Genomic DNA, 115343 nt, shown 5'->3' on the forward strand with positions numbered 1-115343 from the left:
TGAAAACAATCATTACTAATTGTTTCTTCAACATTTTAATTATATTAAGGATTGGAAATTATTCTTCTAACGAAAAGTTTATTGGGAAACCGTATTTTACAGCAACTGGTTTACCATCTTTTCTAGCAGGTTTAAATTTAGGTAATTTAGTTACTACTCTTTTAGCTTCTTCGTTTAAAATATCAGCATTTTCTGGCCCTAAGGTTTTAATGTTTTTAACCTCACCATTTTTGTCGATAATAAAACGCACCCACACTTCTCCTTCTACAGTATTTCTTACAGCTTCAGCAGGATATCTAAAGTGCTTTTGAATATGTAACATCATTTCTGTGTTAAAACAATCAATCATATCACCCTTCTTTGCTGAATCACAATCTGAAAAAGCAGGAATTTTATCAACAGTATTAAACCTGTCGGCTTTTCTTACTTCTTCTTCAGACAAACTATTCGTTAAAGCAGCAATACTATTTGATGCTGACTTCTTTTTTAGTGAAAGTTTACTTGAAATACCAGAGTTGTTTGCAATTGTAGAAATACCTGAAGAGTTTAAGCTACCAGCTCCTGAAACAGCTGTTTTCTTTCTAGACTCTCTTTTCTTTAAGAATCTTCTTTTAGAAGCAGAAACACGCACAGTGATCTGTCTATTCCTTTTGTCTTTCTTGTTCTTAGCAGGCTTGATTGAACATTTTGTAATACTATTCAAATCTTCCAATGTAGTTTCTTCAGGAGTATCACATGTGTCCTGACTAAAACTATTAAGGGATAATAATAATACTACAAGTAAATAAAATTTTCTCATACTTTTAACATTTACTAATTTACTGTAGCAGTTGTTTGGTTCTTTACAGACCGCAAAATTACTTTTTTTTTTTCAAAAAACAAAATAAAAACTCATTTACATTAACGCTAACAAAAAAAAACAGAGGTAGTTACCTCTCTTTAAATTGTTTTTTTACGCTATCTATAGCTTAATTATTAATGATCCAAGAGATATAATATTGTGACCCTATAGTACCTGCACTAGTTGCACTAATATATTCTTCACCTGTTAAATTAGTTGCTCCTACTTTAATAAAAGACTTAAGAGATGGTATTGTGTAATTTAACTGTGCATCTAAAACAAAACGACTATCTAAGACTCTATCAACAAATCTTGTTTGGTATAAAAATTCATCTTGCCATCTTACATTTGTTGAAAAACCGAAATTTTTAAACAATCTATCATTACCAAATTGAGCTTTTACGGCATGTTTTGGAGCATTGAAAAAAGGTTTAAAATCGATATCAGTTTCTTCGATAGTAAAGTCAGAAAACGCATAACTGGTTGATAAATCAAAATTACCAAAAAGTTTCGTGCTAAAACCTGCAGAAAATCCAAAAACTTGTAGTTCAGAATCTATATTAGTTGTTATAGAATATCTTTGAAAATCGTTATTTGCTATCGCCAAAGCAGCATTAGAAGTTGGATTGTTTACATCTCCGTAAAAAGGAACAACCACATCTGTAGGTGTTATAAAATCGTTGTGTAAGTTATAATAACCAACAATATCAAACTCGAATAATTTTCCAGCTACATCTAAAGCTCCTCTATACCCTAATTCAAAAGATTGTACTGTTTCCGGCTTAACTAATTCAAAATCAGAAACTTGTAAAAGTAATGAATTTACTACACCTAAATTTCCACTGACAGCATTTGATCTAAAGTCCGTTTGAAATGCATCTACAGAAGATGCTGTATATGAATTGTTAAATGCAGAAGTACCAAAAATAGTGACCGATTGAGTTGGGTCAGATATAAATTGCCTTGTTACAACTTCTCTTGTTAAGTTTTCTTCTACTGATCCTAATAACACTATGTTTCCTAGTGTTAATCCTAGGTATTGATTTTGTGATGTTGGGTTTCTAAATCCTGTTTGGAAACCAATTCTAAAGTTATGATCTCTTTTTTCTCCTGCTGCATACGAAATTGTTGCCCTTGGCGAAAAATTACCTTCAAAGTTTCTTGATTTATCAAAACGCACTGTTCCCGTTAATTTTAACCTATCATCAATAAATTTCTTTTGAACTTGAGTATATAAACCATACTGTCTATACCTTAAAACACCATCATCGTCGGTGTAAACCTGACCATTTGAATCTAATGCAAAACTTCTAAAACTACCACCAACTTGAATATCTGCGAAATCAATAAAATCAGCAAAATTATAGTTAGCATCTACATGGTAATAACCTGAGTTTTCAGATAATAAAGCTCCTCCATCTGCTAAAGTGGTTTCTTTTGCTAATTTTAACGCATTTTGATATGTTGAGGAAGTAACACTTGGGAAATCTCGATTTACAAAACCTCTTGCTGTTAAATGAGCTTGATCACTCGTCAGTCCACTTGCTAAAGAAGAAAAGTAAGCTCCCGCGTATTCTTGAAAATATACTCTATTATCTTTCCAAGCACTTCCAACAAAAACTCCTGCTAGGTTTGTGTCTATTGTTTTACCTGCGTCATTTTCGTTGTAATAACCTCTAACAAAATAGTTTTTATCTCTTACTTCAAATCTAAATTGTTGCATAGATGAATTAGATTGATCATATCTATTACTAGATTGAGTAATATTATCACCTATAGTGAATTTAGAACCAAAAATGATTTCTGCTCCTTGTTCTCCCCATGGTCTAAAGTGCAATGAACCATCAAAAAGCAAACTATTCACATCATAGTCAATCATATCTCTTTCTGCAAAACCAGTTCTACTAACCCTTTGTCTTTCAACACCGTTAATACCAGAAATTAATCCTAATGGATTTAAACCAAATAAAGGAGAAGTAGGATCTGCAGCGAAAGGTGTTGCCAACAATGCTAAATCAACTAAGTTAAGGCTAACTTCATCTCCATAAACATTAACTCCATTATAATTTGGATTATCTAAATGACTAAATCCTTGTCCATTGATATCGCTTCTATCATTAGCTACCCAATCTTCACCTTGAATATATTTTATACTAGCCTTAGCAGCAAAATGATCACTAAATTTGTAAGCCATTCTAGTACTTACATCATAATAAGCATACGCTCCTCTATCTTCTTGAGTTGTAATCCCAGACTGAAGAGCAACACTTACACCACTATCGTCAAAAGGGTTTTTACTTGTCATTAATAAGATTCCATTAAAAGCATTAGCCCCATATAATGCAGAAGCTGCTCCCGGAAGTATTTCTACGTTTTTAACATCAAGATCAACCAAACCAGATAAATTACCTAAAGCGTAATCGAATACAGGAACTGCAGTATCAACTCCATCAACTAATTGAACAAATCTGTTATTCTCAGTACTAATAAACCCTCTATTAGAACCAATTGCTTTAGTAAGTAAATTATTATCTAAAACATCAATTCCTTTTAGATTACCTAAAGACTGATAAAAATTAGGAGATGGGGTTCTTTTAATTGATTTCCCATCAATTCTTTCAATTGTCACAGGAGATTCTATAACTCGTTCTGGAGTTCTAGATGCTGAAACTACAACTTGATCTAACCCTAAAGTTTCCTTTAAAATCACATTTAAATCATCATCAGCACTAGAAACTTGAATTGTTTCTGTTTGATAACCTATTAAAGATACTGTAATTGTTACGGGGAACTTTTTTACTCTTACTACAAATTCGCCATCAAAATTTGAACTTGTTGTTTTTCCTTCACTTGTTTTTACAGTTGCTCCAGGAAAAGGTTCTAAATATTCATCGAATACTAAACCTTTAACTTCTGTTTGAGCAAACAAAAAATAACTGCCAAATATAAAAAGCAGCATGAGTAATTTTTTGACCATTGCTTATAAGTTTTGATTAATTGAATTTAACTGAGAAGTAAGTTAATAAATTATTAATTATCTTCTAAAGAAAAGTTGATAGGGAAACCATATTTTACTGATATTGATTTACCTGCTTTTGTTGCTGGTTTAAATTTAGGCAAATTAGACACTACTCTTATCGCTTCATCCTTAAGAATTTTACCTCCTTTAGGACCTAAAGCTTTTATATTTGTAACATTACCATCTTTATCTATAATAAAACGCACCCAAACTTCTCCTTGCAGTTTATCTATCATTGCTTGATTTGGATAACTAAAATGCTCTTGGATATGACTTATCATTTCATTATTAAAACAGTCTAATTGATCTCCTCCTAATTCATTAGAACAATCAGGAAATGCAGGGATATTATCAACTGTGCTAAATTTTTCTGCTTTACGAACTTCTTCCTTAGATAACGTATTAGTTAGAGCGGCTAAATTTGTTTTAAGCTTTAATGTTTTAGATATATCGGTTGAATGATTAACCGTAGAAACTCCAGAACTATTTAAATTATTTACTTCAGATGCAGCTTGTTTTTTTCTTTTTTTTAAAAACCTTCTTTTCGGAGCAGAAACTCTAACAGATATCTGTCTTGCTTTTTTATCTTTACCATTCTTTGATGGCTTTACAGTACATTTCGTTATACTGTTCAAATCCTCTATAGGACTTTCAGGTGTATCGCAAGTCTCGTTACTACTTTGACTAAAAACACTAAATGAACATGCAAAGATTGCTATATATAGAATTTTTCTCATAAGTTGGGGAATTAAAACTTTTAAACAATGTTTAATAAGTTTACTAAATTTACACTATGTTCCATTTGCAAAAGTAAAAAAAAAAACCTATCGCTATATTTAAAATTGTTTTTTTATACTTTTTTGGCCATAAATAATGTGTTTTTTGCAATTTTTCACTCATTAATTGTTTAATACAAGAAATTATTATACGGAAAAATTCTTGAGTGAATTTTCACTACTTCATCATAAACTGTTTCTTTGAAATTTTCAATATTTTCTTTTTCCGTAGCAGAAATAAAACAAGCTTTTTTCTCAAGATCATTCATCCAAGTTTTCTTCCAATCTTCTATGGTGTAATGTTCTTTACCTTTTATAGTAACTAAATCGTCTTCATCAATAGTTTCATGAGTGTAAGCATCTATTTTATTAAAAATCATAATTGTTGGCTTATTTGCACTATCAATCTCATCGAGTATTTTATTAACCGAAGCTATATGTTCTTCAAAATTAGGGTGAGAAATATCTACAACATGCACTAACAAATCAGCTTCTCTTACTTCATCTAAAGTAGATTTAAAAGATTCTACCAATTGAGTTGGTAGTTTCCTAATAAATCCAACCGTATCTGTAAGTAAAAAAGGTACATTTTTAACCACAACTTTTCTAACTGTTGTATCTAAAGTTGCAAAAAGTTTATTTTCTGCAAAAACTTCACTTTTACTAATTAAATTCATTAAAGTAGATTTTCCTACATTAGTATACCCAACTAAAGCTACGCGAACCATTTTACCTCTGTTCTTTCTTTGAACAGCCATTTGTTTGTCTATGGTTTGTAATTTTTTCTTTAGTAAAGTTATTTTATCTCGAATAATACGACGATCTGTTTCTATTTCAGTTTCTCCAGGCCCTCTCATACCAATACCTCCTTTTTGCTTATCAAGGTGAGTCCACATTCGAGTTAATCTTGGTAATAAATATTCATATTGAGCTAATTCTACTTGAGTTTTTGCAGAGCTAGTTTGTGCTCTACTCGCAAAAATATCCAAAATAAGATTTGTTCTATCTAGAATCTTACAATCTAAAATTCTTTCTATATTTCTAAGTTGAGCAGGTGATAATTCATCATCAAAAACTGCTGTTCCTACTCCATTAGCTTCAATAAACATTTTTACATCATCTAACTTACCTGTTCCAAGAAAAGTTTTTGGATTTGGTTTTTCTAACTTTTGCAAAAAACGTTTCACAGGTACTCCACCAGCAGTATGTGTTAAAAACTCTAATTCATCTAGATATTCATTCGCTTTGTTTTCATCTTGATGCTGTGTAATAACACCTATTAAAACCACCTTTTCTGATATTGCTTCTCTCGTTTCTATCATAGAAGGCAAAAATACAAAAAGTACAAGTTGTAAATTCTATTTCTTTGTGCATTTGTAAATAAATGCAGGAGGAATATTTAATGGCTCAAATTTTAAGCTTACATTTTCTTTCCCAAACAATTTTTTGAATTTTTTAAAATAATCTAAACTGTATTGAAATTGCACAAAACTTCCATTTGTATTTAATGCTTTGTATGATTCTTCTAAAATATTTTTTGAAATTGGCTTTGGTATTATGGATAACGGAAGGCTTGAAACAATACAATCTACATTTTTATAACCTTTCTTTTCAATTTCAGTAATTAAAAATTCTGCAGAAACATTTAAAATCGTTAATTGTGGGTGATCAATTTTCTGTAATTCTTGATAAAAAGTTTCATTAATTTCGAAACTGATTAAATGATTGTTGGGTTTTAATTTTTTAAGAATATGCTTTGTTATAATTCCATTTCCAGCCCCTAACTCAACTATTAAATTAGTTTGATTAAAATTCATTCCCTTAAGCATTTTTTCTGCAAGGAATCTTGAGCTAGGTGTTATAGTTCCAGATGTTTTGGCTGCTAAAACAGCTTCTTTAAAAAAATTAAGTTTCTTTCCCAAATACTATTTATTTTTTAAATTTATCGAAAAATTGCTAAGCAAATATGCGCTTTTTAAAGGATTTATTGGGTATATTTTATCCTAATTTATGTTTAAGTTGTGAAAATCTACTGTTTTCCAATGAAATAATACTATGTAGTAATTGTAAAAATGAGTTACCAATAGTTAATGAGAAAGATACTTTTATACCTGAATCTTTTTTGAACTTCGATTTAGAGAACTTTGAAGCTTTTCTATATTACAGGAAAGACAATATTACTCAAAAGCTAATTCACCAATTAAAATACAAGGAACGAGAAGATGTAGGTGTTTTTTTAGGCAAATGGTATAGTCATGAGATAAAAAAGAGAAATTTATTTTCTGAAATTGATTATGTACTTCCTGTTCCTCTCCATAAAAAAAAGTTAAAAACAAGAGGTTATAATCAAGTTGATTCTTTTGCAAAATGTATTTCAAAAGGATTAAAAACGAATTTTAGTAATAAAAATTTAGTTCGAATTTCAAACACCAAAACACAAACAAAAAAATCGAGGTTCGATCGTTATAACCAGAATTCATCTAAGTTTTCTTTAATTGACACCAACTTTTACGAAAACAAACATGTGCTACTTGTCGACGATGTAATTACCACTGGTGCAACTATTGAGTCTTGTGTTAATGCTTTATTAAAAACCAAGAACATAAAAATAAGTGTACTTACTATGGCTTACACACTAAAAGTCTAATAGTTTTTTTACTACTTTTGATTACGTTTAAAATTAGTTTTGTGAAACATTATAACCTTATATTTTTTCTTTTTAGTTTTAGTTTGATGATTAGTAGTTGTGCCAGAAAAGGAAGACCTGAAGGTGGACCTAAAGATAAAGACGCACCAATATTAATTTCCGCTGACCCTGCTTATGAAAGCTTAAACTTTAATGATAACAATATTCGCATTTATTTTGACGAGTATATTGTGCTTAAGGATTTAAATAAGCAATTAATTGTTTCACCTCCTTTTAAAACAGCTCCTTTAATTACACCACAAGGAACTCCAAGTAAATATATAAACATTAAAATTTTAGATACATTAAAAGAAAACACAACTTACACATTTAACTTTGGAAATGCTATACAAGATAATAATGAAAATAATCCTTTAGAGAATTTTAAATACATTTTTTCTACAGGGGATTTTATAGATTCATTAAGTATGAAAGGTTCCATAAAAGATATCACAATTAAAGAACCTAAAAAAAACTATAGTGTTCTCTTATATAAAATTGATTCTACCTTTAATGATTCTATTGTCTATAAAAACAAGCCAGATTATGTAACCAGAACTTACGATTCTATTAATTATAAGTTTACAAACTTAGCTGAAGGAAAGTACTTTTTAATGGCTATAGATGAATCTACTTCTGATTATAAATTTAATTCTAGAACAGATAAAATTGGGTTTTATAATGATACTATTTCTCTTCCTAAAGACAGTATAACCTCTTCTCCAATTATACTTTTTAAAGAAACTCAACCTTATATATTTAAAAAAGGAAGAGAGGTAACTAAAGGGAAAATTCAATTTGGTTTCACAGGAAAACAAAAAGGATTACAAGTAAAATTACTTTCAAAAGCACCAAATGACTTTGTTTTTAAAACAGAATTTGAAAAAGATAAAGACACTTTAAATTATTGGTACCATTCTGATAAAAAGCTAGATTCTTTAACCTTTATTGTTTCTGAAAAAACATCTATAGATACTGTAACCATTAAACTAAAAAAGAAAAAGATTGATTCACTTTCAGTAACAACGAATATTAAAAGCACTTTACATATTAAAGACACACTTACTTTAATTACAAACAACCCTATTCGTGAGTTCTATCCTGCTAAATTTTCTTTAACTAATACTAGTGATACAACTGAAGTTGCTCATACATTAGAAATTATATCTAACAATAAGTTGGGTGTCTTTTTTGAAAGAAAGACAAAAACCCCTTATAAACTAACAGCTTTACCTGAAGCTATTATGGATATTTTTAAAGTAAAATCTAAAGACACTCTTAACTATAAATTTGCAACTAAAGACATAGAAGATTATGGGAGCATTATTTTAACTGTAAACAAAGAAGTTAAACACCCGGTAATAATCGAGTTACTAAAAGGTGACAACGTATATAAAAAACAAATTTTAAAAGAATCTGGCAAAATTGAATTTAATTCATTAATTCCAGACACATATTCAATTAGAGCGATTATTGATGAAAACAGTAATGGTATTTGGGACACTGGAAATTATTTAGAAAAAAGACAGCCTGAACCTATTATGTATTATCCTGATAATTTACCAGAGTTAAGAGCAAATTGGATTTCAAATTTAAACTTTACTATAAAATAAATATGAGGTTCACTTTTGAACCCCATATTATTTTTTTTATATAACCTTATTTAAATTCTATAAAGAAAAATCTAGATATAACTCATAAGAAACTGCTACTGGCACGCCATCCTTTAAAGCTGGTTTTACTTTAGACAGCTTAGATATTAGTTTTTTACTATAACGAGTTAGTATATTTTCTTTATTATCATCATTAGTTGCTTTAATTTTTACGACTTCTCCCTCTTTATTTATCACAAAATTTATGGTCACTTTACCTACAATTTCATTATCAATCGCTTCGTCTGGGTACTCAAAATTTTCTTGAATAAAATTACCTATTGATATATTAAAACACTTAAGATTATCTGTAGAATTTTCACAATTTTCAAAAACTGGGAGATGATCTACATTCTGGAATGTAAAAATTTTACTTTCAGACTCTTTTATATCAACATCTCCTGATATTTTTATATTTTTTTTGCTGTTAGAAATTCCTACAGAAGTGATTGAGTTCACTGTTTTAGCTAATTCTTTTCTTCTTTTCCTAAAAAAACGGCTTTTGGAATTACTGAATCCTAAAATAATATGCCTAGCAGATTGGCTTTTTATTGTCTTACCTTCTACTTTGCACTTGTTAATACTATTTAGGTCTTGAATAACAACAGTTTCTTGCTTTTCGCAAGTTTTGTTTGATTGAGATGTTACTGTTTGCACATACAACAAGCATAATAGTAACCAATGTAAATTTTTCATTCTTGGGGGGATTTTACTTGGTAATAATATTGGGTATACTAATTTACATAAAATATGTTAAAACAACAAAAACTATTAAATTATTTATATTATTTAGTGAAACAAAGAGTCTTGTCTACAAAGTTTACAATAACCTAAGGTTAATAAATAAAATTATTTATTAACCTTAGCCCAAGTATCTCTTAATCCTACAGTTTTATTAAAAATCAAGTTTGTTTTTAACGAATCATCATCAACATTAAAATAACCTAAACGTTGAAATTGAAATCTTTCTCCAATTTTAGCATTTACTAAACTTGGTTCAACAAACGCATTAATAATCTTTAAAGAGTCAGGGTTTAAAAACTCCATAAAATCTTTTTCTTTATGTGCATCTGGTGCTTCATCAGAAAATAATCTATCGTAAATTCTTACTTCAGCAGAAACCGCATGCTTTTTAGACACCCAATGTAATGTCCCTTTAACTTTACGTTTACTTTCTTCTGTTCCGCTACCAGATTTACTTAAAGGGTCATAAGTACAATGAATTTCTACAATATTTCCTTCATCATCTTTAACACAACTCTCTCCTTTAATAATGTAAGCATTCTTTAAGCGTACTTCTTTACCTAAAGCTAACCTGAAATATTTTCTATTTGCTTCTTCTTTAAAATCGTCTCTTTCTATGTATAATTCACGTGAAAAAGGAACTTCTCTTGAGCCCGCATCTAATTCTGGGTTATTCTCTGCAATAAGTATTTCTTCTTGATCTTCAGGATAATTGGTTATGACTAATTTCACTGGATTAAGAACAGCCATAACTCTATTAGCATTTTTATTTAAATCTTCTCTAATTTTAAATTCTAATAATGCAACATCAATTATATTTTCTCTTTTTGAGACGCCTACTGTTTCAATAAAATTACGAATTGACGCTGGAGTATAACCTCTTCTTCGTAGACCTGATATTGTAGGCATTCTTGGATCATCCCAACCTGTAACCACTCCTTCTTCAACTAACCTAAGCAATTTACGTTTACTCATTATCGTATAACTTAAGTTTAATCTAGAAAATTCTCTTTGTTTTGGAATTAATGGAAAATCTGTTTTACTGTATTCATAAACATGATCTCTAAACCAATTATATAAATCTCGGTGAGGTTTAAATTCTAAAGAACATAAAGAGTGAGAAATTTGTTCTAAATAATCACTTTCTCCATGAGTCCAATCGTACATAGGATAAATTACCCAATCATTTCCAGTTCTATGGTGAGATTTCTTTAATATCCTATACATTAAAGGATCTCTTAACAACATATTTGGAGAAGCCATATCTATTTTTGCACGAAGTACGTGTTCTCCTTCATTGAACTCTCCATTTTTCATCTTTGTGAAAAGTTCTAAGTTCTCTTCTACAGTTCTATCTCTATACGGACTATCAACTCCAGGTTCTGTTGGAGTTCCCTTTTGTTGAGCCATTTCCTCTGAAGTTTGACTATCAACATAGGCTTTACCTTCCTTAATTAATTGTACAGCCCAATCATATAATTGTTGAAAATAATCTGAAGAATAACATTCATTTTCCCATTGATATCCTAACCAGGATACATCTTTTTTAATTGCATCTACATATTCTTGCTCCTCTTTGGCTGGATTGGTATCATCGAATCGTAAATTTACAGGAGCATTATATTTTTCTCCTAAACCAAAACTAATTCCTATAGCTTTTGTATGTCCAATGTGAAGATATCCGTTAGGTTCTGGAGGAAAACGAAAACGTAAGTTTTCTTTTTTCATTCCATTTGCTAAATCCTCCTCTATGATTTGTTCAATAAAATTTAAAGATTTCTTTTCTTCTGACATTTTATATTAAATTGGACAACAAAATTAATGAAAATAGTTGAGCCTTGTAATACAAAAAAACTCTTCTCCTAGTAAAAGGATAAGAGTTTAAAATATCTTGAAATTTCACCTTTTTTAAGGCTTTAATATCTTGTATTGTTCTATTTCTGACTCTGTCATCCAATGAATACTTGCAGCTTTAGCAGAATTTATTGTAAAATAATAAAATGCTTTAGCCTCTACATCGCTAAAACCTATAGACTTGTAATAATTTATATATGGTAAATGATTTATGTGTCCTACTGGAAAATCAGTTGCTTCATTAGTACCATTTGACCATGAATGCACACCTATTCTTGTATTATTCCCTCTTGTTCTTTTTTTACCTGCTAAAAAGAAATCTACTCCTCCTGATGCAATTATAGCATTATCTAATAAATGAATTTTTATGTTTAAATCGTGTATTTTCTTAGATAATTTTAAATTAACTTCATCATCAGATGAACCATCACAATTTTTAATATTTATTGTGGTTAGGTTAGGGTTTTTAGTTATAATTTTATTAAAACTATTTAATGAAGAGCTATTTATAACTCCATTCATTTCAATTGTTTCCCCATCTTCTAAGATCTTAAATATTCCAAAATCTGTTGTTGATTTATCGTTTATTAATTCTTCATTTTTACTACAATTAGTAGTAAATACTAAAAATACAATTAACAATACTAATCTTTTTGTCGCTTTCATATATTGTCTTTTTAATTCTCTATTCTGTAACTTTAAACAAGAAGAATTAAATTTACCCTAAGTATCAAATTTTATTTCCTTAGTATTTTATACTTATCTATTTCTTTTGTAGTCATATTGTGAATATTACTCGCAGAAGCAGCTTCAAGTGTAAACCAATAAAAATCTGTTGGAATATTCATTTCTTCATAATATTTTAAATACATAATATGTACTTCGTTATCCCTTGGGTAATCTATACCTTCTTTATCTCCATCAGCCCAAGAATGTACACCAATTTTGGCTGTAACATCTGCATTTCTTTTTTTTCCAGCTAAAAACATATCAGTTCCGCCAGATGCTACCATACCGTTTCTAGGTATATATGTATTAATATTTCTTTTTCGAATTTCTCTAGAAGCCAACAAATTAATATGATCATCTATAGACCCAGGCACTTCTTCCATAACCAATGTTTTAACTTGAGGATTACTATTAAGTACTTCTTTTAAATCTTCTAATGTATTTGAATAAATAACTCCATTCATGTACAAACTATCTTTTAATTTTGAGGTAGATTTGAAAGTAAAAGTTGCCGTTTTTTCTCCCATGACCTTCATCATTAATTTCTGACCAAAAGCAGTAGAAAAATATAATTGCGGAAACAAGAAAAAAGTGACTACCCCTAGAAGCAAAAAAATAAAAACTCCGATTATTAATTTTTTCATAATATTTAATGTTTTAAAGTTGAATAAAAAAACTCCATACACCTATCTTTTACAGATAAGGTATATGGAGTTTCCATAATAGTTAACTTATAATTCTCAATGTCTTCCTTATGTTAGAATTACAAGCTTTTTAAAATTATTATTTGTTTGACGCTACATATATAATTTTGTTACACATTTTTTAAAAACTCTTTCCATAATTTATTTTTAAACTTTATCTATTTATCTTTTGTAAGTTCCATCTGGTAAAATACTAGGAAAATTATATTGGCTATCTGTTAATAAATTATATATAGTTTCATCTGTAATCTTAACCTTCTCCTTTGTATTCAATTTCCATTCTTGCTTAATTTCATCTAATCGATTCGACTGTGCTCCTAAAATAGAACTCATTGCCCAATAAAAGTACTCCGTTGCCTGACAATCATAAGTACATGTTGTATCGTCATAAGTATACCATGCTTCAGATGGATAGTTAATTGGAATGCTAGTAAAGTTACCTCCTCTAGCTTTATCCATCGCATTGGTTAGCGATGTTCCTGCATTTTCACCAAAAACATTTGGATAAGCTTTAGAATACCCAGCATGTGTAATAATATGCCAAACTTCTTCTAATGAAGCATCAAATCGTCCAGTTTTTCCTCCCGAAACGAAACTAGGGACAGTTTCATCATTTCCTAAATCTTGGCCAAGTCTTCCTAGAGGCGGAGCGATTAAGTTTAAATCTGATTCTGATTTCCACATAAATAGAAATGCTTTATTCTCTAGCATTTTATCTAACACTAATTGATTATCAACAACTCCATCTTCATCATTATCTAAATACTGAGCCATAACATTTGCTGCATGTAATAGTTTTGTATCTTCAATACCTGAAACTCCATAAATATCGATTCCAAAGACAACTACTTTTCTATTAAAAATAGACATACCCTCGTCTGAATTTTCTATAATTTTAAAATTCGGATCATTTCCTCCATTGATTATTCCTTGTTCATTTCCATTATTACTCATATCATTATTTTTGGAACATGATACACAGCCAACAACTACAATAACAATTATTACTAATAATATCTTAGATATATTTTTCATCATATTATTTTAATTTATTACTTAATCTTTATCCCTATAGTTTTTGAATAATCAGCATTTACAGACATTGGAACTTGTTTATTTTTCATAAAAGCTAATGCTTTTTGTTGATGAGTATTAAGTTTATTTTCTTGACCAGCAAAATTGATTGCCCAAATTTGATGTATATATTCATTTACCGCTGTAATTTTATCGTAGTTGCCATTTTCTTCAGCGTTTTGCTCAGAAATATCGTATGTTCTCGCTGTAATATCATCTTCCATAAATTGACGTAGTTTTTTTCCTTGTGTAAAAGCGAATTCATTATCTGATCTACTTATTGCTTCTGTTATCGTATGGAATACCTCTTCCCATAATGCATTCATGTTTTCAGGCCTCCATGTAAAAGATGTTAGTTTATCTATAACCCAACCTTTTCCATTGTAATTTTTAACATATGGCCAGTTATCGGTTTGCATACTTAAACCATACAATCCTTGGCTATTAACCTGAGGTGATTCTGATATTTTATCTACTAAGTTTAAAGGGCCAGAAATAAACATTACCGTTTTTGCCATTTGCAGATTTAATACTTTCATATCTTCATCAACAACACCATCGTTGTTTTGATCTAAAAAACTACTAAACAAACGCACAGAATGATCAAAAACATCTTTTCCTGTTGTTCCTGCTGTAGTTTCTTCTGAAGTTGGATTTATTGCACTACCAACAATATAAAACCCATTAATTTCATGTATATAATCTGCATTAGTTTTTAAATAATTTATCAAAGAAGAATTTGAAGTATTATCTGAATTACTAACTATTTCGTTGTTTTTTGAACAAGAGACTAAACTTATAATGATTGTAATACTGCATATAATTTTAGAGTTGAACATTTTTTTTATCATAATTATTATGTTTTAAATTCGAATATTATTCTGTTTAATCAAATAACATTCAATTTGTGTTCAACCCTATAAATAAACCTTTTTAAAAAGTCCGAATAACGGTTATTCGGACTTTTTTATTTGTTTTTGATATTGTTTAGGTGTAATGCCTTCAAGTTTTTTAAACACTGCATAAAAAGTAGATTTAGATGAAAAACCTGCTTCATTTGCTAATCCTAGAAGAGAAAGTTTACTCGCTTTATTAGAAGACAAGGACTCTTTAAAAGAATTTACTCTAAATGTATTAATGAAATAATAAAAATTATTACCGGTATGAAGGTTAATAAGTTTAGAAAGCTCTTTTTCTTTAATTCTAACTTTTTGTGAAAGGATACGAAGATTTAAGTTTTGATCTGAATAAATTTTTTCATCTTGAATCTGATGAACTATTTTATTAAATAGCTCTTTAGTATCTTTTTTTACAATTTTCTTTTCTTTTTCTGATTCTTTTAGAAATAATCTTTCTTTAAAAATATCTACTTGAGAAAATCCATTATAAGCTATCCAATAAATCATAAAAAAAGTAAGAATAGTTGAAATAGCTGCAAAATAATATACAATAGACTCATTAATAACACTAATGATATCTTCAAAAATCCAAAAAGCGTGAAAAAAAAGATATATGAAAACAATTGTTCTTATCCAGGTTAACGTTTTATTTTCAATTTCAGAATAAAAATCTTTAACCCTTATCTGTACCTCTTTTATTTTTTTTAAAATTAGAATTAATATGGTTATATTAAATATATATTCTGCATACTTTATGTACTCATTTTCAGTAAAAAATATGACAGTTAAAAACCAAGGCAGAAATAAAACTAATAAATAAAAACTCTTTTGTTTATTTAAAGTCGCGTTTACATAAAAAAACAACAACGGCATTGTTAGAAAGCCTGTATTTAAAACAGTTACAGAAAACTCATCTATTGTTTCTGTTAAACTATAAAAAACTTCTAAACATAAAGACCATAAGAATAATGCTAAAAAAATATTTGCTTTTTTATTTGTTGATTTTAACGTAATGAATAAAAAACCTAACATTAATGATGTTGCTATAGATAAGATATCTATAATTAATAACAGATTAAAATTTAAGGTTATTGATTCCATTTTATACTTAGTTTACGCAAACAAGAATAAAAACAATAAAGGAAATAACATTCCTGCAACCGCTAATTTCCAACCTCTGCCTTTAAATCCTTTTTTACCCAATGGAATTAACACACCTGTTAGAGCAATTACTAACATTGCTATACCAAAAATATCAGAATACCAAATCCAAAAACTATTAGTAGATTTATGTAAATACATTGAATGCCCAATGACAGGAACTTTTCTTTTGTATTCTATAGTTCCTTTTCCTGTTTCGACATCAGCGTCTAAAATAATATTATCTTTAAAATACACTCTTATTTTCCCATTTCTTACTCTATGCCCATCATACTTTCCTATTTCTTTGGTAAGTCCAGTTATATACTCTTTTGTTAACTGTGCTTCTTCAGAAGGAATTGTTAGTTCAAACGATTTGTTTTCATATGTATAATCCATCGGATACCAATCTTGACGATGGTTTAAAATAATTCCTGAAAAAGAAAATGCGATGATTAACCCAACATAAAAATATGCTAAATCTCTATGTAAACTTCTATTAGTTATTTTCATTATTACTTTTATATATAAATTAAAAAGAAACCCAAGATATTACTTCTTGGGTTTAAATTTCTTAAAAAGATTAGATATGTTATTGTTCATTCATTTCTACGTGAACAACTATTTCTACATCGTTACCTATAGGTTTCATTCCTTTTCCAACATTAAACTCTTCTCTATTTATTACTGAAGTTAATTTTAATCCAGCTTTTTTCTTTCCTCCTCTTCCTTCGATAATTCCATTTAATTTTCCTTTAAAGATAACTTCTTTTGTAATTCCTTTAATCGTAATTTCTCCAATAGTTTGAAACTCTTTACCTTCTAACTGTTTAAAATTATTACTTTTAAAAATAATATTTGCATGATTTGCTACATCAAAAAAATCTACAGCTTTTAAATGATTATCTCTTCCAGACTGGTTTGTATTAATTGTTGACGCATCTATTGAAACATTAAATTTTGGAGCTTCAAATTTCTTATTACTTACTGCTGTAATATCAAATTTTTCAAAATTACCTGTTACTTCTGAAATCATAAAATGTGAAACAGAAAATGTAATTGAAGAATGTGCTTTATCTACCTTCCAAATTGTTTGTGCATTTATACTTATTAGAGTTACTAATGCTAATAGAGTTAAAACTATTTTTTTCATTATTTTTAAATTTTTAAAAGTTTGTAAGCAAAAGTATTTACTCTTAAAAATCAAAAAGTTATTAAAAACAGAATATAACTTATGAATTTATGCCCGTAGATGTTCCTATTCATAACTTAAACACCTCTTATAACATAAATATTGAAAAAATATCTCATGACAATAATTATGATTTTAACACAATACATAAACATAATTACTTTGAGATTTTATTTTTTGAAAAAGGAGGCGGTCATCAATTAATTGATTTTGAAAAAATTAAAATAAAAAATAATAGCTGTTATATTGTAAAACCTAAGCAAATACACTTAGTAAAAAGAAATGCAAATGCTGATGGTTTATTAATACAATTTACTCCTGAAACACTTTTTAGTGATTCCTTTTCTCTATTAAAAAGTTTTACAAAATCTGAGGTAGTTTTTGAAAAAGATATTGATTTATCTAACTATTTTATCTCTCAATTAAAAAGTATTTCTGCTATTCAAAAAAGTAAATCATACTTTTATAAAGAAAAAACAATTCATTTACTTTCTTCACTTTTGTACACACTTGAGGAACAAAGTATAAAAATGAAAAACGAAAAATTTAGTGCAATTACAGTAAATTTTATCGACTTGGTGGAAAATAACATTAACAATATATCTGTAAGCGAATATGCTAAAAGATTACATATTTCTTCTAAAAAATTAACTCAAATTATAAAAACAGAACTGAATAGTACTCCTTTAAAATATATTCATGATATATTACTTCTAAACATCAAAAGAGACCTTGCTTTCAAACAGTTAACTCATAAAGAAATTGCATATAATTACAATTTTGACAGTCCTTCTAATTTTAGTATTTTCATAAAAAAGCACACAAAACTAACCCCTACAGAACTTCAAAAACAATTAATATCTCAATAAAAAAAAGGGTTAAGAAAATTCTCAACCCTTTTTATAAATACTTTTGTTTATTACTCTATAGAAAAACTGTTATTTAATGGATTAATATCTGCCATAAATCCGTCTTTATTAATATTTACACTTTTAACAGTCTTAGAGGCCTTAAAAGTATACGTTTGATATGCCCATCCCCAATCTTTTAATAAAGTTGAAGAAGATGGTTTATTTCCTCTCATAATCTCTAGAGGAATATTAAAAGATTCTTTAGACCCGTCTATATACTCAACTTCTACATCTAAAGGCATTGGCATTGCTCCAATTCTTTCTAACGTAATTTCTTTATCGTTTACAGTTTTAATTCCATAATCAATAAAGTTAGTGGTTTGACTCCATTCGTTTAAGTACCAATCTAAATGAATTCCAGAAACTTTTTCTGCAACACGTTTAAAATCATTCGGTGTTGGATGTTTGAATGAAAATTGATTGTAATATTCTTTTAATGTTTTTGCTACATTTTCAGAACCAATAACATATTCTAATTGACTTAAGAAAATACTTCCTTTACTATAACTTCCAATACCATAAGCTCTATTTGTTTCATATCTATCTGCATGTGTAGACAATGGTTTTTCCATACCTGATTTTACTAAAAAACCATAACCTCTGTAAGAACCACTATTAGGGTTTACTGCACCTCTATCAGTAATTTCATTCATGGCTTTATTGGAAATATAAGTAGTAAAACCTTCATCCATCCATGGGTGCTTACTTTCATTTGTTGCTAATAAAAACTGAAACCAATTATGAGCTAACTCGTGAGCAGTTACACCTAACAAACTTCCCCAAGGTCTTTGTCCTGTAATTAATGTACATTGTGCATACTCCATTCCTCCATCACCTCCCTGAATTACAGAATATTGTTTGTAAGGGTATTTACCTATATGCTCGCTAAAATATTTCATTAATTCAGCAGTCTTAGGCTGTAATTTCTTCCAATTTTCAATAAACTTAGTATCTAATGTTTTCTTGTATAAGAAATGTAAATTGATACCATTATCCATTTTATAAATATCATGCTGATATTCTGGATCTGCAGCCCAAGTAAAATCATGAATATTCTTTCCTGAAAACTTCCATGTTAATTTTTTACCTTTTGGTAAACTTAAAGACTTACTCTTGTCTTCATATCCATGTCCTACTTCTTGTGGATTTAATAACTCTCCTGTTCCACCAACAACATAATTTTTATCGATATGTAAAGTAACATCGAAATTACCCCAAACTCCATGAAATTCTCTAGCAATATATGGAGGAGTATGCCAACCTTCGAAATCATATTCCGCCATTTTAGGGTACCATTGTGTCATTGATAACGCAACTCCTTCTTTACTATTTCTTCCAGATCTACGAATTTGTAAAGGAACTTGAGCATCGAACTCCATCTCGAAAGTTGCTTTTTCTCCAGATTTAATAGGAACGTTTAAAGTTACTTCTAAAATTGTTCCTACAATTTCGTACGCTACTTTTTTCCCATTTTGACGTAAAGAATTAACTTTAATAAAACCTATTTCGTTAGGCTTTAATTTTGCAATTCTACTTTCTACTTTTACATCTTCAGAAGTTCCAATTTTTTCTACCATTCTCCCATCTGGATCTTCTATGGTGTGCAAACGAGCATCCATTTGAGAATTTGGCTGAAAAGCATTGAAATACAAATGATAAAACACTTTATTTAGTTCATCTGGTGAATTATTCGTGTAAACTAGTTTTTGCTTACCTTTATATTGATATGTTTTTACATCCATATCAATATCCATAGTGTAATCTGCTTGTTGTTGCCAATAGTTACTTTTTGTACTCGAAGTATTTTGAGCATAACTTGCACAAGAAACTAAACCAGCACATAAAATAAAATGAAAAATTTTTCTCATTATATAATTTAGTTATTATTAAAAAAGAGCATTTTTTAGATGCTCTTTTTTGTTTTTATTTATTTGCTTTTACAAGTTTTTCCGCCATAATTAAAGCATTGTATGCATTAACTACTCGACCAGAAACTGATAAATCTGCGAAAGGGATTAACTGTGTTTCTGAACCATATCTACTACCTGTTCCTGGTTTATTAACTTTCATGTTAATTTTAGTTCCTGAGTTCATAATAATCCTCTTTACCTGACTAGCAGATAATTGTGGATAATATGAACGAATTAAAGCAGCAACTCCAGCAGTAGATGGTGATGCCATTGAAGTTCCACTAAAGTATTTGTATTCATTTTCAGGTGTTGTAGAATATATTTGAGCACCAGGTGCAAATATGTCTACATTCTTTTTTCCATAGTTTGAAAAAGCTGCTGGTAGTTCCTCATTATAATTTGAACTCATAGCTCCAACTGTAAGAAAATTATCTGAGATTTCATTAATTAAATCAGGTGCATCATTAGGATATGATTTTTCTACATCAATATCTTTTCCATCATTTCCTGCTGCATTAACAATTAATACATCTTTATCTGCTGCATATTTAATAGCTTCGTAAACCCAATCTTTATTTGGTGAAAAAGCCTTACCAAAACTTGTATTAATCACTTTTGCTCCGTTATCTACTGCATAACGAATACCTAAAGCAACATCTTTATCATATTCATCTCCATCAGAAACAGATCTAACAGCCATGATTTTTACGTTAGTTGCTACTCCATTCATTCCTTTTCCGTTATTTCTAGTAGCACCTACAATACCAGATACATGAGAACCGTGTGCTTCGTCTTTTTCTGAATGGCCAGTATTTCCATTTCCATAACCTGGCTTATCTTTAATATCATAAGCATTATCTCCAACTACTTTTCGATAATCTGTCTTCAAATTATCTCCATTTATAGTTTTGTTTGCTTTTTTTATTTCACTCTTAAGTTCTTTCTGAATACCTGGCATAGTCATACCATTAGCTTGAACAAAACCAATTGCAATTCCTATTGCTTGTTTTAATTCATCACTAGGGTTTTGAATTGCTTTAACTTCTTCAAAAGTATAATCATCTTTTTTAAAATGATCTTTTAAAGCTTTATCTGCAAACAATACCCCCGATAAATAATTTTGATAATTAAATTTTTTCTCTTTAGCTTCTTTTAATTTTTCTTCTTGAAATGCTTTCACAGCTTTTAATGTTTCTGGATCTGCAACAGAAGGATTCATTAAAATACGTTCATACTCTAAATGTTCTGTATAAGAATCTCCTAAAAAATTCCATCCGGTAATATCGTCTATATATCCATTATTATCATCATCTTTTCCATTTCCAGCTATTTCATTTCTGTTAGTCCAAGCTACATCTTTTAAATCTTCATGATTTAAATCTGTTCCACTATCAATAACTCCAACAATTACTTCTACACCTTTTTTTCCTTTTAAAAACTCATATGCTTTATTAACACTCATACCTGGTATAGTGTCTGTAGCTAAATCCAAATGTTGCCAATTTTGTTTTTCTGCTTCAGTTAAATCAGCTTTTTTTGCAGAAATTACAACTTCATTATTAACTCCTGTTGGGATTACTATTTTTTTTAGATTAGCTGTTGAATTACAACTTGCTAAACTAACTAAAACGATTGAAGATAAAATAGGTTTGTATACTCTCATTCTCATTTCTCTCTTAATTAAATATCTCTCTAAATTTGTAAGTTTCTTTTAATCGGACTCCTTTTTCAGTATGTTTTACAGTGATAATTTCGTTGTAAGCATCATGCTCTAAAAAAAGTAAATACTCATTATCGGCTGCTTCTGTTAAAAATGCTTCTTTTTCTTTTAGTGTAAGTAATGGTCTGGTATCATAGCCCATTACATAAGGTAGTGGTATATGACCTGCTGTAGGTAATAAATCTGCCATAAAAACAATAGTTTTATCTTTATATTGAATTTTTGGCAACATTTGTTTTTCTGTATGGCCGTCTTTGAATAATACATCAAAACCAACGTAATCTTTTGCGTTTAAATGTAAAAAGTTTAATTGACCACTTTCTTCTATTGGGAGAATATTTTCTGATAAAAACGAGGCTTTTTCCCTTGGATTAGGATTTACTGCCCAGTCCCAATGGCGACTATTACTCCAAAATTTAGCATTTTTAAACGCTGGTTCGAAACCTGTTCTGTCTTTATTCCATTGAATAGCACCTCCACAATGGTCAAAATGTAAATGTGTTAAAAATACATCTGTAATATCATCTCTATGAAAACCTAACTCCGCTAATGATTTATCTAGAGAAAAATCTCCAAATAAATAGTAATAACCATAAAATTTATCGGATTGTTTGTTTCCTATACCTGTATCAATTAGTGTAAGTCTATCACCATCTTCAATTAGAAGACACCTCATCGACATATCGATCATATTGTTTGCATCTGCAGGATTTGTTCTTTGCCATAAAGACTTGGGAACAACACCAAACATTGCTCCACCATCTAATTTAAAATTTCCGGTTTCGATTGGGTAAATACGCATAAAAACAAAGATGCGAAAAATTAATGAGTTAACTCGTTAATAATATCGTAATACTGTAATAAACCTGGCTTAACTTATTTGTAGAGTAATTTATGATTTATACGCCTTCTTTTTCTAATAAATAACCTATTGTAAAATTGGTTTCCCAATCGAATATAAAATTTTTGCACCCAGTTGCATCTACTATTGCTTTATATATTGTTAAACCAGATTCTATTTTTTTTCCTTTTTCTTGTTTTACTTTATCGAATTTCTCAACGTTAGAAGGTAGTACAGTATAACGTTCTTTATTTTTTCTAAATTCTTGTGCTAATTGAAAAGGGATTCCTCCTATTAAAAAACAAAATCTCCTATTTTCTTTAGGAATCAATGTTGCTAATTCTTTTACTTCTTTGTACACAATTTCATCTTCTGTTCCTTTCTGATGATATTTACTTCCATGTGTTTCTTTACCTATTAATTTTCCATTTTCAACAAAGGAAATTTTTGTGTTTCCAGATCCAAGATCTACAACAAATGCATTATTTTTAAAAGATTTTGGTAAAATTGCTCTTAAGCTATATATCGCTTCTTCTTTCGGAGTTATTTCTTTAATTTCATGATTTCTTTTTTTCAATTCTTTTACAATTAATGTAGTAACCTCTTCCTTTAAAGCTCCTGAACTTACAATAAAAGTTATATCTTCTTTAGCAACACCTAAATCTTCAATTTTTTTTAAAAATTTATTTAATTTATTATCTATTTCTTCTGTAGTTGTCATGGCTTCTGCTATTAAACTTTTACCATAAGCTGCTTCTTTTAATTTCCATTTTTTATTATTATCTATTTCAATAATAAAATAATTAAATCCAGAAGTTCCAAGTTCTACAACTCCTTTTAAAACTCCATTCTCAGGTAGTTCTGCGGTATATTTAAATTCTGGTTGTATTTCTTCTTGTTTTTTCTCTACATTTTTACACGAAAAAATAAAAAGTAAAAAAAAGGATATATATAGGGATTTTAATAAATTCATCTTAACAACTGGTATAATTTATTATTCCTTACAAAAATAAAAAAACATCTTATTTAAACCTTAAGATGCTCATTCTTTACTAATTTATAAAAAAACATATTTATTTATTTAATAAAACAGGTATGTTTTTTTGCGTATTATAAAGTTTAAATTCTGTAATATTTGAAGGCATATTTAAGCCGTTCTTAATTAATATGTTTTTCACATTTTTAACTACATCACTTTTAACTTCTAACGCTCCTCTTTTATACTCCATTGTTTTTGTCCAAAATAAAACTTTAAGATTAACTGTACTAATTCCAAGAGAGTCTACAGTTACAAAACATTTATGTTCTTCTGTATCAATAACTCCAGAAGTTTCTACAACTGCTTTTGTTACAACTTTCTTTGCTAAATCTATATTATCGTTATAATCGATTCCTACTGTAAAATCAGTTCGATAATATCCGTCTTCTGTGTAATTAAATACTGGTTTTTTAATTATATCACTATTCGGGATGTAAACATCTCTACCATCAAATGTTTTCAATTTTGAATGCCTGAATTCTATTGTTTTCACTTTTCCAAAAACATCCCCAATTAATACAGTATCATTAACATTAAAGGGTCTGCTAAACGATAAAATAACTCCTGAAATAAAATTTTCACCAATATCTTTAAAAGCAAAACCAATAATTACTGCAGAAGCACCAGCTGCAGTTAAAAAACCTGTAGCGATATATCCTAATCCAGCTATTTTTAAAGCAAAAATAATTACTAACAATACAAATCCGTATTTTATTGTTTTTCCTAAGAAATTAGTTATTAATGGATCTTTAGTTTGAATTGAAATGGTTTTTTTTGAAATTGAAGAAATAACATTTGACAATAAGAAACCTAATACCACTATTAAAACAGCCAAAATAATTCCTGGTATATGGTTTAAAAATTCATTCCAATAATTTATTAAGGCTAATTTTATTTTCTGTAGTGTTTCATTTAAAGTCATATGTTTTTCTTGTTTTGAAATTTAATTATAACTACAAAATTATTATGACTAAACTTTTCTCCTTAACTCATTTAAAACAAAAATTAGCTCAAAACATATAAATTGATATGAGTTAATATTAAATGGAAATGAACAAAACACCATTTTTAATTTGCCATAAATTTGTGATGTAACACAAAACTAACAGCATTATGAAACAAGGTAAAGAAGATTTTAAAATCTTTAAAAAGAATAAAAAAAACAAAAGTAAAAATTACATTTTTCAAAATAACAAAACAACTAGATCAGGCTTTTATATTTTAACAAGCTTACTTGTTATTGGTTTAACCATGGTTATTCTATCTGGAGTTATCTAAAAAAAATTGCTCTAAAAAAAGATTAACACACTGTAAATGTACGGTTTACAACACATAACACGATCAATTATATAATCAAAAAAATAAATTAATCTTTATAAAAAACATGTGTCTATAGATTTAAGAATATTAAATTAAAACATATTCACCTCTTTAAAAAATGTAAAAAAGTAAGCATTTTAAACCAAACTACTTATCACTTATAAAAACAAAAATATTATGTATAACTATACACAAGAAATAGCTAGTCAATTAAACGGATTATTGATAAAGAATTACGATGCTGAAAAAGGATATCAAACTGCAGCCGAAAATGTAGATAGTGACGTATTAACTAGTTTATTTGAAAGAAAAGCCAAGGAACGTAAAAAATTCGGAAATGAACTAAAAAAAGAAATTAGATTATTGGGTGAAAAAACTAAACAAGAAGGGAGTAAATTAGGAACTATACATAGAACTTGGATGGATACAAGAGCCTTTTTTTCTTTAGACAATGATAAATCTATTTTAGAAGAAGCTATCAGAGGAGAAAAAGCTTCTGTTAAAGAATATAATGAAGTGATAAATTCTAAAGAACATTTACCTAAAACAATTGTCAGTTTATTAAAAAATCAAAGAAATTCTATATTAAACGACACAATTCTAATAAAGAAATTAGAAGACATTAAATAATCATTTTAAACAATTTCCTTTAAATTACCTATTAATAAATTTTATTGATAGGTAGTTTTTAATCTGTTAAATCCAATAAAAAACCTATTGTAAAATTAGAATCCCAGTCAAAAATTACAGTTTCTGGATTTGTTGCATCATTAATAGCTTTAAAAATATTTACTCCACTTTTAGTTTTAGCTCCTTTCTCACTAATAACATCCTGATAAACAGAAATATCTTTATTTAACAAAGTGTATCGTTCTTTTTCTATTCTTAACTTTTTCGCCATTTGATAAGGTACCCCTCCAATAATAAAATATTGCTTTCTTTTTTGCTCTGGAACGCTGTCTGCAATAGCTTTTACATGATTATATACTTCTTGATCATTTATGTTTTTTTGAAAATATTTAGAACCATAAACCTCTTTACTAACAATTGAATTCCCATCTATATAAGATATTTTAGTATTTCCTGAACCAATATCTACAACAAATGTAGTGTCTTCAAATTGAGGTGTCATTACAGATTTTAACGCGTATTGTCCTTCCTCTTCAGCAGTAACAACATTAACTTTGTATCCAATATCATTTAATTCACTTTTTATTTTTTGAGTAATGCTTTTTTTATCGGCTCCAGAACTCACAACAAAATGAATATTTTTAGATGCTACGCCTAAATCAATAATTTTTTGGATATATAATTTTAATTTATTTCGAATTTCTTTAACTGAAGCATTACCATCTAAAATTGAGCTATTACCATACTCTTTACTTTTAATTTCCCAGTTTTTATCTTTATCAATATTAATAACAAAAGAATTAAAACCAGAAGCTCCTAACTCAACTACAGCTTTTAACTTACCATCTATTGGTTTTATAGGTTTATATGAAAATTGTTTTTCTGTTATAGAAGTTTTAGACAATTGTTCTTTTATTTTTTCTGAACTAATCTTTGTGTCTATCTTTTCTGGTTTACATGAATTGAAAAGTAATAATGTTAGAATAAAAAATAAAACTTTTTTCATTGTTAGAATCATTGGGGTATGAAGCAACAAAAATATAATTCCAATATTTGAAATAATTTCAATATTGATACAATCAAACAAAAAAACATAAAAACCTGAAAAACAACAACATAAACTTGTTTAATTAGAAAAATGTTACTTTAAAAAACTAAAAAACTCCAGTCAATCAGATTGACTGGAGAAAATAATCCCAAATTAATACATAGAATGAATTATATTATTCATTCAAAACGCATGTTTTATTATTGAGGTTGGATATTCACCTCAATTAAATTATAACCTCCTCTTGGATCACCAAACCATGTTACCCCAGGAGAACTATTAATTGCTCCTTTACCAAACTGTACATCATTTAATATAGCTACTCGTCTAATTAAATTGTCGCTATCGACTGCTCCTGTATTTGCTCCAGATTGTCTTGGTGCTTGATTCGCTCCAAATCCAACTTCTTCATCAGCTTCAGTTCCTGCATCAAAAAGATAAGTTTCATCACTTTCAGAAGTACCAGAGAAAGCTGTTCCGTTTTCGTCAAATAAAGCAACCCCATTGTTATTGTAACTAATGAACCAATCGTTAGTATCTACTAACATTGTTCCAAATCCTAATTTATAATCTAAACCTTGTGGAACTTCAATTGTGAATGTTAACGATTCACCTGGTTTTACCGGAGCAGTTTCGTTACTCTTAGCTACTGGAAGACCTAAACCTTTTAAATATTCGTAAGCAACTTGGTTATTTCCATCTTCAGCAATTTCTTCTAAACCACTAGATGCTTTTGCTTGCTCTCCTTGAACAAACCAAGGATCTTTAGTTGTACTAAATGCATATAATATTGCTGGAGAAAACACTGTATACGAAGAAGATAAACGTAATGGAGCTCCTTGAGAACCTGTTGCGTTAAACCATTGATATAATGGCATTGGATCACCTGCTTCTGCAATTTCTTTTAATCCATATCCTCTATCTGGTTGCCCTACTGTAAATAAAGGTGCGTTTTGTGCATGTAATACAGCTAAACCTGGTGTAAGTACAATTGGTGTGCTTCCTGAAGCTCCTACTAAATTTGTTAATGTTAAAGTAAAATACCTTGTTGAACTATCGTAAGCTAACTCTGTTCTTAAGTAAGGTGTCACATCATTTTTCACCACACGAACTGTGTTATCATCATCTGGACTTCCAGCTGTTCCTCCGTTAGGTTCAGTTGCTATTGTAGCTGGATCTTCTTCTTCTGTTCCTGCATCCCATAAGTAAATCTGATCACTAATATCTCCTGTCACAGCACTTCCGCTTGCATCGAAAAGATCTATTCCTGTCATTCTTGGAGCAAAAAACCAATCGTTAGTAGCAGCAGACATTGAAGCGAAACTCAATTTGGTTCCAGGTACTGCCTTAAATTTTACAGAATAACTTCCATTCACATTAGTTACTGGACCTGGATTTGTAGCTCCTGTTGGTGTATTAAAAACGTGTGTTCCTAAATAATTAATCTTATTTGTAATTGTTACAGTAAATCTTGTTTTTGTAGCTTCAGCAGCATTTCCTCTACCAAAAGTTGGATTTACAGCTTCTTTCCAATCTGAAATAGCATCTCCTTCTCCATCGTAAGCTAAACTATAACTCTCTAATCTTACCTGAGGAACAAAATCACCAGCTGTCCAAATTCCTGCAGCAACAGCTACATTTTCTCTTGCACTACCTGAAGCTCCCCACTGAACAAAATCTAAAATTGCATCTGGGTTAGTAAATGCATTTGAAGCGTAAAAACCTAAACCTGCACTTTCACTTAACTGATCCCAACTTACCACTAAAAACTCACTTGGATTTAACTGCGCAGATCCACTTATAACCGTAGCATTTTTTACTTGTAAATACTGACCTGGCCCTAAACATAACCAATAATCACTAACATCTACAGCTACATCTCCGTTATTCCATAATTCTATTAATTTATCTTTTCCGTAATTAACCTCATTAATTACAACAGAACGAACATCATCTTGTGGCGGCATAACAACATTTTGTGCTCCAAAAGTAACTTCTGTCGTTTCTGCCCAATTCATAACTCCATTACCTTCTCCATCATAAACGATACTATTGTCTTCACTTTTTACAACAGGAACAAAATCACCAGCTGTCCAAATTCCTGCAGAAGCAGCAATATTTTCTCTAGCAGAACCAGAATCACCATACTGAACAAAATCTATAATTGCGTCTGGATTTGTAAACTCATTTGTTGAATACAATCCTAATCCACCTTTATCATCTGGTAAATTGTAACTTATTACTAAATATTCACCTGCTGGTATTGTTGTATTTCCTGACTCTGGAGTTAAATCTCCTATTTTTTGATAAGCACCTGGACCTAAACAAAGCCAGTATTCACTAATATCTGCTGCTTGGGTTCCTCTATTATAAATCTCTATAAGATCTTTAGTTCCTTGATATTTAATTTCATTAAAAACTACATCTTTTTTTACAGTTGTTGGAGGATTACCATTATCAGGTTGGCTAACTTCCTCATCATCGTTACATGAAACTACTAACAAAAGCATTGTTAGTATTAAATAATTAATTGTTTTCATTTTAAATAATACTTTTCTTGGTTTACACCACAAAAGTATTTTAAGACACTACAAACAAAATCATTAAATAAACTTAGAAGGAAATAAAATGGGTTAAAAAGGAAAAAAATACTTTGAAAGAAATGCACATTATCAATAAAAGATAAAGCATTTATTTAATTTGAGCTGTTAAGTATACTATTTAAAAACAATAACACAACCTAAAAATAGGTTGTGTTATCTTAACTCTTAAATCTTGCTAGTCTTTAAATAAAAACATTTGTCCCCCAACTTAGCTTTTAATGACCACAGATTTAATATATACCAAAGATATATTAAAGTTTATTATGAAACATTCAAATATGTTACATTTATTATGAATGGGTTAAAAAACCTTATATTTTGCAATTTTTATGTTATAAAACAACAAATATGTTACATTTCAAACATAAAAAAAGTCTCAATATTAAAATATTGAGACTTTTGAGGTGTCGAGCGGATTCGAACCGCTGTAGATGGTGTTGCAGACCACTGCCTAGCCACTCGGCCACGACACCTTTAGTGAGAGTGCAAATTTAAACTTTTTCTTTTTAGTGGCAAGTATTTTTTAACTTTTACGCACTTTTGATAGTATAATTGTTACTTCTCCCACATTCCCACCTATTGGTGGATTAATTTTTGACACGCTAATTTCTGCTTCATCTACCAAAGGAATTTCATCAAAAACTCGATCTAACATCCTCTGAGCCACCTGCTCTAACAATTTAGATCGTTTATTCATTTCTTCTTTAGCTATTCTATTTAAGTGTACATAATCTATTGTATCACTTAATTCATCGGTTTTTGCAGAAAGTGTTAAATTTCCCTTAACTTTTATATCAACTCTATATTCTGACCCAATTTTTGCCTCTTCCTCTAGACATCCATGGTTTGTAAAGATCTTTATATTCGTTACTTTTATTACTCCCATTTATTTAATTTCAAATGTTTTTATTGCATTACCCATTTTCACCTTATATTTTCCTTTAGGTAAATATGTTTTTCCATTTTTCGCTGTATTCAATACAGCTTCTTTATTTACTTTTTTATAATTTTTTAATCCATTTTTACTAAAGCTTGCATCAAACTCAGCTTCATTAAACCCTTTTGAAGTTTTTACTTTAAACGAATTTACAACAACATCACCACTGAAAACTGTAAAAACTGTATCTTGGTTTGTATTTGAAAAATATGGAATCGTAATACTTGGTGTATAAGGTTGTAACCACTTACTCCAAGAACTTCCCCATCTTCCACTCTTTCTAATATTATTTATAGTAAATATTTTATCGCTTTTATCTGAAATCGCTCCAGAATACTCTTGTAACGGCTTAATATTCGCTTTATACAAACTTCTTCCGTGTGTACCTACTATTAAATGTTTTGCTTTAGGTTGAATTACCAAATCATGTACAGCAACATTAGGTAAGTTTTTGTTGAAAATTTCCCAAGATTTTCCTGAATCAAAAGAAACATATAAACCATTATCTGTTCCTATGTATAATAAATTCTCGTAATCTGGATCTTCTTTAATCACATTTACTGGTGATGTTGGGATATTATTTGCAATGTTTTTCCAAGATTTTCCATAATCATCAGAAACATAAACATAAGTTGAAAAATCATCCCAACGATATCCGTTTAATGTAACATATACTCGCTCTTTTTTATGTTTAGAAGCAATAACTCTACTTACCCATAAATCTTTAGGAAGCGTGCTTGAAATATTCTCCCAACTTCCTCCTCCATTTTTAGTAATATGTATCAATCCATCATCTGAACCTACATAAATCAATCCGAATTGAAACGGACTTTCACTAATTGTAGTTAATGTTCCGTAAGCAACATTTCCTTTTTTTCCTCCTTGAGTTAAATCTCCAGAAATTGTTTCCCAATCGTCTCCTTGATTTAAAGAGCGGTGTAATTTGTTTCCTCCTAGATATAAAATATCTTGATTATGTTTAGATAATAATATTGGTGTTTGCCAATTAAAACGATACGGATTCTCACCTAAAGTATGCTTTGGCTGAATGTACTTTTGTCCTCCATTTTCTCTGTTTAATCGGAAATAATTTCCAAATTGGAATCCTGTGTATACAATATTTGGATTTCTATCATCCACTTGAACTTGCATTCCATCTCCGCCCATAATTGATTCATATGGATTTTTTCCTGATTGATGCCAAGCCTTGTTAATTTGAGCGTTATGATTTGCTACCCAAACTCCGTTATCTTGTAATCCGCCATAAACATTATACGATTTTTGATTGTCTGCATAAATCGCATAAAACTGTCCAACTGGTGGTGTATTTAATTTTAACCAACTTTCACCATCATCATAAGAGATATTTAATCCACCGTCGTTTCCGTCAATTAAATGACCTTGAACTTTAGAATTCACCCAAAGCGCTTGATGATCGGCGTGCACATTTTCTCTACTAATTGATGTAAAGGTTTTCCCTCCATCTTTTGACTTTAAAATTGGAACACCTAAAACATAAATTCCATTTTTATCTTGCGGATCTACTCGAATTTCTCCGAAATAATATCCGTAAGAATAATAAATATCATCTAAATATCCATCGTGCGTTTTCTTCCAAGACTTCCCACCGTTTGTTGTTTTAAAAACTTCTGCTCCAACTACGGGTGTATCAAATAACAATGAATTTGCATTCTCTAAGTACTTCGCTAAATCGATCGGTTTTACAGCCCCAGATCGCACCATTTGCTTTACGTTGTCTGCTCTGTATTTTTCTTGAAAGCCATTTGTTTTTAAATAACTGTTTAGTTTTTTATCTGATAATTTTAAAAATTCTTCAGTAGACATTTTCTTAAAATCTTCTTTGGTCAATGCATTCGAATCACTTTTTTGTTTTCCATCCTTCTTTCTTCTAAATTGATTATCATGAAAAGCATATACTGTATTTTCATCATAAACCGCCAAACCTATTCTTCCTACACCATCTCCGTTTGGAAATCCATTATTTTCAGAAACCTTACGCCAAGTATTACCTCCATCAGTAGATTTATAAATTGCAGAGTTTTTGCCATCACCATCAAAATTCCAAGCTTTACGTTCTCTTTCCCAAGAAGCAGCATATAACGTGTTAAAATTATTCGGAGCTTGTTGCACATCGATAATTCCTGTGTCTTCATTCACAAATAAAGTTCTACTCCAAGTTTTTCCTCCGTCGGTAGTTTTATAAATTCCTCTTTCATTATTTGATGAATACAAATGACCTAAAACTCCAACAACCACTTCATTTGGATTATTTGGATTAATTAATATTCTACCGATATGATGTGAATCATGTAAACCTACGTTTGTCCATGTTTTACCTTTATCTGTAGATTTTAAAATTCCAATTCCAGCATAAGAAGAACGCGATGAATTATTTTCTCCTGTTCCTACCCAAATTGTTCCATTTTTCCAATCTACAGCAATATCACCAATGTTTTGAGTTGGTGCATTATCTAAAACTGGCGTAAATGTATTTCCATTGTTATTTGTATACCATAAACCTCCAGAAGCATATCCAACGTAAAACTCAACTGTATTGTTTGGATTTACAGCGATATCTACAACTCTACCACTCATTACAGTTGGACCAATATTTTCAAAAGGAATATTCTTTACTAATGAATTTTTAGCCATCGTTGCTTTCTGCTGAAGTGCATCTTGAACAATACTGGCTTTTGTCGGATTTTGTTGTGCAAAGGTTACTATTCCTACAAATAGGAATATAGATAAGATTTGTTTCATTTGGTTTTGACTTTAAAAGTAGTATCAAAAATAAAAAATACTTTCCATTTTAATTTTGATTAGATTTGTGTAAAAAGCATCTTCATGAATATTTTTATTTTATCGGTAGGTGAAAACATATATTCTACAAAAAGAATATATGACGAAGCTGTTAAACGTGGACATGATGTTAGTGTGATTAATCATAACAAATGCTCTATAAAACTTAGTGGTGGTAAAAGAGAAATTATTTATGAAGGAGAAAATATTATTGACGAACCTGATGTAATTATTCCTAGAATTGGTGCTTCGGTAACTCGACATGGAGCTGCAATTGTTAAAGAATTTGAAATGCATGGTGTATACAGTACAGCAAGATCTTTAGGTATACTCAGGGCTCAAAATAAAGTAAGAACTCTTCAAATTATGAACAGAAAAGGAATTCCAATTCCTGATACTGTTTTTTCTGTAAATCCTGAAAACATTAAAGAACAAATAGAGTTACTGGGCGGAGCACCAGTAATTATTAAAATGCAAGAAGGAACTCAAGGAATGGGTGTAATGTTGGCGGAAAGTAAAAAATCTGCAAAGTCTATTATTGATACTTTTTACAGAATGAATATGAGTATTTTACTTCAAGAATTCATTAAAGAAAGTAATAGCGAAGATATTCGTGTATTTGTAGTTGGTGACAAAATTGTTTCTTCTATGAAAAGAAAAGGTTTAGATGATGATTTTAGATCGAATATTCATAGAGGCGGAACGGCTACTAAAGCAGATTTAACAAATCAAGAACGAATTATGGCGATAAAAGCAGCTGGTTATTTAGGTTTACCTATTGCCGGCGTAGATTTAATTCGTTCGAAACGTGGACCATTATTAATTGAAGTAAATTCAACTCCCGGATTACAAGGAATTGAAGCCTACACAAAAGTTAATGTCGCTGAAGAAATTATAAAATATTTAGAGAAAAAATGTTCGACAAAGAATTCAAGAATGAGGAGATAGTTATTCGTGGAGAACGAATTTCTTTAGGAGAATCAAAACTGATAAAAATCCCTGTAGACAGATTACCTACAGGAACTTTAATAGAAATTCCGGTATATATTTTTAACGGGAAAGAACCTGGTCCGACTATTTTATTACAAGGTGGATTGCACGGTGATGAAACCAACAGTATTGAATTAGTAAGACGCATGTTAATAGATAAGTCTTATAAAATTCATAGAGGTTGTGTAATCGTTGTTCCTTTATTGAACATATTTGGATTTTTAGATTTTTCTAGAGAGTTACACGGAAAAGATGTAAACAGAAGTTTTCCAGGTTCTACAAAAGGATCTTTAGCAAGTAGATTAGCATATTATCTCATGAAAGAGATTACTAAAAATGTTGATTTTGCTATCGATTATCATACTGGCGGAGCACAACGTAGTAATTACGCTCAAATTCGATATACACCTCGAGATGAACGTGGAAAAGCTTTGGCTGATATTTTTAATGCTCCTTTTAAATTTGGCTCTAAACTTATTCCTAAATCTTTTAGAAACGAATGTTTTAAACATAACATTCCTGTTATTGTTTATGAAGGAGGTGAATCATTAAGACTAGATGAATTTGCAATTAATCAAGGTATTTACGGAACATTAAGAATTTTACGTCATTTTAATATGATTAATGATTCTATAGAAATCCCTTTACATGAAGAAGCTATAGAAATTACTAAAAAAAGCTGGTTACGCGCTCGAGCAGCTGGTATTTTTAATCCGAAAGTTAAAAATGGGGCATCCGTTAAAAAAGGAGAAATTGTTGGATTTATTATGGATACTTATGGTGAAACAAAATTCTCTGTAAAATCGCCTAAAGATGGTTATATCATAGCCAAAAATAACTTTCCTGTTGTGAATCTTGGTGATCCTTTATTTCACATAGGAAACCTGTAAAGTTTTGGTTATCAGATTATTTTTTTGTTAATTTAAAGTAATTTTAATTAATAAAAAATCAAAAAATGACTGAAATTATTATTAGCCTTTTAACAGGTGCCGTTGGCGGAAACATTGCTGGAGCCTTATTAAAAAAGTTTTCAATGGGAACATTGTGGAATTCTGTAGTTGGAATTTTAGGAGGAGGACTTGGTGCTCAAATATTAAGTACTTTAGGTTTAGATATTGGTGGTATCTTAGGCAGTATTGCTGGAGGTACAGCAGGAGGAGGTGTATTAATGGCTATTATTGGAGTTATTAAAAATGCAATTAAGAAATAACATATTGTAACTCCAACAAGTATATCAAAAAAGCATCTAAAACTAATTTAGGTGTTTTTTTCATTTACAAAATCTATAAATAGTACCTTTGCAACCGATAAAGGAATAAAACTTAATTTATTCCTATACACATATTTATGACATTTGAATCACTAGGGTTAAAGAAAGAGCTTTTAAAAGCAATTGAAGAAAAAGGATATGTAAACCCATCCCCAATACAAGAAAAAGCAATACCAGTAATTTTAAAAGGTAATGATGTATTAGCATCTGCACAAACAGGAACAGGAAAAACCGCTGGTTTTACATTACCTATATTGCAAATAATAACAGATACCAAAAATCCAAAATTTAGACCAATACGTGCGCTAATATTAACTCCTACAAGAGAATTGGCAGCTCAAATTTATGATAATGTTCGAGATTATAGTAAACATCTTAATATTAAGTCGACTGTTGTTTTTGGAGGTGTAAAACCCAAAAAACAAATTGCCGCTATAAGAAATGGGGTTGACATTTTAGTTGCTACACCAGGGAGACTTATAGATTTACATGATCAAAAAGTATTGTCTTTAAAACGAGTTGATATTCTAATTCTTGATGAAGCAGACAGAATGTTAGATATGGGATTTGTTAGAGATATTAAAAAAATAATAGCTTTACTACCGAATCAAAGACAAAATTTACTTTTCTCAGCTACTTTTTCAAAAGAAATAAAAGCCTTAGCTAAAGGAATTTTAACAGATCCTGTTCTTGTTGAAGCTGCTCCTGAGAACACAACTGCGGAAATGGTTAAGCAAAAGATATATCGTGTTCCAAAAAGTAGAAAAGCAGCAATGATTATTGAATTGATTTCAAAAGATAACTGGGATCAAGTACTAATTTTCACAAGAACTAAACATGGTGCAAATAGATTAGCAGAGAAACTACAAAAAAGAGAGATTTCTGCAGCTGCCATACACGGAAATAAAAGTCAAAGTGCCAGAACAAAAGCATTAAACGGATTTAAAGAAAATACTATTCGTGTTTTAGTTGCTACCGATATTGCTGCACGTGGATTAGATATTCCGTTATTGCCTCATGTTATTAATTATGAATTACCAAATATCCCTGAAGATTATGTACATAGAATTGGTAGAACTGGTAGAGCAGGAGCTAGTGGAGAAGCAATATCTTTAGTTGCTGATGAAGAATTCGAATATGTTAAAAACATTGAGAAATTATTAAAACAAAAACTAAAAATTGTTGAACTAGAAGGCTTTGATCTTACGCCAACTGTTCAATCTCAACAGAAAAAAACTTCAAGAGAAAACAACAATAATTCAAAACCAAGTAAAAAAAACCAAATCAAACGAAGTTTTCGATCTAAAAAGAAATCCGAAAAGGATAAGGAAAGTAACTCTAATGTTCATCAAAAAACTAGAAACAACTTTAAAAGAAAACCGAAAAACAACAACAGAAAAAAATCTTAAAAATCCTGTTTTTAAATTCACTTATTATTTATCAAGTAGTATTTTTAAACCAAAATTTTGGCTTCAGCATAATCAGAACATAGAATGAGTTTAAAAATCTATTTAAAAGAAATTATAAACGACGAATCACTTGATATTCACATCAATGAAATCGTAGATGCTTTCGAAAAAAAAACTCTTTCTAAAAACGAACTATTTGTTAAAGAAGGAGCTATTTGTGATTATTTCTGTTTTATTGAAAATGGAATACTTCAGCATTATATAACCATCGATGGTGAAGAAAAAACAACCTATTTAGCATTAAAAAACACTTGTACTTCGGCTTTAAAAAGCTTTTTACATCAAGAAGCTTCTAGAAAAAATATAAAAGCTTTAAGTGAAGTGAATTTACATGTACTTTCAATTCAAAAATTTAATACGTTATTAAAAAATAATAAAGCCTTTTTTTTATTTTATCATAAACTTATTGAAAGGCAAATATTTCTAATTGATGATTATAGAATAAACCTTCTTACACTTTCTCCTGAAGCTAGATATCAAAAACTACTAGCTAATGATCCAGAACTATTAAATAGTATTCCGTTACATTACTTGGCTTCATTTTTAGGAATTTCGAAAAGACACATGAGTAGAATTCGTAAAAAAATAAAATAAGGCCATTTGGCTTTAGTTTATCGCAATTTCTTTATTTATTTTTGGAAATATATAAATCTATAAACACTAAATCTAAATGAAATATCTTCCTATAAATAAAGATCTATTTATAAAGAATAGAAAAAACTTTATGGCTCAAATGAAGCCAAACAGTTTAGCAGTTTTTAATTCTAATGATATTTATCCTGTAAGTGCAGATTCTACTTTACCTTTTGAACAACATAGAGATATTTTCTTTTTAAGTGGTGTAGACCAAGAAGAAAGTATTCTAATTGTTTATCCAGATTGCCCTAAAGAGAGCTTACGAGAAGTTTTATTCTTAAGAGAAACAAACGAGCATATTGCTATTTGGGAAGGAGAAAAGCTTAACAAAGAAAAAGCTTTTGAAACAAGTGGAGTTAAAACTGTTTTTTGGCTTCAAGATTTAGAAAAAGTATTAGCCGAAATGATGGCTTATGCAGATACTGTTTACATTAACACCAATGAACACTATAGAGCTAAAATAGAAACTGAAACTCGTGAGGCTCGTTTTACAAAATGGTTATTAGCAAAATATCCTGCACACAGTGTTGCTAAAAGTAATCCAATTTTACAACGTTTACGTTCTGTAAAAGATCAAATTGAAATCGATTTAATTCAGAAAGCATGTAATATCACTGAAAAAGGTTTCCGTAGAATTTTAGGTTTTGTAAAACCTGGTGTTTGGGAATATGAAATTGAAGCTGAATTTGCTCACGAATTTTTAAGAAATCGTTCTAAAGGATTTGCTTACACACCAATTATTGCTAGTGGAAATAACGCAAATGTGTTACACTACATTGAGAATAACCAACAATGTAAAGATGGCGACTTAATTCTTTTTGATGTTGCTGCAGAATATGCAAATTATGCGAGTGATATGAGTAGAACAATTCCTGTTTCTGGTCGTTATACAGCTCGTCAAAAAGATGTGTATAATGCTGTAAACAGAGTTAAAAATGAAGCTACAAAAATGTTAGTTCCTGGAGCAATTTGGGCAGATTATCATGTTGAAGTTGGTAAATTAATGACTTCTGAATTATTAGGATTAGGCTTATTAGACAAAGCAGATGTTCAGAATGAAAATCCAGATTGGCCAGCTTATAAAAAATATTTTATGCACGGAACTTCTCATCATATGGGATTAGATACACATGATTACGGTTTATTACACGAACCAATCCAAGCAAACATGGTATTTACCGTTGAACCAGGAATTTATCTTCCAGATGAAGGTTTCGGAATTCGTTTAGAAGATGATGTAGTTGTTCAAGAATCAGGAGAACCTTTCAACTTAATGCAAAACATTCCTATCGAAGTTGATGAAATCGAAGATTTAATGAATCAATAAAAATAGTTGTCAAGTCGAGCGCAGTCGAGACTTTAAAAATCCACATGTTACTTTACTAAAAACGTCTCGACTGCGCTCGAAGTGACATTTTCAATTTTTTTCATAATTTTACCAAAATTGCACACTGAAAATCAAATTGCTATATATTCATGTTACAACACGTAAACCTGAAAAATATCTTGTTTTTAGATATTGAAACAGTTCCTCAATATGAACATTGGAATGATGTTCCTGAGGAAACACAAGAATTGTACGGGTTAAAAACTCGTTATCAAAGAAAAGAAGAAGTTACTGCTGAACAATTTTACCACAGAGCCGGAATTTGGGCTGAATTTGGTAGAATCATCTGTATTTCTGTTGGTTATTTTATCGAAAAGAACAAAAAACTACAGCTTCGTATTACTTCTTTTAAGAATGAAAGTGAGTATACATTACTCAAAAACTTTAAAAATCTACTTGATAATCATTTCAAACAAGAAAAACATATTCTCTGTGCGCACAACGGAAAAGAATTTGACTTTCCATACATTGCCAGAAGAATGATTATTAACAATATTAAGCTTCCAAAAAAACTAAATTTAGTTGGTAAAAAACCTTGGGAAGTTCCGCATTTAGATACTTTAGAGTTATGGAAGTTTGGCGATTATAAACACTATACATCTTTAAAACTTTTAACGCATATTCTTGGCGTTCCATCACCTAAAGAAGACATCGATGGTTCCGAAGTATATCAAGTATATTATCAAGAAAATGATTTAAATCGAATTGTTCGTTATTGTGAGAACGATACTGTCGCTGTTGCACAACTCGTGTTACGCTTTTTGAATTTACCTATTTTAGAACATCAAAATATTATTAGTGTATAAATGGAAACTAAAGAACCTATACTTTTAATTTTAGATTTAGATGAAACCTTAATTCATGCTACAGAGAAGAAATTAACGATTCCACATGATTTTAAATATGCTGATTATTTCGTGTATAAGCGTCCGTTTTTAAATGAGTTTTTAGATTTCGTAAATCAACATTTCAAACTAGCTGTTTGGTCTTCTGCAGACGATACATATGTGAATGATATTGTTGAAACTATTCGTCCAGAAAATATAAACTTCGAGTTTGTTTGGGCAAGAACTCGTTGTACAGTCCGAAGAGATTACGACTTAGATCGATATGTTTATGAAAAAAGATTAAAGAAAATTAAAAAACAAGGTTTTACTTTAGAACGCGCTTTAATTGTTGATGATTCACCCGAAAAAACCAAAGACAACTTTGGAAATGCAATTTATATTAATCCTTTTGAAGGAAATTTAGCCGATGACAATTTAAAAAAACTAACTAATTTTCTGATAAAAATAAAAGATGTAGAAAATGTAAGGACATTTGAAAAAAGAGGTTGGAACAATTAACATAAAACCAAATAAAACACTAACAAACAACAACTTAAAACAAAATGTTTTTTGTTTCTAGAACTAATTTTAGAATAGCTGAAACAATTTTTATTAAAGCGTTTTCTTAAAGAAAAAAGATAATTCATAGCATAAATTAAAAACAATAAAATTAACTTTTTATTGTTTTTCTTTTTTGTAAAGTTTTCCTTTACAAAATTGTTTATGAATCATAATACTATGAAAAATCTAGCTGTTTTACTTTTCTTTTCTATGTTCTTTTTCAGTTGTCAGAAAAAGACCTCGCCTTTTAATATTGGTGATTATGTGCAATTAAAAATTGAAAATTTTGAATATGAAGGAAAAAATCTTCAATTTGTTAGTACAACATTAGTTAAAATTGATGACAGTATTAGTGCTAAAATTAACAGAACACCTCGAAGATATGAATATTTACTAACTAACAAAATTTCAATAGATTCTATTTCAAAAATATTACCAGACAGCACAAAAGCTAAAGCAATTTTTGCAGCTCAATTAGATAATAAAAAATTCAAAAGCTATTTTTATAAAACATTCTATAACAAAAGCGAAAAGGAAACTTTCACTAAAAAAGAATTAATGAAAGTTGCTTCTAAATTCTTCTTATCTGAAAAAAAGGGAAATATTTATAGCACTAAAATTTGTGTTGGAATTAATGGTTTAAAAGAGATTGAATTACAACATAAGGATTTCACTTTATTAGAAGCTATAGTTTATGAAGCCATTTTCGAACGTTTAATGAACGAAAACATAAAAGAGACTCCTGAGTTTATGAATAGTTTAGAAAAGCATCGTGGCGATGCTATAAGATCGATAAATGCAACCACCAGAGATTCTCTACTTCATGTAAAAAACTTAGTATTTAGTGCTATGGAAAAAGACAAAGCACTAGAAGAACATCTTTTAAATTATATAGAAATAAATAAACATGATTTGGCAATAGTTATTGAATAAAGCTCATAATTCTTATTCATTTTATATAAGAAAGTAAAATCAAAAATTCCCATACTCAAATCTTAGTCGATTATAATTAAAAATCAACCCTTTATGACTTTTTAACTCAATTAAACACGTGTTTTTAAGAACTTTAAATATCATTAATAACCAAAACACGTATGGAAACTCAAACGCAAAAAACTGTAGTAGTTCCAATTGGAACACATGAACACGCCCCTGTAGTTGCTAAATTAAAGCAAATTCTTTCTGAAGATGTAAGAATGACTGCTGCTTTAGAAGCTTCTTTACTCGCTGCTTCAACTGAAGCAAAAGAAAAATTAAACTCAGATTTATATCATGCAATTGATAATGTTTTTCAAGGGAATGGATGGCCAACAACCGTTAATGCTTATTTAGACTACTTAGATTTATATGTTCGTTTAGTTCCTAATGAAAGTAATGACCCGACCTATCCGAATGCTTGGAAAAGTAACAATCAAAAAAATGGATATAATCAAAAAGTATATGATTTATTATGTCAATCTTATTGGTTAATTGATCAAAAAGTTCCTGGAACACAACTAACAATGCAAAGCTTTGAAAAATTCGCGAATTGGTTGCTAGATTTTGCACAAGCTTGGGGTAATTTCTTAGATACAGAAGCTTCTTTAACTAAAGAAAGTTTACAATCGTTTAAATACGATACAATGTATAATTTTCCTTTATACGCTAAAAATGAAAAAAACTGGAAAACATTTAATGAATTCTTTTATAGAGAGTTTAATGATGCAGATCCAGAAACAGGAATAAGTCCTTTACGTCCAATTACAGCTCCAAATGATAATACTGTGATTACATCACCTGCAGACTGTACTTACAAGCAATTTTATCCAATCGATAACAACGGAAATGTTTTAGATGAGAAAGGTGTTGAAACTAAAGTTTCTTTAAAAGGAACTCATACTATTGGAACTATTGATCAACTTTTAGAATTCAGTAAATATAGTGATGATTTTTATGGTGGAACATTTGTACATTATTTCTTAAGTCCTTTCGATTATCATCGTTTTCACACACCTGTAAGTGGAAAAATTTTAGAAATTATTCCTGTGCAAGGACAAGTATTTTTAAATGTAGAATTACAGGAAAACGGACAATGGGATGCTCCAGATGGTGCCGAAGATGGTTACGAATTTAATCAAGCCAGAGGAATAGTGATTATGGATGCTGGACCAGAAGTTGGTAAAGTAGCTATTTTACCTATTGGAATGTGTCAAGTTTCTGGTGTAGACATGTACACAAAATTGCAAGGAAAAACTGTAGTTAAAGGACAAGAATTTGGAAAATTCAGGTTTGGAGGTTCAGATATTATTATGTTATTCCAAAAACCACCATCAGAAATTTACATGTATAAAAATGACCCTGGACATAACCCAATTCATTTTCAATACGGACAAGCTTCTGTTTTATTCAACAAATAAAATAGCTCAACATAAAAACAAAGAAGAAGGTCTAAAGACCTTCTTCTTTATTTTTTGTACTCTCAAAATCTTTTTTAATAGTATTTTCAAGGGTTTTGTATGTAACTAAATAAAGATTTCTACTGTCTTTTGCTAAAACATTTCAAACGATAGACATATGAAATCAACAATTAAAAAGTGGATATTAGGAATTCTTACAGGAATCTTATTAGTAGATATTGGTGTGTATTTCTATTTCCGCTCAGAGATAGATCATGTATTAGGTGCCCACACTGAAATTGTAGATAATTCTCAGTTTAAAGCTATCTCAGGAAAATTAGCTATTACTAATGTGAATATATTAAGTGCTGATGCACAAACTATGATTCCGAATCAGACAGTTTTAGTAGAAAACAAAAAAATCATTGCTGTTCATGTTGATAGTACTCCTGTTACTAAAGAATTTTATAAAATTGACGGGCGCAATAAATACTTAATTCCTGGATTAATTGATTCTCATGTGCATTTAAAGAAAAGTAAAAACGACTTACTTCTTTATATCGCCAATGGAATTACTCATGTGGGAGAAATGACAGGAATGAAAGAGCATTTTGAATATCAAAAAGAAATTGATAATGGATCAATTGGACCAAACATTTACATTGTTTCGCCTAAACTTAGTAGCCAAGAAGGAATGAAAGCTAATTTTAGAAGCTGGATGGAAAGACGTCATCAAAATTATACTACTCCAAAAGCAGCAAGAAAAGCAGTTCATTATTATAAAAACAAAGGTTATAAAGCCATTAAGTTAAGCTCCGATCTTAACAAAACTAATTATTATGCAGTTATAGATGAAGCTAAAAAAATAAACATTCCTGTTATTGGACATTTACCGGTTCCTATTACACTTGAGGAACTTTATACTTCTGGTCAATCACAATTATCACATGTAGAATCAATATTATATGCTTCTATGTTTAGTTTTGGACATATTTCTTCAAAAAATGCAAAGATATACCTTAAACATCTTGAAGAAAATATTGATAGTATTGCTATTCAGTTAAAAAAGAATAATATTACAATTTCTACAACCGTAGCGACTAATAAAAGTGCCGCAAAACAAGCTTTTCACTTATCAGATTATCTCAAAACTATTGCTTTAGAATATCAAAATCCGGGATGGATAGAAGGTTCTTCAATTTCAAAAGGATGGCTTCCTGGTAATAACTCTTATGAGTATTCTAATAACTTTTCAGAAAAACAAAAAACTGAAGCAAAAATTTATTGGGATACCTACATAAAAGCAATAGATTTAATAACAAAAACTCTAATTAAAAACAATGTAGTGATTACAGTTGGAACAGATGCAAACGGTGCCGCTGGAACTGTTCCTGGTTTTTCATTACACGAAGAACTGCTTACACTTAGTGAAATAGGATTAACTAACACCGAGATATTAAGAGCTACAACTTCCGCAACTGCAAATTGGATGAAAGAACCTATAGGCAAAATTGAAGTTGGTTATCGTGCAGATTTAGTACTTCTAAATAAAAATCCGCTAGAAAACATAAAAAACTCACAAAGTATAGAAGCTGTAATTGCCAATGGAAAATATCTAAACCGATTGACATTAAACAACATCTTAAAAGCTGTGAAAAATGCCAACAATAGAAGTAGAAAAATAAATATTGACACGTATTTAAAATAGACATATGAGAACTAAAAAAATTATCAAAAGAACACTTTTAAGCATTCTTTTACTACTAATTGTATTTTTCGTTTACATAGCAGTACCAAGAGTTAGCAATCCAAATCCAAAATATCAAACAAGATTAACTTATGGAAAACCTCTTCCTCAAGAAATTCGAAATATATTAACACCTAAAACAAAACCTTCAAGAACACGCTCAATAGTTATTCTGAAAAACGAAAAGATTATTTATGAATACGGTTCTACAGATAAAATCATGAATATAGCATCTATTCGAAAATCCATTTTAGGTTTATTATATGGAATTGCAGTAGATAAAGGTTTGATCGATATTCATAAAACACTAGATGAGCTTAAAATCGATGAAATTGTCCCTTTAACAAAGAAAGAAAAAACAGCTACAATACAAGATCTTTTAATGTTTAAATCTGGTATATTTTTACCTTCACAAGGAGAACACGATTCACAAATAACAGATAGACCAAAAAGAGAAAGTCATGCTCCAGGAACTTACTTTTTCTCAAACAATTTCGATGCTAATGCTTTAGGGAGCATTTTTACACAAGAAACTAAAATGTCTATTGGAAGTTTTATGGAAAAATATTTAGCAAAACCTATGGGGTTACAAGATTTTTCTGAAAACAATGTGATTGTTGGCACTCCTTGGTTTCTACCTAAAAAACCTTCAAAACATAAACAATATTATTTGTTTTTAAGCACAAGAGACTTAGCTAGAATTGGTGCAATGGTTGCTAATGAAGGTGTTTGGAACGGGAAACAAATTGTATCTAAAACATGGATTAAAAAAAGTATAACCTCACACAGCAATTTAAAGGAAAATCACATTAACTATGGTCGTTACGATGGCTTTGGGTATCAATGGTGGATTGATTCTAATACAGAAACGGTATGGTCTGACGGTTATGGAGAACGTTTCTTAATGATAAATCCAAAACAAAATTTAGTACTTACAGAACAAAATTTCACAGGCAATTCATTACTAACTACAGGACTTTGGTTAAAAAATAGAAATATGGATTCTGGATTAGATAATTTAATAAAAGCTCACAAAATGATTGTAAAACAATGATTAAAATGAGGTTTTTGGTATTAACTAACTTATTTTGTAGATTTAAGGTATATAAAATTGTATTCTAACCAAACTATGAAAACTAAATACTTTTTAATTTTACTGTTATCTTTTATTATTAGTTCCTGCGAAAGCGATAAGGATGATTTTATCCAACAAACAGATCGTTGCGGAGATAATTTAAGAACTTTATACAATTCCGCTATTTTAACAACACAAAAAGAAGTGGATGATTTTAATAGTCACGGATATAAATCTATAGAAGGAGATTTAATAATAAAAGAAGATCTTTTAAAAAATGATCCAATAATAAATTTAGATAATTTATTCGAATGTCTTAGAGTTATTCAAGGAAAGGTTATTATAGAAAACAATTCTGGTTTAAAAAGTATTAATGCCTTTTTAAAAAACATAACCACTCTAAATGCTTTATATATTAAAGCTAACCCTTTATTAAACCAAATTAATGGGTTCGATAACCTAATCAGTGTAAGGGAACTTACTATTACTGATACACAAATTAAAAATCTTAATGATTGTTTTTCTAAGGTAACATCAATAAAAAGTTTAAAAATTCAAGACAATAGTAATTTACAAAACTTAAGAGGACTTAATCAACTTAATGAAACTTCTTATGTAGTTATAAAAAACAATTCTTCATTAGAAAACTTAGAGGTTTTTCTTGAAAAAGTTAAAGTTATAAATTCTTTAGAAATTAACAATAACGATAAAATTCTAGACTTAAAAGGACTTAATAGTATTAAAAACATTAATCATCTAGAAATATCATTTAATAAAAATTTAGAAACCTTATCTGGTTTTAGTGCTACTTCAATTACAAAAGATATAATAATTACCTCAAATGAAAAATTAGAAAATATCGATGCTCTTTCTTTAAATGAAAACAACAACTTAACTTATATTAATATCACTAAAAATGCATCTTTAACATCTGTTAAAGGTTTAAAATCAATCACTAAAACAAATAGTTTGTATATAACTGAAAATAATAATTTGCTAAACCTTGATGGATTAGATAACTTAAAACAGGTTGGTGAACATAGCCGAGAAGGCATTTATATTGAAAAAAACGATTCTTTAGAAAACATTAATTCTTTATCAAATATCGTTTCTGTTGGTGATCTATTTATTTCTTTCAATGCTAAATTGAATAATTTTTGTGGTATTCAGAACCTTGTTACCTCAAATTCATTTTCAACTTTTGATATAGCTAGAAATGCATATAATCCTTCTTTAAATGATTTCGACAATGGTCGTTGTAGTTTATAAAATGTAATCGAGTTAAATAATTTAACGAATAAAACTACTAGAAACTTTTTTTAAAAAAACAAAACTGTTTTCTACCTACGCAAATACAATGCGTAATACGTTTGTAATCTTGTACTGTAATTAAAAATCATCATTGATGAATACATTAAAAGATTTACATAGAACATTGCTCTTAAGAAAACGTCCAGAAGATGTTGCTTTAATGATTCAAGAGTTTTTAGGAGATCAATTATCTCCTCAGGAAAAAATCATTTTAGGAAAAGCATCTAAAGGATCTCTCAAAAATGTATTCTTTGGTTATACTTCTATGATGCAAGAATTTGCGACTGCTATTGGAGCAGAAAAGCAAATTAAAAAAGCTATTGAAATATTTAATTTAAATCTTAAAAAGACGATTGATTATAATAATATAGATGAAATTCAGCAATTTATTAAAAACATATCCTCTTTAATTAACAAAGAATTTGGTGCAAACAATTTTCTTGGCGATCGATTAAATAAACACCAGAGAAATGAAAAGGGATTAGATATAAGTAAAAGACAGTATAATAAAAAATGGAGGCTTTTAAAACGTTTAGAAAAGAAGTTATTAGCTTATAGTAGAGAAATTAAAAAAATTGAATTTCAAAAGATTGGTAAACACGGTTTATCACATACATTAAGTTTTGAAGAATTCAAAAAAGATATCAACTCAGCATGTTTTATTGCTTATTATAATGCTCGTTGTAACCTGCGTAGTGTGTTTACAAATACTAGTCAAGAAAAATCATTTGATGAAATATCAAATATGTTATTAAATCGTTGCAAAGGAATTGATACAGAAACTAATGTTTTCAATAGGTTAAAAAATCAAGTAAAAAGCGTAAGAAAAAATCAAACTAATTGGTGGGCAATTTCACATATTTATACTAGTAAAGAAGTTTTACAAAATCTTTCAGACAAAGAGAAAGGAAAATTGTTAGGAAAATGGACTTCTATTCTTCAAGAGATAGCTTACTTTTTAGAAGAAATTTGGGTGAAAAGTAATATTAATCGTGAAACCATGATTGTTCGTAGAGGAAACGATTCTACAACATGGAACAATACAGCAAATGCATGGAACAAAGCCAGAGATAATTGGATGAATATTATTTATGCCTTAGGAATGGATGATATTTTACATGAGATTTGTTTTGGAAAAGTATTGCGTTTAATGGCAGCAGATGTTGTAGCTTGGCATTATAGTTCTGGAGGAAAACTGGATCCAAATACAGAAGTTTGGAATAAAATTCCTTTACCTTGGGAAGTATTTCAAGGTAAAGAAAAATGTAATAGAGAAATGGTGGTTAAGTATTGTAAAAAAGCTGGATTAAACCCAGAAAAATCTGGTTGGATTGCCCCAAAAACAGAAAAAGTTGTTAAATTTAAACCTACTCCAGAATTAGTTCATGGTGTAGTTATTTCTAACCCGTATATAGCAACAATACTTAAAAAGCAAAAATATTTTTCAGGTAAAAAAATGCACTTTTTATCTTGATAAAAAATAAGATAAGTTAGTTCAGTGGTAGAATATTCGGCTCCAACCCGAATGGACGCAGGTTCGAGCCCTGCACTTATCTTTTCTGATATAGCTCAGTGGTAGAGCGCCCGGCTCTTGGACCGGGTGGACGCAGGTTCGAGCCCTGCTATCAGATCTAATTTAATTAACTTTAAAAAATCAATAAGTTATATATGTATATCTTATTGATTTTTTTTGATATTGAACAAGGATTATCTTTATATCAAACTACTTCTTCTCCATAACATCTGATAAAACCAACAAGGTATGTGTATCGCCAAATAACATTAATCGATCAATTAATTGCTGTAAATGCAACTGATTTTTAAGCATCGCTTTTACATGTACATTTTGATTTCCAGTAATTCTATGTGCTTTTTTAATTTCTGTTATTGTTGGTATCGCATCTAAAAACGAACGAAGTTTTCCGTGAAACACTTTTACCAAAATAAATACTTCTAAATCGTAACCCAACTGAGAATGATCTATTTCAATCGTGTATTTTTTAATTAAACCTACATCTTCCATTTTTAAAATACGTTCTCTTGCCGCAGATGCAGATAGATTAATTAAACGTCCTATTTCCGCAAAAGAAAGTCGTGCATCTTTTTCTAAAGCTTTTAAAATTTGTGTATCTATATTATCAATCATAAGTAAACGTTTAAAATTACACGTCATTCAGAAGTAAATTTACAAAAACACAAACGATTACATTTTTACAACTATCCTAAAAATTAGAAATTTGTAAAAAAAGAAGATGAGTATTGTAATCTGTTTTAACAATAAAGATCCGAAACCTTGGCAAAAAGCTTTGCAAGCCAAGTTGCCAGATACCACTATTGATATTTATCCAAATGTAACTGATGCAGAAGCCATCACTTTTGCTTTGTGTTGGAAACCTGAAGCAAATATTTTAGCACAATTTCCAAATGTAAAAGTCGTACAATCTGTTGGAGCTTCAGTAGAACACATAATTCAAAGTCAGGATTTGGCTTCAGATTGCGTTGTGACAAGAATTGTAGATGATCGATTATCTGAAGATATGTTCGAGTTTATTTTAACAGGTGTTTTATCTCATATAAAACGTTTTGCTGAATATCAGACAGCTCAAAAAGAAAAGCAATGGCAGCAAAAATTGTATAAAACAATAAAAACTACCACTATTTCAATTTTAGGTTTAGGAAAAATCGGAACTCATGTTGCTACAAAATTAGTGCAAGTTGGATTTACAGTAAAAGCATGGTCGAAATCAGAAAAAACATTAGAAAACGTGTCTTGTTTTCACGGAAATAACTGTTTGACTGACGTACTACAAAACACAGATATTTTAATTAATATTTTACCATTAACCTCTGTAACAGAAAATATTTTAAACCTTGAAAATCTTTCACGACTCAACAAAAACGGATATTTAATTAATGTTGGACGCGGAGAACATTTAGTGGAAAACGATTTACTTACACTATTAAACAATCAACATTTATCAGGTGCTTTACTCGATGTTTTTCGAACTGAACCTTTACCTGAAAATCACCCATTTTGGGAACACAAGAATATTACCATAACACCACATATTGCTGCTATCACCAATATTGAAACAGCTTCGGGTATTGTGGTTACCAATTACAAAAACTTGTTAAACGAAAAAGAACTTATAAATGTAGTTTCAATTCAAAAAGGATATTAATTATGAACAGATTTCATTTTGCGTTTAAAGTTAAAGACATAGAAAGTACACATCGATTTTATCATGAAATTTTAAACTGTACTATCGGACGACAAACCGAACATTGGATAGATTTCGATTTTTTCGGACATCAATTGTCTGCTCATATTTCCAATAATATTCCAGAATTAGATTACTGCGGAAAAGTGGATAAAGTAAAAGTTCCTATTCCACATTTTGGTTGTATTGTAAAAGATCACGAATTTGATTTTATTAAAAATGCATTGCAATCTCACAATATTGAATTTATTATACCACCACAAACAAGATATGCAGGAACTCGTGGTGAACAGAAAACTATGTTTGTTTTAGATTTCAGTAACAATCCAATCGAATTTAAGAGTTTTAAAAATGAAGATGAGATTTTTTAAGTGAAAAGCATGTTTTTGTCACTTATCTATTTAACTTTACTAATCGTTTTGTAAATGGCCAAGAAAAAATTATTATGACAATAAAAGTCGTTTCAAAATTTTTTAGAAAATGAAGAAGATCATGCTGAGATTTTTATGAATTTTGACTTTGTTAAAAACAGGGTTTACTTAAATGAAAAGGATTTTTGATTATCGTGAACCTCTTATCAAATTACTGAAAAAGTAACGTTGTAAATGACGAAGCAAATAAGAGATATTTTGATTTTTGATGGTGAATCCTATCACATCAATGAATATATACTGGAGACTTTTTTTAAGGAAAATCCGAAATTAAATAAATTTCATTCTTCAAATACTGCCTTAACAAGAGGTTATATAGGTAGCTTCTCAGTTGAAAATGAAAAACTAAAAGTTACTGATATTCGAATCTTTGATAGAAACACAGTCAATTTAAAACTGAAATCGGTTCTTAAAAATGTTTTTAAAGACAGAACTGTTTGTGACTGGTTTTCTGGTTTTATCAGAATAGATAATTACAATGAATATCAAAATAAAAAAGAAGACCAAAAACACACTCTTTTAGAATTTTACAAGGGCAATTACATCGGTAAAAGAACTTTCAATTATATCGACCTTCAAAGTTTTAAAGCACTACAATTCAAACAATTTAAAACAACTGAAGAATACAAAAAATTAAAGGAAAATTTTACAAAAACCTTAGGTAGTGAATATCAAGCAGATACTTTAATTCTCAAAAATATTCTAAAGTTCATTTAGAAAAACTTTTATTCTTCCATTTTCATAGATAATTCGAACCAACGTTCTTCTTTGGTTTCTAAATCCTCTATGATTTGTTGCAGCTCTAAAGATTTGTCGTTAATATCTTCTGAAGCTACTTCTCCATTAGCAAATTGTGCTTCGATCTGCTCTTTTTTCTTTTGTAGTTTTTCAATATCAATCTCTAAAACACCAAACTCACGCTTCTCATTATAACTTAACTTTCCTTTTTGATGTGTTTTTTCGCGTTTTACAGCTTCTTTCTTTTCAGTTTTAGGTTCTGAGACCTTAGAATCTTCATAAGCTCTAAAATCAGAGTAATTTCCAGGAAAATTATCCACTACTCCATTTCCTCTAAAAACAAATAAAGAATCTACAATTTTATCCATAAAATAACGGTCGTGAGAAACTACCATTAAATTTCCAGGATAATCTAACAAGAAGTTTTCTAAAACGTTTAGTGTAACTACATCTAAATCGTTGGTTGGCTCATCGAGAATTAAGAAATTCGGATTCTGAATTAACACCGCACATAAATACAATCGCTTCTGCTCTCCTCCACTTAACTTTTCTACAAAATCATATTGCTTTTTTCTGTCGAATAAAAATCGTTCTAATAATTGTGCTGCAGAAATTCTTCTTCCTTTTGTTAACGGAATTTCTTCTCCGAATTCTTTAATTACTTCAATGACCTTCTGCCCTTCTTTAATGTTGATTCCTTTTTGGGTGTAATATCCAAACTTTACCGTTTCTCCAACTACAATTTTTCCGCCGTCTAATGGTAATTGTTTCGTTAAGATATTTAAGAACGATGATTTTCCTGTTCCATTTTTTCCAATGATTCCAATACGCTCTCCTTTTTTAAATACATACTCAAAACCATCTAGAATTACTTTTTCATCAAAAGATTTTTTCAGTTTATGTAATTCTACAATCTTGCTCCCCAAACGTTCCATGTTAATTTCTAACTGAACTTCGTGTTCTTTTCTACGCTGGTGTGCTTTTTGTTTGATTTCGAAGAAATCATCGATTCTAGATTTAGATTTTGTCGTTCTTGCTTTTGGTTGACGACGCATCCAATCTAATTCTTTCTTGTATAAACTTTTTGCTTTACTAAGGTTTGTAGCTTCTAAAGCTTTTCGTTCTTCTTTATTCTGAAGATAATACGAATAGTTTCCTTTATATTTATATAGTTGTCCGTTATCTAATTCAATAATCTCATTACACACACGCTCTAAAAAATAGCGATCGTGTGTTACCATGAATAAGGTAATTTTTTCTCTAGAAAAGAATGCTTCTAACCATTCAATCATTTCTAAATCTAAATGGTTGGTTGGCTCATCTAAGATTAATAAATCTGGTTTATTAATTAAGATAATTGCTAAAGCTAAACGTTTACGTTGTCCTCCAGAAAGTGAACCTACTTTTTGTTGCAGATTATCTAACTTTAGTTTCGATAAAATTTGCTTGTATTGTGTTTCAAAATCCCACGCATTGTGTTGGTCCATTAAATCGAATGCTTTTTGATAAGCTTCTGCGTCATCTGGATTTTGTAAAGCTGCTTCGTATTGCTGAATAATTGGAAGAATTTTATTTTCTGTAGCGAAAATTGTTTCTTCTATTGTTTGATTTGCATCAAAATTATGTTCCTGAGATAAATACGCAATATGAATTCCTTTTCTACTGATAACCTGACCTGAATCTGGCGTATCTTTTCCTGCAACAATATTTAAAATTGATGTTTTACCACTTCCATTTTTAGCTACAAAAGCTATTTTCTGATCTTTATTAATTCCAAAAGATAAATCTTCAAACAAAACGCGCTCTCCATAAGCTTTGGAAATATTTTCTACAGTAAGGTAATTCATGAATTTCTAAATAAAAGACAAATGTAATGATTTCAATAGCGATAAAAACAAAGAGACCGTTTTAAAAAACGGTCTCTTCTTCATTCAAAAATAGTACAATTATCTAATAACAAAACGTTTCTTCGTTTGTGTATATTCATTTGTTAAATTCAAAATGTAAACTCCAGGAGTTAATGTGTTCGTATTTATAACACGATTATTTAAGTTTCCTTTCTTCACAGTTTGACCTAGCATATTGATTACTGCATAGTTTGTTGTTGATAAATCTGAATTATCTGAAGATAATATTTCTAATACACTTCCTTTAGCTACTGGGTTTGGTGCTAATGTTAATGTTGCTAATGTATTTTCATCTTCATCTCCTAAAACATCGATTCTTGCTCCAAATTCAACTACAGTTCTAGATGAAGAACAAGAAGTTTCATAAATTTTCACATTAGAGAATGTAGAATTATTTCCAGAACCACCATCGTTATCGTTAATAAATACTAAACGATCCATGTTTCCTGTATATGAATCTCCAACTGGAATTACATATGTTTTAGTTCCGCCAGCATAATTATCGTAATTCGTTACACCATAGTTTTGTGTTCCATGAACTTTAAAATATCTACTTGATGTTAATGAATTATCATTTTCAAAACCAACTCCGTGAATTTCTCCTTCCGAAGTACTACTGAAATCAAATTCGATAACAGTATTTGGAGTTACCGTGTAATTTAATGCAATATACTTCCAAGTATTATTTGTTAACGTTAGTGAATTTCCTCCTGAACCTATAGAAGAGTTTCCAGCAGCATCTTGATTAGAGAAAGATGATAATGTATAATCGTTAAAATTTAACGTATCGCAACCACCTGGATTAGTTCCTCCTGTAGTAATATTTACAGTATAATCTTCTACTTCTCCGTAAGTAAATGTTTCACAAGAAGTTGGTATTCCATTATATTTCATAGAAACACGCATTCTAGTAGTACCTTCAACTGCACCAGCAGGAACAGTGAAGCTTCCTGTTACTGGTGTATTTCTTGTTGCAGCTTGTGTCCAAACTGTTTCTCCACTATCTGAGAAATCACCATCTTGATTATAATCGATAAATACTGCATATCCTTCAGCATAAATAGTTCCTGTCCATGTTGGAGTAATTGTTATTGAAGCAGAAGAAGATTTACTTAAATCTGTAGAAATAGACGTAAAATCCGAATATCCATTTCCACTTCCAGAAGCATTATTTATGCTTCCTAAAGTTACATTACCAATATATTCATCACTTACATTATTTCCTTTTGAACTACAATAATTAATCTGAACAGCTGTTGTAGTAAAATTAACAGAAGCACTATAAGATGAGTTTCCTGAAGAACATTTACTACGAACTTGAACTTCGTATTGTGTAGATGCTGATAAACCTGAAATAGCTGCAGATGTTGCAGAAACAGAATTAACTGTCCAAGAAGAAGTTCCTGTAGCACGATATCTTACATCGTAAGATGCTCCAGTAACGGCATTCCAGTTTACTGTTGCTCCTGAAGCAGAAACTCCTGAAATAGAAACTCCTGTTGGTACTGTTGCATTACAAGCAACAGGTGTAAATTTATCAGATAACGCCAAGCTTCTTCTAGATCCTCCAGCTTCTAAAACGGCTCTCATCCTGTTTTTTTGTCCTAAAGTAAATAAGTTCATACAAGAATCATCAGAATAATCCATGTAGTTTTCTACCATATCTTCTGATCCACATGATGTATGACCTGTTGAGCATCCATAGTTTGCAGCATCTGAAGTAGGTGTATCTGAAACAAAATCATCTACACTACAACCACCATCACCCCAAATGTGACGTAGGTTTAAAAAGTGTCCTATTTCATGAGTAGTTGTTCTTCCTTTATCAAAAGGTGCCGATAAATAGAAACCAGAACCTTTATCTGAACTACCAAAATATTGTGGACTCATAACTACTCCATCTGTAGAGGCACTCCCTCCAGGAAATTGAGCATATCCTAAAATTCCTCCACCTATGTTACACACCCACATATTTAAATATTCGGCTGTGTTCCATGCATCTACTCCACCATTAGATGAAGATTTCATGGCATCATTAGTACCCCAAGAAGTTCTTGTTGATGATTTTCTTGTAATACCGTTTGTTGGATTACCATTAGGATCTATGGCAGCCAATTGAAATTCAATTTGAGTATCAGCTGCTTGAGACCACTTGTTCGTAGCATCTGAGTTTGTTCTTCTAAAATCTTCGTTTATAACATCTATCTGTGATTGAATTTGGGCATCGCTGATGTTTTCTTGAGCATTGTTATAAATAACATGAACAACAACTGGAATAGTGATAATATCACCGTTAATTTTTCCTTGTAATCCTGAAAGTTGTTGCAATTTGTTTTGAGTGAAGTTCTCAATTTGTTGCATTCTTTCCTTTAGTTGGGGGTCATTTGATTGTCTGAATTCTAGGTTATCCATAGAATGACAATTTCTTCTTTGTTGCGAAAACATAACTCCAGCAACAAGTAGAAACAAAAAAGTAATTTTTTTCATTGTTTTTAAAAGGGTTTTAATGGTTTATCTAAATATTCAAAGTTTAGTGAAGATGTGGAGGCAACTTGACTATTTAGTTTGTGCAGTAAAAATAAAAAAAACACAAACAAAACAAAACAAAATGTTAATTTTTTAATTAAATCTTAATATTAAAGTTAAAATATAATGTTTTAAATTAAATCTATTATAAAAATTAAACCCAAGCTACTAGAACTTGGGCTTAATTAACAATATAGGGGATTATCTATGCTTTATTTTATTACCAATTTGGTTATTAATGATTTTTGACTATCATTAACTTCTAAAACATAAATTCCTTGATTCAATTTAGATACATTTATTTGTTTTACTTCATTTAAATTTCCTGATTTAACAATTTGACCAATTGCATTTACAATTTTATATGTTGTTAAACTCATTGATTTATTATTTACTGCAATTTGCACAAAATCACTAGCTGGATTTGGATAAGCTTTCAATACTAAAGGAGACTCGTTTCCTAACTCTTTTACCACTATATTTCCATCAATTCTTGTAGTAGTTCCGTTAGCAACAATATTAATTGTGTAATCTTCTACCTCTCCATCTGCAAAAGTTTCACAAGGAGTTTGCGCAGCATTATATTTCATAGAAACACGCATTCTGGTTTGACCTAATAAAGCATTTGCAGGAACAGTAACTGTAGTAGATAAATTATTAGCACTTGAAGAAGACCCTGAAACTACTTTTTCACTATCTTCAAATGTTCCATTTCTATTAAAATCTATCCAAACTGCCCAAAATTCCGTGTAAGCTGTTCCACTAAATCCAGCACTAACAACCATATTATTTGTACTACCTTGTGCTAAAGTTCCAACCTGAGCTGTAAAATCTGAATATCCACTTCCAGCAGCAGTTGCATTAGCAATTCCTCCTAACTCAACATTATCAATCCACTCGAATTGAGTTCTATTACTAGTAGAAGAACAATAAGAAACTGGAGCTGGAATATTATCTACAGTTGTAAATGATACAGATCCGGCAGCAGATGAATTCCCTGCAGCATCTTTTGCTTTAACTGAAATTGTATAAGATGTTCCAGCATTTAAGCCTGTTATATTAGCAGAAGTACCTGTAACACTTCCTAAACTAGAAGAACCTTGAAACACTTCGTAGCCAGTTACAGCAACATTATCTGTAGAAGCAGACCAACTTACAGTAGCTGTTGTTTCTGTAATACTAGAAGCCTGTAAATTTGATGGTGCAGATGGTGCTTGAGTATCTACTGTTGAACCTCCTTGAGTAGTAACCGATAAATCATCTACAGCAATATCACTAGACCAACCATTACCTGTTGTACCTACTATTCTTAATTTAACCTTTCCTCCTAAATAGGCACTTAAATTCACAGAAACTGAATTCCACTGATTTCCTTTATTACCAGAATCAGACCAAATGTCTGTCCAATTAGATTCTCCATTTTTTAACGCTTGAATTTTTAAAGAACCAACATTGCTTCCATACATATGATTTTCGAAAGAGAAAGTTGCCGCCGATTTACCTGAAAAATCAAAGCAAGCACTTTCTAAAATAGCAGTAGCATTAGCTCCTATTTGTCCTGTACTACTATTTGACGAAGCTTCTAAGAATAAATAATTAGAACCCTCTGTAGCAGATGATGGACCTGTATTATTAGAAGGTGTACTTCCTGATTTTCTCACCCAATTTCCATCGTCGCCAGTAACTTGAATCCATCCATCACCAGATTCAAACCCTTCATTATATGGAAAAGAAGAAACAGTTGATGAACATGTATCACCAGTTGGAGGATTTGTAGTTCCTCCGTTAGATTTATCAGATAAAGCCAAGGTACGTCTAGCTCCTCCAGCTTGTAAGTATGTATGCATTCTATCTCTTTGTCCAGCAGTAAATAAATTCATACAAGAATCATCAGAATAATCCATATAATTTTGAACCATATCTTCTGAACCACAAGAAGTATGTCCTGTAACACATCCATAATTAGGAGCATCAGATTCTGGTGTATCAGCAACAAAATCGTCAACACCACATGCTCCATCTCCCCAAATGTGACGTAATCCGAAATAGTGACCAACTTCATGAGTTGTAGTTCTACCTCCATCGAAAGGAGCTTGTGCAGTTCCTGTAGTTCCAAAATATTGATCTGCCATTACAACACCATCTGTAGAAGCATCTGTATCCCAAGGAAATTGAGCAAAACCTAAAATAGTTGCTGTTCCTGTTGGTGTATTTCTGATAATATTATCAACAATCCACATATTTAAATATTCAGCAGGATTCCAAGGATCTACTCCTCCACTAGAGGATTTTTTAAGATCATCTCCTTCCCCTAAAGAAGTATTCCATGTTGATTTACTTACTTGTTTCCTAGTAATACCTGTAGTTGGGTTTCCATTTGGGTCTACTTCAGCTAAATAAAATTCAATTTTTGTATCTGCTGCTTGTGACCATTTATTTGTTCTATCAGCATTTGTTCTACGGAAATCGGCATTTAAAACATCTAATTGAGATTGAATTTGTGCATTACTTATATTATTAGAAGAATTTGTATATAATACATGAACTACAACTGGAATTTGATATACGTCACCTACAATTCTACCTTGAAGATTATTCATTATAGCAACTTTTTGTTGAGTATATGTTTCCATATCTAGCATCTTTCTTTCTAAACTAGGATTTTTTTTAATTTTTTCTTCAAAAAGATCAGAAGCTATACAATTACGTTTTACTGTTGTTTGAGAGTAAATGGCAGAAGAAGCCAAAAGGATTCCTACCAAAACTAAAGTAATTTTGTTTTTCATTTAAAGGGTTTTAATGATTTATCCTATTTCCATAAAAAACACTAGTAATTATTGAATTTGAAAACTTACAATAGGTTTTTTTTACAAAAATGGAGGCCGAAAATATATTTTTGTTACATAAAAAACAAATAATTATAAATAAAATTAACAATTTAACATCTAATATTAATATATGTTAATTAATATTAAAAACCCGAGTTAGACTCGGGTTTAAACTAAACAATTAAAAAAAGGGGATTATTTTCTAACTATTTTGGTTTGAAATCTCTTCTGACCGTCAAAAAACTCAAATATATATACACCTGAGGTTAAATTTGAAATATCTATTCTTAAATCATTAACATTGTTACTTTTAACAATTTGTCCTTTAGAATTTATAATATTATAAGAAATCACTTCATGTTCTTGTTTTTCATCTAAAACAACATTAATATAATCTATAGTTGGATTTGGATATGCCGTAATTTTTAACACATCAACCTCACCTATAGCAAACGCTCCTGTGATATCAGCCTCTTTTAAATCTCCAGAATTTTGATCATCAATTATATTAATCGTATAATCTTCCACCTCTCCTTCTGAAAAAAATTCACATGATGTTTGTATTGATTTATATTTCATTGAAACTCTCATTCTTGTTTTACCTAGTAATGCTGTTTCAGGAATATTAATCATACCATACAAATCCTCTCTACTATTTGAAGATCCGTATACAACTTTTTCTTCATCAGAAAACGAACCATCTTGATTAAAGTCAATCCAAACCGACCAAAACTCCGTATAAGTAAAGCTTAAAAAACCTGCACTAACTACAATTGGTGTTTCTACTCCTCTTATTAAATTAGTTTCTAAAGCTGTAAAATCTGCATAACCATCATTGGAGTTTGAATAATTTGAAATTTCTCCTATTTCAACTTTATCAATCCATTCATAAGTTGATTTCTGTCCTCGTGAATCACAATAAAGCAATTCATTTTTTAATGTTGAAACAGAAACTTCGAATACTTCTACATCTACATCAGGACACTCTAAAATTGATTTAACACCAACTATATAATCTGTTTCTGGTTCTAAATCTAAAAATTCAATTTGAGGAGCTTTAACTGTGCCATACAATTGATTATTTAGATACACTTCATAACCTAAAACATTTAATCTATTTCGAGTATGATTTAAATTTACTTTAATTGATGTGGTTGTTATACCTAAAACCTCAAAATCTATGTACTCTTCATATTCATGCTTATCGTGATCTTCTTTAGTAATTATAACTGTATAATCCTCCACCTCTCCATAATCAAATACACCACAACTATCAGGCACACCTTCATATTTCATTATAACACGTAATCTTGTTTCTCCTTCTACAGCAAATTCAGGAACAAAAAAACTTCCCTCAATTAGTGATTTTGATGTTTTTTCTTGTTTCCATACCATTTCTTCTTCATCGTCGAAATCACCATCTTGATTATAATCTATAAACACAGCATAACCACTATCATATTTTATATCATCTTTCCATTTTGGTTTGATTTCTATATTGATTTGATGTTCTTTAATCAACTCTTTTGTTTGACTAATAAAATCAGAATAACCCTCTGTAAGTCCAGAGTTATTACTTTCACCACCAATAACAAATTCATCGATATAAAGTTCATTAGCATTTAAAGGTTTAGATACACAGTATCTATCTTTTTCTAAAGTAGTAAACTTAACATACTCACAATAAGAAGATTCTTCTTGTGCGCTAACACTTTTTATTTGCATTTCATATTCCGAATTATCTTGCAATCCTCTTAAAACGATTGATGTTTGTAACGCAAAAGTTTCGTTCCAATCTTCAGCACCTACCAAACGGTATCTTAAAACATAAGACCCTCCTTTTACTTCATCCCAAGAAACATGAGCTTCTGTAGATTTTAACTCTGAAATCATTATATTTCTAGGTGTAAATAATTCTGTTGATATTGTATTAAATTTATTAGATTTTGTTAGATCATGCCTAAATCCTCCTTCCATTAAAACAGCATGCATTCTAACCTTTTGTCCAGATGTAAAAACACTCATACAAGCATCATCTGAATAATCCATAAAATTCTCTACCATATCTTCAGAGCCACAAGAAATAGTTCCAGTTTGACAACCATAATTAGGTCCATTAGATTTTGGTGTATCAGTAACCAAATCATCAGAATCACAACTTCTACTATTTCCCCACGTATGACGAAGGTTTAAAAAATGTCCTACCTCATGAGTAGTTGTTCTACCTTTATCAAAAGGTGGACTTAAATAAAAGTTATTTCCTTTATCTGAAGAGCCGAAATATTTTGGATTTACAACAACACCATCAGTCTCTGATTTTCCACCAGGATATTGTGCATAACCTAAAATTCCGTTTCCGATATTACAAACCCATATATTTAAATACTCAGAGGTATTCCATGGATCCGTTCCACCAGATTTTGAGTTTTTCATAACGTCTTGAGCTCCCCAAGATGTTTTTTTACTCGATTTTCTAGTAATTCCTTTAGTTGAATTACCATAAGGATCTTCCGAAGCTAACTGAAATCGTATACCTACATCTGCAGCTTGAGGCCATTTATCAGTTAGATACGGAGTAGTCTTACTAAAATCTTCATTCAATACATCAATTTGGGATTGAACTTGATCGTCACTAATATTCTCTAATTCATTATTATAAATAATGTGTACTACGACTGGAATAGTGATAGGTTTTTCTTCTTGTTTGTTTTGAAACCTTTCCATTCGTTGTATTCTCATTTGAGCATGATACTCAATTAGATCCATTTTGTGTTGGATCTCTGGAGTCTTTTGTTTCCTGTACTCTAGATTTTCATTTGAGTAACAGGTTCTTCTTTCTTGCGAAGTAATTGTTACAGAAAGAAGAATAGTTAGTAATAATAAGAACGTATTCTTCATGTCCTCTCGTGTTTGGGGGTTACACAATTGATTAGTAATCTAATCCTTTCGAGGAAGGGGGATACCAATAAAGATACTCATAGGTTAGTTAGAGCTTCATTATAAAGTTAATTAAAAAAACTCTTAAAAACTCTTAAAAACTAAAAAACAGGGGTTTATCCTGTTTTTTTTTATTCTTAAAAACTAAAAAAAAAGCTCAAACAAAAGTTTGAGCTTTATGATTGGTTGTAAATAATTGAAGGGTTTATCTTTTAACCAATTTAGTGTTATATATTTTTGGTCCATAATTAACTTCTAATATATACATACCAGAATTTAATTTAGAAACATTAATTCTTCCATTTGTTAATTCACCTTTTTGAACTACTTGTCCAATAGTATTAACAATTTTATATGAATTTAATGCATCTCCTTTAGTATTAAGTTTTACTTCAACAAAGTCTCTTGCAGGATTTGGATATGCAACTACACTCATTGCATCTTCATTACCTAACTCATCTGCATCACTAAATGTTGTGAATAAATTTGAACTTGTTGATGAAGCAACAATATTAATAGTATAATCTTCCACTTCTCCATCTCCAAAGTTTTCACAAGCTGTTTGGTTAGAGTTATATTTCATAGAAACACGCATTCTTGTATTTCCTAATACTGCATCAGCTGGTACTATAACAGTACTATCTGTTAAATCTCCAGAGCTTGAAGAAGATCCAGAAGTTACTCTTTCGCTATCTTCAAATGTTCCATTCCTATTAAAATCAATCCAAACACCCCAAAATTCAGTATAAGAAGATCCTGAGAAACCAGCACTAATTACAATAGAATTGGTAGTTCCTCTAACTAAAGTTCCTACTTGGTCAGTAAAATCTGAATATCCAGAACCTGCTCCTGTAACATTGTTAATTCCTCCTATAGCTACTTTATCAATCCATTCATATTGAGTTCTACTACCACTAGAAGTACAATAAGTTGGTGTTGGGTTATCGCTTAATGTAGTAAATGTAACTGTTCCAGCATTTGAAACATTCCCTGCAGCATCTTGAGCCCTTACTGAAATTGTGTAAGATGTATCAGCTGTTAAACCTGTTAAATTTGCAGAAGTTCCTGTAACAGTTCCTAAACTTGTAGAACCTTGGAATACTTCATAAGCAGTCACACCTACATTATCTGTAGAAGCAGACCAACTAACAGTAGCTGTAGTTTGTGTAATACTTGAGGCTTGAACATTTGATGGTGCAGAAGGTGCTTGAGTATCTGATCCTGCATTTACAGCTGTTAACTCTAAATCATCAATAGCAACATCACTTCTCCATCCATTTCCTGTAGAACCTACAATTCTTAATTTAATAGTAGCTCCTAAATAGCTAGCTAAATCTACAGAAGCAGAATTCCACTGATTTCCTTGATTTCCTGATAGATTCCAAACATCAGTCCAAGTAGCTCCGTCATTTGAAGAAACCTGAACTTTTAAAGATCCCATATCTGTACCATACATATGGTTTTTAAACGCAAATGTAGCTGATGATTTTCCTGATAAATCAAAACATCCACTTTCTAAAATAGCCGTAGCATTATTTCCTATTTGCCCTGCACTACCATTAGTAGAAGCTTCAAGGAACATATAGAATGAACCATCCGCTCCAGAACTTGGTCCTGTACTACTTGAAGGAGTACCTCCACTATCTCTAACCCAGTCTCCATCATCTCCACCAACTTGAGTCCAACCATCATTACTCTCAAAACTTTCACTGTATGGTAAAGCTTGACATGCAGCTGGTGTATTTGTTGTAAATGTAGTTGAAGAACTATACGCAGAATTTGTTCCATCAGAACACTTACTACGAACTTGTACTTCATACTGAGTTCCAGCACTTAATCCTGATAAACTAGTAGTAGTTGATGAAACTGCATTTACAGTCCAAGAAGAAGTACCTGTTTGACGATATCTTACATCATAAGTCGCACTAGCAACTGACGACCAGTTAACAGTAGCTTCTGTTTGAGAGACTCCAGTAACACCAACACCCGTAGGAATAGTTGCATTACAAACTGCAGGAGTACCAGTAACACCAGTAACTATTAATGAAAACGCTTGACTTCCACCAACTAAACTTCCTTTATTAGTAACTGTAATCGTATAAGTTCCTGACGCTCCATTAACATCAACTCTTTCATAAGGATCTACATTATTATCTTGCTTTGCACTCGTAGTAGGACTTGTTAATTCATATGGAAAATAAGTAGTTCCTCCTTTAGTCACTCTAATATCTAAATCATTTACTAAAACTGGCGTAGTTGAATTTACAGTAGTATTAGCAGTACCTGGTCTATCTGTCCAAGAAATAGAAGCTAATAATGGACTTGTTCCATCTGAATCAACAGTAATAGTATATGTTTGTCCACTATTTAATGTTAACTCTTCTATTTTTGATCCATTTCCGTTAGCAGTAATTGCTTCAGCAGCTCTCTTTGTATTTAAAAGCCCCCATCCAAAAACAGCATCTGGTCCTGAAGCTCCTGCATCATCAGCAGTATGAAGCGCTAAACCTTTTAAAGTTGCAGCTCTCATTAAACTTCCGCTATTAAGATCTCCATAATGTTGTTGTAATAACAATAAAGAACCTGTTACATTTGGAGAAGCCATTGACGTACCAGTAATAGAATTATATGCTGTATCACTATTATCATAAGTAGAATATACTCCTGTTCCATTACCAGTAATATCTGGTTTAATACGCATATCATCAGTTGGTCCTTCACTACTCGAGCTATTTATAGAAACAGAAACTAAATTTCCATTAGCGTCTATATTAGCATCCTGAGCATTAGCTACAACTAAATTGTTTTTAGAAGTTGAATGTCCTGTTAATTTATCCCATCCTGATCCTCCAGTTGGATTATTATTTGCAGTGTTATCATTACCATCGTTACCAGCAGCAACAACCATTAAGTAGTTTGGTGCATTAAATAATATCTCATCCCATTCACGAGATTCATCTATATAACCACCAAAATAATGCTGTGGTAATTGAACTTGACCTAACTGATTTCTAAAAGCAAAACCATATGAGTGATTAGAAATAATCATACCATTAGAAGCCTCTGTAGTTGCTTCAGATTTATCATTATTCCAATCTGCAGTTCTTGCTTTTGCATGTGGCGCCATACCTTTAGCATCAGCTTGTACACCAGAAGCAACAATTGTTCCTGTTACGTGCTGAGCATGAAAACTATTTCCATTTAAAGTAGAACCATCTATTGTAGTAACACGATTATTTCCTCCTGCACCATCAAATTCTTGGTGAGTGTTACGTGTTCCTCCACCATCCCAAACATTTGCAGTCATTCCTTGTCCCATTAAGTTTAATCCTAACGATCCTCCTGAATGTAAATGATTTGTTCTAGTAGATTTTGCAGCATCAACATTAAAAGTTGTATAGTAAATAGGCTTACCATTTACAACTCTCTGAAGCTCCATAATACTTCCATCTTTTTTAAGAATTCTTGTTTCCCATCCTTTTTGTTTAGCCATTTGAAGAGCTTCGCGCTTTTGCTTACTTTCTTTGGTTTGGATGTTCTTTTTAATACTTTGAAGTTTTGTCAAATCGTACTTACTACGAATTTGCTCAATTTGCTTTTCGCTTTGTGCATTAGATTGTAATCCAAAAGACAACAAACCAGCGAAAAGCAATACTTTTGGCAAGTAATTGTTTTTCATTTTTTGAAGGGTTATAAAATATAAGTTTTCGTGTTTAATTAAACCTAAACGAAACCTTAAAATTTTGTTAATAGTGCGCCAAATATAATTTTTTTTTATTTTAATCCAAAAAAAACAAGGTTAATTATTTAAAATAGATAGAGTTACCCTATGTTTTTTAATAATACAGTATTTTTACATCATTTTTTATGGTTATAATTAAGGATTTTTCAATTTCATTCAAAGGAATTAAAGTAATTAACAAACTTAATTTCAAAATAAAATTCAACTCGATTTTAGGTATTGTTGGTGAGAGTGGCAGTGGAAAATCGTTAACATCTTTAGCTATAATGGGATTACTACCAAAAGAAGCTAAAACATGTGGAGAAATTTTGTTTAACGAAAAAGAATTATTAACTCTTTCAGAAAAAGAATTTCGAAAATATAGAGGAAACAAAATTTCTATGATTTTTCAAGAACCTATGAGTTCTTTAAATCCAACAATAACATGTGGCAAACAGGTTGCTGAAATTTTATCTCTACACACAAAGCTATCTAAACAAGAGATTAGAGAAGAAGTAATTTCTTTATTTGAAAAAGTAAAATTACCAAGACCTAAACAAATTTATAATAGTTTTCCACATGAAATTAGTGGTGGTCAAAAACAACGTGTAATGATAGCTATGGCTATCGCATGTAAACCTGCTTTGTTAATCGCTGATGAACCAACAACAGCACTAGATGTAACCGTTCAAAAAGAAATAATATTATTATTAAAAAATTTACAAGAAGAAACTAAAATGAGCATTCTTTTTATTTCACATGATTTAAATTTAGTTTCAGAAATTGCAGATGATGTTCTTGTTATGTACAAAGGAGCACTTGTAGAATACGGAAATGCCACTACAGTATTCAAAAACCCGAAAGAAAACTACACCAAAGCATTGATTAACTCTAAACCAAAAGATAATGTGCGTTTAAAAAAGCTGCCAACGGTAAAAGATTTTATTAATGAAACTGTAGAAAACAATTTTTTTTCAAAAGAAGAAAGAAAAGCTTATCATAAAAAAATTTATAATACAGCTCCTTTTTTAGAAGTCAAAAATCTTAAAAAAGAATTTATCTCTAAATCATTTTTATTTACAAAACCAAACATAGTAAAAGCAGTAAATGATGTTTCTTTTTCTTTATACCAAGGCGAAACATTAGGTTTAGTAGGAGAATCAGGCTGTGGAAAATCAACTTTAGTTAGAACTATTTTACAATTAGAAGAAGCTACAGACGGTGAAATTTTCTTTCAAGGAAAAGACATTACTAAACTCAACACAAAAGAATTAAAACTAATAAGAAAGGATATTCAAATTATCTTTCAAGATCCTTTTTCTTCATTAAATCCCAGAAAAACAGTTGGTGAAGCGATTTTGGAACCAATGACAGTTCATAAAATTCTATCTAATAAAAAAGAAAGAAAAGATTATGTTTTAGAACTTTTTAAAAATGTTGGTTTAGATATTACTCATTATAATAGATATCCTCATGAATTTTCAGGTGGACAACGTCAACGAATAGGAATTGCTAGAGCTATAGCCTTACACCCCAAATTGTTAATTTGTGATGAATCAGTTTCTGCTTTAGATGTTTCTGTTCAAGCTCAAATTTTAAACCTCTTGAACGAGTTAAAATTAAAATACAATTTCACTTACATTTTTATATCTCATGACCTTTCTGTTGTAAAATATATGTCTGATCAACTTATTGTAATGAATACTGGAAAAATTGAAGAAATTGGTGATGCAGATGATATTTATAAAAACCCTAAAAAAGAATATACAAAAACTCTAATCAATGCTATTCCTAAAGGAATATAATCCTTACCTCAAAAAAAATTAATATAGTATATTGCGGTAATAAAATAAACTAGAAAGATTAAATGAAAATTATTGTTCCTATGGCAGGTGTAGGCTCTCGCTTACGTCCTCATACTCTTACTACTCCTAAACCTTTAACTGTAATTGCTGGAAAAACAATCGTACAGCGATTAGTTGAAGATATCAGTAAAGTAATCGATCAACAAATAGAAGAAATCGCTTTTGTTATCGGTCCTGCTAAAAAAGGTTTTCCTTCAAACACAAAACAAAAACTGATTGAAATTGCTAATAATTTAGGAGCAAAAGGTTCAGTTTATGTTCAAGAAGAAGCTCTAGGAACTGCACATGCTATTTACTGTGCTAAAGAATCTTTAAGTGGACCATGTGTTGTAGCTTATGCTGATACTTTATTTAAAGCTGATTTCACTTTAGACACAAATGCTGATGGTGCTATTTGGGTAAAACAAGTTGAAGATCCAAGCGCTTTTGGTGTTGTAAAATTAGACAACGGATTTATTACAGATTTTATTGAAAAACCTAAAGAATTTGTATCTGATTTAGCAATTATTGGAATCTATTACTTTAAAAACGGAGATAAAGTTAAAGAAGAAATTCAATATTTAATTGATAACGACCTAAAAGAAAATAATGAATATCAATTAACAAATGTTTTAGAATCTTTAAAGCAACAAGGTGCTAAATTTATACCTGGTAAAGTTGATGCATGGATGGATTGCGGTAAAAAAGATCCAACGGTTGATACTAACAAACAAGTATTAGAATTTGAAGCTGCTGACGGTAATAATTTAGTTTCTGATGATGTTGTATTGGAAAATTCAGAAATTATTCAACCTTGTTATGTAGGTAAAAATGTTGTGTTGAAAAACACAAAAATAGGTCCTTATGTATCTATAGGAGAAGACAGTATTGTAGAAAACGCTACGATAACAAACTCTCTAATTCAAACGAATGTGCAAATAAGCAATGCCAATTTTGATAACGCTATGATTGGTAATTTTACTAAATTTAATGGAAAATTTACATCAATAAGTATCGGTGATTATACAGAACTTACATAAAAAAGAAACTTTAGGAGAGTATAAAAAGGTATTTAAAATCTTACCTTTTCTCCTCTCCTTTTTGTTTTTTATTAATTCTCAAATTTATGCTCAAGACAGTCTTGTTTTAGAAGCTTCTATTTCTGAAAAAAAGCTAATTGAATTTGAGCAATTGTTTTTTGATGCTATAACTTCTAAAGCTATAAACAATCATCAAAAAGCAATACAACAATTAGAAGAATGTAACACCATCATCCCCGATGATAAAGCAGTACTTTTCGAACTTTCTAAAAACTATTTTGAATTAAAGAAAATTCCAGAAGCTACAGAATATGCAAATCAAGCATTAACTAAAGACCCAGAAAATCTTTGGATTCGTGAACACTTAGTTAAAGTATACAGGAAATCTGGTCGTTTTGATAAAGCTATTGAAATTCAACAGAAAATAGGCGAAAAATTCCCTAAAAAAAAGAGAGAGTTAGCCTTTCTTTATTTAATGAATAATGAAAGGTCTAAAGCTAAAAAACTTCTTAACGATTTAGAAAAAGCAAAACTTTTAGATGGCCGTTTACGCAGATTAAAAAATCAGTTAGAGAACGTTAATAAAATTGATCGTTCGATTAAAAAATCTATTGTAAAGGAAGATTTACAAACTGTATTTAACAATGATAAATCATTCAAAAACTTAACTTCTCTTTTAAAACAACTTGAAAAAAACAAGAGCAATAAAGATTTGCTTTTATATAGTGAAAAAGGTTTAGGTTTATTTCCTGCACAACCTTTGGTATATCTTATGAATGGTATTGCGTTAAATAATACTAAGCAATATAAAAAAGCTATAGAAACACTTCAAAATGGTATTGATTTTGTTATTGATGACAGAAAAATGGAACAAAAGTTTTATGTAGAGTTATTGAAAGCTTACAAAGGAACTGGAGATACCCAAAACATTAACAAATACCAGAAAAAAATTAAGTAATCAATGAAAAAAGTATACTTTATACTTACCACATTAATTATCGCAACTTTAAGTTCTTGTAAATCTACTAAAGAAACTACAAGTACTTCTGCTATAAAAAACTTATCTGCAAGAAAAGTAGTTAAAAGGCATTTAGCTTCTAATTTTGAAGGAAATACTATCGATGCAAAATTAAAAGTTAGATACAAAGACAAAAAAGAAGATATTGGTTTTTCAGTAAAAATGAAAATCAAAAAAGATGAAGTTATATGGTTAAAAGGAACTAAAATTATTACTGTTTTTAAAGCTAAAATAACTCCAGAAAAAGTAAGCTTTTATTCTCCGTACAAAAAAAATTATTTTGAAGGTGATTTTACTATGCTAAAGAAACTTTTAGGTTTTGATGTTAATTTTGAACAACTTCAAAATATGTTACTGGGTCAAGCCGTTCTAAATATATCTGAGAATAAACAAAAAGTTGATATTGTGAATCGCTCTTATCAACTTCATCCTAAAAAACAACCTTTGTTATTTGATATTTTTTATCAAATACACCCCGATCACTATAAATTAAAAAAACAATATTTAGTTAATCAATTAAAAGAACAGCGATTAGATATTGATTATACTGATTATATTAAAAAAGATAATTTATTATTTCCTAAAAGAACAGTAATTACAGCTAAAGAGAAGAATAAATTTACCAACATTAATATAGAAGTTAGATCTATTAACTTCAATACTAATTTAGAAATGCCATTCAGAATACCTTCTGGATATAAAGAAATCAAATTATAGTGAAAAAGCTTTTTTACATATCTATTTTAAGTTTTTTATGCATTTCTCTTTCATCTCATGCACAAGGGAGAAAAGAGCTTGAAAAACGCCGTAAAAAGATAAACAAGGACATAAAAAAGATTAACTCATTACTTTTTGAAACTAAAAAAGAAAAAACAAACGCTTTAGATGACTTAAAAGATTTAAGTCAGAAAATAACTGTTCGTGAACAGCTTATTGAAACAATTCGGTTAGAGACAGAAGAATTGAATAAAGAAATTAAGCAAAATGAAAAGAAAATAACTGTAAATAATACAGAACTAAAAAATTTAAAAGCCGATTATGCTGATATGGTTTTTAAATCGTATAAGAGTAAATCACAGCAAAGTAAAACCATGTTTTTACTATCTTCAGAAGATTTCTTACAAGCATATAAGAGAATAAAATACATTGAACAATATAAAAGTTTTAGGAAAAAACAAGCGCAAAAAATTATATATAAAACTAAAGAAATAGAACGCTTAAATGATTCTTTAACTAAAAAGAAAAATCAGAAAAAAGTTTTAATTAACACAGAAACTAACCAAAAAAACAGAATAGAAAGCGAAAAAGAAGAACAAGAAGAGTTAGTTACGAAAATAAAAAAACAAGAAAGTAAATATAAACGACAGTTAAATAAAAAAATAAAAGAAGAAAAAGCTGTTGCTAAAAGAATTGATCGAATTATTAGAGCAGCTATTGCAAAGGCAAATAAAGGAAAAAAAGGAAAAGCAAAAAAAGGAGAATTTTTATTAACCAAAGCTGAAAAAACTTTAAAAGCGAACTTCGAGCAAAATAAAGGGAGATTACCTTGGCCAATTAATGGGGTTATTACCAGAAAATTTGGAAAACAACCGCATCCTACATTTAAATCGATTACGATTAATGGTACTGGTTTACACATTAGAGGAAAACAAGGAGATGATGCAAAAAGTGTTTTTAATGGGAAGGTTTTAAGTATTATTAAAACAGATAAAGGAACAAAAAGTGTTATGGTTCAGCATGGAGATTATATTACAACATACTCTAACCTTAGAACTGTCTTTGTAAAAAACAACCAAAACGTTACTACTGGAACTCCTATTGGAAAAGTTTTTACCAATAGAGTAACCGGAAAAACAGAATTGCTTTTTGTACTTTCAAAAAACACCCAAAAACTAGATCCTGCTAACTGGATTAAATCAAATTAATGAATAAAGCTTCTAATTTTATTATAGTTACTACAGCTATTATTGCTGTTTTAGTAATTGGTAAAGGAATTTTAATTCCGTTCATTTTTGCTGTTATCTTCTGGTTTTTTACTAGAGAAATCAGAAAACTTATCTATAAAATTCCTTTTGCAGAAAAATTCATCCCAAAATGGATTAGCAACATTTTGGTCTTTTCTATAATCATTTTAGCCTTTGGTTTTATTTCTGAAATTATTACTAATAGCGTTACTAATGTTACCGAATCATACACAAAATACGAACCTAATATAGAACGTATTATAACTGATTTAGGTAATTATTTAAATGTAGATATTTTAACATCTATAAAATCTGTTGTAGGAGATTTTAATTACGGTTCTGTTTTAGGTGATATCGCAAATGGTGTAAGTGGTTTATTAGGTGATACATTTATGATTATTATTTATGCCTTATTCTTATTTCTTGAGGAGCGTAGCTTTGTAAAAAAGTTATATATGATTCTAAGCAAAGGAAATAATTATAACAATATCCAAACAATGCTAGATAAAATTGAAGATTCAATTTCAAATTACTTGCGTTTAAAAACCTATGTAAGCCTTTTAACTGGTATTTTAAGCTATTTTGTTTTGCTTTTTGTTGGTGTAGATAGCGCACCTTTTTGGGCCTTTTTAATCTTCTTATTAAACTACATTCCAACTGTAGGTTCTTTGATAGGAACAATTTTCCCTGCAATTTTTAGTTTACTTCAGTTTGGAGAGTTTACTCCATTTATAATTATTGCTTTAGCTGTTGGAGCAATTCAAGTTGTTGTAGGTAATGTAATTGAACCACGTTTATTTGGTAAATCTTTAAATTTAAGCCCTTTAGTAACTATTTTAGCTTTATCTGTTTGGGGCAAAATATGGGGAATTACAGGAATGGTACTATCGGTTCCTATCACTGTAATTATGATTATTGTATTTTCTCAATTTGAAAAAACAAGATCAATAGCTATTATGCTTTCAGAGAATGGTGAAATAGATAAAATTACAAAGAAAGACTAATCAAACAAAGCTTTAAGTTCTGTAGCTTCTTTAGGTTGCATTTTACCAGCTAAAATTAAACTTAATTGTTTTCTTCGTAAAGCTCCATCAAAACGTTGTTGTTCTAATTCTGATTGTGGATTTATTTTAGGAATTGGCACAGGTTTCCCTGTTTCGTCTACGGCTACAAACGTATAAATACCTTCATTTACCTTCGTTTTTTCACCTGATTGACGGTCTTCTATCCAAACATCAACAAAAACCTCCATAGACGATGTAAAAGCCCTAGAAACCTTCGCTTCTAAAGTAACTACACTTCCAACTGGAACAGACTTGGTAAATGCTACGTGATTTACAGAAGCTGTTACAACAATTCTCCTAGAATGACGGCGAGCAGCAATACTACACGCTCTATCCATACGAGCTAATAATTCTCCTCCGAAAAGATTATCTAAATAATTCGTTTCTCCAGGTAATACTAAATCTGTAAGTACTGTTTTTGATTGTTGTGGCGTTTTAGCTTCCATATCTAAAATTTGCCGCAAAGATAATTAAACCCTAAGAAAGGATTAAAATTTTAATCAAGAAAATATCGTTTTTACTTTACAAGAATCCAAGCATCTTTAGATGCTTCTTCACGAATAGTTTCAATAGCCTCTTTTGCAGCTTCTTTAGAAGAATAACTAGCTACAGAAACTTGAGTAAGGCCCCATTGGTTTTTTCCAATAATCTTAGCATTACTATATCCTTTTTGTTTTAATTCTGCTATTTTCTTTTCTGCATTCTCTTCTAATTGAAAAGCTCCTGCAATAATGAAAACAGTTTCCTTATTTTCCTTAGTAATGTCTAAACTTATTGTTGGTAATTTATCACCAATAACAAAAGTCGCTTTCTGAATTTTCTCTTCTACTAAATTTTGTTCTGCTACTAAAGTATCAAGGTTACTTTTAGGTGCAAATTGTTGAAATGCAGCCGCACCAGCTAAAAGTATTGCAGCCGCTGCTGCGTATTTAGTAATTCTAAATGGCTTATTTGTAGTTTGCTCATCTTGTGTTATTTGCTCTTCATCAAAAGAAGTAATTGTTGGTAGAGGTATTACCTTTTCTTCTTTTTCAATTACAGGATAACTTACAGATGAGAAACCAAAAGAACTCGTAAGGAAATTTGTAGTACTTTCTGGCTTAAATACTAATTGATCTTCTTCATTTAAAACCAAAGTACCCACTTCATTAATTTCTAAAGCTCCAACTTTTAAAGTTGTTTTCCATTCAGTAACAACTTCAGAAATTTTAGCTACAGCTTCTTCAAATGAAATGTTTAAAATCGAAGCTACTTCATTTGCTAACAAACCATCGTTATGTTGCAACTGTGCATTAAAAGAAATCTTCTTTGTAGGTGGATAAAAAACACCATCAACTAATTGAGTTGTAGTTGTGTTTGTAACAAATCCTCCAAAGTTCGGAACGATCACACAATCGTAACGATATAATAATTCCTTTATGTAGCTTTTCATCATCATAAGTACAAAGTTAGCTTTTTTGTTGATTTAAAAAAAGTATATTTGTGTTTAGTAGACTAGATTTTTTAAAATTTTGGTCTTCTAAATTAAGAAAAAGAAAATGCTAGAAAAAGAACTATTGGCTGTATTGCGTTTACAGTCAACACCAAAAGTTGGTGATATTATATCAAAAAAATTGATACGCACGCTGGGATCTGCATCGCAAATTTTTAAAGAAAAAAAATCTGCTTTACTTAAAATCGATGGGATAGGAGAGTACATTGTTCAACATCTTCTCAATGAAAAAACACTTCTATTAGCCACCAAAGAACTTGAATATATTCAGAAACATAAAATTTCTTATTCATATTGTTTTGATGCTGATTATCCTAAAAATCTACAAAATTGTACAGATGCTCCATTATTATTTTTTTATGACGGAAAATTAAATTGGAAAACTGATCGTATTATTTCTATTGTTGGAACTCGAAATATGACAAATTATGGAAGGGAATTTTGCAGAAATTTCATTGAAGATATAGCTAAATATAATCCTTTAATTGTAAGCGGACTTGCCTATGGTGTAGATATTTGCGCACATCAAACAGCTTTTGATTATGATTTACAAAATATCGCTGTTTTGGCTCACGGACTTAATGAGATTTATCCGAAAAAACACAAACAGTTTTTGCCAAAAATTATGAATAACGGCGGAATTATCTCTGAGTTTTGGCATAACGAACAACCTATGCGTGAAAATTTTTTAAAACGAAATAGAATAGTTGCTGGAATGTCTAAAGCAACAATTATTATAGAATCTGCTGAACGGGGAGGAGCTTTAGTTACCGCAGATATCGCTAATTCTTATCATCGTGATGTTTTTGCAGTTCCAGGAAAAATAACAGATTATTACAGTAAAGGCTGTAACAATTTAATAAAATCGAATCAAGCACATTTATTGAGTTCTGCTGAAGATTTAGTAAAAATGCTGAATTGGGATGTACAAGAAAAACCTACTGTTAAACAGACAGAATTATTCATTAATTTAAATGAATTAGAACAAAAAGTATATGACTATTTATTAAAAAACGGCAAACAACTCTTGGATGTAATTGCATTAGATTGTGAAATTCCGGTATATAAACTATCATCTTTATTACTTCAAATGGAATTAAGAGGAATTATAAAACCTTTGCCAGGAAAGATGTTTGAAATATAAAGAAAGTCTCTTTTTCAAGAGACTTTTTTGTTGTTATATACTTGCTGTAATTCGTGCTGTAATTTCTTCTATTGAACCCATTCCATCGAAAGTTGCTACTTCTAACTTTGTTTTCATGTAAGCAATCGCTGGCTTTGTGGTTTCTTCAAAAATTCGAATTCGTTTTAAATGCGTTTCTGGATCTTTATCGTCTTCTCGATTTGAAGTTTCTGCTCGTTTCTTAGCTCGAAGTAATAGTTCTTCTTTCGGAACTTCAATATCAATTACCTTTTCAATGCTTAATCCTTTTTCAGAAACTAAAGTTAACAGATCGTCCATTTGCGGAATAGTTCTTGGATAGCCGTCTAAGATAATTCCTTCTTCAGATCTGTTTTCATCTAAAATTTGACTGAATAATGTTTTCATGATTTGATCTGGAACTAAATCTCCTTTCTTTTCATATTTTGATAATTCTTTGCCGATTTCAGTTCCTTGTTCTTTTTCCAATCTACAACGATCACCTGTAGAAATGTGTTTATAATTTAAAAGGTTCTTTAAAATTTCACACTGTGTTCCTTTTCCAGAATATGGTGGTCCTGTGATGATTAAAATTTTCATCTTTTTAATTTCTATTTCAAAAGTTTATCTACAAATGTACTTATAAAGTGTTACTCAACCATAAAGGTTATTGGAATTATATAGCGAACACTTACATTTTTTCCGTTGTGTTTTCCTGGAATAAATCGCGGTAGTTTTTCAAACTGTTTTTTGAGTTCTTCTTTAAGTAAAGGATGCGGTGCTCTAGTTTCAATTTTACTTACATTACCTAAACTATCAATTGTAATTTGAGTCAACATTTTCTTTTTTCCTTCTGATAATCCTAAGTTTTCAATAGTAGAAAAATCAAAGTTTTTTGTTACAAATTCATTCATTTTTCGTTCAAAGTTCTTTTCCCATGTTTCATTTGCTCTTTTAACAACACCTTTAAATCTTGGTTGTTTGTCTACAAAACGAAAAGAATGAAATTCTTGAACCTTCTTTTCTTCAGTTATAAGATCTCCCATTACCGGTTCAATTCCATCTCTTCTTTCAACGTAATTTTCTACAATAGGTACACCTCCAATATCTATAACTTCTTCTTCAATTATGTCTCCCATTACCTCAACAATTACTTCTCCTTCTTCAACAATTTCTATTTCTTCAGGTTTAGGTAAACCTCCAACAACAGGTACTTCTTCATTAGTAACAGTTTTGGTTTCACAAGAAGTTTTCATTGCAGAATCTTTCGGATTGAAAACTGTTAAGGAATCTATTGTTTTTTCAATTTTAGTAATGCTATCAATCAACATCACTTTCTCTATTTTCTGAGTTTTTTGTTCTGTTTTACAACTGAATAATGTTGTTCCCATCGCAATAAATAGCGCTAGAAAAAACAGTTTTTGAAATGATAAATTCGTATTGAAAACAGTATCTGGTAATTGAATTACTATAGAATCTAATTGTTTTCTGTAGAAATGACCACAAACTCTTTTTCCTTTATTTTCTGTAAGATATTCTTGAATTTCTTTTGTCGATTTTTTAGTAAAATCAACTACAGTTTTAGAACAAGAAGCACAAAATCTTCCTTTTTCATTTGGGGTCATTTTTTGCCAGTTTTCATGACAAGGTTCTGGAATAGTAATCTTATAGTTTTTCATAGTCTTTTAGCTTTTCATTTGGGTTGCAAATACTATTCCAAAAAAATCTTCATTTAAAATACTTACATTTGAAAAAAACACCCCAATGGAGCATTCAGAAGAAAAATTAATGTCGAAAAAAAAACCTGCTTTTCCTATCAATCACTTTTTAAATGATTACTTGATAGAACACAGCAGAAATATTAAGATTCCAATTTTTTATGAAGATTTACTTCGCTTTCAAGGCTCTGTTGTTGTGTATGATAAGAACGATGAAGATACGCTTTGGGTTCGTGTTTATTTTTCTGAATTTGATCGACAAGAAATTGATTTGAGTTTAAAGAAAGTCTACAACATTTTACACTCCAACGGTAACGAAGACAACATTCAATATTTAAATATTGATGCTGTTGATTATTGTACTTTTGGAAACTCAAAACCTTTCCGTGTGAAAGTGAGAAATGTTTTGAACGATAACTACACGTATTTTTACGTTAAAAAAACAGATGCTTCACGTGTTTATGGTTTAGAATTAGAGCATATTTTATCGCCATACAATCTTAACTTTTTGGTGTATAAAGACACTTTAATCGAAGAACATATTGCCGGAATTCCTGGAGATACATTTATTAAAGAAATTTTACCGAGTTGTACTGAACCTGAAAAATCTCAAATTGCCAAAGAGTTTGTAAAATTTAACGAACGTTGTATGATTCGTTTGCTAGGTGATATGCGTTCGTACAATTATGTGATTGTTCCTACCCACGATTTTGATAGTGTGGTATATAAAATTAGAGCAATTGACTTTGATCAACAATGTTTCGAAGGAAAATTTAAAGTGTATTATCCGCAGTTTTTCAAAGAAAATTATCCAATGGTACAATTAGTAGGAGATAAGCTTCAAGAAAATTCTATTGAACAATATAAATTAGAAGAAAGATCGATTGTAGCTAAACGTATTTTATCTTCTGAAGATCGTTTAAATGAATTAATTTTTTGTATGAAAAATGATGAGATTTCTACAAATGAAAACATAGATCGTTTAAAAATGCAGATTCACGATTTTACAAAAGATATTTCTTTTAAAAAGAGTAAAAATATGGGGGAAGTTTTAGAAAATGCTCTTGATTTTGTACGACGAAATTATGAAGATGTAACTATGCGATAAGTTTTATGGGATTAGATAGTGTTGAACTTATTGTTACTGTAGAGAAAATCTTTAAAATTGATATTCCAGATGAAGAATGTGAGCAAATCTACACTGTTCAAGATTTGATAAATGCTGTAACTAAAAGGATTTTACATCAAAATAATAAAAGAAAAGACCTTCTTTTTAACCGCCTTAAAAAGGCAATCTTAGAAACTACATCAAGTACAATAACCATTGAATTAAAAACCCCGATAATGGACATTTTTAAGCTTAATAATTTAGACTTTCAATGGAAAGATTTAGAAAGATTTTTACAACTTACACTACCAAAATTGGTTCCTTTAGATTTTAACGATAAATTAGATACTCATGTCAAAATTTTAGGTTTAAAAATTTTCAAACGTAGATCACCTGTAACAAAGGGTAATATCGGCCAATTAGTCGACTGGATAATTTCTTTGAACTATCAAAAAATCATTGATATTACAGAATCAATCTCTGAGTATGATATCCAACGAATAGTTGTTGGAATTGTAAGTGATTCTGTTGGTTTACCTGTGAATGAGATTGAACTTCGTCATGCTATGACAACAGATTTAGGTATTGACTAATTTACTTTTTCTTACTTCGAATACTTTCTATAACTACAGTAGCTAAAATTAAACTTCCACCGATTAATGTATTCATATTTGGAATTTCGTGTAAGAAAATGAATGCTAGAATAATTCCGAAAATTGGTTGTACACTACTAATAATACTTGTAGTTGATGCTGTAAAAAACTGGAGAGAATATACCATTAAACTATGTCCGATTGCTGTAGTTAAAAAAGCCAACAATAGTAAATATGGTAACTGACTTTGTACACCAGAAATATCCATAAAAAATAGTGTAGGGAAGAGGCAAACTGAAATAATTACGGTTTGATAAAACATTAAAACCACACCGTTATACTGACTAACATAACGTTTTAAAATCAAAATTCGGATGGCATAACACAATGCTGAAATTACTCCGAAAATCATACCTTGAACGGTTGTGTTTTCAAAAGTAAAATCTGGTGATAAAATGTATAAACCAAGTAAAACTAAAACTCCAAGAACAATATAAATCGGATTGAATTTTACCTTTAAAAAAACCGGTTCTAAAAAAGCAATAAGAACAGGAAATGTATATAAAGACAACATTCCTACTGCAACATTCGAAAGTTTTAATGCATAGAAATAGGTAATCCAATGGATTCCCATGAAAACACCTGCAATAAGAAATGGTAAAAAATGACTTTTAGATTTTAACGATAACGGTTCTTTTTTAATTTGTAAAAACACAAATAAAATTACCATAGCAAAAGCTGCTCTAAAAAAGATAATTACTTCAGAAGGCATGGCAATATATCGACCTAAAACTCCCGATGTACTGATAAAAAAAGTAGCTAATAGTAAGCCTAAAACCTTTTTAAAATGTGAGTTATTCATTTGTGTAACTTTCTATTTTAATAATCGCAATATCATCTGTAGGAACATAATCAAAGTTTCTTTCTAAGGTCTTAATTTTTGACTTTAATGTCATTGATTTTTCTTCATGTAAAAGAAAACAAATAATTTCATTTTCAGACTTATACGTTTTACTGTTTTTTAAGTTTTTAAAAGCAAAAATTCCATCTGTGGCTAAACTAAGTGTTTTAAAATTAGGAACCGTAATTTTTTGTGTTTGATTATGATACCAATTATGAAAAGAATCTTTTAAATGATATGCTAAATAATTAGGTTTATCACTACTTTCAAAATCATAATGTTTTTGATTAACAGTAACTAAACCATCTCCAGCTATTAAAATTTCTGTTTCTTTTGTTTCTGTATTTACAATAGCCAAAATTAGAGTAGAAAGTAGTTCATAAACATCTAGATCTAACAGGTTTTTAATTACTTTTAGTTCATTAAAAAATTGTTCGGAAATAGTATATAATTTATCCGATAATTTCGTTTTTTCTTTTGTGATAAAGTCTTTGTGGAACTCTTTTTTACTGATGTTTCTTAATAGTTTCCCGAATAAAATTGAGGCGAAAACAGATTCATTTCCAGATGAGCAACCATCAAAAACAGCCACTAATCTTTCATGATCAGCTGTATTCTCAATAAGTAAAAAGTCTTCGCAATGGTTGGTGTGAAATTCACCTATTTGAAGTATATAATCTATGTGCATTCCCTGCAAAAATAGGGAATGACTTTTAACTACTATAATTTTACTTTATAAAAATCTTATTCAAGATTTTTCTTGTTTTTTTACTATTGATTTTCAATTTATCATTTAAAATTTTTCCTTTGTCTGATAACAAAACTACTGTTGGAAAAGAAGAAATATTATAGGTTTTCACAAACTTTCCTTTAGATCCATTGAAAAATAAATGTGTTCCTTTTTTATTCGTTTTTTCAACAATATTTTTCCACTTTTCAAAATCCTCTTTTTTATCTACAGAAATGTTTACAAAAACGATATTATAATCGTGGTAATCATCTTTAAGTTTTTCAATAGTTTTAAAATCTTCGACACAAGTTTCACACCAAGAAGCCCAAATATTCATTAGAATATAATTGCCTTTGTATTCTGAAAGTTTTACTTCCTCTTCATTTTCTGTTAGAAAATCGAACTTAGATAAATTTTTAGACGCTTCTACCAAACGAACCTGATCATATTTCACTCTTGCATCAGCAATTAATTCTAGTGTAGAAGAATTCGATTTAATTAAGCTGTAATAGTCTCTTGTTCTTTTTGGAGTGTCTTTACTCATTAATTCAAACAAACTCTCTAAAACACCTTGTTTTAAAGCATCAGTGCGAATTGAAGACAAGATATCTCGCATCATTTTTAGATTCTCAGCATTTTCAAGATCTTTTCGCCATTTTAGAATACTTAACTCTGCGTAAGAATTGTATTTTTCAAAAAGATGATCGGTATCAAAATGAATATGACTTAGTGGTTCTAAAAACCTTTTTGAAGGATTAATACTATCTTTAAATTGATAAAAAGATTTAGCATCTTCAAACCTTAATAGATCTAAAGAATAACCAAACTGAAGGTTTTTCATTTCTTCATCAACAAAATCTTTATCTAAGTTTCCAGAGAATAAAATTCCATAGAGACCTTTGTAGTAACCGTCGATTTTACGGAGATACGCATTTTCATCTCCTTCATAAAATTCACGATCGAAATACTTTCTTGTATTTGCATTTCCATTTAAACGCGAAGCGTTTTTTTCTGATAAAAACTTATTGATTGAAGCTCCTTTGCCAGAAAACTCCATTGAATTTCTAAAATCTTCCGAGTCAAATTTTATAGTAAGTTCATGTTCTGGTTTGATATACAGAACTACTTCTTCATCTTCTTTTTTTAAGTAGTAATATCCTTCATCTAAACTTATTTTTTCTAATTCGAAGTTTAGTTCTTTTAGTGTGATGTTTCGCACTACTTCATTTGTCACTTTTCGAATCGAAAAAGTGCTTCCAATTGTATCATTTTCTATATTAAAAAATATCTTTTGTCCAAATAAACTAGTAATACTAGATAATAATAAACAAGTAACTATTTTTTTCATAATCATTACGTTACACACTACAAATTAACTCATTTATCTCTCTATTAAGCAATAAATATGCCTAAAATAAATCTTTCTATTATTTTAAAAGCTTGTTTAAAAGCTGCTTTGTTTTTTCTTGAGATGGTTTGCTTAAATGACTTTCTACGATTTTTCCTTCAGGAGAAATTAAAATAAAACGAGGAATCGAACTTACACCAAAATCACTCACAAACTCAGAGTTGAAAGCGTTATCTGAAAACAACTGCACTCCATTTAATTCCTTTTCATTTAACATCTTTTTCCAAAGGTCGTATTCTGTCTTTTCATCTACTGAAATTCCTACAAAAACGATGTTTTTATCTTGATATTGTGTGGCCATTTTTTTTAAATGTGGTACTTCCTTTAAACATGGCGTACACCAAGTTGCCCAAATATCAATAAACACATATTTCCCTTTAAAATCTTTTAAAGATACTTTGTTTCCGTCTTTATCTTCAAAAGTAAATCCAGGTGCTTTTTTACCAATTGCTGTAGATTTTACCTTATTGTATTTTTTTCTTGCTTTGCTGACAAATTCTTGATTAGGAACGTATTTTCTAATCAACTCATAGTAAAACTTCGACTTTTCTGGTGTGTCTGAAATTCGATATAACGCATCTACAATTACATCAACAAAAATTTGATTGGTTTTAATTTTTCTGAACGAAGTTTCCATTTCCTTAAAACTCGTCGCTTTTTTTAATTCTTTCTTCCATTTACTAGATGCTAAATTCTTGTAAGACGGATAAATACTATACAATTTTGCGTCGTCGTAATACACATCTTTTAACTCTCTAAAGAAATCAGCATTTAACTTTGGTTCTTTTCCTGTACGATATTTTATTGCGTGTGGATAGTAAAAAACATCATTTAAATAATTGAACTGTAAGTCTACCAATTCGTGTTTTCTAAAACTCTCATCATCTACTTTATTTAATAATCCTTTTAGCTCTTTATGAATCCCTCTAATTTTAGATAAATACTCATTTTCACTTCCGTTATAAAAGCTATCAGCATCTTTCCAACGTTCTTTTAACAACTTCTTTTTTGCTAACAAATAATTATTTACCTCTGCTCCTTTACCAGAAAAACTTATCGTTTTATTAAAATCTTTAGCATCAAAATGTACCTCTAAATTAAATTCTGGCTTTAAATAGATGTAAGTTGAATTACTGTTTTTTCTAAGTAGAAAATAGCCCTCAATTCCTCCAAGATCTCCAGTATTAAACTTTGTTCCTTGAATTGGTATTTCCTTCACCATTTTCTTATGAATGTTTCTTAATGAAAAGGTTACATCTTGCGATGAGTTTTTTGCCGTACCATAAATGGATTGTCCAAATATTGATGTCGTACAAAATGCTAAGCTTAAAATTGTTATCGTTTTTTTCATTCTTTTCCTTTTTTCTTTTTGAATTTGACGACAAATGTACATATTCTTTTTTTCAGGTATTTATAACGGATTTTAAGGCTGTATTCGACTATGTTTTTCGCCATATTAAGGAATAAAAAACAGGCGCCTTCGAGTACCTCAGACACCTATTTTATATATTACACTTTTTGCAATGTTTCTAAAGCTTTTTTAACTGTATCAATCTTAATAAATGTGATTAACAATCGTAAACCATTTTTGGTTTGCTTTTCTTTCATCACACAGCTTTTAGAATTGTGCTGTACATACTTCAGCATTTTGGTAAATGCTTCTGTTTGATAGAAATCACTTTGCTGATCAGATACAAAATACCCAATCATACGTTTTTGTTTTAGAATGATTTTCTCTAATCCTAATGATTTTGCTAACCATTTGATACGAACAGAATCTAGTAAATCTTGAACCTGAGTTGGATATTCACCAAATCGGTCGATTAAATTGGTTTCAAAAACTTGTAGTTCTTCTTCTGATTCTAATTCGCCTAATTGTTTGTATAAATTCAAACGTTCTGTAATAGAATTCACATAATCATCTGGGAATAAAATCTCAAAATCAGTATCAATTTGAACTTCTTTTACATATTCTTTCGGACCAGCATTTTCATCAACAGGATATAAATCTTTAAATTCATTTTCCTTCAGTTCTTCAATCGCTTCCTTCAGAATTTTCTGATAGGTATCGAAACCAATATCGTTAATAAATCCACTTTGTTCTCCTCCTAATAAATCTCCAGCTCCACGAATTTCTAAATCTTTCATGGCAATATTCAATCCGCTTCCTAATTCAGAAAACATTTCTAAAGCCTGAATACGTTTACGCGCTTCTTCCGTCATCATATGATAAGGTGGCGTGATAAAATAACAGAATGCTTTTTTGTTAGAACGTCCTACACGACCACGCATTTGGTGTAAATCTGACAATCCGAAGTTATTGGCATTATTAATAAAAATCGTGTTGGCATTTGGTACATCTAATCCACTTTCAATAATTGTCGTTGACACTAAAACATCGAACTCTCCATTCATAAAAGCCAACATTAATTCCTCTAGCTTTTTCCCTTCCATTTGTCCGTGTCCGATTCCAATTTTTGCTGAAGGAACCAAACGTTGTAACATTCCGGCAACTTCTTTAATATTCTCGATTCTATTATGAATAAAAAATACTTGACCTCCTCGTGAAATTTCATAGGAAATCGCGTCACGCATAGTTTCTTCCGACAAACGAACCACATTGGTTTCTACTGGATGACGGTTTGGTGGTGGTGTTTTTATGACTGATAAATCACGCGCTGCCATTAAACTAAATTGTAACGTACGCGGAATTGGCGTTGCTGTTAAAGTTAATGTATCTACATTTTCCTTAATGGTTTTTAATTTATCTTTTGCTGCAACTCCGAATTTCTGTTCTTCATCAATAATTAATAAACCTAAATCTTTAAACTGTACATTTTTGTTCGTTAATTGATGTGTTCCAATGACTATATCTATAGAACCATCGGCAACACCTTCTAAAACGCCTTTTTTATGTTTTGCGGTACGAAAACGGTTTAAGTAATCTATTTGTACAGGAAATTGTTTTAAACGCTCAGAAAACGTCTTAAAATGCTGAAATGCTAAAATTGTAGTGGGTACTAATACCGCAACTTGCTTTCCGTTGTCTACAGCTTTAAAAGCGGCACGAATCGCAACTTCTGTTTTTCCGAAACCAACATCACCACAAACTAAACGATCCATTGGTTGATCTTTTTCCATATCGGTTTTTACATCTTGAGTTGCAGAAAACTGATCTGGCGTATCTTCATATAAGAAACTCGCTTCTAACTCATGTTGCATGTGCGTATCTGGACCAAAAGCGTGTCCTTTTTCTAATTTACGCTTTGCATAAAGTTTGATTAAGTTAAAGGCAATTTCTTTAACTCGAGTTTTCGTTTTTTGCTTGATTTTCTTCCACGCATTCGATCCTAGTTTAAAAATCTTTGGTGGTTTTCCATCTTTTCCATTGAATTTAGAAATCTTGTGTAGCGAGTGAATACTCACATACAAAATATCGCGATCGCCATAAATTAATTTAATCGCTTCTTGTTTCTTTCCTTCAACATCGATTTTTTGTAATCCTGCGAATTTTCCAACTCCGTGATCGATATGTGTTACATAATCACCTTTTTCTAAATTGGTTAATTCTTTTAGCGTAATCGATTGTTTTTTGGCGTAGCCATTTTTCAGTCGGAACTTATGGTAACGTTCAAAAATTTGATGATCGGTATAGCAAACTATTTTCTGATCTTCATCGATAAATCCTTGATAAATCGGAAAAACTACGGTTTCGTAATGTACCTCAACATCGGCATCTTCAAAAATATCATGAAAACGCTGTGCTTGTTTTTCATTGGCACAGAAAATATAGTTAGTATATCCTTTGGAATGATGAACATTTAAATCTTCGATTAATAAATCGAACTGCTTATTAAACGATGGTTGTGAACGGACTGAGAATGAAATCTTACCGTCACCCTGAACTTGTTTCAGGGTCTCACCTGAGTGAGCAGCGCTTTTATCTGGATGAGATGCTGAAACAAGTTCAGCATGACGCTTGTCCAAATAAGCCACAGTAAAATCTTGCAATTGATTTTTAATCAATGTTCCGTCGCAGAACAATTCTGATGGTTTTGAATGTTTAATGTCTTCCGACAGTTTTTCAAATTCTACTTCCGCTTTGCGGAAAAATTTATCGAGATTTCCGGTAAGTAAATCCTGATTTTTAATCAGCAATACCGTTTTTGCCGAAATATATTTTAAAAAGCTTTCTCGCGATTCTTGTAATGCCTTGTTTTCTACATTTGGCATAATACTCACCTTGGTGAGTTTTTCTTTCGACAATTGTGTTTCTACATCAAAAGTTCGGATGCTGTCTACTTCATCACCAAAAAATTCGATTCGATACGGTTCGTCGTTTGAGAATGAAAACACATCTACAATTCCTCCACGTACTGAAAACTCTCCAGGTTCGGTAACAAAATCAACTCGATTGAAATTGTATTCGAATAATACTTCGTTGATAAAATCGAGAGATAAATTTTCACCTTGATTTACCTTGAGTGTGTTTTTTTCCAGTTCTTTCTTCGTTACTACTTTTTCGAATAGCGCAGTAGGATAGGTAACAATTATCGCTGGTTTTTTTCGTGAATTGATACGGTTCAGCACTTCCGATCTTAACAATACATTGGCGTTGTCGGTTTCTTCAATTTGATACGGACGACGATACGAACCAGGATAAAACAGTACGTTTTTTTCTCCCAGTAATTGCTCCAAATCGTTTAAATAGTATGCCGCTTCTTCTTTATCGTTACAAATAAATAGAAAAGGTTTATCGGCAGTTTTAAAAGTTTCGGATATCACAAAAGACAACGAAGAACCGACCAAATTCGATAATTGAAAGTGGTTTTTTTCTTGTTGTAAGGCCTGTTGTACCAAAGCTACCTTTGTAGCATTTTGGTAGTAGTTTACAATGGTTTGCTTACTCAACGGTAAAAATTTTGAGCAAAGATACGGGGATAGATCAATATTCTAAAAAAACAATATTAAAAACTAACTTTTATTACGATACTTATTCATCTCATAATTTGGTGGAGTTGGTTTAAAATGATTATTCTTTTCTTGAAGAATATTATTAAAAGACTGAAAAACCCTCAATTTTTCAATATCAATAAAAGCTGTTAGAATAGAAACATTTTCACCTCCCTTAATTTTAGCAATATCTCGAAGATAAGATTTAGAAGGTTGATTTATTCTAGAATCGCCATACTGAGAAGTATTAACTTGTATTATATAGGCATGGATATCTCTAGAAACACTTTCTACAATATTTGAAAAATACGTTAAATCTCTATTATGTTCGATGGCAACAAGAAAATCTACATTTCCTCTAAAAAGACTTCTTTTTTCAATATCACATAATTCAAAGCAATTAAATGAACTAAACATCAAACCTTTCCACAAGTATAAACGTAATTTATCACTTGAAAACTCTGCTTTTAAAGGTAATGAATAATCTTTACGTCCAATAATTTGATTAACTTCATCAGGAGAATAATCTTTTTTTAATCTAAAATCTATATACAGGTTTTTATATCCTTTAAATTTAAAGGGAAGAGTAGTTAAGATATAATTATAAACTCTATTATTCTTCGTAAAATGCTCAACACCTGCAATAATACCAATGCTATTTAATCTAGAAAAATTTGTTAAAATAGAAACCCACTGATAGGGTAAACATATTTCTGGAAAAATTATAAGTTCACATTTATTCTTTAGTGCTTGGTTCAAAATAACATTCAATTCATTTAATCTATTAAACGATAAATTTGGTTTACCAAGCATTGAAGAAATTGAATTCTTTGAATTAACTTTAATGTTCGCAATAGCTATTTTTAATTTATCACTTTTTGGTTTATCCGAAATAACAACACTTTTGATTAAATTTGACTTAACTGCTTTAAAGTTTCTAGGATACACGTTTCCATATCCTTTATTTTCGTCCAATTTATTAAATTTCAAATACTCTTCTAATGCTTTCTTTTCTGGATTAAATGCTCTATCAAATTTTTCAAAATTCCACCTCTTTAAATAATGGAAATAAACTATTTCGTGATAGTGTATAAATCTCGGCGAATACTTTATTTTGAAGGGATCAATCTTAAATTTAGTGTTTTTTTCTACAACTTGATTTGTATATGAAAAGTCATCAGATTGTTTACAGTAATTCAATAAAGGGAAAAAAGAATAGTTCTGCCTGAACATATTAGCTTCAATTAAAGAATGAGCATCATTATTAATTTTTTTTAAATATTTATTGATGTCATTTTCAGTTTTACTGAATAAAAACTGTTTAATAACCTTCTCCTTAAAAAACTTTCTATTCAAAGTTGCAGACATTGAAATAGAATAATGTAAGTGATTTTTTAAAGTTTCAATTATTGACTTTTTCACATTTTCAATTTCACTTGAAAGTGAATTCGATATCTCAATACTCGAAATTATTAATGATTGAGCTTTTATAAAATCAATTAAATGATTTTCAGCTTTATTAATTACAAAGAAAGTAATCACTTTTTCCCATAATAAATTTAATTCTAAACTTCTAACACCAGAAAAATAATCAAGAATCTTTGACGAAATATTATCGAGTTCTTCTTTATCTAGTTTTTTTGAATATTGAGTTGCAGATATTAACTTTCTTAGATGCTTTGAAGCTCCAAGTTTATTGGTTTTAATTCCATCGATAGATCTTATTTTATTTACCGTATCTGAATATATTAACTCATATGATTCTGAATTGAAAGTTTCAAAAATTTGTTTTGCTTCAGGTTGTAATCTAAATTCACTACTGTTTTTCTTAATCTCCTTTTCAAACTTGTTTAAAATCTCTATTGATTCACCTTCAAATAAATGATATAATTTTACCTTTTCATCCTGAAAAATTAATGTATTCCCTTTTATTTCAATATTGTAATCATTTTGATTATCAATGTTTCTTACGATTCTCAAGTTTTCATTCCAGCAATCTTGATTAATTAAATATTTGTCTAAAAAAACGGAAACGGGATCTTTATCATCTTTAGAAATTTGTGGATTTGAAATAACTAAAAGAATATCATCAACATATCTTCCATAATACTCAGGCTTTATATTATTTTCAATTCTTTTATCTAAATCAATTAAATAAAAATTTGAAAGAATACTAGAAGAGAGTAAACCTATTGGCAAAATATTTTTCGAGGTATTTAAAATTCCTTGTTTATTAATTATTTTTCTGTATTCTTCATGAACTTCAAATAAAAAATCATTTAACCATTTGTAATCTTCAGGTACATATTTTATAATTTCTTTTTTTTCTAAATCAACAGAATTATAATATTCTTTAATGTCTAAATTAAGTATTGCAACATCATTTTTCTGATTATGGATTTCTTTAGCTTTTTTTATCGCATTATCTCTCCATTCATTATACTTATTAAAGTACTTTTCAAATAAGTGAATAGAATTATTATCGAATACTTGCTCTTCGTCTCTTTGTAAAATATTTCCATAACAGTTCTTAGATAAATGAAAGTCAAGGTTTTTACCGATCTTCATAATCCAAAGTACAGAAATAACATGAATTTCAACTGGACAATTTATAAAGGGAGTTATTTTTGTAACTTGATAGGAATCTTGAATGTTTGAGTTAGAGAAGTAAAATGAACTATTTTCAGAAATAGTATTCTTTTCAATTCTTTTTGGAAAAACGGAATAAGTTATTTCTGAAAATAAGTCGCATAGTTCTTTGTTATTTATATAATTACTTATTTTTTTTGCAAGCAATCTAAATTTTTCATCTACATCCCTATCTCTTTCAAATTCAGAAATTTTCATTCTCAAATCCAGCGAAAAGTTCTCGTGATAAATATAAGATTTTAGCTTTCTGTAAGCATATTCTAAATCTCTAATTAATTCGAAATTATTCATTATATTATTATATATAAATTAGCTTTAAGATCTGTGAATTTCTTAAAGCTATAGAGTCATCAAAATAGATTTAATAAAAATGAAGGAATAGGAGGATTATTCTATTACTTTATCTTCTTTCGGTTGCTAAAGAAAATAAAATTATTTAGGGTTGTTTACCTGTAACATAGGGGAAAAACACCCTTTTTTTGGTCAGTGATCTGTTGTCAGTAAACAATGATCAATGTTTTATTAGTGTAATTTTGTTTTTAACCATTAGAAATCAGATTATTATAATCTAACCATGATGAGAAGCTGAAATACTGAAATAAATTCAGCACAAGTAAATTCAGCTTGACGAATGTGATGTTCCAAGATAAACACTTGTATTTTAAAAGTCGTGAATAGAAAAAATGAGTTATACAATTGTGTCTTACTCGATACATGTATTTATCATTCTTTGTCTTGATACAAAGAACCAAAAATCAAGACTTCAGATCATCAACTAAAAATCTTCGAACTAATTCTAAAATAAAATAACTCGGCGTTGCCTCAAACAAATTTTATTTCTTAACGAATTTATTCTCTATTTTCTTTACGTTGATTCTCTGAGGTCAGAATTCAATAAAGTTTAAAAAACAACGTTACAGGAAGCTGAAATGAATTTAACTTGGCGAATGTGATGTTCCACGATAAACGTCATACAGAGATTAAGCCATAAAATCCACCGAAAGAAACGAGCAAAATGAAAAGCTGTTTGAGCGATAGCGAGTTCTTTTCATTTCGTTTCGAGGATGTGAGTTTTATGTGTGAAAAGCTATGAAGACTAGATTTTTTTGTTTAGTTCAGTCATTTTTTATTGGTTTAAGTCTTCATGAATCTCCTAAAGTCGATTTCTTTTTTCATCAATGGAAAAAAGAATGAAAGGTATAATGTTTCTTAATCGATAAATATATTTGTTATTATTTCCTTTCTTTTTCTTGACAAAACCTTTCGACTTTCGCTCAAGACAGGCTTCACAAAAGTCAAGACTTCAGATCATCAACTAAAAATCTTCGAATGAATTCTAAAATAAAATAACTCGGCTTTACCTCAAACAGATTTTATTTCTTAACGAATTTATTCTCTATTTTCTTTACGTTGATTCTCTGAGGTCGAAGTTATATAAAGCTTAAAAAACAACGTTACAGGAAGCTGAAATAAATTCAGCTTGACGAGAACGAAATTGTTACACAGTAAACACTTGTATTTTAAACGTTATGAAAAGAAAAAAGTGTTAAGAGAGTTTAATGATTGTTTCAAAATACTACAAAATTATCAGCGATACTCGCTGTTAACTCTGAAATATTACGAAGTTATAAGCGACATTCGCTAGGGATTTCAAAACTCTACAAAGCTATCAACGAACTTCGTTAACACTTATGAAACTCTGCGAAACTATTAGCGAACTTCGTTGATAAAATTGTTTCAAAACAGAAGTCATTCCGAACTTGTTTCGGAATCTCATCAAGAGAAGTACAAGTGAATTCAACACTATGAGAAGCTGAAATGAATTCAGCTTGACGAACGAAATTGTTCCACGGTAAACGTCATACAGAGATTGAACCATAAAATCCACCGCAAGAAACGAACAAAATGAAAAGCTGTTTGAGCGATAGCGAGTTCTTTTCATTTCGTTTCGAGGATGTGAGTTTTATGTGTGAAAAGCTGTGAAGACTAGATTTTTTTGTTTAGTTCAGTCATTTTTTATTGGTTTAAGTCTTCATGAATCTCCTAAAGTCGATTTCTTTTTTCATCAATGGAAAAAAGAATGAATTATAATTTTTAAATCAACTAAAATTTAAACCTAATCTCAGCAGTATGAGAAGCTGAAATAAATTCAGCTTGACGGGAACGTGATGTTCCACGGTAAACGTCATACTTTACTTTTACTTAATGCGTTTTTTAAATTGTATAGAAATTTTACTTTAAAGTCGAAAATAGTTCTCGATACAACTCCCCAAGATCGTCACTCGAACTGACATTTTGATTTGAATATTCCAAAAAGTTCAATGTCTTTTCTGGCTGGAACGGAATTGTAACTTTTTTCAAAAGATAGGACTTCAAAATATTCAGAGAAATAACTCAAATATTCTTCTTTATCACCGCCAAATGGACGCTTTTCTAGATCTCCAGTTAATGGAATATCAAACCATAAGCCAACTAATTTCCCGTTTGGTTTTAATAACTCGTACATCTTTTTTGCATAAGCTTTTCGAGTTTCTGGAAGTGGAGGAAAAGAACAAAAAAATGTTTGCTCAATAATTAAGTCATATTGACCTTCAATCTCGAAAAAATCGGCTTCTAAAAGTTGATTTTTAGGGAAATCAGGATTTCGTTCTGCAAATGCTTGTAAAGGTTCGTTAGCAATATCTAAAACCTCAACATTTGAAAATCCGTTTTTATATAAATATTCTGCTTCGTAAGAGTTTCCTGCTCCAGGAATTAGAATCCGTAAATCTTTGTTGATTAATTGATCGAAATACGTTTGTAATGGGAGGGAAGCTGCGCCTAAATCCCAACCAGTTCTTTCTTCAATGTAGCGTTGCGACCAATAATCTTTTGTTGTACTCAAATTGTTTTTTGTTTTACTTAAAAATACAAAAATACCGATAGCTTTCACTACCGGTACTACACAATAACTATTTAATTCCTAATTTTTGATATTAGTTTCCTAAAATTACAGTATACACAACTTGGTCTACATTCCAACCTCTTTCGTTGAAACATCCGTTTTGTGCATCAGCTTGAATAAAAGCGATTTTTAATGGCTTGATTTGACGCTCGATTTCTGCAATATGAGCATCAAATTGGTATTGATATCTATCTAAATTAATATCAGAATCTCCATCGATATAATATGAATAATCGAAAGTAAATTGTTGTGCTTGTGGAGGGAAAATTAAAGTTCCTTGTGTAAAATTAATACAATTTGAAGTATTTACATATTCTTCAATTTCTAAAGCTGTTTCACTTCCACAACCGATATCGCTATCTAAAGTACAGTTTACAATTCTTTGAGAAACAATGGCTTTATTTTGTTTTGTTCCCGATTGTAATTCTTTTACTATTTCTTGAATATCTGGAGTGTTAGAAACATCGATTACCTTAACAAATTGTTGGTTTAGGTTGCTAGTTGGTACAGTTTCTGTTGCTACAGTGTCATCATTTTGACAGTTATTAAATACTACCAATGCCACAGCAACAAAAAATAATTTAAAAATTTTCATTTTTATGAAGATTAAAAGGTTAATTCGAAACGAATTTACCCAAAATCATCATCGGAAAAACAAGGTTTTAAAATGGTGATAATTGTATAATATTCTTAAAGTTAACTTAACAACTTAATGAAGTTTTCTTTTGAAATTTTTAATCGATTTTACATAAATTAATTTTTATTGTACATTAAGCTTTTGTTGTTCTACCATAAAATCGAAACACAAATCCTCTAATCTTTTACCATTAACAGTTGCGTTCCATGGACCATGACCTTTTCCTTCTAAAGGATAAAAAGCATGGTTAACTCCTGTAGCAATATAATTATCTCTTAAAGCTTCACCTTCGCTAAATAATACTGTAGGATCCTCTGTTCCATGCATTATAATTATTGGTGCATTTGAAGCATTAAAGCGTTCTTTACCATACAAATCATTAATAATTTTTACAGAAATACCGCTTCCCCAGAAATCTAAAACTGTATGAACTTTTGTCGATTGTTCTAAATTGGTTGTTGCCAATGTAGGATCTAAAGTCATAGAAATTTCTTCTGTATAATCTTCTGCTGCGGTAACACCTAACATTGTTGCTGTTATTGCTCCTGCAGAACCTCCGCCAACAGTAATATAATCCGTATTTATTTTATAATTTGAAGCATTTGAATGTAGCCAACGTAAAGCTGCTTTAGCATCTCTACTTGCAGGATAAATTGCATAAAATTGATCTATTTGAGAAGGTTCTAAACTATTCTGAGCAAAAGGAATCCAAGCAGTTGGAATTGTTCCTAAATCACCTTGTAATCTGTAGTTTATAGAAAATGCAACCCAACCTCTCGAAGCAAAATAGTTTGCTAAATTTGTTATTTGTGGAACATCTTTAGATCCAGATATAAAACCACCACCATGTATTAACAAAACTGCTGGTCTATTATCATTTGTATTATTAGGAATGTAAACATCTAATTTTAGTTGTTTTATAGTGTAATTTGTACTATTTATGGTTTCATGACTTAATCCTTCTGCATATACTATATCACGCGTAACTAAAACTTCATAAACAGCATCTGTTGTAACTATTGGTGTTTCTTCATTTATTTCAGGAGTTTCTTCATTATTTTCTTCACTACAAGACATTAATAAAATAGAAAACAATAGGGTATAAATTGTATACTTCATGATTCGTATATTTTTATTTATATGACAAAAATTATTGCTAATAGTTTAATTTTAAATTATTTCTCTTCAATATATAAAATTTCTTGGGCTATAAAGAGTGACTTTTTATCGATTTTTTTATCTAAAAAGATGTAGGATTATTTAAATTTATAACAACAAAAAATTAAAAAAATATGTCTATATCAGATTTATACGCTAGCGGTCAACACAAACAAGAAATAGGTCATTTTGCAAGTATCGTTAAAATTGCTTTAGTTGATAATATGATCACTGAAGCTGAACAGAAATTATTAGATAAAGCTGCTAAGAAATTAAATATTAGCGAAGAAGAATATAAAGAAATACTTAAAAACCCAGATGTTTACCCTATAAACCCACCAATTGGTTATGATGAAAGTATTGAACGTTTATATCGTTTAACTACGATGATTTTTGCTGATGGTAATGTTGATAAAGATGAAGTTCTGTTAATGAGAAAAATAACAACAGCTTTAAGTTTCCCTTTAGATAATGTTGAAAAAGTTTGTGATGAAGCTATTCATTTAGTAATGAACAACAATGATTTAGAGGTATTTACAGAGGCAATTAAAAAAGTAAATTCTATATAGATTTTACATACTAAAACAAAAATTTAGTAGTTTAGTAAACTATAACCATCCCCAAATTATGATTATGAGAAAATTTTTTTTCGTCGTAACAGTATTCGTAGTTGCTAATATTTTTGCCCAAGTAGAGTCAAATAGAAACAGAAAATGGCAAATTGGTCTCGGAGCCGGTGTTGTTAAATTTTCAGATGAAGATGCAAGTTTTATAGGAGACAAAAACATGATTCAAATTCCAAGATTGAATTTAACTATTCCCATTGGTGAACAATTATCTTTAGATGGTGCCATGTCTTTTAATAGTTTTGGTGTCGGTTTTATTGATAACTCAGTAAAATATTTTTCATTAGACGGTTCTATTCGTTACAATTTTACTGAATTATCTGAAGATTTTCTTCCTTATGTTTTTGCTGGTGGAAGTTTAGTAGATTCCGAAAGAAAAATGACTCCTACTTTTAATGTAGGTGCTGGTCTTACTTATTGGATTACTAATTCTATAGGTTTAAACACACAATTGTATTATAAACATTCTTTAGAATCTTTTGAAAGTATGCGTTCTCATATACAGATTACAGGTAGTTTAATTTATTCTTTCGATATTGGTAATTTATTTTCAGGAAGAGCAACTTCTGCCATTGGAGGAGCTTGTTATTTTAACCAACATTAATTATTTGTAATGAAAGTGTTTGCCTTGTTTTTTTGTATTAGTATTTCTCTATTTTTAGTTATTTCTAAAGGAAAAAATAAAGAAGAAAAGAATCCGAAAGTACAGACTGATATCTGTAGTTTTGATGGCAAAAAACTTTACGGTAAAATTAAACTTGTTGAATATTCATCTCAAGCAGATATTAAAGTTAAAATCGTTAATTCTTTTCCTGATGTAAAGGTAAAATTTGTAGAAAGTTTCGCCGATAATTGTGGTGAATGGCAAATCGTTGAACATGGTGAAGACTTACGTGTATACATCACAGAAAATTTTGCAGATTTAAAAATTAAACCTGTGAATTCTTTTCCAGGAATGTCTCGCTAATTAAAAACTATACATAATTCCGTTTGTTAATCGGTATTGTTCCTTTGGAATACCTAAAACCGGAAATTCATCATATTGATAAGTGAAAGTTGTAGCAAATCTTAAATTTTTAACGATTTTAAAAGACATTGTTGTTTGACTAGAAATTCTAAAATCAGAAAATAAATCAAATCTCGGTTGAAAGTATGTAGTACTCGCAATCGAGATATTTTTTGTTGGAAATAAACTCATAGAAAAATATGAACTATTTCTCCAATCTCTATTCGTTATTTTTTCATCAGACTCAATCACCTTTTCATTTTCATACATAACTAAATTACCAAAATATAGCTTGTATTTCTCCGATTTAGACAATTTAAAGCGTAAACCCACACCAATTAAACCTCTTAATCGAATTGCAGCTATTTCGTTCTCCTGAGACTGTAAAAACGCCTCTAGAGCGATTTTCTCACGAAATCGATAGTTGTACCTTAAATGCTGTGCGTTTTTGCTTACAAGCTTATTAGAATTCGCTTCTCTAAAATCTAAATCATTAACAAACAACCATAAATGCTTATTGGTCTTGTACTGTACACGTATTCTATTAGAAAAACCAAATATTGTATTTCTATTTTTTATTAAATGTAAATCTAATCGTGCAAAACCAGACCAACCTGTTGTATCTGTAACCCGTCTCAAGTTTTCAACATTAATAATTTGAGAGGATAATATAAACGGGAATAGTAGTATTAGAAAAGAAATACGTTTTTTCATTTTGTTTTAGCTAAACTATTGTTGATTTAAAAGCATTATAAAACTCTTGCTGAAGTTGTTCTATTTGTGCTGATTTATATTTTCTTGAAAAATGTACAGGAATAGGATTTTTTATTCTAGCTTTTTTAGCTATTTCACCTGATTTTGCTGCATAACTATGAAAGTTTTTGATTGCCAACTCTTTATCTTCATTCAAATAAAAAGATTCTATGTAAACAGTTTCACAGTCTTTAAAATGTTCTTGAATTTTTTGATGATTTTTTTCACTAGGAGCGTGGTCCATAATAATTCCTAAACTATCTCCTAATTGAACTTCCAATAAATAAAAAAGATCTTCTGCTGTATAACTACTTTCAGCTATAATAATTTCTCTCCTTTTATCATTATTTTCAAAAGCTTCCTTTAATTCTTTCACCCATTTACCAGGCTTAAAATCACTTTTCTTTATATTAATTTTAATTTTTTCTTTTTCTTGAAATTTATAAGCTACCGTTGGAATTTTATGATCTAACAGCACACAAGAAACTGAAAATTCTTTGTCTTCGAAAACCTGTTTATTTGTGACTTCTTTTACTTTTTTTAGTTCCCAAATTGGTGGTTTTAATTCATAAACAATATAGTAATTAGCTGATATCAATTCTCTTACTTCATAAGTAATTGAATTTTGATTAATAAGGTTCCACGTGTAACCTTTTAGCTTCGATTGTACTTGGGCTGCAATACCTTTTGGACCTAAAATAATTACATGTAACTCAGTACCAATCTGATGCCTAATTATAGCATCAAAATTAATAAAGTGGTCGATATGAGTATGACTTATAAAAACAGCTTTTATGTTTTGTATTTCTTTTACTGTTAATAAACTCGCTTCACCACAATCACATAAATAATTCCAAGAATGATTGTCTTTCTGAACAAGAATAGAAATATCTTCTTCTGTAGTACTTTTTACTGTAGTTGTAAACATTTTTTTCTTTTTCTCTAATTCGTTGCAAAGAAACAAAAATCTAAAATGATTGAAAGAAAAAAGCGTTATTAAGTAGTGTAATAACGCTTTTAAAATATTCATTTGTGATAAACTATCCTAAATTAGTTATCGCATTTTGTATTCTTTTAATAGTTGTTTCTTTACCAACCATAATCATAATTTCAAATAAATCTGGTCCAGCAAGTTTGCCAACTAAACTTAATCGTAATGGTTGCATTACTTTACCAAAACCTATTTCTTTTGAAGTAATCCAACCTTTAATTTCAGTTTGTGCATTTTCAATAGTAAAATCTTCAATTCCTTCAATTACAGAAACCAATTCCGTCATTAAAGCTCCAGTAGTTTCTTTCCACTGTTTTTTAGCTGCTTTTTGATCATATTCTTTAGGATCTTGGAAGAAAAAACTTGATAAATCCCAAAAATCTTGTACAAAAACTGCACGTTCTTTAATTAAAGAAACTACCTTCTCTACAAAGTCTTTATTAGCAGTAATCCCCTGATTTTCAAGTATTGGTAAAAACAAACTAACTAACTCATTATCAGGTTTTTGTTGTAAATATTGTTGATTAAACCACTTTGTTTTATCTAGACTGAATTTTGCTCCAGATTTACTTACTCTAGCTAAATCAAAGGCTTGAATTAAAGCTTCTAGTGAGAATAATTCTTGCTCCGTTCCAGGATTCCAACCTAATAAAGCTAACATATTTACAAAAGCGTCCGAAAAATATCCATCTTCTCTATATCCACGTGAAACATCTCCAGATTTTTCATTCGTGTATTCTAATGGAAAGACTGGAAAACCTAATTTATCACCGTCACGTTTACTTAATTTTCCTTTACCAACTGGTTTTAAAATTAAAGGTAAATGCGCAAATTTTGGTGATTCCCAACCAAATGCAGTATATAATAGTGAATGTAATGGGAGAGAAGGTAACCATTCTTCACCACGAATTACATGTGAAATTTCCATTAAATGATCATCAACAATATTCGCTAAATGATAAGTTGGCATACCATCAGATTTAAATAAAATCTTATCATCCAATGTATTAGTATCAATCTTAATTGTTCCTCTTACTTCATCTTGTAAAATTAAAGTTTCGTCTTGAGGTGTTTTAAAACGTACTACATATTTTTCTCCTGCTTCTATTTTTTGCTGAACTTCTTCTTCAGAAAGGACTAAAGAATTCACCAATCTTCCTTTTTCACGATTATGCCAATTGTAAATAAATGTTTTACCTTTTGCTTCATGATCTTTACGATGTGCATCTAATTGATCCGCAGTATCAAAAGCATAATATGCCCAACCGTTTGCTAATAATTCATCAGCATATTGTTTATATAAATCTTTACGTTCAGATTGTCTGTAAGGACCAAATTTCTCATTCTTTCCTGGACCTTCATCAAAAGGAATTTCACACCATTCTAAGGCATCTACAATATACTGTTCTGCATTAGCTACATAACGTGTTTGATCGGTATCTTCGATTCGTAAAACGAATGTTCCATTATGTTTTTTTGCAAATAAATAATTGAATAATGCGGTTCTTACGCCACCTATATGTAACGGTCCTGTTGGACTTGGCGCGAAACGCACACGAACGTTGTCAGACATTTTTTTAATTTTTTAACGTGGCAAAGATAGTTTTAAAAGACAAAGCAAAAAAGACAAAAAAAGAGAGTTTCTTTCGAAACTCTCTTCATTAATATTTATATAAAAAAATTATAACTTGTAATACAAACCGAATGATAATGCAGGAGATTTTGCAACTCTTCGTCCGCTAAAAGCACCTCCTAAACCAACATTTGCACCAAAGTTTTTATTAATTTCTCCTATAATTTTAAATCCAAAAGCTGCATAGCTCTGGTCATTAACATATAAACTTGTTCTTAAATTAGTAATTGGTTGTAAAATTTCTCCATTATGAAAAGAAGCAACACCATCTAAAAAACCAGCAACCCATAACCAAGAACCTACTTTATAACCAGCTTCACCGCCTAATTTAAATGCAGAACTATAATCGTTTGTTCTAATATCAACTCCTGTAAAAGCTTGAATATACCATTTATCAAATCCTCTACCTGCAGAAATAACAGGAGTAAAAGTCCAAGCGTCGTAACCAGTTCTTAAACCAGTAGCAGCATCAAAATTACTTGTATTAGCTTCAACCATCAATTGACCAGAAATTAACCACTTTTTATTGTAAAAATTATGACGAACTCCAACTTGTATATTTCCTAAAGAACTTTTAGATCCTTCTGCAGTTACTGGAAATGGAGTTGGATTAACTAAATCATTAGTAGCAACAAATTTAAAAGGTAAGTTTGCTATTAAAGTTGTTTTATCTGAAATTCCGTATTCAGCATATAATTGTAATGTATTATCATTAATTTCTCTTTCAGTTTGAAAATCTGGATTTCCAAAAATATCTGAGTATGTTGGAATAGTAGTAAAAGATAATTGTAAATAAGTTTCATCTTTCTTTTGTGTCCAAGGACTTTGAGCATATGTGCTTATTGATAGGCAAATAAGTAAAAAATAAGTTAGTTTTTTCATGTTTTAAATATTTTCACTATTAGTTAAAATATAAGTCAATTCCTTACAAAAAAATGCTTAGAAATTAGAAACTTCTAAGCATTTAGGTTTATTTATTTTCTTTATTTAATTAAAAGAACCTATACAACATAAACCGTTTCGAACAGTTCCAATACAAGATTCTCCAGCAGGAGCATCTAAAACACAAGTACCACCTTCAGACCCAATGAATCCTTGTCCGCCTGCATGGTGAGATGCTACACAACCAGTTGCAGTACAATTAGAACTTCCCCAAATTCCTCCTTGAATAGTTCTTTGTTGTTTTTTGGATAAAATCTTAGTGTTTTGAAGTTTTAAAAATTCTTTTTTCATAATATTTAAATTTATGAGGTTAATAATTACTTTAAATCTATTGTTATTTTCTTTTTAATAGTGTTAAAGAGTATTATTTTAAATTTTATTTAACAAAAACTAGAGTGAAACGCCTTTTTAACTTTTTTAATACTGTTTTTGAATACGAAATTTGATTACTTTTATAGGTTAATATTTGTTTTATGAGTAATTTCAATCGAATTGAGCAAAAACTTCAGCAGTTTAGTAGAAAATTTTACACAAATGAACTAATAAAAGGAAGTATTCTATTTTTAACGTTAGGACTTTTATATCTTTTATTTACTCTATTTATAGAGTATTTTTTCTGGTTAAAACCTAACGCAAGAACAGTTTTGTTCTGGTTATTTATAACCGTAGAAGTATTTTTATTAATTCGTTTTATTTGTTTTCCGATTTTTAAACTTTTTGGACTTAAAAAGGGAATTACTCAAGAAGAAGCTTCTAAACTAATTGGAAATCATTTTCCAGAAGTAAAAGATAAATTACTTAATTTTTTACAGCTTAAAAACGAAACAAATTCATCGGAATTACTTTTAGCAAGTATCGATCAAAAAGCAAGTGAACTACAACCGATTCCTTTTTCAAATGCTATAAATTTCTCAGTAAACGTAAAATATTTAAAATATTTAGTAATTCCAGTGGTTTTATGGTTACTTACTTTTATTACTGGTATTGGTGATAAACTTAATGATAGTTTAAATAGGGTAGTAAATCATAGCATTGCTTACAATCCACCTGCTCCTTTTTTCTTTGAACTTACTTCAAAAAACTTAGAGGTAATTAAAGGTGATCCTTTAACTGTTTACATACAAACTAAAGGACAAGTTATTCCTGATGAAGCAAAAATTAACTTTAATAATGAATCTTATTATTTAGATAATAATGGTTCTGGTTTGTTTTCATACACCTTTGAATCTGTAAATAAAAACATTCAATTCTTTATTGAAGCAAATAAGATTAAGTCTACTAATTATCAAGTAAATATTATTAAGACTCCTTCAATAAAAAACATCAGTATGCAGATCAATTACCCGAGGTATATTGGTAAAAAAAACGAACAACTTTCTAACGCAACAAACATCACTGTTCCACAAGGAACATTCGTTACTTGGAAAGTTTTAACTTCTGATACAGATAGTGTTAATTACACGAGTAACAATAAAACTAAACCTTTTAAAACAGATAAAAACAACGAATTTTCTTTTCAAAAGAGAATTTTAGAAGATGTAAATTATTTAATAAGTACTTCAAATATTAAACTAAAAAATTACGAAAAACTAAATTTTTCTATTAATACAATTTCTGATGAATTTCCAACAATTGAAGTTAAATCAAATATTGATAGTATTTCTAGAGGTCCCGTTTATTTTGCTGGTGAAATTTCTGACGATTATGGATTTCAAAAATTAGAAATGGTTTATTATGATATTCACAATCCTGAAAATAAAAAAACTAAACAAATAAAAATTTCTAGAGAAAACGTACAGAGTTTCTTTGCTAAGTTTCCAGATGATTTAAAATTAATAGAAGGTATAGACTATGAATTATTCTTTAGAGTTTTTGATAATGATGCTATACAAGGAAATAAAAAGGCAGTCAGTAAAAAGTTTTCGTATAGAAAGAAAACGACTGAAGAGTTAGATAATGAATTACTAAATGAACAACAAAATTACTTAGAAAACATTCAGAATTCTTTACAAAAGCAACAAGACAGCAAACAAGAACTAGAAAAAGTTCAATTCGATCTTCAAAACAAGAAGAATATGAATTGGAATGATCAGAAGAAAATAGAAAATATTATTAAGCGACAAGAGCAGTATCAGAACATGATGCAGCGACAAACAAAGAAACTTCAAGAGAACTTTTCTGAAAAGGAAGAAAAAAATGAAAGTTTACAAAAGAAAAAAGAAAACTTACAGAAAAGAATAGAAGAACTTAAAAAGATTCAAAAACAAAAAAAGCTTTTAGATCAACTTAAAAAAATGGCAGAAAAGCTGAACAAGGAAGATTTAATTAAAAAGTCAAAACAACTTGCTCAACAAAACAAACAGCAAGAAAAGAGTTTAGAAAGAGTTTTAGAATTAGCTAAGCAATATTATGTAGAACAAAAAATGAATAAAATTGCTGAAAAACTAGATGAATTAGCTAAAAAACAAGAAGAATTAAGCAACAAAGAGAACACAGAGGAGGAACAAAAAAAATTAAAAGAAGAATTTGAAAAGCAAAAAAAGGAATTAGATGATTTAAAAAAGGAAAACGAAAAATTAAAAAGACCAATGGATATTCCTTCAGTTGAAAACTTAAAGAAGGAAACACAAGAACAATTAAACAAAGCAGAAGAAAACCAAAAGAAAAATAACAGTCAAAAAGCTAAACAAAATCAGAAGAAAGCTGCTCAAAAAATGAAAGAAATGAGTCAGAAAATGCAGCAATCAATGCAAATGATGAGTAATGAAATGGCTGAAGAGAACATGGAAGATCTTCGTAGTATTCTTGAAAACCTAGTTACATTCTCTTTTGATCAGGAAACATTAATGAATGATTTCTCTAAAATTAATTCAGGACATCCTAATTTTGGAAAGAATTTAAAGAAGCAGAATCAATTAAAAACATACTTCGAACATATCGATGATAGCTTGTTTGTTTTATCTCTTCGTGTACCTGAAATTAGTTCTAAAATACAAGATCATTTAGCTGATGCGCATTATAATTTAGATCAATCGTTAGAAAACTTTGCAGATAGTAGATTCCGAAATGGTGTTTCTAACCAAAGATATGTTATGACTTCAGCAAATGAATTAGCTAATATGCTAAGTAATACTTTAGACGCAATGCAAAACCCAAAACCAGGTAGTGGTAGTGGAAAAGGGAAGAGCGGCGATTCATTTAGTTTACCAGATATTATTCAAAAACAAGAAGACTTAATGAATAAAATGAAGAAAGGAATGAATAAAAATGGTAAAGATGGAAAACCTAAAGATGGTGAAAATGGTGAACCAAAGGATGGAAAAGGAGATAAAAAAGGTCAAAAAGGGGAGAATAAAGGACAACAAAAAGGAGAAGGACAACAAGGACAGAACGATGATTTAAATGGAGAATTATACGAAATATACAAACAACAAAGTGAACTTAGACAGCAATTACAAGATGCTATAAAAGATGGAAAAGACGGAAATGGAGAAGGTAAAAAAGCATTAAAACAGATGGAACAGTTAGAAAATGAAATTTTAGAAAAAGGTTTTAATCAAAGTACTTTACAAAGAATGCAGCGTTTAAACTATCAACTTTTAAAATTAGAAAAAGCAACTTTCGAACAAGGAAAAGAAAAGAAAAGAAAGTCAAACACTAATTTAATCCAATATAATAAAAATAGAATCAAGGAACTTGAATTTAAAAAACAGTATTACAATCAAACTGAAATTTTAAACAGACAATCGTTACCTTTACAACAAAATTACAAGAAGAAAGTTCAGGAATATTTCAATAATAAGAACACTTCTAAAAATTAAAAAATGATAGCTTTTAATTACGAAACCAACTTTGAACTTTCAGATGAAAAAAGAACATCTGAATGGATTATTAAATGTATAGAAGAAGAAAACCACGAACTAGGTGAAGTGAATTATATCTTTTGTGATGATAGTTATTTACATAAAATAAACGTTGAATTTTTACAACATGACACATTCACAGATATTATTAGTTTCGATTATTCTTTAGGTAAACTTGTAAGTGGTGATATTTTTATCTCTATAGAAAGAGTAAAGGAAAATGCTTCTAAATTTGAAGTTTCTTTTCAAGAAGAACTACACCGAGTCATTATTCATGGCATACTTCATTATATGGGTTTTAAAGATAAGACAGATAATGAAAAACAAATCATGAGAGACAAAGAAAATACTTGTTTAAAAGTCTTAAATTTGTAGTCCGTTCCACGTGGAACGGACTTTTTTATTTTAAAGAATATCCAATACAGAATATAAAGATGAGTTTATTCACAACAACATACGATGTTATTGTAGTAGGAGGAGGACACGCTGGTAGTGAAGCAGCAGCAGCAAGTGCAAACATGGGAGCACACACTCTTTTAATTACAATGAATTTACAGAACATTGCTCAAATGAGTTGTAATCCTGCTATGGGTGGAATAGCAAAAGGACAAATAGTTAGAGAGATTGATGCGTTAGGTGGTTATAGTGCTATTGTTACGGATAAGACCGCTATACAATTTAAAATGCTTAACAAATCTAAAGGACCTGCAATGTGGAGTCCGAGAGCTCAATCTGACAGAATGCAGTTTGCAGAATGTTGGAGAAATATGCTTGAGCAAACTGAAAATTTAGATTTTTATCAAGATTCTGTTAACGGTTTAATCTTCGATGGAAACAAAATAATTGGAGTAAAAACAAACCTTGGATTAGATATAAAAGCCAAGACTGTAATTGTAACAGCAGGTACTTTTTTAAATGGTTTAATTCATATCGGAGAGAAAACATTTGGTGGTGGTAGAGCAGGAGAAGGGGCTTCAACTGGAATAACAGAAGACTTAGTTGCAAAAGGTTTTGAATCTGGAAGAATGAAAACAGGAACACCTCCAAGAGTAGATGGTCGTTCTTTAGATTATTCTAAAATGACCGAACAACCTGGTGATGATAATCCTGAAAAATTCTCTTATTTACCGATTACATCTGTTTTAAAAGAACAGAGATCTTGTTATTTGACTTATACAAATCAAACTACACATGATTTACTTAGAGAAGGATTTGATAGATCTCCTATGTTTAACGGAAGAATTAAATCAACTGGACCAAGATATTGTCCGTCTGTAGAAGATAAAATAAATCGTTTTGCTGATAAAGAAAGACATCAAGTTTTTGTAGAACCTGAGGGGTGGAATACAGTTGAGATATATGTAAATGGGTTCTCTACATCTTTACCAGAAGACATTCAAGATAAAGCAATACGTTCTATTCCTGGTTTTGAAAAAGTAAAGTTTTTTAGATATGGATATGCGATAGAATACGACTATTTTTCACCAACACAGTTAACACACTCGTTGGAAACAAAACTTATCGAAAACTTATTTTTCGCAGGACAAATTAACGGTACTACTGGATATGAAGAAGCAGCAGCGCAAGGATTAATGGCAGGTGTAAATGCAGCATTAAAAACACAAAATAAAGAACCTTTTATTTTAAAAAGGAGTGAAGCTTATATAGGAGTTTTAATTGATGATTTAATCACAAAAGGAACTGAAGAACCATATAGAATGTTTACTTCTCGTGCAGAATACAGAACTCTACTTCGTCAAGATAATGCTGATTTAAGATTAACTAAAAAATCTTTCGAAATTGGTTTAGCTTCAGAAGAAAGATTAAAAAGAGTAACTAACAAAGAAAGGAAAACAGAAGAAACAATAGAGTTCTTAAAAAAACTAAGCGTAACAAAAGAAGAAATAAACCCTATACTTGAGAAAAAAAATCTAGCAGCTATAAATCAATCTATGAAGTTATACAAAATAGCAGCCAGACCTCAACTTACTTTTAATGACTTTTTATCTATAGAAAAATTAAATAATTTCATAGAAGAAAACTCAATAGATAAAGAAATTATAGAACAAGTTGAAATTCATTTAAAGTATTCGGGGTATATCGAAAAAGAGAAGAGCAACGCTGATAAATTAAACAGACTAGAAAACGTTCCTATACCTTCAAGTTTTGATTACACTAAAGTAAAATCATTATCATACGAAGCAAGGGAAAAACTTCTAAAAATAAAACCGACCAGCATTTCGCAAGCAAGTCGAATTAGTGGAGTTTCTCCAAGCGATGTCTCTGTATTATTAGTTTATATGGGTAGATAATTTTAAAACGTTCCACATGGAACGTTTTTTTTATTCACTAAAATTTAAATCAAAAAAGAGAATGTTCCTTGTGGAACATTTTTTAAATTTACCATTTTGAAACCGTAAAGTTTCACGTGGAACTTAAAATAAAAGTAACTTGAACTACAATAAAAACACTTCCCTTTATATAGATTGTAAAGATCATTCAGTAAGTAAAGAAGAATTTAAATTATTAAGAAACGAAGAATACGATTTATTAATTACAAACCCAATACCTGATAATTTGAGTTCTTATTATGAAAGCGAAGAATACATTTCACATACAGACAGTAGTGAAGGTATAATTAATAAGATATATCAGAGTGTAAGAAAATATACTATATCAAAAAAAATAAAATTAATAAATAATTACATCAATAAAAGTAAGTCAATATTAGACATAGGATGTGGTACTGGAGATTTTATAAAAGAATGTAAAAACAACGATTGGGAAGTTGTAGGTATTGAACCAAATTCTAAAGCAAGAGATATAGGACGAACTAAAAATTTAGTTATATTAAATTCAATTGATGAATTACATGAACAGAAATTTGATGTAATAACAATGTGGCATGTTTTAGAACATGTAACAGATTTAGATAATACTATTAACAAAATTAAAAACATGTTGACAGAAAATGGAACTTTAATTATTGCTGTACCAAATTATAAAAGTTTTGATGCTGTTTATTATAAAAATTATTGGGCTGCTTATGATGTACCAAGACATATTTGGCATTTTTCAAAAAATAGTATCTCAAGAATCTTTGATAAAATCAAAATGGAAGTTGTAAATATAAAACCAATGTTATTTGATTCATTCTATGTTTCTATGTTATCTGAAAAATATAAAAGAGGAAGAAACAACTTTTTAAATGCTTTTTTTGTTGGATTATGGTCTAATATAAAAGGATTATCAACAGAAGAATATTCATCTCATATCTACATCATAAAAAATAAGAAATAATCATTTATAGGTGGTTTTAAAAAGGATTTACAACTCATCTATAAAATTATATTAATTAAAAATAAAAACGCTTTAAATCCCATTATTTAAAGCGTTTATTATAATTAAAAATTATATTTATTTTATTTAATATAAATTTTATTTACTTAATAAATACACTCCGAAAATTGCAATTATAAAATAAACTGCTAATGTCATAGCACCTGCATAATCTTTTGCTAATCTTTGTCCGACTAAAAGAAAAATTAAACTTAATGCAGAAAGTACTGCACCAATTAAAGCTATTTCTTTTGCACCTGTTGTTGATAAGTGAAAAATTCCAACGAACATTAAAGCACCGGCTAAAAGTTCCATAATTAAAATAATTGCTAATAAGATAGGCACAGAATTTTTTAAAGGAGAATTTTTAAAATGTTCTTTAATAAAAGAAGCATTACCTTTCCAGTCTGTAACTTTATCTATACCGGACTGTAAGAAAGTAACTATTAAAAATAAAAGTAATAAAATTTCTGTTATGTGTTTTTGAAAAAGTTCCATAAAAAAGTTTGTTTTAGGATAAAATTACTACATATTGTAACAATTAAAAAAAATTGCGTCATATAAGTAACTTAAATAGCTATATTTATAAATAAATCAACTTAAAAAAATTTAACTATGTCATTATTATCCAATCCATTAATACCATTAATAATATTTTTATCTATAATATTATTGATATCTGCATTCTTTATAGTAAAACAACAAACTGCTGCTATTATTGAGCGTTTTGGTAAGTTTCACAGTATTCGACAGTCTGGTTTACATATAAAAATACCATTAGTAGACCGTATTGCAGGGAAGTTAAGCTTAAAAATTCAACAATTAGATGTAATTGTAGAAACAAAGACTTTAGATGATGTATTCGTACGTTTAAAGGTTTCTGTTCAATATAAAGTAATAAAAGATAAGGTATATGATGCTTTCTATAAATTAGATTATCCACACGATCAGATTACAAGTTATGTATTTGATGTTGTTCGTGCTGAAGTACCTAAAATGAAGTTAGATGATGTATTTGTTAAAAAAGATGATATTGCAATTGCAGTAAAATCTGAATTAAATGATGCAATGATGGAGTATGGATATGACATTATTAAAACGTTAGTAACAGATATCGATCCTGATGCTCAAGTAAAGGCTGCAATGAATAGAATTAATGCTTCTGAAAGAGAAAAAATTGCTGCTCAATATGAAGGAGATGCTCAACGTATTTTAATTGTTGAAAAAGCAAAAGCAGAAGCAGAAAGTAAAAGATTACAAGGTCAAGGTATTGCAGACCAAAGAAGAGAGATTGCGCGTGGTTTAGAAGAATCTGTAGAAGTTTTAAATAAAGTTGGTATTAACAGTCAAGAAGCTTCTGCATTAATCGTTGTAACGCAACACTACGATACATTACAATCGATAGGAGAGGAGACAAATAGTAATTTAATTTTACTACCAAACTCACCACAAGCAGGTAGTGACATGTTAAATAACATGGTGGCCTCTTTTACAGCAAGTAACCAAATTGGTGAAGCTATGAAAAAAGCAAAAAACAAAAAGAAAGATGATTCTGAAGATTAATGATACATCTATAAATTAAAATATATTAAAATCCAGTAGTTTTACTACTGGATTTTTTACGTTTATCAAATAAATATATACGTTCATCAAACAAAATAGTAAAGTATTCAAATCCTTTATTTCTTTGTTATAAAATATTAAAATAATGGAAATGAAGTACTTTAAAAACACTTGTATTATCTTAGGTTTAATAAGCTTTTTTAATCTTAAAGCTCAAAAGGATGGTAAAGATTATTCTTCAGATATTAAAAATTTCATAAAAGAATTTCCCACTAATACAGAGTTATCAGTGTTAGTTATAGATGGAGATAATTCAGAGTACTTAGGTGTTAGAAAACAAAATGGTACTATAAATAGTATTGATAATAAAGAAAGTATTTTTGAAATAGGATCTATTACAAAAGTATTTACTAATATTTTGTTATCTAATTCAATACAGCATGGTAAGACTACTTTGAATGAAACTCTACAAAGTAACTTTGATTTTACTATTGATAAAGGCGATAGTATTACTTTACAGCATTTATCAAATCATAGTTCTGGACTTCCAGTTTTACCTTCTAACATGTATAAACAAATGGAAAAGAATCCAACAAATCCATATAAAGAGTATACTAATGATGACTTAAAAAAGTATTTGAATGGGAAAATTGACTATGAATATAAAGCTGGTGAAAACAGTGTGTATTCTAATTTAGGAATGGGTTTATTAGGATATATATTAGCAAAAAAAGCAAAGAAAACTTATCATCAATTGCTAAATGAAACTATTCTAAATCCTTTACAAATGAATAGTACTTCAACAAATGTAAAAGACAAAAGTAAATTGGTAAAAGGTCTAAATCCTGATGGTAGTTTTGCAAGTAATTGGGATTTTACGGATGCTTTGGTTGGAGCAGGAGGAATAAAATCTACAACTGAAGATATGGAAAAATTTATCCGTAAAAACTTCGAAAATGATCCAATGTATACATTACCATTAAAAGAAACATTTGCTGTAAATAAAGTGGCTAAAATTGGTTTAGGTTGGCAAATTATAGACAGTAAAAATAAAAAGTTGTACTGGCATAATGGAGGAACTGGTGGATATAGATCTTGTTTAGTATTTCATAAGGAATCTAAAAAAGCAGTTTTAGTATTATCTAATATTTCAGCTTTTCATGGTAAATCATCGAGTTTAGATAATTTATGCTTTTCTTTATTTAAGAAACTAATGAAATGATAAAAAAGAGAATTTTTATAATCTTATTACATTTAACTTTCTGGTTATTAAGCTATATATATATAACTTCCGGTAATTTAAATTGGAATGGATTTGGAAAAGAAGAAGGATTATTAAAAAAAGCATACCTATATGGTATGTTTTTTAATGCTTTATTATTTTACATTCAAGTGTTTTGGCTAGTTCCTAAGTATTATGTAAAAAATAAAAAAGCAATGTTTTGGGGCTTTTCTATAGTACTATTCTTTTTAATAACCTATGTTGAAACCTATTTAGATGTTGCTTTAGCAGTAAAGTATCATGTGTATAATTTTGAACCAATTGCAGCTGGAATAATATGGTTTTATCATAATTCAATATTTCATTTCATTTATTTTATAGTTGGGTTTTATTACCGTTTTCAACAAGAATACATCAAATCTGAGAGAGCAAAACAAGAATTACTAATAGAGAATCATAATGCTGAATTAAAATACTTAAAAGCTCAATTAAATCCACATTTTTTATTCAATGGAATTAATAGTATTTATCATTTAATTGGAAAGAATAACGCTAATGCTAAAAGCACACTACTTAAGTTTTCTAATTTATTACGTTATCAACTTTACGAGAGTAATACAAACAAAATAGAGCTCTATAAAGAGATAAATTACATAGAAGAATACATTAGTATAGAAAGAATAAGAAAAGGAGAGGATATCGTTTTAAATTTAAATATAGATATTGAAAAAGAACATAATTTGATTATGCCTTTATTATTAATTCCTTTCATAGAAAATGCTTTTAAACATATTAGTAATCATAATGAAGCAAAAAATAATATTATATCAATCTCAATTGTAGAAAGAAATAACCTTTTAAAACTAATAGTTAATAACTCTAAAGATTCTTTTCATCATCAGGCAAAGAGTGGGGGAATAGGTTTAAAAAATGTAAGAAAGAGATTAAATTTACTCTATAAAGATAAATATGATTTAAATATTAAATCTACTGAAGATACACATGAAGTTGAACTTATAATACATTTAAATTGAGAAAAATAAATTGTTTAATTGTTGATGATGAGCCTTTAGCCAGAGAAGGAATTAAAGAGTATTGTGATCAGATTCCTTTAGTAAAAGTTATTGCTTTGTGTAAAAATGCAATTATAGCTAATGAATATTTACAATCTCATGAAATTGACTTAATTTTCTTAGATATTAACATGCCATTATTAACTGGATTAGAATGGTTAAAAACACTTAAAAACTCACCACTTGTAATAATTACCAGTGCATATTCTGAACATGCATTAGAAAGCTATGATTTTGAAGTTATAGATTATTTAGTAAAACCTATTCCTTTCAATAGATTTTTACAAGCTGTTAATAAAGCAGAGCGTTTGTTAACTAAAGAAGATAATAACAATACAATTTTTATTAAAACATCTGATGCAATAAAAAGAGTTGCAACTAGTGATATTCTATTCATAGAATCTATGCAAAACTATGTGAAAGTAATTACAGAAAAAGAAATAATTATTACACATATTACTTTAAAACAAATGCATGATCAATTGCCTAAAAATGAGTTCATAAAAACACATAAATCCTATATCATATCAAAAAATAAAATCGATGAGATTAGTGGTAATTTAATTGTAATACGTGATTGTAAAGTACCTATAAGTGTTCGATTAAAAAAAGAAGTACTGCAAAGTTTAATGTAATAAAAAAAGCTCACAAAATTGTGAGCTTTACATATATAATTTATTAAAAATTATTTCTCTTCGATTCTATCGTCCTCTTCTTTGGTAGCATCTTTAAATTCCTTAATACCAGAACCTAAACCTCTCATTAATTCAGGAATTTTCTTTCCTCCAAATAATAATAGTACTACAACTACTATTAATGCTATAGACGCTCCACCAGGAATTGCTAAAAATGTTGTTAATGTATTCATCATCCAAAATTTTATATTGCAAAGATATAAAAAACTTTAGTTACTTCTTTCAATAGTTCCACCAATTACTTTCTTTTCTTCAATAAGTTCTGGCTTGCCTTTATAAAGTATTGTTCCACCAAAACTTACTTTAGCATTTAAAGTCTCTCCTGAATGTATTTCAGCTTTTGCTCCAGAACCAGCAGTTACTGTACAAACATTAGTAACTTTTAAATTGTAACCATGATAAGTTGCTCCTAAATCTAATTTAACTGTTTGATTTTTAGCTTCACCAGAGAGTTTAATAACTCCACCAGAAGAACTCTTTACAGTTAAATGTTTAGTATTAACAACTAAGTTCATAAATGCCCCTTCTTGAGCTTTAATTTCAACATGGTTTTGATTTATCTCTTTACATGTTAACGTAACTCCTTCATTTGCATCTATAATGTTAATATCTTTATTAAAATATAATTTAGCTTTTACTTTTCCATCTGCTGTAGTTTCAGGAAAGCGTAATGATATTTTTAATTTCTTGCCTTGTTGTTTAATTCTTACTTTTTCTGCTTTCTCTCCAGTAATATAAATTTCTTGCTTATCAGATTTTATTAATTCTATATCGATACCATTGTATACTTTAAGAATCTCAAAATCTTTCAGTTGCTTCGTAATTGTAGTTTGAGCAAAAGTAAAAATAGAAAGAAAACAAAATTTAAAAAATAATATTTGTTTCATTATTAGGTGATTATAATTACAAATTAAACTAAAAATTTGTGTGATTAGTATATTGAAAAAGTTAAAGTTTAATGTGAAATTAAATCAAAATCTAAATGTTTTCTTTCAAGATCTGTATGTTTAACTTTAACAACAACTTCATCTCCTAATTGAATTACAGCTTGAGTAGCCTGACCTACAACTGCATACTGTTTTTCATCAAAAATGTAATAATCATCTTTTATATCTCTAATACGAACCATTCCTTCGCATTTATTAGCTATAATTTCAACATAAATCCCCCATTCTGTGACACCAGAAACAACACCTTCAAATTCCACATCTTTATGATCTTGCATATACTTAACTTGCATATACTTAATAGATTCACGTTCTGCTTTTGCTGCAAGTTCTTCCATTTTTGAAGAATGTTTACAACGTTCTTCATAAGCTTCAACTTTTGGTGAAGTACCTCCATCTAAATAATGTTGTAATAATCTGTGTGTCATTACATCTGGATATCTTCGAATTGGTGAAGTAAAGTGACTATAATACTCAAAAGCTAAACCGTAATGTCCAATATTTTGTGTGGTATAAACGGCTTTACTCATAGAACGAATTGCTAAAGTCTCAACCATATTTGCTTCTCCTTTTCCTTGAACTTCCTTTAAAAGTTCATTTAAAGACTGAGAAGTAGTTTCTCTTGTTTGAGTATCAATTTTATATCCGAATTTAGATACAATGTTTTGTAAAGAAGCTAGTTTTTCAATATCAGGTTCATCATGAACACGATAAATAAATGTTTTATTACTAGGTTTTCCTCCTTTAGCTTTTCCTATAAATTCTGCTACTTTTCTGTTAGCTAATAACATAAATTCTTCAATTAATTTATTAGCATCTTTTCCTTCTTTAAAGAATACACCAACCGGATTAGCATTTTCATCTAAATGAAATTTTACTTCCACTTTATCAAAAGATATTGCTCCAGATTTCATTCTCTTACTACGCATTTTCTTAGCTAATTCATCTAATTTTAAAATAGCATTAGAAATATTCTCATCTACAGTATATGCTGAACCTGATAATGAAACCTCAACAGGAACCACATTCGTTTTACTTTCTATAATGGCTTGAGCTTCTTCGTATGCAAAACGTTTATCAGAATAAGTAACTGTTCTTCCAAACCACTGATTTAAAATTTGCGCTTTTTCATTCATCTCAAATACAGCAGAAAAAGTCAATTTTTCTTCATTCGGACGTAAAGAACAAACTCCATTAGATAACATTTCTGGTAACATAGGTACAACACGATCAACTAAATACACAGAAGTTGCTCTGTCATAAGCTTCGTCATCTAAAATTGTTTTTGGTTGTACATAATGAGAAACATCAGCAATATGAATTCCAATTTCATAATTACCATTTTCTAAAACTGTAAATGATAAAGCATCATCAAAATCTTTTGCATCTTTTGGATCTATTGTAAACGTAAGATCATTTCTCATATCTCTACGTTTAGCAACTTCTTCATTGGTAATAGCTATAGTTAATTTTTCTGCATCTTCTTCTACCTCTTTTGGAAACTCATAAGGTAATCCGTATTCTAATAAAATCGAGTGTATTTCAGTATCATGATCTCCTGGCTTTCCTAAGATTTGAGTAATTTTTCCAAATGGATTTTTAGAGTTTTCTGGCCAATCTGTAATCTTAGCGACTACTTTGTCTCCATTATCGGCCCCATTTAATTTTCCTTTCGATACAAATATATCTGCATACATTTTAGAATTATCTGGTAAAACAAAACCGAAATTTTTACTCATTTGTAATGTTCCTACAAACTCTTGTCGAGCTCTTTCAATGATTTCAACAACATCTGCTTCAAGTTTAGATGTTTTTCTTTTGTTATACACATAAACCCTAACAATATCGTCTTGTAAAGCTTTATTTATATTTACTGAAGGAACAAAAATATCATCTTCAAAATCATCACAAATAAAATAACCGTTACCATTACTAGTAAGATCCATTGTACCAATATGATATTTACGATCTGCATTAATTTTATACTTTCCTTTTTCTACTTCTACAATTTTATTTGTAGCAGCCAGTTCGTGAAGTTTCTTTATAATTTGATTTCTTCCGTCTGTATCACTAATAGCAATTTTGCTAGCAATTTGCTTGTAATTAAAAGCCTTGTTACTGTCTTCATTTAAGATTTTAAAAATCTTTCTCGTTAAATCCTTTATCACCTTACCTTTCTTCTTGTAAATTTTCTTCTTTTTAGGCATATAATCTTTTATAATTTATCAGAAAGCAAAGTACAAAGAAATTTAGTGGTTATAACTATTAAATAATTGTTATCAATACATTTTTGTACTTTACAAGCTTATTTTTAATTTTTTATTTATGAATACATGTTGGTTTGTTATTATAAACCCTACTGCTGGTAATACTTCTTTATCTTCAATTTTAGGAGAAATTAAATATCACTTAAATAACAACAACATAAAGTATTCTTATGCATTAACAACACATGAAAAACATGAAATAGAACTAGTTCATGAAGCTATTAATAACGGAATTAAAAAATTTATTTCTGTTGGAGGTGATGGTACTCTTCATAACATTGTTAATGGAATAATGACTCAAAATAAAGTTTCTTCTAATGAAATAACAGTTGGTGTAATTCCTTTAGGAACAGGTAATGATTGGGTAAAAACTTATAAAATACCTCAAAAAATTTCTAAAAATATTGAAATAATTAAATCGGAAAAAACTGTTTGTCAAGATATTGGTTATTTAAAACTTAAAAATAATTCTACTTATTTCAATAACGTAGCGGGAATTGGCTATGATGGTTATGTTGTTAATAAACTAAAAAAATTAAAAAAATTAGGCAGTATTGCTTATTTAATAAGTGGCTTGTATGGTTTGCTTTTTTATAAAAAAACTTCATTTACTATACAAGTTAACAATGAAATTATAAAAACTAAATGTTTAATGACTCTTTTTGGTATATGTAAATATTCTGCTGGAGGAATGCAATTAACTAATTATAAAAATTCTTCAAATGGATTTTTAGATATTACTATAGCTAAGAATCTAACATTTAAAGATTTAATTTTAAATATTAAAAAATTATATAATGGTCAAATAATAAATCATAACAAAGTAGAAACTTTTTTATCTGATCAAATAACAATTGTACCTGATTTATCAACTTCTAATATATATATACAAGCTGATGGAGAATTAATTGGTACAGGTCCAGTAACTGTACAAATTATTAAAAAAGCTATAAATTTTGTAGTAAATACTTAGTACTACCAAAAAGTTAGTTAAAAAAATCTTAAGAAAAATGTA

At 29.6% G+C, this 115343-nt stretch carries 95 protein-coding genes and 3 tRNA genes (1 of these 98 cut by a window edge); 45 read left to right on the forward strand and 53 right to left on the reverse strand.

Going from position 1 to position 115343, the window contains the following annotated elements:
• The 6 genes from ACSIGC_RS10430 to ACSIGC_RS10455 form a co-directional block, all read right to left on the reverse strand.
• Positions 1-34, reverse strand: the 5' portion of a protein-coding gene (locus tag ACSIGC_RS10430; RefSeq protein WP_442264763.1) for a TonB-dependent receptor domain-containing protein. The gene continues 2870 nt to the left of window position 1, outside the view; only the first 34 of its 2904 coding nucleotides appear in the window; it begins with the start codon at positions 32-34; the stop codon falls past the left edge of the window.
• A 24-nt stretch (positions 35-58) separates the two neighbouring features.
• A complete protein-coding gene (locus ACSIGC_RS10435; protein WP_442264764.1) occupies positions 59-799 on the reverse strand; it encodes an energy transducer TonB in 741 nt (246 codons plus the stop codon).
• 169 nt (positions 800-968) lie between these two features.
• On the reverse strand, positions 969-3800 hold the full coding sequence (locus ACSIGC_RS10440) for a carboxypeptidase-like regulatory domain-containing protein (RefSeq protein WP_442264765.1): 2832 nt from the start codon (positions 3798-3800) through the stop codon (positions 969-971).
• Between the two features lie 71 nt (positions 3801-3871).
• On the reverse strand, positions 3872-4597 hold the full coding sequence (locus ACSIGC_RS10445) for an energy transducer TonB (protein WP_442264766.1): 726 nt from the start codon (positions 4595-4597) through the stop codon (positions 3872-3874).
• 170 nt (positions 4598-4767) lie between these two features.
• Entirely contained in the window at positions 4768-5958 is a 1191-nt protein-coding gene (gene hflX / locus ACSIGC_RS10450; protein ID WP_442264767.1) for a GTPase HflX, read from the reverse strand.
• 36 nt (positions 5959-5994) lie between these two features.
• Positions 5995-6558: a class I SAM-dependent methyltransferase gene (locus ACSIGC_RS10455; RefSeq protein WP_442264768.1), complete on the reverse strand. Its 564-nt coding sequence runs from the start codon at positions 6556-6558 to the stop codon at positions 5995-5997.
• Positions 6559-6602: 44 nt separating this feature from the next.
• Here ACSIGC_RS10455 and ACSIGC_RS10460 point away from each other — a divergent pair, with 44 nt between their 5' ends.
• Together ACSIGC_RS10460 and ACSIGC_RS10465 are read left to right on the forward strand one after the other, a co-directional pair.
• Positions 6603-7283 carry a ComF family protein gene (locus ACSIGC_RS10460; RefSeq protein ID WP_442264769.1) on the forward strand — a complete coding sequence of 227 codons (681 nt, stop codon included), beginning with the start codon at positions 6603-6605 and terminating at the stop codon, positions 7281-7283.
• 86 nt (positions 7284-7369) lie between these two features.
• Entirely contained in the window at positions 7370-8935 is a 1566-nt protein-coding gene (locus tag ACSIGC_RS10465) for an Ig-like domain-containing protein (protein ID WP_442264770.1), read from the forward strand.
• 57 nt (positions 8936-8992) lie between these two features.
• Here the strand turns inward: ACSIGC_RS10465 and ACSIGC_RS10470 are convergent, their stop codons facing one another.
• The 9 genes from ACSIGC_RS10470 to ACSIGC_RS10510 form a co-directional block, all read right to left on the reverse strand.
• Complete coding sequence (locus tag ACSIGC_RS10470) at positions 8993-9670, reverse strand: energy transducer TonB (protein ID WP_442264771.1); 678 nt, start codon at positions 9668-9670, stop codon at positions 8993-8995.
• Positions 9671-9823: 153 nt separating this feature from the next.
• On the reverse strand, positions 9824-11512 hold the full coding sequence (locus tag ACSIGC_RS10475) for a glutamine--tRNA ligase/YqeY domain fusion protein (RefSeq protein WP_442264772.1): 1689 nt from the start codon (positions 11510-11512) through the stop codon (positions 9824-9826).
• Between the two features lie 114 nt (positions 11513-11626).
• Entirely contained in the window at positions 11627-12238 is a 612-nt protein-coding gene (locus ACSIGC_RS10480; RefSeq protein WP_442264773.1) for a hypothetical protein, read from the reverse strand.
• Between the two features lie 71 nt (positions 12239-12309).
• On the reverse strand, positions 12310-12945 hold the full coding sequence (locus ACSIGC_RS10485) for a hypothetical protein (protein ID WP_442264774.1): 636 nt from the start codon (positions 12943-12945) through the stop codon (positions 12310-12312).
• Between the two features lie 222 nt (positions 12946-13167).
• Complete coding sequence (locus ACSIGC_RS10490) at positions 13168-14043, reverse strand: hypothetical protein (RefSeq protein WP_442264775.1); 876 nt, start codon at positions 14041-14043, stop codon at positions 13168-13170.
• Positions 14044-14057: 14 nt separating this feature from the next.
• On the reverse strand, positions 14058-14930 hold the full coding sequence (locus ACSIGC_RS10495; protein WP_442264776.1) for a hypothetical protein: 873 nt from the start codon (positions 14928-14930) through the stop codon (positions 14058-14060).
• Positions 14931-15032: 102 nt separating this feature from the next.
• Positions 15033-16079, reverse strand: coding sequence for a helix-turn-helix domain-containing protein (locus ACSIGC_RS10500; RefSeq protein ID WP_442264777.1), 1047 nt, complete (start codon positions 16077-16079; stop codon positions 15033-15035).
• Positions 16080-16091: 12 nt separating this feature from the next.
• Positions 16092-16631 (reverse strand): PepSY-associated TM helix domain-containing protein, encoded by a 540-nt coding sequence (locus ACSIGC_RS10505; protein WP_442264778.1) that lies wholly within the window; start codon positions 16629-16631, stop codon positions 16092-16094.
• Positions 16632-16710: 79 nt separating this feature from the next.
• A complete protein-coding gene (locus tag ACSIGC_RS10510) occupies positions 16711-17271 on the reverse strand; it encodes a YceI family protein (RefSeq protein ID WP_442264779.1) in 561 nt (186 codons plus the stop codon).
• A gap of 89 nt (positions 17272-17360) precedes the next feature.
• Here ACSIGC_RS10510 and ACSIGC_RS10515 point away from each other — a divergent pair, with 89 nt between their 5' ends.
• A complete protein-coding gene (locus tag ACSIGC_RS10515; RefSeq protein WP_442264780.1) occupies positions 17361-18179 on the forward strand; it encodes a helix-turn-helix domain-containing protein in 819 nt (272 codons plus the stop codon).
• A 50-nt stretch (positions 18180-18229) separates the two neighbouring features.
• On the opposite strand, the gene ACSIGC_RS10520 is transcribed toward ACSIGC_RS10515, so the two are convergent.
• The 5 genes from ACSIGC_RS10520 to ACSIGC_RS10540 all read right to left on the reverse strand — a co-directional run bounded on the left by ACSIGC_RS10520 (position 18230) and on the right by ACSIGC_RS10540 (position 24653).
• Positions 18230-20089, reverse strand: coding sequence for a M1 family metallopeptidase (locus ACSIGC_RS10520; RefSeq protein ID WP_442264781.1), 1860 nt, complete (start codon positions 20087-20089; stop codon positions 18230-18232).
• A gap of 55 nt (positions 20090-20144) precedes the next feature.
• On the reverse strand, positions 20145-21794 hold the full coding sequence (locus ACSIGC_RS10525) for a S8 family peptidase (protein WP_442267759.1): 1650 nt from the start codon (positions 21792-21794) through the stop codon (positions 20145-20147).
• Positions 21795-21807: 13 nt separating this feature from the next.
• Complete coding sequence (locus ACSIGC_RS10530) at positions 21808-22653, reverse strand: MBL fold metallo-hydrolase (protein WP_442264782.1); 846 nt, start codon at positions 22651-22653, stop codon at positions 21808-21810.
• A gap of 97 nt (positions 22654-22750) precedes the next feature.
• Positions 22751-23665 carry a hypothetical protein gene (locus ACSIGC_RS10535; protein ID WP_442264783.1) on the reverse strand — a complete coding sequence of 305 codons (915 nt, stop codon included), beginning with the start codon at positions 23663-23665 and terminating at the stop codon, positions 22751-22753.
• Between the two features lie 100 nt (positions 23666-23765).
• Positions 23766-24653 (reverse strand): mechanosensitive ion channel family protein, encoded by an 888-nt coding sequence (locus ACSIGC_RS10540; RefSeq protein WP_442264784.1) that lies wholly within the window; start codon positions 24651-24653, stop codon positions 23766-23768.
• A gap of 191 nt (positions 24654-24844) precedes the next feature.
• Here ACSIGC_RS10540 and ACSIGC_RS10545 point away from each other — a divergent pair, with 191 nt between their 5' ends.
• Positions 24845-25009, forward strand: a complete 165-nt coding sequence (locus ACSIGC_RS10545) for a hypothetical protein (RefSeq protein ID WP_442264785.1) — start codon at positions 24845-24847, stop codon at positions 25007-25009.
• A 219-nt stretch (positions 25010-25228) separates the two neighbouring features.
• Positions 25229-25681 carry a ferritin-like domain-containing protein gene (locus ACSIGC_RS10550; RefSeq protein ID WP_442264786.1) on the forward strand — a complete coding sequence of 151 codons (453 nt, stop codon included), beginning with the start codon at positions 25229-25231 and terminating at the stop codon, positions 25679-25681.
• A 58-nt stretch (positions 25682-25739) separates the two neighbouring features.
• On the opposite strand, the gene ACSIGC_RS10555 is transcribed toward ACSIGC_RS10550, so the two are convergent.
• From ACSIGC_RS10555 to ACSIGC_RS10575, 5 genes are all read right to left on the reverse strand, one after another.
• Positions 25740-26687 carry a hypothetical protein gene (locus ACSIGC_RS10555; RefSeq protein ID WP_442264787.1) on the reverse strand — a complete coding sequence of 316 codons (948 nt, stop codon included), beginning with the start codon at positions 26685-26687 and terminating at the stop codon, positions 25740-25742.
• 242 nt (positions 26688-26929) lie between these two features.
• Complete coding sequence (locus tag ACSIGC_RS10560) at positions 26930-29269, reverse strand: spondin domain-containing protein (RefSeq protein ID WP_442264788.1); 2340 nt, start codon at positions 29267-29269, stop codon at positions 26930-26932.
• 465 nt (positions 29270-29734) lie between these two features.
• Positions 29735-29805 (reverse strand) — tRNA-Cys (locus ACSIGC_RS10565).
• Positions 29806-29855: 50 nt separating this feature from the next.
• A complete protein-coding gene (gene folB / locus ACSIGC_RS10570) occupies positions 29856-30218 on the reverse strand; it encodes a dihydroneopterin aldolase (RefSeq protein WP_442264789.1) in 363 nt (120 codons plus the stop codon).
• Positions 30219-33050: a VPS10 domain-containing protein gene (locus ACSIGC_RS10575; protein ID WP_442264790.1), complete on the reverse strand. Its 2832-nt coding sequence runs from the start codon at positions 33048-33050 to the stop codon at positions 30219-30221.
• An 84-nt stretch (positions 33051-33134) separates the two neighbouring features.
• On the opposite strand from ACSIGC_RS10575, the gene ACSIGC_RS10580 reads away from it, so the two are divergent.
• The 16 genes from ACSIGC_RS10580 to ACSIGC_RS10655 all read left to right on the forward strand — a co-directional run bounded on the left by ACSIGC_RS10580 (position 33135) and on the right by ACSIGC_RS10655 (position 48368).
• Positions 33135-34037, forward strand: coding sequence for a RimK family alpha-L-glutamate ligase (locus tag ACSIGC_RS10580; RefSeq protein ID WP_442264791.1), 903 nt, complete (start codon positions 33135-33137; stop codon positions 34035-34037).
• Positions 34004-34969: a succinylglutamate desuccinylase/aspartoacylase family protein gene (locus ACSIGC_RS10585; RefSeq protein ID WP_442264792.1), complete on the forward strand. Its 966-nt coding sequence runs from the start codon at positions 34004-34006 to the stop codon at positions 34967-34969. Before ACSIGC_RS10580 ends, ACSIGC_RS10585 begins: the two co-directional genes overlap by 34 nt.
• Positions 34970-35034: 65 nt before the next feature.
• Positions 35035-35289, forward strand: coding sequence for a hypothetical protein (locus ACSIGC_RS10590; protein ID WP_442264793.1), 255 nt, complete (start codon positions 35035-35037; stop codon positions 35287-35289).
• Positions 35290-35426: 137 nt separating this feature from the next.
• Positions 35427-36758, forward strand: coding sequence for a DEAD/DEAH box helicase (locus ACSIGC_RS10595; RefSeq protein WP_442264794.1), 1332 nt, complete (start codon positions 35427-35429; stop codon positions 36756-36758).
• Between the two features lie 84 nt (positions 36759-36842).
• On the forward strand, positions 36843-37412 hold the full coding sequence (locus ACSIGC_RS10600; RefSeq protein WP_442264795.1) for a Crp/Fnr family transcriptional regulator: 570 nt from the start codon (positions 36843-36845) through the stop codon (positions 37410-37412).
• A gap of 76 nt (positions 37413-37488) precedes the next feature.
• Positions 37489-38781, forward strand: a complete 1293-nt coding sequence (locus ACSIGC_RS10605; protein ID WP_442264796.1) for an aminopeptidase P family protein — start codon at positions 37489-37491, stop codon at positions 38779-38781.
• 149 nt (positions 38782-38930) lie between these two features.
• On the forward strand, positions 38931-39647 hold the full coding sequence (locus tag ACSIGC_RS10610; RefSeq protein WP_442264797.1) for a 3'-5' exonuclease: 717 nt from the start codon (positions 38931-38933) through the stop codon (positions 39645-39647).
• Positions 39648-40187, forward strand: a complete 540-nt coding sequence (locus ACSIGC_RS10615; RefSeq protein WP_442264798.1) for an NIF family HAD-type phosphatase — start codon at positions 39648-39650, stop codon at positions 40185-40187.
• A gap of 219 nt (positions 40188-40406) precedes the next feature.
• Positions 40407-41162: a hypothetical protein gene (locus ACSIGC_RS10620; protein WP_442264799.1), complete on the forward strand. Its 756-nt coding sequence runs from the start codon at positions 40407-40409 to the stop codon at positions 41160-41162.
• A gap of 161 nt (positions 41163-41323) precedes the next feature.
• Positions 41324-42625 (forward strand): phosphatidylserine decarboxylase, encoded by a 1302-nt coding sequence (locus ACSIGC_RS10625; protein ID WP_442264800.1) that lies wholly within the window; start codon positions 41324-41326, stop codon positions 42623-42625.
• A gap of 157 nt (positions 42626-42782) precedes the next feature.
• On the forward strand, positions 42783-44312 hold the full coding sequence (locus ACSIGC_RS10630; RefSeq protein WP_442264801.1) for an amidohydrolase family protein: 1530 nt from the start codon (positions 42783-42785) through the stop codon (positions 44310-44312).
• A 4-nt stretch (positions 44313-44316) separates the two neighbouring features.
• Positions 44317-45405, forward strand: coding sequence for a serine hydrolase domain-containing protein (locus tag ACSIGC_RS10635; protein ID WP_442264802.1), 1089 nt, complete (start codon positions 44317-44319; stop codon positions 45403-45405).
• Positions 45406-45480: 75 nt separating this feature from the next.
• Positions 45481-46695, forward strand: a complete 1215-nt coding sequence (locus ACSIGC_RS10640; protein WP_442264803.1) for a hypothetical protein — start codon at positions 45481-45483, stop codon at positions 46693-46695.
• Positions 46696-46831: 136 nt separating this feature from the next.
• A complete protein-coding gene (locus tag ACSIGC_RS10645) occupies positions 46832-48211 on the forward strand; it encodes a hypothetical protein (RefSeq protein WP_442264804.1) in 1380 nt (459 codons plus the stop codon).
• A gap of 10 nt (positions 48212-48221) precedes the next feature.
• A tRNA-Trp gene (locus ACSIGC_RS10650) sits at positions 48222-48293 on the forward strand.
• Positions 48294-48295: 2 nt separating this feature from the next.
• Positions 48296-48368 (forward strand) — tRNA-Lys (locus ACSIGC_RS10655).
• 92 nt (positions 48369-48460) lie between these two features.
• Here the strand turns inward: ACSIGC_RS10655 and ACSIGC_RS10660 are convergent.
• The gene (locus ACSIGC_RS10660; RefSeq protein ID WP_442264805.1) at positions 48461-48883 is read right to left on the reverse strand and encodes an Lrp/AsnC family transcriptional regulator; all 423 of its coding nucleotides are present in this window, start codon (positions 48881-48883) and stop codon (positions 48461-48463) included.
• Positions 48884-48989: 106 nt separating this feature from the next.
• Here ACSIGC_RS10660 and ACSIGC_RS10665 point away from each other — a divergent pair, with 106 nt between their 5' ends.
• From ACSIGC_RS10665 to ACSIGC_RS10675, 3 genes are all read left to right on the forward strand, one after another.
• Complete coding sequence (locus tag ACSIGC_RS10665) at positions 48990-49919, forward strand: 2-hydroxyacid dehydrogenase (RefSeq protein WP_442264806.1); 930 nt, start codon at positions 48990-48992, stop codon at positions 49917-49919.
• A 2-nt stretch (positions 49920-49921) separates the two neighbouring features.
• The gene (locus tag ACSIGC_RS10670; protein WP_442264807.1) at positions 49922-50329 is read left to right on the forward strand and encodes a VOC family protein; all 408 of its coding nucleotides are present in this window, start codon (positions 49922-49924) and stop codon (positions 50327-50329) included.
• 234 nt (positions 50330-50563) lie between these two features.
• The gene (locus ACSIGC_RS10675) at positions 50564-51106 is read left to right on the forward strand and encodes a hypothetical protein (protein ID WP_442264808.1); all 543 of its coding nucleotides are present in this window, start codon (positions 50564-50566) and stop codon (positions 51104-51106) included.
• Between the two features lie 8 nt (positions 51107-51114).
• On the opposite strand, the gene ACSIGC_RS10680 is transcribed toward ACSIGC_RS10675, so the two are convergent.
• The 5 genes from ACSIGC_RS10680 to ACSIGC_RS10700 form a co-directional block, all read right to left on the reverse strand.
• Complete coding sequence (locus ACSIGC_RS10680; protein WP_442264809.1) at positions 51115-52974, reverse strand: ABC-F family ATP-binding cassette domain-containing protein; 1860 nt, start codon at positions 52972-52974, stop codon at positions 51115-51117.
• Positions 52975-53073: 99 nt separating this feature from the next.
• Entirely contained in the window at positions 53074-55521 is a 2448-nt protein-coding gene (locus ACSIGC_RS10685) for a GEVED domain-containing protein (protein ID WP_442264810.1), read from the reverse strand.
• A gap of 251 nt (positions 55522-55772) precedes the next feature.
• The gene (locus ACSIGC_RS10690) at positions 55773-58346 is read right to left on the reverse strand and encodes a GEVED domain-containing protein (RefSeq protein WP_442264811.1); all 2574 of its coding nucleotides are present in this window, start codon (positions 58344-58346) and stop codon (positions 55773-55775) included.
• A gap of 237 nt (positions 58347-58583) precedes the next feature.
• Positions 58584-61286, reverse strand: coding sequence for a GEVED domain-containing protein (locus ACSIGC_RS10695; protein ID WP_442264812.1), 2703 nt, complete (start codon positions 61284-61286; stop codon positions 58584-58586).
• Between the two features lie 244 nt (positions 61287-61530).
• Positions 61531-65004: a S8 family serine peptidase gene (locus tag ACSIGC_RS10700; RefSeq protein WP_442264813.1), complete on the reverse strand. Its 3474-nt coding sequence runs from the start codon at positions 65002-65004 to the stop codon at positions 61531-61533.
• Positions 65005-65192: 188 nt separating this feature from the next.
• Between ACSIGC_RS10700 and ACSIGC_RS10705 the strand changes: the two genes are divergently transcribed.
• The 6 genes from ACSIGC_RS10705 (at position 65193) to ACSIGC_RS10730 (ending at position 71916) form a co-directional block, all read left to right on the forward strand.
• The gene (locus tag ACSIGC_RS10705) at positions 65193-66851 is read left to right on the forward strand and encodes an ABC transporter ATP-binding protein (RefSeq protein ID WP_442264814.1); all 1659 of its coding nucleotides are present in this window, start codon (positions 65193-65195) and stop codon (positions 66849-66851) included.
• Positions 66852-66913: 62 nt separating this feature from the next.
• Positions 66914-67930: a sugar phosphate nucleotidyltransferase gene (locus ACSIGC_RS10710; protein ID WP_442264815.1), complete on the forward strand. Its 1017-nt coding sequence runs from the start codon at positions 66914-66916 to the stop codon at positions 67928-67930.
• Positions 67908-68888, forward strand: a complete 981-nt coding sequence (locus ACSIGC_RS10715; protein WP_442264816.1) for a tetratricopeptide repeat protein — start codon at positions 67908-67910, stop codon at positions 68886-68888. Before ACSIGC_RS10710 ends, ACSIGC_RS10715 begins: the two co-directional genes overlap by 23 nt.
• 3 nt (positions 68889-68891) lie before the next feature.
• Positions 68892-69665, forward strand: coding sequence for a DUF4292 domain-containing protein (locus tag ACSIGC_RS10720; protein WP_442264817.1), 774 nt, complete (start codon positions 68892-68894; stop codon positions 69663-69665).
• Positions 69665-70873 (forward strand): murein hydrolase activator EnvC family protein, encoded by a 1209-nt coding sequence (locus ACSIGC_RS10725; RefSeq protein WP_442264818.1) that lies wholly within the window; start codon positions 69665-69667, stop codon positions 70871-70873. The genes ACSIGC_RS10720 and ACSIGC_RS10725 overlap by 1 nt, the downstream gene beginning before the upstream one ends.
• A complete protein-coding gene (locus ACSIGC_RS10730; RefSeq protein ID WP_442264819.1) occupies positions 70873-71916 on the forward strand; it encodes an AI-2E family transporter in 1044 nt (347 codons plus the stop codon). Before ACSIGC_RS10725 ends, ACSIGC_RS10730 begins: the two co-directional genes overlap by 1 nt.
• Here ACSIGC_RS10730 and ACSIGC_RS10735 read toward each other — a convergent pair.
• Together ACSIGC_RS10735 and ACSIGC_RS10740 are read right to left on the reverse strand one after the other, a co-directional pair.
• Positions 71913-72422, reverse strand: coding sequence for an acyl-CoA thioesterase (locus tag ACSIGC_RS10735; protein WP_442264820.1), 510 nt, complete (start codon positions 72420-72422; stop codon positions 71913-71915). The genes ACSIGC_RS10730 and ACSIGC_RS10735 overlap by 4 nt on opposite strands.
• Positions 72423-72493: 71 nt before the next feature.
• A complete protein-coding gene (locus ACSIGC_RS10740) occupies positions 72494-73414 on the reverse strand; it encodes an SPOR domain-containing protein (protein ID WP_442264821.1) in 921 nt (306 codons plus the stop codon).
• A 100-nt stretch (positions 73415-73514) separates the two neighbouring features.
• Here ACSIGC_RS10740 and dprA point away from each other — a divergent pair, with 100 nt between their 5' ends.
• Positions 73515-74612: a DNA-processing protein DprA gene (gene dprA, locus ACSIGC_RS10745; RefSeq protein WP_442264822.1), complete on the forward strand. Its 1098-nt coding sequence runs from the start codon at positions 73515-73517 to the stop codon at positions 74610-74612.
• Between the two features lie 33 nt (positions 74613-74645).
• Here dprA and ACSIGC_RS10750 read toward each other — a convergent pair whose 3' ends face one another.
• Together ACSIGC_RS10750 and ACSIGC_RS10755 are read right to left on the reverse strand one after the other, a co-directional pair.
• Positions 74646-75209, reverse strand: a complete 564-nt coding sequence (locus ACSIGC_RS10750; protein ID WP_442264823.1) for an adenylate kinase family protein — start codon at positions 75207-75209, stop codon at positions 74646-74648.
• A 50-nt stretch (positions 75210-75259) separates the two neighbouring features.
• Positions 75260-76288, reverse strand: coding sequence for an energy transducer TonB (locus ACSIGC_RS10755; RefSeq protein ID WP_442264824.1), 1029 nt, complete (start codon positions 76286-76288; stop codon positions 75260-75262).
• Between the two features lie 85 nt (positions 76289-76373).
• Between ACSIGC_RS10755 and ACSIGC_RS10760 the strand changes: the two genes are divergently transcribed.
• The gene (locus ACSIGC_RS10760) at positions 76374-77435 is read left to right on the forward strand and encodes a hypothetical protein (RefSeq protein ID WP_442264825.1); all 1062 of its coding nucleotides are present in this window, start codon (positions 76374-76376) and stop codon (positions 77433-77435) included.
• A 5-nt stretch (positions 77436-77440) separates the two neighbouring features.
• Entirely contained in the window at positions 77441-78028 is a 588-nt protein-coding gene (locus tag ACSIGC_RS10765) for a phosphopantetheine-binding protein (protein ID WP_442264826.1), read from the forward strand.
• 1 nt (position 78029) lies between these two features.
• On the opposite strand, the gene ACSIGC_RS10770 is transcribed toward ACSIGC_RS10765, so the two are convergent.
• The 9 genes from ACSIGC_RS10770 to ACSIGC_RS10810 form a co-directional block, all read right to left on the reverse strand.
• A complete protein-coding gene (locus ACSIGC_RS10770; protein ID WP_299678164.1) occupies positions 78030-78890 on the reverse strand; it encodes a DMT family transporter in 861 nt (286 codons plus the stop codon).
• Entirely contained in the window at positions 78883-79617 is a 735-nt protein-coding gene (locus tag ACSIGC_RS10775) for a protein phosphatase 2C domain-containing protein (RefSeq protein WP_442264827.1), read from the reverse strand. The genes ACSIGC_RS10770 and ACSIGC_RS10775 overlap by 8 nt, the downstream gene beginning before the upstream one ends.
• 40 nt (positions 79618-79657) lie before the next feature.
• Positions 79658-81007, reverse strand: coding sequence for a TlpA family protein disulfide reductase (locus ACSIGC_RS10780; protein WP_442264828.1), 1350 nt, complete (start codon positions 81005-81007; stop codon positions 79658-79660).
• A 79-nt stretch (positions 81008-81086) separates the two neighbouring features.
• On the reverse strand, positions 81087-82418 hold the full coding sequence (locus tag ACSIGC_RS10785; protein WP_442264829.1) for a TlpA family protein disulfide reductase: 1332 nt from the start codon (positions 82416-82418) through the stop codon (positions 81087-81089).
• Positions 82419-82576: 158 nt separating this feature from the next.
• The gene (gene mfd / locus ACSIGC_RS10790) at positions 82577-85978 is read right to left on the reverse strand and encodes a transcription-repair coupling factor (protein ID WP_442264830.1); all 3402 of its coding nucleotides are present in this window, start codon (positions 85976-85978) and stop codon (positions 82577-82579) included.
• A 63-nt stretch (positions 85979-86041) separates the two neighbouring features.
• Positions 86042-88960, reverse strand: a complete 2919-nt coding sequence (locus tag ACSIGC_RS10795; RefSeq protein ID WP_442264831.1) for an RNA-directed DNA polymerase — start codon at positions 88958-88960, stop codon at positions 86042-86044.
• A 1987-nt stretch (positions 88961-90947) separates the two neighbouring features.
• Positions 90948-91553, reverse strand: coding sequence for a methyltransferase domain-containing protein (locus ACSIGC_RS10800; RefSeq protein WP_442264832.1), 606 nt, complete (start codon positions 91551-91553; stop codon positions 90948-90950).
• A gap of 91 nt (positions 91554-91644) precedes the next feature.
• Positions 91645-92208 (reverse strand): hypothetical protein, encoded by a 564-nt coding sequence (locus tag ACSIGC_RS10805; protein ID WP_442264833.1) that lies wholly within the window; start codon positions 92206-92208, stop codon positions 91645-91647.
• 165 nt (positions 92209-92373) lie between these two features.
• Entirely contained in the window at positions 92374-93369 is a 996-nt protein-coding gene (locus ACSIGC_RS10810) for an alpha/beta hydrolase (RefSeq protein WP_442264834.1), read from the reverse strand.
• A gap of 173 nt (positions 93370-93542) precedes the next feature.
• Between ACSIGC_RS10810 and ACSIGC_RS10815 the strand changes: the two genes are divergently transcribed.
• From ACSIGC_RS10815 to ACSIGC_RS10825, 3 genes are all read left to right on the forward strand, one after another.
• The gene (locus ACSIGC_RS10815; protein WP_442264835.1) at positions 93543-93977 is read left to right on the forward strand and encodes a TerB family tellurite resistance protein; all 435 of its coding nucleotides are present in this window, start codon (positions 93543-93545) and stop codon (positions 93975-93977) included.
• Positions 93978-94041: 64 nt separating this feature from the next.
• Complete coding sequence (locus ACSIGC_RS10820) at positions 94042-94638, forward strand: hypothetical protein (RefSeq protein WP_442264836.1); 597 nt, start codon at positions 94042-94044, stop codon at positions 94636-94638.
• A 9-nt stretch (positions 94639-94647) separates the two neighbouring features.
• Positions 94648-95001: a hypothetical protein gene (locus ACSIGC_RS10825; protein ID WP_442264837.1), complete on the forward strand. Its 354-nt coding sequence runs from the start codon at positions 94648-94650 to the stop codon at positions 94999-95001.
• On the opposite strand, the gene ACSIGC_RS10830 is transcribed toward ACSIGC_RS10825, so the two are convergent.
• The 5 genes from ACSIGC_RS10830 to ACSIGC_RS10850 form a co-directional block, all read right to left on the reverse strand.
• Positions 95002-95754 carry a DUF481 domain-containing protein gene (locus ACSIGC_RS10830; RefSeq protein ID WP_442264838.1) on the reverse strand — a complete coding sequence of 251 codons (753 nt, stop codon included), beginning with the start codon at positions 95752-95754 and terminating at the stop codon, positions 95002-95004.
• A 10-nt stretch (positions 95755-95764) separates the two neighbouring features.
• Complete coding sequence (locus ACSIGC_RS10835; protein WP_442264839.1) at positions 95765-96721, reverse strand: peptidase; 957 nt, start codon at positions 96719-96721, stop codon at positions 95765-95767.
• Positions 96722-96833: 112 nt separating this feature from the next.
• Positions 96834-98357 (reverse strand): glutamate--tRNA ligase, encoded by a 1524-nt coding sequence (gltX, locus tag ACSIGC_RS10840; protein ID WP_442264840.1) that lies wholly within the window; start codon positions 98355-98357, stop codon positions 96834-96836.
• Positions 98358-98465: 108 nt separating this feature from the next.
• Positions 98466-99299, reverse strand: coding sequence for a hypothetical protein (locus tag ACSIGC_RS10845; RefSeq protein ID WP_442264841.1), 834 nt, complete (start codon positions 99297-99299; stop codon positions 98466-98468).
• Positions 99300-99404: 105 nt separating this feature from the next.
• Entirely contained in the window at positions 99405-99650 is a 246-nt protein-coding gene (locus ACSIGC_RS10850; protein ID WP_442264842.1) for a hypothetical protein, read from the reverse strand.
• A gap of 182 nt (positions 99651-99832) precedes the next feature.
• On the opposite strand from ACSIGC_RS10850, the gene ACSIGC_RS10855 reads away from it, so the two are divergent.
• The 4 genes from ACSIGC_RS10855 (at position 99833) to ACSIGC_RS10870 (ending at position 106522) form a co-directional block, all read left to right on the forward strand.
• Positions 99833-103180 carry a DUF4175 family protein gene (locus ACSIGC_RS10855; RefSeq protein ID WP_442264843.1) on the forward strand — a complete coding sequence of 1116 codons (3348 nt, stop codon included), beginning with the start codon at positions 99833-99835 and terminating at the stop codon, positions 103178-103180.
• Between the two features lie 3 nt (positions 103181-103183).
• Positions 103184-103597 (forward strand): rRNA maturation RNase YbeY, encoded by a 414-nt coding sequence (gene ybeY, locus ACSIGC_RS10860; RefSeq protein WP_442264844.1) that lies wholly within the window; start codon positions 103184-103186, stop codon positions 103595-103597.
• Between the two features lie 59 nt (positions 103598-103656).
• A complete protein-coding gene (gene mnmG / locus ACSIGC_RS10865; RefSeq protein WP_442264845.1) occupies positions 103657-105534 on the forward strand; it encodes a tRNA uridine-5-carboxymethylaminomethyl(34) synthesis enzyme MnmG in 1878 nt (625 codons plus the stop codon).
• Between the two features lie 139 nt (positions 105535-105673).
• Positions 105674-106522 carry a class I SAM-dependent methyltransferase gene (locus ACSIGC_RS10870; protein ID WP_442264846.1) on the forward strand — a complete coding sequence of 283 codons (849 nt, stop codon included), beginning with the start codon at positions 105674-105676 and terminating at the stop codon, positions 106520-106522.
• A 138-nt stretch (positions 106523-106660) separates the two neighbouring features.
• Here the strand turns inward: ACSIGC_RS10870 and ACSIGC_RS10875 are convergent, their stop codons facing one another.
• The gene (locus tag ACSIGC_RS10875; protein WP_442264847.1) at positions 106661-107059 is read right to left on the reverse strand and encodes a DoxX family protein; all 399 of its coding nucleotides are present in this window, start codon (positions 107057-107059) and stop codon (positions 106661-106663) included.
• A gap of 117 nt (positions 107060-107176) precedes the next feature.
• Between ACSIGC_RS10875 and ACSIGC_RS10880 the strand changes: the two genes are divergently transcribed.
• The 4 genes from ACSIGC_RS10880 to ACSIGC_RS10895 all read left to right on the forward strand — a co-directional run bounded on the left by ACSIGC_RS10880 (position 107177) and on the right by ACSIGC_RS10895 (position 111054).
• Positions 107177-108124 carry an SPFH domain-containing protein gene (locus tag ACSIGC_RS10880; RefSeq protein WP_442264848.1) on the forward strand — a complete coding sequence of 316 codons (948 nt, stop codon included), beginning with the start codon at positions 107177-107179 and terminating at the stop codon, positions 108122-108124.
• 151 nt (positions 108125-108275) lie between these two features.
• Positions 108276-109346 carry a serine hydrolase domain-containing protein gene (locus ACSIGC_RS10885; RefSeq protein WP_442264849.1) on the forward strand — a complete coding sequence of 357 codons (1071 nt, stop codon included), beginning with the start codon at positions 108276-108278 and terminating at the stop codon, positions 109344-109346.
• Positions 109343-110380, forward strand: coding sequence for a sensor histidine kinase (locus tag ACSIGC_RS10890; protein WP_442264850.1), 1038 nt, complete (start codon positions 109343-109345; stop codon positions 110378-110380). The genes ACSIGC_RS10885 and ACSIGC_RS10890 overlap by 4 nt, the downstream gene beginning before the upstream one ends.
• Positions 110377-111054, forward strand: coding sequence for a LytR/AlgR family response regulator transcription factor (locus ACSIGC_RS10895; protein WP_442264851.1), 678 nt, complete (start codon positions 110377-110379; stop codon positions 111052-111054). The genes ACSIGC_RS10890 and ACSIGC_RS10895 overlap by 4 nt, the downstream gene beginning before the upstream one ends.
• Before the next feature lie 50 nt (positions 111055-111104).
• Here ACSIGC_RS10895 and ACSIGC_RS10900 read toward each other — a convergent pair whose 3' ends face one another.
• The 3 genes from ACSIGC_RS10900 to rnr all read right to left on the reverse strand — a co-directional run bounded on the left by ACSIGC_RS10900 (position 111105) and on the right by rnr (position 114268).
• Positions 111105-111287, reverse strand: coding sequence for a twin-arginine translocase TatA/TatE family subunit (locus ACSIGC_RS10900; protein ID WP_095068690.1), 183 nt, complete (start codon positions 111285-111287; stop codon positions 111105-111107).
• A gap of 36 nt (positions 111288-111323) precedes the next feature.
• Entirely contained in the window at positions 111324-112001 is a 678-nt protein-coding gene (locus tag ACSIGC_RS10905; protein ID WP_442264852.1) for a head GIN domain-containing protein, read from the reverse strand.
• Between the two features lie 68 nt (positions 112002-112069).
• Positions 112070-114268 carry a ribonuclease R gene (rnr, locus tag ACSIGC_RS10910; protein WP_442264853.1) on the reverse strand — a complete coding sequence of 733 codons (2199 nt, stop codon included), beginning with the start codon at positions 114266-114268 and terminating at the stop codon, positions 112070-112072.
• Between the two features lie 118 nt (positions 114269-114386).
• On the opposite strand from rnr, the gene ACSIGC_RS10915 reads away from it, so the two are divergent.
• On the forward strand, positions 114387-115301 hold the full coding sequence (locus ACSIGC_RS10915) for a diacylglycerol/lipid kinase family protein (protein ID WP_442264854.1): 915 nt from the start codon (positions 114387-114389) through the stop codon (positions 115299-115301).
• The last annotated feature ends 42 nt before the right edge of the window (positions 115302-115343 follow it).

The sequence above is a fragment of the Tenacibaculum aquaeponti genome, assembly GCF_052084715.1.
Lineage (GTDB): Bacteria > Bacteroidota > Bacteroidia > Flavobacteriales > Flavobacteriaceae > Polaribacter.

What these genes read in the sequence shown, in the direction of transcription:
- ACSIGC_RS10485 (WP_442264774.1), bottom strand. Translation starts at nt 12,945, where the DNA reads ATGAAAAAATTAATAATCGGAGTTTTTATTTTTTTGCTTCTAGGGGTA.
- ACSIGC_RS10480 (WP_442264773.1), bottom strand. Translation starts at nt 12,238, where the DNA reads ATGAAAGCGACAAAAAGATTAGTATTGTTAATTGTATTTTTAGTATTT.
- gltX (WP_442264840.1), bottom strand. Translation starts at nt 98,357, where the DNA reads ATGTCTGACAACGTTCGTGTGCGTTTCGCGCCAAGTCCAACAGGACCG.
- ACSIGC_RS10640 (WP_442264803.1), top strand. Translation starts at nt 45,481, where the DNA reads ATGAAAACTAAATACTTTTTAATTTTACTGTTATCTTTTATTATTAGT.
- ACSIGC_RS10765 (WP_442264826.1), top strand. Translation starts at nt 77,441, where the DNA reads ATGGGATTAGATAGTGTTGAACTTATTGTTACTGTAGAGAAAATCTTT.
- ACSIGC_RS10515 (WP_442264780.1), top strand. Translation starts at nt 17,361, where the DNA reads ATGCCCGTAGATGTTCCTATTCATAACTTAAACACCTCTTATAACATA.
- ACSIGC_RS10730 (WP_442264819.1), top strand. Translation starts at nt 70,873, where the DNA reads ATGAATAAAGCTTCTAATTTTATTATAGTTACTACAGCTATTATTGCT.
- ACSIGC_RS10490 (WP_442264775.1), bottom strand. Translation starts at nt 14,043, where the DNA reads ATGATGAAAAATATATCTAAGATATTATTAGTAATAATTGTTATTGTA.
- ACSIGC_RS10815 (WP_442264835.1), top strand. Translation starts at nt 93,543, where the DNA reads ATGTCTATATCAGATTTATACGCTAGCGGTCAACACAAACAAGAAATA.
- ACSIGC_RS10670 (WP_442264807.1), top strand. Translation starts at nt 49,922, where the DNA reads ATGAACAGATTTCATTTTGCGTTTAAAGTTAAAGACATAGAAAGTACA.
- ACSIGC_RS10795 (WP_442264831.1), bottom strand. Translation starts at nt 88,960, where the DNA reads ATGAATAATTTCGAATTAATTAGAGATTTAGAATATGCTTACAGAAAG.
- ACSIGC_RS10545 (WP_442264785.1), top strand. Translation starts at nt 24,845, where the DNA reads ATGAAACAAGGTAAAGAAGATTTTAAAATCTTTAAAAAGAATAAAAAA.
- ACSIGC_RS10855 (WP_442264843.1), top strand. Translation starts at nt 99,833, where the DNA reads ATGAGTAATTTCAATCGAATTGAGCAAAAACTTCAGCAGTTTAGTAGA.
- ACSIGC_RS10905 (WP_442264852.1), bottom strand. Translation starts at nt 112,001, where the DNA reads ATGAAACAAATATTATTTTTTAAATTTTGTTTTCTTTCTATTTTTACT.
- ACSIGC_RS10760 (WP_442264825.1), top strand. Translation starts at nt 76,374, where the DNA reads ATGGAGCATTCAGAAGAAAAATTAATGTCGAAAAAAAAACCTGCTTTT.
- ACSIGC_RS10830 (WP_442264838.1), bottom strand. Translation starts at nt 95,754, where the DNA reads ATGAAAAAACGTATTTCTTTTCTAATACTACTATTCCCGTTTATATTA.
- hflX (WP_442264767.1), bottom strand. Translation starts at nt 5,958, where the DNA reads ATGATAGAAACGAGAGAAGCAATATCAGAAAAGGTGGTTTTAATAGGT.
- ACSIGC_RS10435 (WP_442264764.1), bottom strand. Translation starts at nt 799, where the DNA reads ATGAGAAAATTTTATTTACTTGTAGTATTATTATTATCCCTTAATAGT.
- ACSIGC_RS10465 (WP_442264770.1), top strand. Translation starts at nt 7,370, where the DNA reads ATGATTAGTAGTTGTGCCAGAAAAGGAAGACCTGAAGGTGGACCTAAA.
- ACSIGC_RS10750 (WP_442264823.1), bottom strand. Translation starts at nt 75,209, where the DNA reads ATGAAAATTTTAATCATCACAGGACCACCATATTCTGGAAAAGGAACA.
- ACSIGC_RS10740 (WP_442264821.1), bottom strand. Translation starts at nt 73,414, where the DNA reads ATGATGATGAAAAGCTACATAAAGGAATTATTATATCGTTACGATTGT.
- ACSIGC_RS10555 (WP_442264787.1), bottom strand. Translation starts at nt 26,687, where the DNA reads ATGAAAAAAGTTTTATTTTTTATTCTAACATTATTACTTTTCAATTCA.
- ACSIGC_RS10665 (WP_442264806.1), top strand. Translation starts at nt 48,990, where the DNA reads ATGAGTATTGTAATCTGTTTTAACAATAAAGATCCGAAACCTTGGCAA.
- ACSIGC_RS10785 (WP_442264829.1), bottom strand. Translation starts at nt 82,418, where the DNA reads ATGAAAAAAACGATAACAATTTTAAGCTTAGCATTTTGTACGACATCA.
- ACSIGC_RS10735 (WP_442264820.1), bottom strand. Translation starts at nt 72,422, where the DNA reads ATGGAAGCTAAAACGCCACAACAATCAAAAACAGTACTTACAGATTTA.
- ACSIGC_RS10585 (WP_442264792.1), top strand. Translation starts at nt 34,004, where the DNA reads ATGTTCGACAAAGAATTCAAGAATGAGGAGATAGTTATTCGTGGAGAA.
- ACSIGC_RS10900 (WP_095068690.1), bottom strand. Translation starts at nt 111,287, where the DNA reads ATGAATACATTAACAACATTTTTAGCAATTCCTGGTGGAGCGTCTATA.
- ACSIGC_RS10460 (WP_442264769.1), top strand. Translation starts at nt 6,603, where the DNA reads ATGCGCTTTTTAAAGGATTTATTGGGTATATTTTATCCTAATTTATGT.
- ACSIGC_RS10610 (WP_442264797.1), top strand. Translation starts at nt 38,931, where the DNA reads ATGTTACAACACGTAAACCTGAAAAATATCTTGTTTTTAGATATTGAA.
- ACSIGC_RS10705 (WP_442264814.1), top strand. Translation starts at nt 65,193, where the DNA reads ATGGTTATAATTAAGGATTTTTCAATTTCATTCAAAGGAATTAAAGTA.
- ACSIGC_RS10710 (WP_442264815.1), top strand. Translation starts at nt 66,914, where the DNA reads ATGAAAATTATTGTTCCTATGGCAGGTGTAGGCTCTCGCTTACGTCCT.
- ACSIGC_RS10475 (WP_442264772.1), bottom strand. Translation starts at nt 11,512, where the DNA reads ATGTCAGAAGAAAAGAAATCTTTAAATTTTATTGAACAAATCATAGAG.
- ACSIGC_RS10685 (WP_442264810.1), bottom strand. Translation starts at nt 55,521, where the DNA reads ATGAAAAAAATTACTTTTTTGTTTCTACTTGTTGCTGGAGTTATGTTT.
- ACSIGC_RS10440 (WP_442264765.1), bottom strand. Translation starts at nt 3,800, where the DNA reads ATGCTGCTTTTTATATTTGGCAGTTATTTTTTGTTTGCTCAAACAGAA.
- mnmG (WP_442264845.1), top strand. Translation starts at nt 103,657, where the DNA reads ATGAGTTTATTCACAACAACATACGATGTTATTGTAGTAGGAGGAGGA.
- ACSIGC_RS10575 (WP_442264790.1), bottom strand. Translation starts at nt 33,050, where the DNA reads ATGAAACAAATCTTATCTATATTCCTATTTGTAGGAATAGTAACCTTT.
- ACSIGC_RS10510 (WP_442264779.1), bottom strand. Translation starts at nt 17,271, where the DNA reads ATGAAAAAAATAGTTTTAACTCTATTAGCATTAGTAACTCTAATAAGT.
- ACSIGC_RS10595 (WP_442264794.1), top strand. Translation starts at nt 35,427, where the DNA reads ATGACATTTGAATCACTAGGGTTAAAGAAAGAGCTTTTAAAAGCAATT.
- ACSIGC_RS10660 (WP_442264805.1), bottom strand. Translation starts at nt 48,883, where the DNA reads ATGATTGATAATATAGATACACAAATTTTAAAAGCTTTAGAAAAAGAT.
- ACSIGC_RS10880 (WP_442264848.1), top strand. Translation starts at nt 107,177, where the DNA reads ATGTCATTATTATCCAATCCATTAATACCATTAATAATATTTTTATCT.
- ACSIGC_RS10775 (WP_442264827.1), bottom strand. Translation starts at nt 79,617, where the DNA reads ATGCACATAGATTATATACTTCAAATAGGTGAATTTCACACCAACCAT.
- ACSIGC_RS10540 (WP_442264784.1), bottom strand. Translation starts at nt 24,653, where the DNA reads ATGACTTTAAATGAAACACTACAGAAAATAAAATTAGCCTTAATAAAT.
- ACSIGC_RS10520 (WP_442264781.1), bottom strand. Translation starts at nt 20,089, where the DNA reads ATGAGAAAAATTTTTCATTTTATTTTATGTGCTGGTTTAGTTTCTTGT.
- ACSIGC_RS10690 (WP_442264811.1), bottom strand. Translation starts at nt 58,346, where the DNA reads ATGAAAAACAAAATTACTTTAGTTTTGGTAGGAATCCTTTTGGCTTCT.
- ACSIGC_RS10580 (WP_442264791.1), top strand. Translation starts at nt 33,135, where the DNA reads ATGAATATTTTTATTTTATCGGTAGGTGAAAACATATATTCTACAAAA.
- ACSIGC_RS10495 (WP_442264776.1), bottom strand. Translation starts at nt 14,930, where the DNA reads ATGATAAAAAAAATGTTCAACTCTAAAATTATATGCAGTATTACAATC.
- ACSIGC_RS10680 (WP_442264809.1), bottom strand. Translation starts at nt 52,974, where the DNA reads ATGAATTACCTTACTGTAGAAAATATTTCCAAAGCTTATGGAGAGCGC.
- ACSIGC_RS10625 (WP_442264800.1), top strand. Translation starts at nt 41,324, where the DNA reads ATGGAAACTCAAACGCAAAAAACTGTAGTAGTTCCAATTGGAACACAT.
- ACSIGC_RS10770 (WP_299678164.1), bottom strand. Translation starts at nt 78,890, where the DNA reads ATGAATAACTCACATTTTAAAAAGGTTTTAGGCTTACTATTAGCTACT.
- ACSIGC_RS10820 (WP_442264836.1), top strand. Translation starts at nt 94,042, where the DNA reads ATGAGAAAATTTTTTTTCGTCGTAACAGTATTCGTAGTTGCTAATATT.
- ACSIGC_RS10805 (WP_442264833.1), bottom strand. Translation starts at nt 92,208, where the DNA reads ATGAAAATTTTTAAATTATTTTTTGTTGCTGTGGCATTGGTAGTATTT.
- ACSIGC_RS10700 (WP_442264813.1), bottom strand. Translation starts at nt 65,004, where the DNA reads ATGAAAAACAATTACTTGCCAAAAGTATTGCTTTTCGCTGGTTTGTTG.
- ACSIGC_RS10550 (WP_442264786.1), top strand. Translation starts at nt 25,229, where the DNA reads ATGTATAACTATACACAAGAAATAGCTAGTCAATTAAACGGATTATTG.
- ACSIGC_RS10875 (WP_442264847.1), bottom strand. Translation starts at nt 107,059, where the DNA reads ATGGAACTTTTTCAAAAACACATAACAGAAATTTTATTACTTTTATTT.
- ACSIGC_RS10590 (WP_442264793.1), top strand. Translation starts at nt 35,035, where the DNA reads ATGACTGAAATTATTATTAGCCTTTTAACAGGTGCCGTTGGCGGAAAC.
- ACSIGC_RS10720 (WP_442264817.1), top strand. Translation starts at nt 68,892, where the DNA reads ATGAAAAAAGTATACTTTATACTTACCACATTAATTATCGCAACTTTA.
- ACSIGC_RS10890 (WP_442264850.1), top strand. Translation starts at nt 109,343, where the DNA reads ATGATAAAAAAGAGAATTTTTATAATCTTATTACATTTAACTTTCTGG.
- ACSIGC_RS10630 (WP_442264801.1), top strand. Translation starts at nt 42,783, where the DNA reads ATGAAATCAACAATTAAAAAGTGGATATTAGGAATTCTTACAGGAATC.
- ACSIGC_RS10600 (WP_442264795.1), top strand. Translation starts at nt 36,843, where the DNA reads ATGAGTTTAAAAATCTATTTAAAAGAAATTATAAACGACGAATCACTT.
- folB (WP_442264789.1), bottom strand. Translation starts at nt 30,218, where the DNA reads ATGGGAGTAATAAAAGTAACGAATATAAAGATCTTTACAAACCATGGA.
- ACSIGC_RS10525 (WP_442267759.1), bottom strand. Translation starts at nt 21,794, where the DNA reads ATGAGAGTATACAAACCTATTTTATCTTCAATCGTTTTAGTTAGTTTA.
- ACSIGC_RS10825 (WP_442264837.1), top strand. Translation starts at nt 94,648, where the DNA reads ATGAAAGTGTTTGCCTTGTTTTTTTGTATTAGTATTTCTCTATTTTTA.
- ACSIGC_RS10560 (WP_442264788.1), bottom strand. Translation starts at nt 29,269, where the DNA reads ATGAAAACAATTAATTATTTAATACTAACAATGCTTTTGTTAGTAGTT.
- ACSIGC_RS10500 (WP_442264777.1), bottom strand. Translation starts at nt 16,079, where the DNA reads ATGGAATCAATAACCTTAAATTTTAATCTGTTATTAATTATAGATATC.
- ACSIGC_RS10885 (WP_442264849.1), top strand. Translation starts at nt 108,276, where the DNA reads ATGAAGTACTTTAAAAACACTTGTATTATCTTAGGTTTAATAAGCTTT.
- ACSIGC_RS10695 (WP_442264812.1), bottom strand. Translation starts at nt 61,286, where the DNA reads ATGAAGAATACGTTCTTATTATTACTAACTATTCTTCTTTCTGTAACA.
- ACSIGC_RS10850 (WP_442264842.1), bottom strand. Translation starts at nt 99,650, where the DNA reads ATGAAAAAAGAATTTTTAAAACTTCAAAACACTAAGATTTTATCCAAA.
- ACSIGC_RS10620 (WP_442264799.1), top strand. Translation starts at nt 40,407, where the DNA reads ATGAAAAATCTAGCTGTTTTACTTTTCTTTTCTATGTTCTTTTTCAGT.
- ACSIGC_RS10675 (WP_442264808.1), top strand. Translation starts at nt 50,564, where the DNA reads ATGACGAAGCAAATAAGAGATATTTTGATTTTTGATGGTGAATCCTAT.
- ACSIGC_RS10635 (WP_442264802.1), top strand. Translation starts at nt 44,317, where the DNA reads ATGAGAACTAAAAAAATTATCAAAAGAACACTTTTAAGCATTCTTTTA.
- ACSIGC_RS10755 (WP_442264824.1), bottom strand. Translation starts at nt 76,288, where the DNA reads ATGAAAAACTATAAGATTACTATTCCAGAACCTTGTCATGAAAACTGG.
- ACSIGC_RS10470 (WP_442264771.1), bottom strand. Translation starts at nt 9,670, where the DNA reads ATGAAAAATTTACATTGGTTACTATTATGCTTGTTGTATGTGCAAACA.
- ACSIGC_RS10530 (WP_442264782.1), bottom strand. Translation starts at nt 22,653, where the DNA reads ATGCGTATTTACCCAATCGAAACCGGAAATTTTAAATTAGATGGTGGA.
- ACSIGC_RS10615 (WP_442264798.1), top strand. Translation starts at nt 39,648, where the DNA reads ATGGAAACTAAAGAACCTATACTTTTAATTTTAGATTTAGATGAAACC.
- ACSIGC_RS10780 (WP_442264828.1), bottom strand. Translation starts at nt 81,007, where the DNA reads ATGAAAAAAATAGTTACTTGTTTATTATTATCTAGTATTACTAGTTTA.
- ACSIGC_RS10535 (WP_442264783.1), bottom strand. Translation starts at nt 23,665, where the DNA reads ATGAATTTATTAAAATCCCTATATATATCCTTTTTTTTACTTTTTATT.
- ACSIGC_RS10915 (WP_442264854.1), top strand. Translation starts at nt 114,387, where the DNA reads ATGAATACATGTTGGTTTGTTATTATAAACCCTACTGCTGGTAATACT.
- ybeY (WP_442264844.1), top strand. Translation starts at nt 103,184, where the DNA reads ATGATAGCTTTTAATTACGAAACCAACTTTGAACTTTCAGATGAAAAA.
- ACSIGC_RS10835 (WP_442264839.1), bottom strand. Translation starts at nt 96,721, where the DNA reads ATGTTTACAACTACAGTAAAAAGTACTACAGAAGAAGATATTTCTATT.
- ACSIGC_RS10505 (WP_442264778.1), bottom strand. Translation starts at nt 16,631, where the DNA reads ATGAAAATAACTAATAGAAGTTTACATAGAGATTTAGCATATTTTTAT.
- ACSIGC_RS10845 (WP_442264841.1), bottom strand. Translation starts at nt 99,299, where the DNA reads ATGAAAAAACTAACTTATTTTTTACTTATTTGCCTATCAATAAGCACA.
- ACSIGC_RS10605 (WP_442264796.1), top strand. Translation starts at nt 37,489, where the DNA reads ATGAAATATCTTCCTATAAATAAAGATCTATTTATAAAGAATAGAAAA.
- ACSIGC_RS10445 (WP_442264766.1), bottom strand. Translation starts at nt 4,597, where the DNA reads ATGAGAAAAATTCTATATATAGCAATCTTTGCATGTTCATTTAGTGTT.
- rnr (WP_442264853.1), bottom strand. Translation starts at nt 114,268, where the DNA reads ATGCCTAAAAAGAAGAAAATTTACAAGAAGAAAGGTAAGGTGATAAAG.
- ACSIGC_RS10645 (WP_442264804.1), top strand. Translation starts at nt 46,832, where the DNA reads ATGAATACATTAAAAGATTTACATAGAACATTGCTCTTAAGAAAACGT.
- dprA (WP_442264822.1), top strand. Translation starts at nt 73,515, where the DNA reads ATGCTAGAAAAAGAACTATTGGCTGTATTGCGTTTACAGTCAACACCA.
- ACSIGC_RS10810 (WP_442264834.1), bottom strand. Translation starts at nt 93,369, where the DNA reads ATGAAGTATACAATTTATACCCTATTGTTTTCTATTTTATTAATGTCT.